General features: G+C 71.1%; 100 protein-coding genes and 1 pseudogene (1 of these 101 only partly in view). 53 read left to right on the top strand and 48 right to left on the bottom strand.

Features of this window, described 5'->3' with window-relative positions; all coding sequences use genetic code 11:
- From ACFRKB_RS28595 to ACFRKB_RS28575, 5 genes are all read right to left on the bottom strand, one after another.
- A protein-coding gene (locus ACFRKB_RS28595) for a hypothetical protein (RefSeq protein ID WP_383109404.1) crosses the window boundary here: on the bottom strand, window positions 1-205 show its 5' portion. It extends 341 nt beyond the left edge of the window; 205 of the gene's 546 nt are visible here — the first part of the coding sequence; its start codon is at window positions 203-205; its stop codon lies off the left edge, out of view.
- Window positions 206-231: 26 nt separating this feature from the next.
- The gene (locus tag ACFRKB_RS28590) at window positions 232-720 is read right to left on the bottom strand and encodes a type II toxin-antitoxin system RatA family toxin (RefSeq protein WP_383109402.1); all 489 of its coding nucleotides are present in this window, start codon (window positions 718-720) and stop codon (window positions 232-234) included.
- Window positions 721-722: 2 nt separating this feature from the next.
- Complete coding sequence (locus ACFRKB_RS28585; RefSeq protein ID WP_383109401.1) at window positions 723-2039, bottom strand: aspartate aminotransferase family protein; 1317 nt, start codon at window positions 2037-2039, stop codon at window positions 723-725.
- A gap of 88 nt (window positions 2040-2127) precedes the next feature.
- Entirely contained in the window at window positions 2128-3267 is a 1140-nt protein-coding gene (locus ACFRKB_RS28580) for an acyl-CoA dehydrogenase family protein (protein ID WP_383109427.1), read from the bottom strand.
- Between the two features lie 48 nt (window positions 3268-3315).
- Entirely contained in the window at window positions 3316-4983 is a 1668-nt protein-coding gene (locus ACFRKB_RS28575; protein WP_383109399.1) for an aldehyde dehydrogenase family protein, read from the bottom strand.
- Between the two features lie 290 nt (window positions 4984-5273).
- Between ACFRKB_RS28575 and ACFRKB_RS28570 the strand changes: the two genes are divergently transcribed.
- The 3 genes and pseudogenes from ACFRKB_RS28570 to ACFRKB_RS28560 form a co-directional block, all read left to right on the top strand.
- Window positions 5274-5666, top strand: a complete 393-nt coding sequence (locus ACFRKB_RS28570; RefSeq protein WP_383109398.1) for a hypothetical protein — start codon at window positions 5274-5276, stop codon at window positions 5664-5666.
- Between the two features lie 14 nt (window positions 5667-5680).
- Window positions 5681-6157: a hypothetical protein gene (locus ACFRKB_RS28565; protein ID WP_383109397.1), complete on the top strand. Its 477-nt coding sequence runs from the start codon at window positions 5681-5683 to the stop codon at window positions 6155-6157.
- 5 nt (window positions 6158-6162) lie between these two features.
- Window positions 6163-8412 (top strand): annotated as a pseudogene (locus tag ACFRKB_RS28560) (FG-GAP-like repeat-containing protein); the annotation flags it as partial.
- Between the two features lie 21 nt (window positions 8413-8433).
- Here the strand turns inward: ACFRKB_RS28560 and ACFRKB_RS28555 are convergent.
- The 6 genes from ACFRKB_RS28555 to ACFRKB_RS28530 form a co-directional block, all read right to left on the bottom strand.
- Window positions 8434-12210: a CARDB domain-containing protein gene (locus ACFRKB_RS28555; protein ID WP_383109396.1), complete on the bottom strand. Its 3777-nt coding sequence runs from the start codon at window positions 12208-12210 to the stop codon at window positions 8434-8436.
- A gap of 356 nt (window positions 12211-12566) precedes the next feature.
- Entirely contained in the window at window positions 12567-14138 is a 1572-nt protein-coding gene (locus ACFRKB_RS28550) for an AAA family ATPase (RefSeq protein WP_383109394.1), read from the bottom strand.
- A gap of 78 nt (window positions 14139-14216) precedes the next feature.
- Window positions 14217-14795, bottom strand: coding sequence for a hypothetical protein (locus ACFRKB_RS28545; RefSeq protein ID WP_383109393.1), 579 nt, complete (start codon window positions 14793-14795; stop codon window positions 14217-14219).
- A 4-nt stretch (window positions 14796-14799) separates the two neighbouring features.
- The gene (locus ACFRKB_RS28540; RefSeq protein WP_383109392.1) at window positions 14800-15030 is read right to left on the bottom strand and encodes a hypothetical protein; all 231 of its coding nucleotides are present in this window, start codon (window positions 15028-15030) and stop codon (window positions 14800-14802) included.
- Window positions 15027-16805 (bottom strand): hypothetical protein, encoded by a 1779-nt coding sequence (locus ACFRKB_RS28535; RefSeq protein WP_383109391.1) that lies wholly within the window; start codon window positions 16803-16805, stop codon window positions 15027-15029. The genes ACFRKB_RS28540 and ACFRKB_RS28535 overlap by 4 nt, the downstream gene beginning before the upstream one ends.
- Window positions 16806-16875: 70 nt before the next feature.
- Window positions 16876-17346 (bottom strand): hypothetical protein, encoded by a 471-nt coding sequence (locus ACFRKB_RS28530; protein ID WP_365974546.1) that lies wholly within the window; start codon window positions 17344-17346, stop codon window positions 16876-16878.
- Window positions 17347-17549: 203 nt separating this feature from the next.
- Here ACFRKB_RS28530 and ACFRKB_RS28525 point away from each other — a divergent pair, with 203 nt between their 5' ends.
- Window positions 17550-19511, top strand: a complete 1962-nt coding sequence (locus tag ACFRKB_RS28525; RefSeq protein ID WP_383109389.1) for a caspase family protein — start codon at window positions 17550-17552, stop codon at window positions 19509-19511.
- A gap of 33 nt (window positions 19512-19544) precedes the next feature.
- Here the strand turns inward: ACFRKB_RS28525 and ACFRKB_RS28520 are convergent, their stop codons facing one another.
- From ACFRKB_RS28520 to ACFRKB_RS28510, 3 genes are read right to left on the bottom strand one after another with little or no spacing between them, the layout of a single operon-like run.
- Window positions 19545-23927: a CHAT domain-containing protein gene (locus ACFRKB_RS28520; protein ID WP_383109388.1), complete on the bottom strand. Its 4383-nt coding sequence runs from the start codon at window positions 23925-23927 to the stop codon at window positions 19545-19547.
- A 10-nt stretch (window positions 23928-23937) separates the two neighbouring features.
- On the bottom strand, window positions 23938-24603 hold the full coding sequence (locus ACFRKB_RS28515; RefSeq protein ID WP_383109387.1) for an RES family NAD+ phosphorylase: 666 nt from the start codon (window positions 24601-24603) through the stop codon (window positions 23938-23940).
- A gap of 4 nt (window positions 24604-24607) precedes the next feature.
- A complete protein-coding gene (locus tag ACFRKB_RS28510) occupies window positions 24608-25324 on the bottom strand; it encodes a hypothetical protein (RefSeq protein ID WP_383109386.1) in 717 nt (238 codons plus the stop codon).
- Window positions 25325-25717: 393 nt separating this feature from the next.
- On the opposite strand from ACFRKB_RS28510, the gene ACFRKB_RS28505 reads away from it, so the two are divergent.
- From ACFRKB_RS28505 to ACFRKB_RS28495, 3 genes are all read left to right on the top strand, one after another.
- Entirely contained in the window at window positions 25718-27961 is a 2244-nt protein-coding gene (locus ACFRKB_RS28505; RefSeq protein ID WP_383109426.1) for a peptidoglycan recognition protein family protein, read from the top strand.
- Between the two features lie 199 nt (window positions 27962-28160).
- Window positions 28161-28712, top strand: a complete 552-nt coding sequence (locus tag ACFRKB_RS28500) for a SigE family RNA polymerase sigma factor (RefSeq protein ID WP_383109384.1) — start codon at window positions 28161-28163, stop codon at window positions 28710-28712.
- 74 nt (window positions 28713-28786) lie between these two features.
- Complete coding sequence (locus ACFRKB_RS28495; RefSeq protein WP_383109383.1) at window positions 28787-30094, top strand: hypothetical protein; 1308 nt, start codon at window positions 28787-28789, stop codon at window positions 30092-30094.
- A 58-nt stretch (window positions 30095-30152) separates the two neighbouring features.
- Here ACFRKB_RS28495 and ACFRKB_RS28490 read toward each other — a convergent pair whose 3' ends face one another.
- Window positions 30153-31871, bottom strand: coding sequence for a bifunctional 3'-5' exonuclease/DNA polymerase (locus ACFRKB_RS28490; RefSeq protein ID WP_383109382.1), 1719 nt, complete (start codon window positions 31869-31871; stop codon window positions 30153-30155).
- 132 nt (window positions 31872-32003) lie between these two features.
- Between ACFRKB_RS28490 and ACFRKB_RS28485 the strand changes: the two genes are divergently transcribed.
- Complete coding sequence (locus ACFRKB_RS28485) at window positions 32004-32918, top strand: NADP-dependent oxidoreductase (protein WP_383109380.1); 915 nt, start codon at window positions 32004-32006, stop codon at window positions 32916-32918.
- 162 nt (window positions 32919-33080) lie between these two features.
- Window positions 33081-33575 carry an ATP-binding protein gene (locus tag ACFRKB_RS28480; RefSeq protein WP_383109379.1) on the top strand — a complete coding sequence of 165 codons (495 nt, stop codon included), beginning with the start codon at window positions 33081-33083 and terminating at the stop codon, window positions 33573-33575.
- Between the two features lie 16 nt (window positions 33576-33591).
- Here ACFRKB_RS28480 and ACFRKB_RS28475 read toward each other — a convergent pair whose 3' ends face one another.
- Window positions 33592-34152 (bottom strand): sugar O-acetyltransferase, encoded by a 561-nt coding sequence (locus tag ACFRKB_RS28475; protein ID WP_383109378.1) that lies wholly within the window; start codon window positions 34150-34152, stop codon window positions 33592-33594.
- Window positions 34153-34358: 206 nt separating this feature from the next.
- Here ACFRKB_RS28475 and ACFRKB_RS28470 point away from each other — a divergent pair, with 206 nt between their 5' ends.
- Window positions 34359-35618 (top strand): DUF2786 domain-containing protein, encoded by a 1260-nt coding sequence (locus ACFRKB_RS28470; protein WP_383109376.1) that lies wholly within the window; start codon window positions 34359-34361, stop codon window positions 35616-35618.
- A gap of 81 nt (window positions 35619-35699) precedes the next feature.
- Here the strand turns inward: ACFRKB_RS28470 and ACFRKB_RS28465 are convergent, their stop codons facing one another.
- Genes ACFRKB_RS28465 through rpmB form a run of 3 tightly spaced genes read right to left on the bottom strand, consistent with a single transcriptional unit; the run spans window position 35700 to window position 36796 of the window.
- On the bottom strand, window positions 35700-36215 hold the full coding sequence (locus ACFRKB_RS28465) for a hypothetical protein (protein ID WP_383109425.1): 516 nt from the start codon (window positions 36213-36215) through the stop codon (window positions 35700-35702).
- A 39-nt stretch (window positions 36216-36254) separates the two neighbouring features.
- Window positions 36255-36560: a 30S ribosomal protein S14 gene (gene rpsN / locus ACFRKB_RS28460; protein WP_383109375.1), complete on the bottom strand. Its 306-nt coding sequence runs from the start codon at window positions 36558-36560 to the stop codon at window positions 36255-36257.
- Complete coding sequence (gene rpmB / locus ACFRKB_RS28455) at window positions 36560-36796, bottom strand: 50S ribosomal protein L28 (protein WP_383109424.1); 237 nt, start codon at window positions 36794-36796, stop codon at window positions 36560-36562. The genes rpsN and rpmB overlap by 1 nt, the downstream gene beginning before the upstream one ends.
- Window positions 36797-36848: 52 nt before the next feature.
- Here rpmB and rpmG point away from each other — a divergent pair, with 52 nt between their 5' ends.
- From rpmG to ACFRKB_RS28435, 4 genes are all read left to right on the top strand, one after another.
- Window positions 36849-37013 carry a 50S ribosomal protein L33 gene (rpmG, locus tag ACFRKB_RS28450; protein WP_365974532.1) on the top strand — a complete coding sequence of 55 codons (165 nt, stop codon included), beginning with the start codon at window positions 36849-36851 and terminating at the stop codon, window positions 37011-37013.
- Window positions 37014-37082: 69 nt separating this feature from the next.
- Window positions 37083-37340, top strand: a complete 258-nt coding sequence (locus ACFRKB_RS28445; protein WP_383109374.1) for a type B 50S ribosomal protein L31 — start codon at window positions 37083-37085, stop codon at window positions 37338-37340.
- Window positions 37340-38518: a CobW family GTP-binding protein gene (locus ACFRKB_RS28440; RefSeq protein ID WP_383109372.1), complete on the top strand. Its 1179-nt coding sequence runs from the start codon at window positions 37340-37342 to the stop codon at window positions 38516-38518. The genes ACFRKB_RS28445 and ACFRKB_RS28440 overlap by 1 nt, the downstream gene beginning before the upstream one ends.
- A gap of 386 nt (window positions 38519-38904) precedes the next feature.
- Complete coding sequence (locus tag ACFRKB_RS28435) at window positions 38905-39147, top strand: DUF397 domain-containing protein (protein WP_365974528.1); 243 nt, start codon at window positions 38905-38907, stop codon at window positions 39145-39147.
- 208 nt (window positions 39148-39355) lie between these two features.
- Here the strand turns inward: ACFRKB_RS28435 and ACFRKB_RS28430 are convergent, their stop codons facing one another.
- Complete coding sequence (locus ACFRKB_RS28430) at window positions 39356-39853, bottom strand: ATP-binding protein (protein ID WP_365974527.1); 498 nt, start codon at window positions 39851-39853, stop codon at window positions 39356-39358.
- A gap of 318 nt (window positions 39854-40171) precedes the next feature.
- Between ACFRKB_RS28430 and ACFRKB_RS28425 the strand changes: the two genes are divergently transcribed.
- The 5 genes from ACFRKB_RS28425 to ACFRKB_RS28405 all read left to right on the top strand — a co-directional run bounded on the left by ACFRKB_RS28425 (window position 40172) and on the right by ACFRKB_RS28405 (window position 45228).
- Complete coding sequence (locus tag ACFRKB_RS28425) at window positions 40172-41053, top strand: helix-turn-helix domain-containing protein (protein WP_383109371.1); 882 nt, start codon at window positions 40172-40174, stop codon at window positions 41051-41053.
- A gap of 63 nt (window positions 41054-41116) precedes the next feature.
- A complete protein-coding gene (locus tag ACFRKB_RS28420) occupies window positions 41117-42583 on the top strand; it encodes an aldehyde dehydrogenase family protein (RefSeq protein WP_383109370.1) in 1467 nt (488 codons plus the stop codon).
- A gap of 75 nt (window positions 42584-42658) precedes the next feature.
- Window positions 42659-43300, top strand: a complete 642-nt coding sequence (locus ACFRKB_RS28415; protein ID WP_383109369.1) for a PadR family transcriptional regulator — start codon at window positions 42659-42661, stop codon at window positions 43298-43300.
- A gap of 90 nt (window positions 43301-43390) precedes the next feature.
- On the top strand, window positions 43391-44389 hold the full coding sequence (locus ACFRKB_RS28410) for an ATP-binding cassette domain-containing protein (protein WP_383109367.1): 999 nt from the start codon (window positions 43391-43393) through the stop codon (window positions 44387-44389).
- 80 nt (window positions 44390-44469) lie between these two features.
- Window positions 44470-45228, top strand: coding sequence for an ABC transporter permease (locus ACFRKB_RS28405; RefSeq protein ID WP_383109422.1), 759 nt, complete (start codon window positions 44470-44472; stop codon window positions 45226-45228).
- Between the two features lie 96 nt (window positions 45229-45324).
- Here the strand turns inward: ACFRKB_RS28405 and ACFRKB_RS28400 are convergent, their stop codons facing one another.
- Window positions 45325-46761, bottom strand: a complete 1437-nt coding sequence (locus ACFRKB_RS28400; protein ID WP_383109366.1) for a glutamate decarboxylase — start codon at window positions 46759-46761, stop codon at window positions 45325-45327.
- Between the two features lie 82 nt (window positions 46762-46843).
- Complete coding sequence (locus tag ACFRKB_RS28395; protein WP_383109365.1) at window positions 46844-48130, bottom strand: ion channel protein; 1287 nt, start codon at window positions 48128-48130, stop codon at window positions 46844-46846.
- A gap of 246 nt (window positions 48131-48376) precedes the next feature.
- Here ACFRKB_RS28395 and ACFRKB_RS28390 point away from each other — a divergent pair, with 246 nt between their 5' ends.
- The gene (locus ACFRKB_RS28390) at window positions 48377-49153 is read left to right on the top strand and encodes a DedA family protein (protein ID WP_383109363.1); all 777 of its coding nucleotides are present in this window, start codon (window positions 48377-48379) and stop codon (window positions 49151-49153) included.
- Window positions 49154-49214: 61 nt separating this feature from the next.
- Here the strand turns inward: ACFRKB_RS28390 and ACFRKB_RS28385 are convergent, their stop codons facing one another.
- Window positions 49215-50891, bottom strand: a complete 1677-nt coding sequence (locus ACFRKB_RS28385; RefSeq protein ID WP_383109421.1) for a threonine/serine exporter family protein — start codon at window positions 50889-50891, stop codon at window positions 49215-49217.
- A gap of 207 nt (window positions 50892-51098) precedes the next feature.
- The gene (locus ACFRKB_RS28380) at window positions 51099-51593 is read right to left on the bottom strand and encodes an inorganic diphosphatase (protein ID WP_003968257.1); all 495 of its coding nucleotides are present in this window, start codon (window positions 51591-51593) and stop codon (window positions 51099-51101) included.
- Between the two features lie 177 nt (window positions 51594-51770).
- On the opposite strand from ACFRKB_RS28380, the gene dacB reads away from it, so the two are divergent.
- The 6 genes from dacB (at window position 51771) to folE (ending at window position 59254) form a co-directional block, all read left to right on the top strand.
- On the top strand, window positions 51771-53171 hold the full coding sequence (gene dacB, locus ACFRKB_RS28375; RefSeq protein ID WP_383109362.1) for a D-alanyl-D-alanine carboxypeptidase/D-alanyl-D-alanine endopeptidase: 1401 nt from the start codon (window positions 51771-51773) through the stop codon (window positions 53169-53171).
- A 118-nt stretch (window positions 53172-53289) separates the two neighbouring features.
- Window positions 53290-54420: a zinc-dependent metalloprotease gene (locus tag ACFRKB_RS28370; RefSeq protein WP_365974517.1), complete on the top strand. Its 1131-nt coding sequence runs from the start codon at window positions 53290-53292 to the stop codon at window positions 54418-54420.
- Between the two features lie 187 nt (window positions 54421-54607).
- A complete protein-coding gene (gene tilS / locus ACFRKB_RS28365) occupies window positions 54608-55636 on the top strand; it encodes a tRNA lysidine(34) synthetase TilS (protein ID WP_383109361.1) in 1029 nt (342 codons plus the stop codon).
- Window positions 55637-55713: 77 nt separating this feature from the next.
- Window positions 55714-56274, top strand: a complete 561-nt coding sequence (gene hpt, locus ACFRKB_RS28360; protein ID WP_030354476.1) for a hypoxanthine phosphoribosyltransferase — start codon at window positions 55714-55716, stop codon at window positions 56272-56274.
- 234 nt (window positions 56275-56508) lie between these two features.
- Entirely contained in the window at window positions 56509-58536 is a 2028-nt protein-coding gene (gene ftsH, locus ACFRKB_RS28355; protein WP_365974515.1) for an ATP-dependent zinc metalloprotease FtsH, read from the top strand.
- Window positions 58537-58648: 112 nt separating this feature from the next.
- Window positions 58649-59254 (top strand): GTP cyclohydrolase I FolE, encoded by a 606-nt coding sequence (folE, locus tag ACFRKB_RS28350; protein ID WP_383109359.1) that lies wholly within the window; start codon window positions 58649-58651, stop codon window positions 59252-59254.
- 95 nt (window positions 59255-59349) lie between these two features.
- Here the strand turns inward: folE and ACFRKB_RS28345 are convergent, their stop codons facing one another.
- The 6 genes from ACFRKB_RS28345 to ACFRKB_RS28320 all read right to left on the bottom strand — a co-directional run bounded on the left by ACFRKB_RS28345 (window position 59350) and on the right by ACFRKB_RS28320 (window position 64369).
- Window positions 59350-59841 carry a DUF3180 domain-containing protein gene (locus ACFRKB_RS28345; RefSeq protein WP_365974512.1) on the bottom strand — a complete coding sequence of 164 codons (492 nt, stop codon included), beginning with the start codon at window positions 59839-59841 and terminating at the stop codon, window positions 59350-59352.
- Window positions 59842-59908: 67 nt separating this feature from the next.
- On the bottom strand, window positions 59909-60523 hold the full coding sequence (folK, locus tag ACFRKB_RS28340; RefSeq protein ID WP_383109358.1) for a 2-amino-4-hydroxy-6-hydroxymethyldihydropteridine diphosphokinase: 615 nt from the start codon (window positions 60521-60523) through the stop codon (window positions 59909-59911).
- A complete protein-coding gene (gene folB / locus ACFRKB_RS28335) occupies window positions 60520-60879 on the bottom strand; it encodes a dihydroneopterin aldolase (protein WP_030354471.1) in 360 nt (119 codons plus the stop codon). Before folB ends, folK begins: the two co-directional genes overlap by 4 nt.
- A 189-nt stretch (window positions 60880-61068) precedes the next feature.
- Complete coding sequence (locus ACFRKB_RS28330; RefSeq protein WP_383109420.1) at window positions 61069-61467, bottom strand: nuclear transport factor 2 family protein; 399 nt, start codon at window positions 61465-61467, stop codon at window positions 61069-61071.
- Between the two features lie 56 nt (window positions 61468-61523).
- Window positions 61524-62384: a dihydropteroate synthase gene (folP, locus tag ACFRKB_RS28325; RefSeq protein ID WP_383109357.1), complete on the bottom strand. Its 861-nt coding sequence runs from the start codon at window positions 62382-62384 to the stop codon at window positions 61524-61526.
- An 89-nt stretch (window positions 62385-62473) separates the two neighbouring features.
- Complete coding sequence (locus ACFRKB_RS28320; RefSeq protein WP_383109356.1) at window positions 62474-64369, bottom strand: phosphatidylglycerol lysyltransferase domain-containing protein; 1896 nt, start codon at window positions 64367-64369, stop codon at window positions 62474-62476.
- Between the two features lie 146 nt (window positions 64370-64515).
- Between ACFRKB_RS28320 and ACFRKB_RS28315 the strand changes: the two genes are divergently transcribed.
- Window positions 64516-65628, top strand: coding sequence for an alpha/beta hydrolase (locus ACFRKB_RS28315; protein WP_383109355.1), 1113 nt, complete (start codon window positions 64516-64518; stop codon window positions 65626-65628).
- An 83-nt stretch (window positions 65629-65711) separates the two neighbouring features.
- Here the strand turns inward: ACFRKB_RS28315 and ACFRKB_RS28310 are convergent, their stop codons facing one another.
- Complete coding sequence (locus tag ACFRKB_RS28310; protein WP_383109354.1) at window positions 65712-66884, bottom strand: ABC transporter ATP-binding protein; 1173 nt, start codon at window positions 66882-66884, stop codon at window positions 65712-65714.
- Between the two features lie 141 nt (window positions 66885-67025).
- On the opposite strand from ACFRKB_RS28310, the gene ACFRKB_RS28305 reads away from it, so the two are divergent.
- From ACFRKB_RS28305 to ACFRKB_RS28290, 4 genes are all read left to right on the top strand, one after another.
- Complete coding sequence (locus ACFRKB_RS28305) at window positions 67026-67775, top strand: ABC transporter permease (RefSeq protein ID WP_383109352.1); 750 nt, start codon at window positions 67026-67028, stop codon at window positions 67773-67775.
- A gap of 2 nt (window positions 67776-67777) precedes the next feature.
- Entirely contained in the window at window positions 67778-68470 is a 693-nt protein-coding gene (locus ACFRKB_RS28300) for an ABC transporter permease (RefSeq protein WP_383109351.1), read from the top strand.
- Window positions 68471-68507: 37 nt separating this feature from the next.
- Window positions 68508-69494, top strand: coding sequence for an ABC transporter substrate-binding protein (locus tag ACFRKB_RS28295; protein WP_383109350.1), 987 nt, complete (start codon window positions 68508-68510; stop codon window positions 69492-69494).
- 153 nt (window positions 69495-69647) lie between these two features.
- Window positions 69648-70700: a hypothetical protein gene (locus ACFRKB_RS28290; RefSeq protein ID WP_383109348.1), complete on the top strand. Its 1053-nt coding sequence runs from the start codon at window positions 69648-69650 to the stop codon at window positions 70698-70700.
- 28 nt (window positions 70701-70728) lie between these two features.
- Here ACFRKB_RS28290 and ACFRKB_RS28285 read toward each other — a convergent pair whose 3' ends face one another.
- Window positions 70729-71880 (bottom strand): NADH-quinone oxidoreductase subunit D, encoded by a 1152-nt coding sequence (locus ACFRKB_RS28285; protein ID WP_383109347.1) that lies wholly within the window; start codon window positions 71878-71880, stop codon window positions 70729-70731.
- Entirely contained in the window at window positions 71877-72890 is a 1014-nt protein-coding gene (locus tag ACFRKB_RS28280; RefSeq protein ID WP_383109419.1) for an SAM-dependent methyltransferase, read from the bottom strand. The genes ACFRKB_RS28285 and ACFRKB_RS28280 overlap by 4 nt, the downstream gene beginning before the upstream one ends.
- A gap of 135 nt (window positions 72891-73025) precedes the next feature.
- Between ACFRKB_RS28280 and ACFRKB_RS28275 the strand changes: the two genes are divergently transcribed.
- Both ACFRKB_RS28275 and ACFRKB_RS28270 read left to right on the top strand, forming a co-directional pair.
- Window positions 73026-74213: a sensor histidine kinase gene (locus tag ACFRKB_RS28275; RefSeq protein WP_383109346.1), complete on the top strand. Its 1188-nt coding sequence runs from the start codon at window positions 73026-73028 to the stop codon at window positions 74211-74213.
- A gap of 157 nt (window positions 74214-74370) precedes the next feature.
- Window positions 74371-75042 carry a response regulator transcription factor gene (locus ACFRKB_RS28270; RefSeq protein WP_383109345.1) on the top strand — a complete coding sequence of 224 codons (672 nt, stop codon included), beginning with the start codon at window positions 74371-74373 and terminating at the stop codon, window positions 75040-75042.
- A gap of 30 nt (window positions 75043-75072) precedes the next feature.
- Here ACFRKB_RS28270 and ACFRKB_RS28265 read toward each other — a convergent pair whose 3' ends face one another.
- A complete protein-coding gene (locus ACFRKB_RS28265; RefSeq protein ID WP_383109343.1) occupies window positions 75073-76161 on the bottom strand; it encodes a DUF5937 family protein in 1089 nt (362 codons plus the stop codon).
- A gap of 128 nt (window positions 76162-76289) precedes the next feature.
- Window positions 76290-77603, bottom strand: a complete 1314-nt coding sequence (locus tag ACFRKB_RS28260) for a threonine aldolase family protein (RefSeq protein ID WP_383109342.1) — start codon at window positions 77601-77603, stop codon at window positions 76290-76292.
- 135 nt (window positions 77604-77738) lie between these two features.
- Here ACFRKB_RS28260 and ACFRKB_RS28255 point away from each other — a divergent pair, with 135 nt between their 5' ends.
- The 10 genes from ACFRKB_RS28255 (at window position 77739) to ACFRKB_RS28210 (ending at window position 86192) form a co-directional block, all read left to right on the top strand.
- Entirely contained in the window at window positions 77739-78692 is a 954-nt protein-coding gene (locus ACFRKB_RS28255; RefSeq protein ID WP_383109341.1) for a Rossmann-like and DUF2520 domain-containing protein, read from the top strand.
- Window positions 78693-78781: 89 nt separating this feature from the next.
- Window positions 78782-79801 carry a pantoate--beta-alanine ligase gene (gene panC, locus ACFRKB_RS28250; RefSeq protein ID WP_383109339.1) on the top strand — a complete coding sequence of 340 codons (1020 nt, stop codon included), beginning with the start codon at window positions 78782-78784 and terminating at the stop codon, window positions 79799-79801.
- A complete protein-coding gene (locus tag ACFRKB_RS28245) occupies window positions 79798-81636 on the top strand; it encodes an L-aspartate oxidase (RefSeq protein WP_383109338.1) in 1839 nt (612 codons plus the stop codon). The genes panC and ACFRKB_RS28245 overlap by 4 nt, the downstream gene beginning before the upstream one ends.
- Before the next feature lie 2 nt (window positions 81637-81638).
- Window positions 81639-82685: a carboxylating nicotinate-nucleotide diphosphorylase gene (gene nadC, locus ACFRKB_RS28240; protein ID WP_383109337.1), complete on the top strand. Its 1047-nt coding sequence runs from the start codon at window positions 81639-81641 to the stop codon at window positions 82683-82685.
- Complete coding sequence (locus tag ACFRKB_RS28235) at window positions 82685-83482, top strand: type III pantothenate kinase (RefSeq protein WP_383109336.1); 798 nt, start codon at window positions 82685-82687, stop codon at window positions 83480-83482. The genes nadC and ACFRKB_RS28235 overlap by 1 nt, the downstream gene beginning before the upstream one ends.
- A 180-nt stretch (window positions 83483-83662) precedes the next feature.
- The gene (locus ACFRKB_RS28230; RefSeq protein ID WP_383109417.1) at window positions 83663-84262 is read left to right on the top strand and encodes a hypothetical protein; all 600 of its coding nucleotides are present in this window, start codon (window positions 83663-83665) and stop codon (window positions 84260-84262) included.
- Window positions 84263-84276: 14 nt separating this feature from the next.
- The gene (locus tag ACFRKB_RS28225; protein ID WP_383109334.1) at window positions 84277-84465 is read left to right on the top strand and encodes a hypothetical protein; all 189 of its coding nucleotides are present in this window, start codon (window positions 84277-84279) and stop codon (window positions 84463-84465) included.
- A 143-nt stretch (window positions 84466-84608) separates the two neighbouring features.
- Window positions 84609-85163 (top strand): BlaI/MecI/CopY family transcriptional regulator, encoded by a 555-nt coding sequence (locus tag ACFRKB_RS28220; RefSeq protein ID WP_383109333.1) that lies wholly within the window; start codon window positions 84609-84611, stop codon window positions 85161-85163.
- Between the two features lie 9 nt (window positions 85164-85172).
- The gene (locus ACFRKB_RS28215; protein WP_078490958.1) at window positions 85173-85712 is read left to right on the top strand and encodes an amino-acid N-acetyltransferase; all 540 of its coding nucleotides are present in this window, start codon (window positions 85173-85175) and stop codon (window positions 85710-85712) included.
- 144 nt (window positions 85713-85856) lie between these two features.
- Window positions 85857-86192, top strand: a complete 336-nt coding sequence (locus ACFRKB_RS28210) for a histone-like nucleoid-structuring protein Lsr2 (protein ID WP_030354444.1) — start codon at window positions 85857-85859, stop codon at window positions 86190-86192.
- On the opposite strand, the gene ACFRKB_RS28205 is transcribed toward ACFRKB_RS28210, so the two are convergent.
- Complete coding sequence (locus tag ACFRKB_RS28205) at window positions 86171-86782, bottom strand: SCO3374 family protein (RefSeq protein WP_383109332.1); 612 nt, start codon at window positions 86780-86782, stop codon at window positions 86171-86173. The two genes, ACFRKB_RS28210 and ACFRKB_RS28205, sit on opposite strands and share 22 nt — an antisense overlap.
- Before the next feature lie 434 nt (window positions 86783-87216).
- Here ACFRKB_RS28205 and ACFRKB_RS28200 point away from each other — a divergent pair, with 434 nt between their 5' ends.
- The gene (locus ACFRKB_RS28200; protein ID WP_383109331.1) at window positions 87217-89739 is read left to right on the top strand and encodes an ATP-dependent Clp protease ATP-binding subunit; all 2523 of its coding nucleotides are present in this window, start codon (window positions 87217-87219) and stop codon (window positions 89737-89739) included.
- A gap of 89 nt (window positions 89740-89828) precedes the next feature.
- Here ACFRKB_RS28200 and ACFRKB_RS28195 read toward each other — a convergent pair whose 3' ends face one another.
- Together ACFRKB_RS28195 and ACFRKB_RS28190 are read right to left on the bottom strand one after the other, a co-directional pair.
- On the bottom strand, window positions 89829-93053 hold the full coding sequence (locus ACFRKB_RS28195; protein ID WP_383109329.1) for an NACHT domain-containing protein: 3225 nt from the start codon (window positions 93051-93053) through the stop codon (window positions 89829-89831).
- Window positions 93050-93403, bottom strand: coding sequence for a trypco2 family protein (locus ACFRKB_RS28190; protein ID WP_383109328.1), 354 nt, complete (start codon window positions 93401-93403; stop codon window positions 93050-93052). The genes ACFRKB_RS28195 and ACFRKB_RS28190 overlap by 4 nt, the downstream gene beginning before the upstream one ends.
- A 482-nt stretch (window positions 93404-93885) precedes the next feature.
- On the opposite strand from ACFRKB_RS28190, the gene ACFRKB_RS28185 reads away from it, so the two are divergent.
- Complete coding sequence (locus ACFRKB_RS28185) at window positions 93886-94566, top strand: M23 family metallopeptidase (RefSeq protein WP_383109327.1); 681 nt, start codon at window positions 93886-93888, stop codon at window positions 94564-94566.
- Here the strand turns inward: ACFRKB_RS28185 and ACFRKB_RS28180 are convergent.
- Window positions 94556-95134, bottom strand: coding sequence for a TetR/AcrR family transcriptional regulator (locus ACFRKB_RS28180; RefSeq protein ID WP_383109325.1), 579 nt, complete (start codon window positions 95132-95134; stop codon window positions 94556-94558). The two genes, ACFRKB_RS28185 and ACFRKB_RS28180, sit on opposite strands and share 11 nt — an antisense overlap.
- 121 nt (window positions 95135-95255) lie before the next feature.
- Between ACFRKB_RS28180 and ACFRKB_RS28175 the strand changes: the two genes are divergently transcribed.
- Entirely contained in the window at window positions 95256-96872 is a 1617-nt protein-coding gene (locus tag ACFRKB_RS28175; RefSeq protein ID WP_383109324.1) for an MDR family MFS transporter, read from the top strand.
- A 175-nt stretch (window positions 96873-97047) separates the two neighbouring features.
- Window positions 97048-97488 carry a VOC family protein gene (locus tag ACFRKB_RS28170; protein ID WP_383109323.1) on the top strand — a complete coding sequence of 147 codons (441 nt, stop codon included), beginning with the start codon at window positions 97048-97050 and terminating at the stop codon, window positions 97486-97488.
- Between the two features lie 43 nt (window positions 97489-97531).
- On the opposite strand, the gene cseC is transcribed toward ACFRKB_RS28170, so the two are convergent.
- From cseC to ACFRKB_RS28140, 6 genes are all read right to left on the bottom strand, one after another.
- Complete coding sequence (gene cseC, locus ACFRKB_RS28165) at window positions 97532-98842, bottom strand: two-component system sensor histidine kinase CseC (protein ID WP_383109322.1); 1311 nt, start codon at window positions 98840-98842, stop codon at window positions 97532-97534.
- Entirely contained in the window at window positions 98839-99543 is a 705-nt protein-coding gene (cseB, locus tag ACFRKB_RS28160) for a two-component system response regulator CseB (RefSeq protein WP_383109320.1), read from the bottom strand. The genes cseC and cseB overlap by 4 nt, the downstream gene beginning before the upstream one ends.
- 17 nt (window positions 99544-99560) lie before the next feature.
- Window positions 99561-100217 (bottom strand): hypothetical protein, encoded by a 657-nt coding sequence (locus tag ACFRKB_RS28155; protein ID WP_383109319.1) that lies wholly within the window; start codon window positions 100215-100217, stop codon window positions 99561-99563.
- Window positions 100205-100858 carry a SigE family RNA polymerase sigma factor gene (locus ACFRKB_RS28150; protein WP_383109318.1) on the bottom strand — a complete coding sequence of 218 codons (654 nt, stop codon included), beginning with the start codon at window positions 100856-100858 and terminating at the stop codon, window positions 100205-100207. The genes ACFRKB_RS28155 and ACFRKB_RS28150 overlap by 13 nt, the downstream gene beginning before the upstream one ends.
- A 149-nt stretch (window positions 100859-101007) precedes the next feature.
- A complete protein-coding gene (locus tag ACFRKB_RS28145) occupies window positions 101008-101934 on the bottom strand; it encodes an HhH-GPD family protein (protein WP_383109317.1) in 927 nt (308 codons plus the stop codon).
- Between the two features lie 202 nt (window positions 101935-102136).
- Window positions 102137-102787: a phosphatase PAP2 family protein gene (locus ACFRKB_RS28140; protein WP_383109316.1), complete on the bottom strand. Its 651-nt coding sequence runs from the start codon at window positions 102785-102787 to the stop codon at window positions 102137-102139.
- Between the two features lie 177 nt (window positions 102788-102964).
- Here ACFRKB_RS28140 and ACFRKB_RS28135 point away from each other — a divergent pair, with 177 nt between their 5' ends.
- On the top strand, window positions 102965-103828 hold the full coding sequence (locus ACFRKB_RS28135) for a hypothetical protein (RefSeq protein WP_383109314.1): 864 nt from the start codon (window positions 102965-102967) through the stop codon (window positions 103826-103828).
- A gap of 94 nt (window positions 103829-103922) precedes the next feature.
- Here the strand turns inward: ACFRKB_RS28135 and disA are convergent, their stop codons facing one another.
- Together disA and radA are read right to left on the bottom strand one after the other, a co-directional pair.
- The gene (disA, locus tag ACFRKB_RS28130) at window positions 103923-105047 is read right to left on the bottom strand and encodes a DNA integrity scanning diadenylate cyclase DisA (RefSeq protein ID WP_030354428.1); all 1125 of its coding nucleotides are present in this window, start codon (window positions 105045-105047) and stop codon (window positions 103923-103925) included.
- 44 nt (window positions 105048-105091) lie between these two features.
- Window positions 105092-106501 carry a DNA repair protein RadA gene (gene radA, locus ACFRKB_RS28125; RefSeq protein ID WP_365974470.1) on the bottom strand — a complete coding sequence of 470 codons (1410 nt, stop codon included), beginning with the start codon at window positions 106499-106501 and terminating at the stop codon, window positions 105092-105094.
- Window positions 106502-106731: 230 nt separating this feature from the next.
- On the opposite strand from radA, the gene ACFRKB_RS28120 reads away from it, so the two are divergent.
- Window positions 106732-108636 (top strand): RNA polymerase sigma factor, encoded by a 1905-nt coding sequence (locus ACFRKB_RS28120; RefSeq protein WP_383109313.1) that lies wholly within the window; start codon window positions 106732-106734, stop codon window positions 108634-108636.
- A gap of 24 nt (window positions 108637-108660) precedes the next feature.
- Here ACFRKB_RS28120 and ACFRKB_RS28115 read toward each other — a convergent pair whose 3' ends face one another.
- Window positions 108661-109554, bottom strand: a complete 894-nt coding sequence (locus ACFRKB_RS28115; RefSeq protein WP_383109312.1) for a hypothetical protein — start codon at window positions 109552-109554, stop codon at window positions 108661-108663.
- Window positions 109555-109594: 40 nt separating this feature from the next.
- Here ACFRKB_RS28115 and ACFRKB_RS28110 point away from each other — a divergent pair, with 40 nt between their 5' ends.
- From ACFRKB_RS28110 to ilvD, 4 genes are all read left to right on the top strand, one after another.
- Window positions 109595-110527 (top strand): Ppx/GppA family phosphatase, encoded by a 933-nt coding sequence (locus ACFRKB_RS28110; RefSeq protein ID WP_383109311.1) that lies wholly within the window; start codon window positions 109595-109597, stop codon window positions 110525-110527.
- Window positions 110528-110549: 22 nt separating this feature from the next.
- Complete coding sequence (locus ACFRKB_RS28105; protein ID WP_383109309.1) at window positions 110550-111473, top strand: sugar phosphate isomerase/epimerase family protein; 924 nt, start codon at window positions 110550-110552, stop codon at window positions 111471-111473.
- A 5-nt stretch (window positions 111474-111478) separates the two neighbouring features.
- Window positions 111479-112081, top strand: a complete 603-nt coding sequence (locus tag ACFRKB_RS28100; RefSeq protein WP_383109416.1) for a TetR/AcrR family transcriptional regulator — start codon at window positions 111479-111481, stop codon at window positions 112079-112081.
- A 164-nt stretch (window positions 112082-112245) separates the two neighbouring features.
- Window positions 112246-114096, top strand: a complete 1851-nt coding sequence (ilvD, locus tag ACFRKB_RS28095; RefSeq protein ID WP_383109308.1) for a dihydroxy-acid dehydratase — start codon at window positions 112246-112248, stop codon at window positions 114094-114096.
- Window positions 114097-114219 lie beyond the last annotated feature (123 nt).

Below are 114219 nucleotides of genomic sequence, written 5' to 3'. Positions count from 1 at the left end.
GACGGCCGCCGCTGCGCCGGAAGGCGATCGCGCCGGGGAGGTACCCGAGCAGGTCGATGTACAGGAACAGCGCGATGGCCGGTATCCAGCGGATTTCGCCCAGGTGGGCGATGATCAGACCGGTGGTGACGGCCAGGCCGACAAGGTACTCGGCTCGGTGCAGTGAGTAAGTACGGGGCGTCTCGAACGGGTTGGCCTGATCCACGGCTCAGCTCCTGTTGAAGCAGCGGGTCACGCTGCGGTGGTTTCCGGGCGGACGTCATCGAGGCTCGCGTCGCCGAGCAGCCGGGTTCCCGGGTACATGCCGGTCACGGCCCAGGCGACGCTCTCCTTGATGACGCGCTCGGCGATGGGGTCGAGGATTCCCTGCAGACTGGGGATGCCGAAGTCGAAGTCGGCCTCGAAGTCGACGGCGACGTCGGCTCCTTCCTGCCGCAGCGTCCACAGTCCGGTGAAGCTGTCGAAGTCGCCGTCGGTCTGTTCGAAACGGGCCGTCAGGTCCTCAAGGGAGAATTCGTCCCGCTCGGTCCAGCGCAGCAGCCCGCTGCGGAAGTCCAGTTCCCAGCTGGAGCCGCACTCGGCGGCCGGCAGCGTGGCGTGCACGGTGGTGGTGCGCACATGGGGAGCCAGCTCGGGGTACCGCTCCCACTTGATCACCGATTCGAAGACCGTCCGCGCGTCCTCGGAGGGGACCAGCGCCTTCAGTTCCACATGCCGCACGATCAGTTACCGCCTTCCGGCATCCGGGCCGCGCCCTGGACGAGGTCACGGGTTGCCTTGTCGAACGAGTCGAGGAGGAATCGCACGTCGGTGCCGGTCAGGGTGGCCGGCGGAGTGAACCGCACCACCGCGCTGCCGTTCATGGAGTGGTTGGCGACGACGCCGTTGTTGAAAAGCTCGATCAGCAGCTCACCGGCCAGGCCGGCTTCGACCAGCTCGACACCGATCAGCAGGCCCCGGCCGCGCACCTCCACCAACAGGTCGGGGATGTTGCGGCGGGCGATCTCGGTGAGCTTCGGCAGCAGGGTGCCGCCGAGGTCGACGGCCTTGGTGACCAGCCTCTCCTCCTTGATCGTCTCGATGGACGCCTGGACGGCGGCCATGAGCAGCGGTTGTCCGGAGAAGGTCGCGGTGTGGAGGAAGGGGTCCTTGTCGAAGGGACGGAACGCCTTGCGGGTGGCGACCGCGGCCGACACGGGCAGTACGCCGCCGCCCAGGGCCTTACCGGTCAGCATGACGTCGGGGACGATGCCCTCGATGTCGGCTCCCCACCACTCGCCCAGCCTGCCGAGGCCCGACTGGATCTCGTCGAGGATGAGGAATCCCTCGTACGCGCGGACCAGTTCCTCGACCCGCTTCAGGTAACCCTTGGGCGGGATGATCACGCCGCCCTCGCCCTGGACGGGTTCGAGGATGACGCAGACCTCGCCGGGGTGGGCCGACAGCTCGGCCTCCAGGGCGTCCGCGTCCCCGAACGGCAGGTGCAGGAAGTCGGGTACGAGCGGCCGGAAGGGCCGCTGGTACACGTCGTTGGCGGTGGCCGAGAGCGCGCCGAGTGTCTTGCCGTGGTAGCCGCCGCTCATGGAGACGGTGCGCTTGAACCCATTGGCGCGGGCGAGCTTGAGGCCGGTTTCCACCGCCTCGGCACCCGACAGGGCGAAGTGCACCCGGTCCAGGCCCTCGGGCATGACCGACACCAGCGCCTCGGCGGCGCGGGCGGCCGTCGGTTCGAGCAGAATGCGGGTCGCGGTGGGGTGGGTGCGCAGCCGGCGCTCGACGGCCTCCACCACCCGGGGGTGGCGGGCGCCCATGATGAACACCCCGTAGCCGCCCGCGTTGAGGAAGCGCTCCCCGTCGCTCGTTGTCAGCCACGCACCGGAGGACTCCACCTCCATGTGACTGCCGAACAGCTCGGCGAGTGTCGCCCGGCCCTTGCTGAGGTGGGCCCGGTAGAGCCGGAGGATCTCCTCCTCCGGGCTCGGCGTTCCGGTGCCGGGCGCGGCCCCGGTGCCGGACCGGGTGTCCTGGATCACGGTCACGAGATGTCACTCCAAAGAGACGTGCGGATGGCTCGGGAATCGCGGTGGTCGGGGACCGCGCGGGGGCCCAGTGGCGCTGCCGTGCTCGTCAGGCCAGTTCGAGCGACTCGCCACCGAAGTAGCGCAGCAGCGGCTCGGCGGCCGCGGGCCTGGCCGGCGGGTGGAAGGCGAGCGGGCGCACCGACGCGGCCAGCCGGGCATGTCGGGAACCCTTGATGAAGTCCATGCCGCCGAGGAGTTCCAGGGCCCGGTTGGCGTTGGTGACCAGGGAGTCCTGCACGCTGTAGCGGGCCACCAGGGCGCCGGCCACCGCTTCCTCACCCGCCACGCCGGTCTGCACGGCTCGCGCGGCGCCCTCCAGCAGCGCCACGGCCGCCTCGTGGTGGATCGCGAGGGCCGCGCGCTCGGTGGCGTCGCCCCGCTCGCGCGTGACGACTTCTTCGACGAGGGCGGCCGTCGCTCCGGTGTACCCGGCGGAGATGAGCAGCACGAACCAGATGAACCCGGCTGTCTGGAGGTCGTCCAGCCGGTGCGGGTCGTCGGCAGAGGTGCGGACCACCAGCTCCTCCGGGACGAACACGCCCTCAAGGCGCACCTCGTCGCTCTCGGCGGCGGCGAGCAGGTCGCTGCCCCAGAAGGGGTGGACGCTCAGGCCGGCCGAGTCGGCGGGCACGAGCGCGAGGGCGAGCTCGGGCGTGCCGCCGGCGCCCGGTACGGAGATGCTGGCCGTCAGCAGATCCATCGAGGACGACAGGCTGCACGGCTTCTTGGAGCCCGACAGACGGTAGCCGCCGTCGACGGGCTCCGCGGCCACGGTCGGGGCGAGAATGTTCTGCTGGGTGCGTCCCTCGGCCCAGCCGGAGGCCATCAGCTTCCGCTCGGGCACGATCCGGTGCAGCAGGTCCACCTGCGCGGGTGTCAGCCGGTTCCGCCGGTCGGCCAGCGCGTAGAGCATGGCGGCGGTGAAGTGGTGCATGGTCGTGGCGGCGGCGAGCGACGGGGAGACCGCGCCGATGGCTTCCTGCACCCGTACGGCCTCCAGGGGGCTCGCTCCCAGGCCGCCGAACTCGACCGGGATCAGAAGACCGGCGCCGCCGTGAGCGCGGAAGACGTCGATGGACGTGCCGCCCGGCTTCTCGCGGTCGTCGTACGGGATCTCCTCCAGGGCCTTGAGCAGCCCCGGGTGGTACTGGTCGCACGTGGCGCGGGCTTGGTCGAGAGAGCGCAAAGGCAAAGCTACCTCCGGTGGGAGAGAGTGCGATTCGGTAGGGGGCGCTCAGGCGCCGAAGACCGCCTCGTAGGGGCTGACGTCACGGGCGATGCTCACGCCCTGCAAATGGGAGGTCTTGAGCATCGGATAGTTGGCCTCGCCGAACACTCCGCCGGTCAGGCCGGTGCCGCCGTGCGTGGGCAGGTAGGGCACACAGCCCATGTGCGAGTCGTTGATCTTCAGCAGCCCGCCGTTGGTGATCTGCCGCACGAAGGTGTCGATGACGCTGTCGGACCGGGCCCACAGCGAGTTGCGCAGTCCGTACGGGTTGGAGTTCGTGAAGTCCACGAAACGCGACAGCAGCTCCTCGTCGGAGGCCGGCTCGGCGACGACGACCGGTATCAGCGGGAAGAACGTCTCCTCGCGCACCATGTCGTACTCCCGGGCGCGGGCCAGGCCGTCGACCCGGACCACGGTGGGCTGGAGGAAGACGCCGGTGTCCGAGGGGGTGCCGTCGACCTCCGTGCGGTGCCCGCCGGTGACGAGTTCGCCGCCCTGGTCCAGTGCCTGGTCGAGGAGGCGGAAGAAGCGCTCGCTGCGCCGGACCGGGGAGAGCAGGACGTCCTCCTCCTCCGGATAGCCGGGCCGGATCCGCTTGACCTGCTCCTTGAGCTCGGCCAGCAGCTCGTCGGCCACGGCGGGGTGCACCAGGACGCCATTGGGCACCATGCAGATCTGACCGGAGCCGTAGAACGCCTCCGTGATGGCCTCGACGGCCTTGGGGATGTCGGCGTCGGACCAGACGACGACGCTGTCGTTGCCGGCCAGTTCCAGGATGGCCTTCTTGCCCTTCTCGACGCACTGCCGCTCGAAGCGCAGGCCCTCCTGGCTGCCGCCGATGTAGAAGATGTCGTCGATCAGGGGACTGGCGACCCACCGGTCCAGAGTCTGCTTGGGGTTGGCGCACAGGGCGTTGAGTGTGCCGGGCGGGGCGTCCAGCTCGTCGAGGATCGGGGCGACCACGTCCCGCATCAGCCACATGGTGCTGAGGGCGATACTGCGCGGGGCACGCATGATGAGGGCGTTGCCGGACATGAGGCACAGCACGCCGAGGGCGGCGCTGGGCAGCGGCGCGTTCTGCGGGGGGTTGAAGGCGACGACCCCGTCGGGCTGCCGGCGCACGATCAGCCGGCGGTCGCCGTGCCGGAACTCCGTGTACATCTGCTGCTGGTACCAGCCGAGGCTTTCCTCGCTGAAGATCTGCAGCAGAGAGCTGTGTTCCCAGCGAGCGAGCTTGGCGGGGTGGGCCTCGGTGATCAGCATGTCGATGAACTCGTCGCGGCGGCGTACGAGTTCCTCGCGGAAACGGTGCCCCAGGAGCATTCGGCGCTCCAGCGGCACGGCGGCCCAGCCGGGCGCGGCGCTCGCCGCGGCCTCGCTCGCCAGGTCCAGCGAGGCGTCGCCGGCGACGGCGCAACGGCCCACGACGTACGGGTGCCGGGCCGCGTCCGCGTCGGCGTCCCGCTCCAAGGTGCGCTTGAGTGTCACGCTGGTGAACACGTCGTCCAGGAGGGATCTGCCGCTCACGGTGTAGACCCATCCCTCGCCCTCGATGTCCTTGCCGGCGACATAGAGCGGGTAGCTGCGCAGGGGCGCCTGACGTTCGTCCGCCGCACCGCCAGAAGGTGCGGAACGTACGAGGGATGTCTCCTCTGTTGTTCCGTCCGAGAGCATGAGTGGCCTTTCGGGGTTCGTTTCCAGTGCTTTCCGGCACAAGGGAACAAGGCGCCGAGTAATTCGATGGTGTCAGCCCGCCCTGACTCCCTCCTGACACCCGGCTGATCCCTCATCAGGGCGCCCTTTTCCCGCTTTCACGCGGGTGCGGAAGAAATGCGGAGTGCGGCGTCACCGCCCCGGCAGGCGTATGTCAGTCGGCTGTCAGGGCGGTGAGTCACTCTGGGCGGAGTGCCTCACCGAGAGGGCGGAATATGAGGAAACTGACAAGACTTCGGGCGCTGTTGCCCGTGACCATCCTGGTTGTCGCGACGGGCGCGGCGGGCAGCGCCTCCTCCGCATCCGCCGACGTCGGATGTGAGATCCGGGAGAACTCACCGCATACGGACTGGGGAGAGATGTCCTTCCCCGTCGACCTGTACTGCACCAACACACCGGGCGATGTGACGTCGCAGTCCTTCTACGGCAGCCCGGTCACCGGTCGTATGACCAAGACGACGAGCTGGTACGTCTGCTGGAAGGTCGGCGCCCCGCATGCCGGCAAGAACAGCGTCTGGTACTACACCCAGGGTGACGAGGTCGTGAACAACCCCGGCCAGCAGGGCTGGGGTTATATGCCGGCGGTCGCACTGGGCACCACGAAGGCGCCCTTCCCGGGGTTGCGCAAGTGTTCATGGGGATAGAGGTGGTCGACCCAATGCGTACGACAAACGAGACGGCGGGGAAGAGCCCGGCCGCCCGGCTGCGGCGGTTCGGCCGCACTCTGGCCGGCGCGGCGCTGCTGGTGCCGCTCCTGGCCGGCGGGATCTCCACGGGGACGGCGAGCGCCGCCACCTGCAACCTGCAGGAGAACGTCCTCCAGCAGGACAAGCTCGGCAACACCTTCCGTACCGACGTCAAGTGCGACAACACAGCGGGCGACGTCTACGGCCGCGCGTCGTTCGACAGCCCGCTGACCGGTATCAAGACCTCGACGCTGAGCACCTTCGTCTGCTGGACCCGAGGCCAGCCCCACGCGGGCGGCAACACGATCTGGTACTACACCAAGGGCGACCAGGCCCTCGCTCCGTTCGCCGCGTTCGAGGGCTGGGGGGCAATGCCCTCCAGCGCGCTGGTCATGCCGAGCGACATCACGCATCCCTTCCCGGGCCTTCCCCGGTGCCCGTGGTACTGACGGAGATGGAGCAGAGCATGGACGTGCGTAAGACACCCGGACTACGCGCCCGGAAACCAGTGATCGCGCTCAGTCTGATCGTGGCGCTCTCGGCCCTGGGCACAGGGCTGGGCATGGCCGCGACGGGCCCGGATTCCGGCAGCACGGCAACCACCGCGGCGACCGGTGCCACGGTGTCGGCGATGGCGAAGGCGAAATCGTCGGGCAAGCCGGTGGAGATGGTGGAGCAGCGGACCGAGTCGTCCGAGATGCACGCGAATCCGTCCGGCACGGTGACGGTGACGACACATATGACACCGGTGCGAACGCGTCAGGGCGACAAGTGGGCCGCCATCGACACCGACTTGCGGCTCCTCAAGGGCCGGGTGGTGCCCAAGGCCACGGTGGCGGGCCTGGAACTCTCCGATGGTGGCACCGGCCCGCTGGTGCGGCTGAACGACCGTGAGCATGTACTGGAGCTGAGCTGGCCCGGCTCGCTGCCGAAGCCCGTACTGAACGGGCCGACGGCGACGTACCCCGAAGTGATGCCGGGCGTGGACTTGCGGATCAAGGCCGAAACGGCCGGCTTCTCGCAACTGCTCGTGGTCAAGAACGCGAAGGCGGCGAAGAACCCGAAGCTGAGGAAAGTCGCCTTCGGCCTTTCGTCCAACGGTCTGAAGGTGACCGGTGACGAGAAGCGGGGACTGAAAGCGGTCGACACCAAGGGACGTACGGTCTTCTCCGGCCCCGCGCCACAGATGTGGGACAGCGCGAAGGACGAGAAGAAGAAGCATGCGGTCATGGAGACCGAGGTCACCGGGAAAAGCCTCGCGGTGATTCCGGACCCGAAGCTGCTCACCGGCCCCGATATCACCTATCCGGTGTATGTGGATCCCACGTTCACTCTTAACACGTCCAACTACACAAGCGTCAACCAGATCTATCCCACCTCGACGATCGGGTGGAATGACCGCAACGACACCAAACTCAGTGTGGGGAGGTATTTCTACAACAGCGTGCCCAACGCGTATCGCGGGTTCCTTCAGATGGATGTGCCGAATCTGGCGCCGGGCCGCGTCGTGACGAAGGCCAGCCTGACCTTCAAGGACGAGAGCTTCGGCAGCTGCTCCTCCATCCCCCTGGAGCTCTGGCACACCGGCCGTATCTCCTCCGCGACCACATGGAACAACCAGCCCGCCTGGAACACGAAGATCGCCACCTACGGCTGCACCACGGGCACCGTCACCCAGGACGTCCGCAGTGTGGTGCAGGCCGCCGCCCAGACGGGTTCGACCCTGGTCGATTTCGGCTTCAGGACCACCGCCGCGGCCGAGGGAGGCAAGACAACCGACTGGCGGTGGGTCGTGGCGCCCAGCGCGACGCTGAGCGTGGAGTACGCCTACAACGGCCAGTGCTTCCTGGTGGACCAGGTGGACCACAAGGACCCCGACGGCACGGCGTTCACCAAGGAGATGAACTGCGAGAGCAAGGCGTCCGAGACCAGGATCGAGCCCTACAGCACGGCGCAGACGACCGGACAGCTCCAGGCGGGTCCGCACAGCTTCGTGTGCTGGCGCAGCGGTGACATGAACGCCGCGGGCAACCGCATCTGGTACTACGTCAAGGCCGACACCGCTTCCGGGTGGACGAAGTGGGGCGGCTGGGGCTACGTACCCGCCGACAGGATCACCGGCGCGGGATCGGAACCCTATCCCGGCCTGCCGGCCTGCAATGTCTACGAAGTCACGCCCGGCATCGCCTCTCCGCAGGACTTCAACTCCGACGGCCTGTCCGATGTCGTGGCCCTGCAGTCGGACGGAAACCTCGCTCTCTACCCGGGCAACGGCAACGGCACGCTCGGCAACAAGCGGATGCTGTGGACCGACGGCAGGGGCAACGACTACAAGAATGTCTTCACCGGCGACTTCAACGGGGACGGCAACACCGACATCGCGGGCTTCGAGGGTGCCTGGCCCGGCTACGTCGTGTGGTGGTGGGCCGGAGACGGCAATGGAGGACTCGGTGAACGCCGGCCGCTGATGGACAACCGGTACAAGACACAGGCCCAGTTCAACCCGGGCCTGCACGCGCCGTGCCGCTTCGTCTTCGCCGCGGACTTCAACAGCGACGGCAAGACCGACATCATGGCCGGCTGCGGCCAGGGCTCGGAGCAGGGGAACTACGACGCCGACAGCCTCTGGTGGTGGCCCGGGGACGGCGACGGCGGGATCAACGCCAAGATCGGCGCCAGCCTCGGCTGGGAATACGCGTCCGTCGCCCGCACGCAGACCAAGGTCTCACCCCTGGACATCACCGGCGACGGCCGCATGGACATCTCGGAAATGTTCTCGGCGACGAGTCTGCATCTGAAGGCGGGCCCCGGCGCGCTCAACGCCAACTACGGCACGGGCACGCTGACCAACTGGCCGCCCAATGGATTCGGCACGGTCACCAAGGTGTTCGCGGGCGACTTCAACGGCGATCGCAAGGGTGACATCGCCGGTGTCGACGCGAGCGGACAGCTGTGGTGGTGGCCCGGCACCGGAACCGGATCCTTCGGCACTCCGGCGAAGATGTCGGCCGCCACGGACTGGGGTTCCATGAAGGACATCAAGTGATCCGGTCGCGTATGGCGTTGTGAAGGCCAGGGTGCGTTTCTGGGCCTTGGCCGATGTGGTGCCGCCCGTGATCACGAAGGTGGAGCCCGGTTGGGTGACTATGTGGCCGTCAGTGGAGTTCGTGATGGTCACGTTGGTCAGGGTCGCGTCGCCGCGGGCGCCGCTCATGGCGAGGATTCCCGCGCCGTTGTTGGATTTGTCGATCTTGACGTTGCTGATGGCGACGCCCGGCATCGTGCCGCCGCCCGTTTTGAACTGGATGCCGTCGTAGGTCGAGTCGTGGATGTCGGTGTCGCGGATCGTGACCCCGGGGATGTCCCGGCTCTGGGCGAAGAGGGTGATGGCGCCGAACTCCTGGTCCTCGTTCCAGAAGGCGCCGCCCGTGCGGTGGAGGGCGTTGTTGGCGATCAGGGTCTGGCCGGAGAAGGGGAGGGGGTCGTGGTCCGTGGCCAGCATGATGCCGGGGTAGTTGGCCGTGTCGTAGACCAGGTTGTTCTCGATCTTGTTGCCGTAGCCGCCGTAGACCGCGATGCCGGTCGCCCGCCAGGGCAGTTGGATCGTGTTGTTGAGGAACTGGTTGTCGTGCGCGATGTCCGTCGACGGGTTCTTCACATAGCGGTTGGCCCAGACCGCCAGGGAGTCGTCGCCCGTGGTGCGGAACGAGGAGTTGAAGACGCGGGAGTTACTGGTGCCGTTGGTGAAGTTGATGCCGTCGGCGTAGGTGTTGCGGATACGCATGCCGCTGAACTGGAGACCGTCGGCCGGGCCCCAGAGGTCGGGGATGTTGTCGTAGTCACGGCCGACCCAGACGCCCACGTTGGCGTGCTCGATCCAGACGTTGGAGATCTTGGTGTCCTTGCCGAAGCGGCCGTTGAGGCCCACGCCGCCCTCGGCGCCGCCCGGACCGCCGCGGATGGTGCCGGAGCCGAAGATGGCGATGTCGGAGATCTGGGTGTTGTCGTCGATGTCGAAGCCGAAGTTGCCCTCGTGCGGGTGGTTGATGCTGCCGACCGCCTGGTGCGGCTCGGTCAGGGTGTAGAGCTGGGAGTGCCACATGCCCGCGCCGCGGATCGTGACGTCGCGGATGCCCACCTGGTTGTACTGTCCCCGGTCCAGCGGGTCATCGGTGAGGATCTTCTTCTCCTGCCGCCACTGCCCCGGCGGGATCCATACGCACGCGATGTCGCCCTCCTGGTCGGCCGTGACCGCGCGCTGGATGGCGGCCGTGTCGTCGATGCCGTCGTCGGGGACCGCGCCGTACTCGGTGATCGAGGTGCACTCGGCCGGCTTGCTCGCCGGGGGCGCCACCTGCTCCAGGTCGATCAGGTCGATGATGTAGAACGCGGCGGAGTCGCCGGCGTCGCGCTGGAGCCGGAACTTGGTGCCGACCGGGTAGGTCGTCGGCAGCAGGGCGTGCGACTCGTCGAAGAGGCGACGGGCGTCGGCCTGGGGCGTGTTGGTCAGGGACTCGGGCCCGTCGGTGTTGCCGTACAGCCAGCTGTGCTTCGACGAGAGGGTCAGCTTACGGACGAAGGTGTCGTTGACGTAGAGGCTGATGGTGGCCTCGGTGCCGCCGCCGTTCGGGGCGTCGGGGATGGAGTTGCGTACGACGATGGAGTTCGAGGGGTTGGTCGAGGTGAACTCGACGAACTGGCCGGTGGAGTTGAGCCGTACCGACTTACGGCCCGAGGACTCGGTCGCGAAGTTGGTGTGCCCGAAGGTGCGCAGCGGGTCGGTCTCCAGCAGAGTGCCCTGGTAGCGGGCGGCCTCGGCCTCGTACTCGACGTACGGGACGGCCGCCCCGCGGCCGACGACGATCGAGCGCGAGAACGCGTTGTTGGTCTCGTTGGTCTCGGCGACGACGTTGGTGGCGTCGGCGGTGGCGACGATGGTGGCTCCGCCGTTGGTGGCCGTCCAGGTGCCGTTGACGCTCACATCGGCCGTCGCGCCCGCCGCGATCGGCGGGGTGTCGGTGTCGAGAGTGGTGCCGCCCACCACCACGCGGGTGACCGTGGTGGCGCCGGAGCTGGTCGTCCCCCGGTTCTTCACCGCGACGGTGAACCTGACCGCCGCTCCGACGGCCGGGTTCGCGGGGCTGGACTCGATACCGAGCACCTGGAGGTCGGGGCCGGGGCTCTGTCCGACGACCAGGTCCGAGGGCGCGGTGAAGCTGTTGTTGTCGTTGTCCTGCTCGACGATCGTGTCGGTGGGGTCCACCAGCGCCGTGACGCGGTAGCTGCCCGCCGGGCGCTTCCCGATGTCGACCGGGACGGTGGCCGAGGCCCCCGCCGCGAGCGCGGACACCGGAGCGCTGCCCGCGACCACGCCTCCCAGGCTGACGTTCACCGTGGTCGCGCCGGAGGCGGCCGTTCCCACGTTCCGCACCGTCGCGTTCACCTTGGTCGCGTCGCTCTCCACGGGAGACGCCGGGGTCCACGACAGCGCGGAGACGGTCAGGTCAGGATTGGGGGCCGGGACCCCGATGACCTGGAGTTCGGCGACCTGTCCGCCGGTCGCGCCGGTGTTGCTGAAGATCTGGAGCTGTACGTCGGCGGCGCGTCCGGTCACCGGGATCGTGACCGTGTTCTGGTTCGACGCCGGATTGAAGGTGTAGTTCGCGCGGGCCAGGAGTGAGGTGAAGGAGGTCGCGCCCTGGTCGCGGCCGAGTATCTGGAGGTTCTGGGTACGGGTCGCCCACACCGGGTCGGGGTTGAGCTTGATGACGACCGAGGAGATGTCGGCGTTGGCGCCGAGCTTCACCGTCAGCGTCGACGGGTGTCCCGCGGACTCCCAATAGGTGCCGGTATTCCCGTCGTTGGCGTTGCGGGCGACGTACGTGAAGACCGTCGACGACGCCTCGATCGGCTTGCCGCGGGCCAGATCGGAGCCGTCCGCGCCGCCGCCGCCGTCGCCACCGCCGTCACCCTCCGGGCCGTAGACCTCGAACTCGGAGACCTGCGCGGCGGGCCAGCCCGTGTTGCCGGTGATGTTCAGCCGTACGTACCGGACGGTCGCGACGGTGAAGTCGATGGTCACGGTGTTGCCGGAGGCCGGGGCGAACGAGTGTCCTCGCGCGGCGGAGAGGGTGCTGAACGTGGTCCCGTCGGTGCTGCCCTGCACGGCGAGGGCCTGCGTACGGGCTTCCCACGAGGACGGCAGTCCGATCACCACGCGGTCGGCCGTGACCTCGCCGCCCAGGTCGACCCGGATCCACTGCGGGAAGGCGTTGGCCGGCCCTTCCCAGTACGTCTGCCGGTTGCCGTCGGTGACGTTGGCGGCGGGGTGGTTCCCCTCGGACCCGCTCGCCGAAGCCGCCCTGCCCTGGGCCAGGTTGGGACGTTCCGCCGCGTGGGCGGGACCGGAGCCGGCGGCCGGTACGGGCAGGAGGCCGACGGTGATCAGGGCGGCGACGAGCGCGCCGATGATCAGCCGTCGGCGGGGCTGTTTCCGTTTCATCGTGTGTCCTCTGTTCTGTCGGAACGAGAGAGCCTGGGGGGTACGAGAGAACGGACAGCCCACGGGTCCGGGCCGGCCGTACGACGCGCGGGTGCGTGGGGGCGAGGCGCGCGGTGCCGGTGCGCCGGGCCCGCTGTGAAGTTGCACGCAAGGTGCAAAAAAATTGAGCTAGTTATCCATGTTTTTGCGAGTCACAGGCTGCAATCGCGTCGCTGATTTGTCAACGGTTCTCGCACGCCCACTGATTCGCGTCCGACAGCCGCGAATCAGCCGCCCATGAGTCAGCCGCCCATGAGTCAGCCGCCCATGAGTCAGCCGCCCATGAGTCAGCCGCCCATGAGTCAGCCGCCCATGAGTCAGTCGCCCATGAAGACGACCCGGCGCGAGGGGCCCGCCGTGCCAGGAGCCGCCGTGGTGAGCGAGCGGCCCGCGGGGACCGCGCGGTCGCGGCCCCAGGAGCGGATCTCCTCGATCTGCTCGGGGTTGGTCCGGCTCATGGGGGAGGCGTTGGCGAAGGTGTCCTCGACGAACGAGGGGTCGAGCCCCTTCGGGTCGTCGCCCTGGAGGTGCAGTTCGGCGCCGACGTCGTGGAGAGCGGCTTCGATGTCCGAGCCGGCGAAGCCGTCGGAGAGGTCGACCAGCAGGTCCAGCCGGTCGGGGGCTGGCTCGGCCTTGACGTAACGGCGGTAGTAGAGCTGGATGATCTCCCGGCGGTCCTGCGCGTCCGGCAGGTCCACGAAGAACAGCTCGTCGAAGCGGCCCTTGCGCAGCAGCTCCGGGGGGAGGCTGCGGACGTCGTTGGCGGTGGCGACGACGAACGCGCGCGAGTCGGACTCCTGGAGCCAGAAGAGGAACTGGCCGATGACCCGCTGCGGCACCCCCGACATGTCGTGGCTGCCCGCCAGGCCCTTCTCGATCTCGTCGATCCACAGGATGCACGGCGCCACGCGATCGGCGGTCTCCAGCGCCTCGCGCATCCGGCCCTCGGACTCGCCGAGGTACTTGCCGTGGATGCTGGCCATGTCCAGCCGGTAGAGAGGCAGCCGCCACTGGGACGCGATGGCCTTGGCGGAGAGCGACTTCCCGCAGCCGGGCACGCCGACCAGGAGGGCGCCGCGGGGCGGCCGGAGGCCGGTGCCGCGGAGGTCGGAGTGCATCAGCTGGTGCTTGCGCCGCAGCCAGTCGCGGAGATTGGTGAGCCCGCCGATTCCGTAGTCCTCCTCGCTCTTGAGGTGGATACGTTCGAGCCCGGCCAGATCGCTGAAGATCCGGTCCTTGGAGCGGGCGAGGGCGAGGACGTCGTCCTTCTCCACGGAGCCCTTGGCGACCAGCGTGGCCATCAGGTTGACGGCCTCGCCCTCGGTGACGCCCTGGAGGAACTCCGCGGCCCGGCGCGCGTCCTCCTCGGTCCAGGCGATCGGCACGACCCCGTGGTGGTCGGCGAGGAAGCCGTGGATCGTCGCGTACATCTCGTCGGGGTCGGGGAGTTCGAGCTGAAGGCTCATCCCGAGCCGCTGGAGACCGCTCCAGATCGGCTTGTCGGTGATCAGGACCAGGCTGCCCGCGTTGGCGTCGGCGAGCCTGGCGAGTTCGGCGACATGCCGGGTGAAGGGGGTGTCGGTGTCCAGGTCGTCCGGGTCCACCAGCACCAGGGTCGCGTTCGGCCGGCTGCTGAACTGCGCCGCCGCGAACTCCATCGCGCCCGTCAGCGAACGGTCGTCCTGCACCGTGGAGTTGGACCGCAGATCCCGCAGGCCGGTGGCGCGCGTATAGATCCAGAACGGCAGTGCCGAGCGGCGCGGCTGCGCGGCGATCTCCTTCACGAGGCGCAGCGCACGCGGCTGTTCGATGGTGCGCAGGCCGATGACCGGCACGCGTGCGGTGAGGTAGTTGTCCAGGTCGTCGCGGCACTCACGGTAGTTCGGCATGCGTGGCCTTCTGCTGAGGGAAGGGGTGTATGAGGGGAGTTCTCGATCAGAGGGGCGTTCTCGACAAGCGGCAGGGGGTTACGGCGGGGTCACCCGGCGTCTGCCCGTCGCCGTCGGGTCGTACGACCAGCCGCCGGTCGCGGCGGGCTCCGCCGTGGGTACGGGCGGCGGCGCGGAGGTCACCGCGGTGAGCGGGTTGTCGCGCAGCGTCCGCCGCCGGGCCTCGACGCGGCGCGGGTCGCCGCCCTCCGACGCCATGCTCTCCACGGCCCGTTCGAGGTCCTGTTGCAGCGTGCGGGTCGCGTCGTCCACCATCTTCAGCAGCTGGGGCCGCAGGTCCTCGGGCAGCCCGGGGTGGGTCGCCAGGGCCCGTACGGGATGCAGCCCCGACCGGGCCTGCGCCAGGGCCCGGCCGACCGAGAACTCGTCCGCCGCCTCGCCGAGCGCCGTGCCGAGCGCGTCGGCGCAGCGCTGGAGCCGCGCGGAGAGCGCGTCGGTGAGCCGGAGCCGCAGCCGGTCCCAGGTGTCGGCGGCGAAGTCCTCCTGGCGCAGGGCCGGCAGCCCCGCGCCCCCGGACCGGCCGCCGGCCGCCCAGTCGGTCAGGAACGCGGCCCAGGTCTCGTACGTACCGCCGTGGGCCCAGAGACTTCCGGTCACAGGTTCACAGGTCCTTCTTCGGGCGCCGTACGGTCATCTCGCCCGGCGGCAGCGGCTCCCATTCGGGCAGCCCCTCCACCACCTTGCGCAGCCGGGAGGTGACGCGCTCCTTGGGGCGCGCGGGGGCGGACGCCCACGGCGAGGCGGCCGGGGACGGCGCGGGCTGGGACGAGGGGGGCTGCGGGGTCTGGGGTGTCCCCGGGACGACGCGCCTGGGCTGCTGTTCGGGGATCACGGTGTCTTCTCCTCCGCCGGCTCGGTGACGGTGCGGCCCTCGTACGGCGACGAGGCGTGCGCGGCGGTCGCCAGCGAGGCGATCATGGCGCGGGTGGCGGCCTCGACGGCGTCCGCCCGCTGGAACCGGCTCTGCCAGTCCGTCAGTTCGGCGCGGGCCGCGCGCAGGGTACCGACGGATTCCTGTTTGGCCTGTTCCAGGGACTGCCGCGCCGTCTGCTGGAGCTTGCGGGCCCCCTCGGCGCGGTTGCGCAGGACCAGCGCCCACACCCCACCGACGATCAGCGCCGCCACAAAGGCGAAGCCGACGTGGAACGGCATGAACAGCAGCAGGACGGCGAGCACGATCCCGCCCGGCAGCAGGGCCTTCTGCCGCCACGGGAAGGCCAGCGAGTCGATGAACGGCCGGGCGTGCCCGTCCCAGTGCGCCACCAAGGACGCCTCCAGCGTCTCCAGCGGCGTCGTGAACGAACCCGACCACGGCGGCAGCGCGAAGGTCTGCGCCCCCACGCCGTGCGTCGTGGCGAAGTACGCCCCCACGTCCGGCGGGATCGCCGCCCGGTAGTCCCGGCTGAAGGAGGCGTGCGCCCGCTTGAACCAGCTGTGGCAGGCGGCCACCGAGAGCCGCTGGGTGGCCGGGGAAGCCCCGATGGCCTGTGGGTTGAGGGCCGAGGTGGTCTGGACGGTGAGGTAGTCGAGGGTCTCCTCCAGCGACGCCGAGTCGAGGTCGGCGGCCTGCTTCGCGGCGTCCAGATCGCCGCCGTTGTCGATGACGGCGTGATTGAAGGCCAGATCGCGGCGGAGCGGCAGTTCCTCGTTGTCGTACTCCCCGACCAGCCGGTCCAGGATGTCGTCGACCGCGTCCTCGATACGGTCCGAGGGCCGCGACTCGCGCGCCATCATCTCGGTGTACTTGTCCAGTACGGCCTGCTGGGCGCGGGCCGAGGAGAGCACGGCGTCCAGCTGGGCCCACTGCGGGGACACCGCGGCCAGCCGCGGGAAGTCGGCCAGGGCGGACGGCGCGCGCAGCGATTCGATCTCCGCCCGCCAGCGGGTGACCTGGGCGGTCTCGGTCGCCTCGTCGGCGAGCAGCGTCTCGCGCCAGGTGGCGAGGGTGTCGCGCAGCAGCTCGCGCCCCGCCGCGCCGAACGCGCCCTGCGAGATCGATTCGAGGATCACCGCGAACTCCCGGCCGAGCGCCGCCGGGTCCTGGACATTGAGGTAGTGGCGCAGCCAGCGCACCGCGCCGGCGTGCCGGCCCTGGCGGCGCAGCACGAGCGCGAAGAACAGCGAGGTGCGGTCGGGGGAGCGGCGGAACGCCTCCTCCACGGCCCGCTCGCACAGCGACCGGTCGTCCGCCGCCCAGCTGGAGAGGGCGATCAGCGCGGGGGCCAGCCAGTAGCGCGGGGTCTGGATCATGAGCTGCTCGCCCACGTTCCGTACGGTCTCGTCGGAGACCAGACCGGTGTCGAAGGCCTGGAGCATGCCGACCGCCGAGCGCCTGACCACCTTGTGATGGCCGAACTCGTGGTCCACCTTGTCCTGGATCACTCCGACCCGGGTCTCGGCGCGCTGGACGTTGGCCGTCAGCTCGGCCTGCTGTACGAACGTCATGAAGTCGGCGCGTAACTGCTGGAGTTCGGTGCGGGTCTCCTGCTGGGCCTGGCCGACGGCCGACACCTGGCCGGAGACCGCCCCCACCTGTTCGCCCAGCCGCACCACGAGGCTGTTCACGCGATCGACCTGGCGCCGCAGGTGGTAATCCACCTCGGACATGGATCCTCCGTCGTTGTCTGTGGCTCTGTGGCTCTGGGGTTGTCGCGGCCGGTGGGGGCGGCTACGGGTGTTACGGGCGTACGACCGAGCCGTCGTCCAGGACCGGCAGCACCGTCCCGCCGGCATAGACCTCGACGTACTCGTAGGCCCCGGACCGCACCAGCATCCGGGCCGCCGCGAAGGGTTCCGGCATCGGATCGCCCGGGGCGAAGTGGTCGATGATCGTGTGGAAGAGGCTCAGCCGGTGGTCCACGAAGGGCGGCCCGAGCCGGCACACGGCCACGAAGCCCACCGGGACGTCGCCGTACGACGTGGCGTACTGCTCGCGGATCCAGCCGGACAGCTCCCGTACCGCCGCCTCGTTCAGCCCGGCGTCCAACCGCTGTACGGAGTCCAGCAGTTCGCGCGTACGGTCCCGGTAGAGGTCTCGCGAGAGGGCCGGGGGGCCCGCCGGCGGTGCCGACGCGGTGCTCCTGCCCGGTGCGGCGCCCGGCCCGGCGGCGGGGCGTACCACCCGGCGCGGCCCTTCGATGAATCCCATGGATCCCCCTAGATCCCCCGTGCGTCCTGCGTCCGTCCGGCACGGCCTGAACCGTGCGGGCTCAGAACAATAGCGACGGCGCCTCCATACTGCTAAGTGCCTGGCGGCTCCGACAGCGGACAACCGAAGTACGCCCGGTAAGCGCCCAGTTCATGACCCGTGCGCGTACGTCACGCCCGCGCACGCCCTGACAGACTTCCCCCATGGGGACTGCCTTCGTACTTCTGGTGGGGATCAATGACTATGCGGCCTTGTCGCCGGCCTCCGGCCGGCAGCTGACGTCGCTGAACGGCTGCGTCAATGACATCCGGGCCGCGCGGGGCTGGATGGAGGGGCGGCTCGACGGGCCGCCGCCGCGGATCCTCGAACTGACCGACGGCCAGGCGACGGTGGCCGCCGTCACCGACGCCCTCCGTACCCATCTGGGTCAGGCCCGCCCCGGGGACACCGCGCTGTTCTGGTACGCGGGCCACGGCACCGAGTTCCCCGCGACCGAGCGCGCTCATCTCTACGTCGAGCCGACCGGCTACTGCCAGGCCCTGGTCTGCGCCGACGGCATCCTGATCGACAAGGATCTCGGCGCGCTCCTCGACGGGGTCGCCTCCGGCGGCGCGCATACCGTCGCCGTCCTCGACTCCTGCTTCTCCGGCGGCGCCACCCGGCTGCCCGGTGACCTCGTCAAGCGCGCGCTGCCGCACGACCCGTCGTGGCCGGCGTACGGGGACCCGGGCCTCCGGGCGGCCGGTCCCCGGGCCCGTGACGTCCCGGCGCCCGCCGAGGCGGCGCGGCATGTGCTGCTGGCGGCGTGCCGCGTCAACCAGTCGTCGTACGAGGACGGTCACGGCGCGGGACGGCACGGGCTCTTCACCCGCGCCCTGCTCGGCGCCCTGCGCGACATGGGACCGGGCGCCACCTACCGGCAGGTGCTGGCCGCGGCCGGCTCGCGGGTGCAGTCCGCGACCGAGCACCAGAACCCCGTGCTGTACCCGGCCGATCCCGGGGGCATCGCCGACCTGGCGGTCCTCGGCGGCGCGGCGGACCGCCCGCTCAGCCCGCATCTGCTGCTGCACGGCCCGGACGGCTGGCAGGTCGACTGCGGCAGCGCGCACGGGCTGTCGGGCGGCCGGGAGGGTGTGGAGACCGGCGGACGTACGGAGTTCGGCGTCGTCGAAGCGGACCGCGAGGGGGACGTCGTACGCGTACGGGCCGTCGAGCCCCTGCGCGCGCTGGTCACCCCCGTGGGGTGGACGCCGGATCCGGTACGGATCTATCCCGTCGCGGTCTCCGCGCTCGCCCTGCCGCCCACCTCGGTCGTGGTCGAGGGCGGCGACCGCGCGCTGCTCGACGCCCTCGACGCGGCGCCGCTGCTGCGCGTCGCGGACGGCGGCCTCAAGACCGACGGGCCAGGTCACGGGCCAGGTTACGGCCCAGGTCACGGCCAGGTCTTCAAGGTCGTGGTCGGGGACGACGGACGGGCCCGTGTGCTGCGCCGGGACGGGACCGAGGCGACCGCCCCGCTCCCCGCCCACCGGGTGCCGGACTGCCTGGTCCATCTCACCCGCTGGCACCAGCTGCGGGATCTCGCCAACCCGGCGTCGCCGCTCGCCTCGCTGGTGGACGTCGACGTGTCCGTCTGGAACGGCGAGCGGATTCTGCCGGACGGCCACGGCGAGATCCGCTGCGCCTACGCCGGCGGGCGCGAGCCGCTGGTCTCCGTACGGATCCACAACCGCTCCCACGACCGCACGCTCTGGTGCGTCCTCCTCGATCTCACCGACAGCTACGCCAGCCACGCGGAGCTGTTTCCCGGCCACTTCATCGGCCCGGGGCGCACCGGTTACGCCCTCGGCAACGCGCCCGTACAGCTCTCCCTGCCCGGGTCCCGCAAGGCCGAGCCCGGGGCGTACGTCCGCGACTGGCTCAAACTGATCGTGGCCGAGGGGGAGTTCAGCACCGTTCCGTTCCGGCTCGCGCCATGGAGCGCGGACGCTCCGCCCGCCGCGCGCGGCACCGGCGAGGACCACGTCCTGCGCTTCACCCGCCCGCCGCGCGCGGGCCGCGACGCGGGACCCGGGCCGGGTGGCGCCGGTGCGGCGGGCGGCGGCGGCGCGCCCGGCCAGTGGCACGCCCTCACGATCCCCCTGCGGACGGTGGTACCGGAGTGATGCCCGGCCGGCGGCCGGACCTGTGGCGGACAGTCAGCGCCCCAGGTGGGTGAAGCCGGCCCACGCGGTGAGGTCGTCCGGGGTGAGGGACCCGGCGCGCAGCGCCAGCGCGTCGGGCATGGCGGGCGGCAGTTCGCGCGCGGGGTCGAGCATCCACAACTGGGCGCGGCGCAGGGCGGCACCGGGGGACAGGTTCCCGGCGCGCAGGTAGTGGTGGGTCATGAACATGAGCAGTGAGGTCGCGTCGTCCGGCACCGGCCAGAGCGAGCCCACCACCGACCGGGCCCCGGCCACGAGGAAGGCCGTGGCCAGGCTGTACGCCTCGTTGTGACCGCGCCCCGAGACATGGCTGCGGCAGGCCGCCAGCACGACGAGCTCCAGCTCGCCCCGCCCGGCGCCGGCGGCGGCCTCGGTCAGCTCCTCGGCGGCCAGCTCGCCGCCGTACAGGGAGAGATACGCGCTGTGCCGCCGGTTCGCCGCGACCGTTCCGTGGCAGGCCAGATGGAGTACGCCACCGGTGTTCGCGGGGTCGCGCAGCCAGGCCGTCACCTCGCCGGGGGTGGCCAGGCCGCGCCCGAGGAAACGCCCGGCCGGGTAGAAGGCGTGCCGTACGGCGTCGGCCTCCTCGCCCGCGTACCGCAGGTCCCCGGTCGGGTTGCCGACGACCAGGGCGGCGCCCCTGTGCGGGACCGCGGGCCGCCCCGCGACCTCGCAGAACAGCCGCGCGGAGGCCGCGTACGAGATCCCGGCCGCCTCGACCGCGTAACGCCGGCCGCCCGCCGCGAGGGATTCCCAGGCGGCGTGCCAGGGGATCACGCCCAGCGTGCCCATGGGGACGAGGACGAAGGTGGGCGGGGGTTCGCCGGGCGCCTCGCCCACGCCCAGCCCTTCCAGAAGCGGCTTCATCGCGGCGTACCACGCCCAGCCGCAGAGCCGGTCGAGCTGTTTGCGCGGGGTCCGTGCGGCCGTCGCGTCTCCGCCGTGCGGGTCGCCTCCGTACGGGCCTTCGCCGTCCGGCACCGGGCCCATGTCACGGGCGGCCAGGGGCGCCGCGTCGTAGGCGCGCAGCGGCGCCGCGTCCTCGCGGAGCAGGGGCAGCGGGAGCGAGCCCACCCGCCCGGCCGAGGTGACGACGACGGCCGCGCCGGGGCGCGCCTCGTAACCGGGGACGAGATAGACCAGATAGTCGGCGTGCACGGCGGTGAGCGCCTCGCCGATCAGGGCGGGCGACGGCGGTTCGAGGAGCAGGTCCTGCGGCCGGCCCGTCTCGTCGGGACCGGTGAGTACGGCCAGCACGCGCCGGCGCAGCTCGCTGGGCACCGCGGCCTGCGCCGCCTCGGCCGACGGGCCGGAAGGACCGTTGTCCGGCGAGGAGTCGGGACCGCTTCCGGGCCGCGGCAGCGGTCCCGCACCCGCACCCGGAAGCGGTCCGGCACCCGCCCCCGGCGACACGTCCGTGCCGCCCGCCGCCCGCCACTCGTCGGCCAGGTCCGTCCGCCCGGCGGCGGTCAGCCGCTCGGGGACGGACCGGGAGGTGGTCGCCGTGTGCAGGACCAGCCCGCGACAGGAGTCCAGCGCCTGGACCGCCTCGTCGGGGACGTTGTCCTCCAGACACCACGAGGCCACTTCGAGGGCCGCCCGCGTGGCGTTCGCCGCGACCTCGGCGGCGTGCGAGGTGCCGGACTGGAGCAGCGCGGCCCAGGTCCAGCCGCGCAGCGCCTTGAGTCCGGTGCGCCGGCCGGTGCGCCGGTCGTCCCGGCCGGGGGCGGCGCGCAGCCTGTACGCACGGCCGAGGGTGAGCCCCAGCGTCCCGTACAGCCGGTGCTCGGGTCCGCCGGTCCGGGCCGCCGCGCGCTCCAGCCAGTCGATGCCGTTGTCGAGATCACGGCGGTCGCGTCCGGCGTGGGCGAGCGCGCAGAGGGAGGTGCCGACGACGTTCGCGTACCGCAGCCAGTCGTCGCTGTCCTCGTCGACGAGCGCGAGCGCCTCCTCCACCAGCGCGAGGGACTCCCGTACGCCCTGCGCGTCGCCCCGCGCGCCCGCGCGCACGCTGCGCGCGATGCCGTTGTCGCCGAGCACCCAGGCGTGGTGGTCGCGCGGCAGCTTGGCGGCCAGCCGCCGTAGTTCGGCCGTGCTGGGCCGGCCGGGCGGCGGAGGAACCGGCGGTGCGCCGAGCCGGTCCGCGAGCTGGTCGCGCTGCGAGTGGACGTTCTCCAGCAGCGTCCACACCTCGATGCGCGAGGGGTCCTCGGGGTCCATCTCCGCGTGGAGCGCCGCCAGCTTGGCGCGCCCCCGGTCCACACCGGCCAGATCGCCGCTGAGCGCCGCCCGGTTCGCCGCGAACCCCGCCTGCTGGCCGTCCATGACGCGGCGCATGTACGGGGTGATGGAGGGGCTGTCCCGCAGCTGTTCCCAGGCGGCCCAGGCGGAGTCCAGGTCGTCCACGGCGCCGCGCAGCTGGCCGCGCTGGTTCGTGGCGAACGAGCGCAGGAGGCTGAAGCTGTCGTCGAGAGCGCGTTGGCTGTCGCTCGGTCCGGATCCGTTCCCGCCGTCCGTTTCACCGGACGTGCCACCGGCCTCCTGGGATTCGCTCAGGGAAGTGCGGGCCCGGTCGAGGTCGGCGATGGCCTCGTCCAGTCCGGTGCCCGCGCCGGCCAGCTCGTCATGGAGCCGGACATACCCGGCGGCCCCGTGCACCGTGCTCTGCCAGCCGGCGTTCTCCGGTCTCCTCGCCCGGGCGGCCTCGAAGAGGGCGGTCTTCTGCTCCTCGGTGATGTGGTTGCCGTGCGGGTCGAGCATCGGCACCATGCTGAGGAGATAGCCGGCGTGGACCCCGTACTCCTCGCTCTCCGGATCCAGGGAGCGCCACCGCTCGTAGAAGTGATCGAAGGTACGGCTGAGCCGGTCGGTGCTCGCCACGTCGTTGGCCATGGCGCCGTACGCGTCGTCGTCGAAGTCGAGGAAGCTCCGGCCGTGGGCGAAGTCCGCCATCATCTCGCGGACCGCTTTCCGGCCCTCGTCGAGCACCCCGTCGGGGTCGTCCACCGGCCCGGACGGGGTGCCGGGCGCCGCCTGGGTCCGCGCCCAGGCGAGCATCAGCTTCGCCATGCGCCGCAGCCCCGGGTCCGCCTCCGCCTCCTCGACCGCGAGGACGCGCCGCGCGCAGTCCTCGACGTCCGCGAGCCGCGCCGGGTCCTGGTCCCCCTGGAAGCGCGCCTGTTGCAGGGACGCGAGCAGCATCGCACCGGGCACCGGGTCGCCGTCCCGCGCGGGCCGCCACTCCCGTACGGCCCGTCCGAGCAGGGGAATGGCCCGGTCGCGGGCGGTGTCGTCGTCCTGTTCCGCGGCGTGGTCGTAGAGCAGCCTGCCGAACGCGTCCGCGAAGACCGGCGAGAGCCGCTCCTCGGCGCCCGGTTCGGCGAGCAGGGCGTGCAGTTCGGCGACGGCGGGTGCCAACTGCTCCCGTTCCTGCCAGTTGAAGCGCAGGACGGCACGGACGAAGACGCTTCTGGCCCGCGCCTCCCAGGCCCACCAGGGCTCTTCCGCGTCTGTCGCGCCCTGGCGCTCTCGACGCCGCTCCCGTGCTTCGGCGAGCGCGCGGACGAACTCCTTCCGGGCCTCGCTCAGTTGGTCACGGTCGGCGGCGGCCCGGCCGCCCATCAGCAGGCTGGTCGCGAGCCCGTACCGGAGCAGCGGGACGTCGGCGCCGGGCGCGGCCCCGGCGAGGGCGGTCCGGTAGTGCTCCACCGACGCGCCGAAGTCGCCCTGCTCGAAGGTGAGATCGCCCAGCGATCCGGACAGCTCGGTGGCCTCCTCGGAACCGGCCGCGTGGTCGCCCAGCGCGTCCCGCTGCCGGCGCACGGCCGCCGCGAGGAGGTCCGCGCGGCCGGGGTCGTCCCGCGGGGCGCCGCGGTACCGGGCGGCGGAGGTACGGGCGAGCAGGAGGCGGGCCAGCGGTGCGTTCCCGGCGGCGAACGGTGAGGTGCCGGGCAGGCCCGCGAGGCCGGCGGTCAGCTGCTCCTCCGCCCGGTGGAGGAGCGCGGGGGCGGGCTCCTGGTCGTACTGGCACAGCAGCACCTGGCCGTACAGCACCTGCCAGGCGTACCAGATCTCCTCGGCCTCTTCGCCGTCCCGGTCCTGGTTCCGGTCCTGGTTCCGGTCCTGTGCCGCGCGTCCCGCGAGTGCCGCGCGTGCCGAGAACGCGCGCGGCAGCGCGTCGGCGGCCCGGCTCAGATCGTCCTCCCGGCCCTGCCGCAGACGCAGATGGAAGCTCCACTCCCCGGCCCACCCCCACATGTAGGGGAGTTCGGGGTCGTCGTCCCGTGTCCGGGCGGCCATCGCGAGCAACTCGTCCCGGGAGGCACGCAGTTCGTCGTCGGACAGCTGAGAGACGTCGGGAAACTCGTCCTCGGACAAGAAGGTGCTCCTACGGTGCGATCTGCGCGAGATACGGCGCGAGTACGGAGTTGAGCCAGCGTTCGCCCTCGGGCGTCGCGAAGTCGACGGGCGGCTCGTCCGTCTCCTCGACGATCTCCGTGAGACCCCGGTCCAGACATCGGTCCTGGAAGAGGATCACCGCGTGCGCGGCGGGCTCGCGCTTCGACGGCCAGACGAAACCCTGGGCCCAGGGGGCGGTCCGGCCCCGGATCCAGTGCCCCCAGTGCCGGGTGTACGCGTACTCGCCGGGCTCGGACTGGACCAGCCACGCGTCCTGCGCGACGGAGGCGAGATCCGCCCCGGACACCAGCGACACCACGTCCACATCGGCGGTCAGCCGCAGGAACGACAGCCGCTTGCCCCGCACGGAAGCGCGCGGCAGCAGCCGGATCCCGCCGCCCGGGGTGAACGGGACGGACCGCAGCAGCGACTCGCAGACGGCGGCGGGCGCGGTACGCCCGGCGTAGAGAAAGGGATAGTCGTCGCAGCGCGTCGCGTCGAACCGGCCCCCGTCGTAGAGGCAGTCGGACGGTACGGGGTTGAACGCGGTGCCCGGACGTTTCGACGCGTGGACCCGGAAGAGCGGCGTACCGGCGGGCAGAGCCACCTTCGTGGGAGTGCCCGGGAGGGCGGCGGGCGGACGGCTGTTCGGCACGGAGTTACTCCCCCTCCACCAAGTAGCGTGCGGTACCGGTGAGCTGACCGTCCTGGCCGCCGCCGAGCAGTTCCGCGGGGGCGACGCCGAGATAGCCGTTCGCCGACAGCCACCAGTCGGCCGCGCCCCAGGGATCGCGCGCGGCGTCCAGCAGCCCGTTCACCGTTACGACGACCGGCCAGGGGGTGGCGGCGTCGCTGAACTGGAAGGAAGGGATCCGGTCCACCCCCCGCGCGCCGGACGCCGGCCCGCCGGATTCACCGCGCAGCCGGATCAGCCCGGGGGTGCGCGCGTGCGCCTCGGCGGCCCAGTCGTCCAGCATCGGATACGAGAGCAGGCGTTCCCGTACAGGGCCGAGCAGCGGGCCGACCATGGGGTTGTCGTCCAGCAGGAGGAAGGCGAGGTCGGCGGCGGTGAAACCGGCGTACGTCTCCTCCTCCGTGACCGTCCCGGCCAGGCGTCCCGAGTGGGCGGCGACGAGCCGTTCGGCCTCGGCGGGAGGCAGCAGGGCGAGGACGAAGCGCGCGGTCTCGCCCGCCGCGGCCGTACGGCCGGGGGCATGGCGCTCCATGGACCGCAGCGAACGCAGCGCGGACGACAGCCCGTTCAGGATCCCGGCCGCGTCTTCCGCGCCGGCCGTGCCTTCCGTACCCCGTCGCAGGTAGGGGCCGAGCCGGCCCCAGTCGGCGGCCACCGCCGCCAGCACACGATACGGATTCACCCGCGCCCCCTCCCCGTGGTGAGCGGCCGCCCGACCACATCCGTTACCGGGGCGTCTGCGGCATGCCCGAAAGGATCGCACTGCCGGGCACGCCGCTTCAACCGCATCCCCCACCCCCATTGAACCGACGCCGCTGGTCGCTTCCCGGTCGCGAACCGGGCGACTGCTGGAGGCGGTGGGTCGGCGGCGCCGGGCGTCCCACGGGCAAAAGGTTGTACGAAAAGGCCGGGAGATCGCATTTTTTTCCCGCGCCGACCTGTGGTGAGATAGCGCGCTCGCGCATTCTTCCGTGCTGCGTACAAGAGGGGGAGGTACGGCGTGACCTCACGTCGGATCTGGATCACGTCCGGCATCACCGCCGTCGGTGTCTCGGGTGTACTCGTCTTCCAGGGCATGACCGGGGGTCTCGGGTTTCCCGGGTCCTCGGACGCGTCCGGGGACGGCAAGCCGTCGGCGCCGCCGCGTACGGACGTACGGGCGGCGGAGCTGCGGACCCAGGACGACGGCCGTGGCGCCGCGCTTCCGCGGCAGGACACCGACCGGTTCAGCATGCTGGGTGTCACCTGGAGCGATCCGAAGGCACGCGTGTCCGGCAAGGTCGAGGCACGTACCCGCGCCGTGGGGTCCGGGACGTGGTCCCGCTGGCTGGTGCTCGACGGTGACAGCGGCCAGGGCGAGAGCGCGGCCGAGCGCGGCGGCACCGAGCCCGCGTGGGTGGGGCCCTCCGACGGTGTCGAGGTACGGGTCACCAGCGGCGGGAACACCTCGTCGCGGCTGCCCGCCGGCCTCAGCCTGGCCATGATCGACACGGATGGCGGCGGCGACGGCGGCAAGGACCTGGCGATGGCGCCCATGGCCTTCGCCGCGGACGATCCCGTCACCCCGGCGCCGGGCGAGCCCACGGACGGCCCCCTTCCGAGCGACGGCCCGAGCACCGCTCCTACGGACGGTACGGACCCCACGGACCCGCCCGCCCCGAGCCAGAGCCCGAGCGACGTGCCCTCGACCCCGCCGCCCTCGTCGGAGCCGCCGGGCACCACACCGCCCTCGACGCCCCCGGCGTCGTCCCCCGCGCCGACCCCGACGGCCAGCATCCCCACCGCGCCGCCGTCGACCGCGCCGCGCCCGCCGATCACCTCACGGGCCGGCTGGGGAGCCGACGAGTCGATCAGCCCCGAGGAGCCCGGCTATCTGCCGGACGGCCGGATCAAGGCGGTCGTGGTGCACCACACCGCCGAGAGCAACACCTACACCTGCGCCCAGGCCCCGGCCGTGGTGCGCGGCGTGTACACGTACCACGTGAAGCAGTTGGGCTGGAAGGACATCGGCTACAACTTCCTGGTCGACAAGTGCGGCACGGTCTACGAGGGCCGCAAGGGCGGCGTCGACCGGCCCGTGATGGGCGCGCACGCCTACGGCTTCAACTCCGAGACGACCGGTATCTCCGTCCTCGGTACGTACACCGACGCCGCGCCGTCGCAGGCCGCCATGGTCTCGGTCGCCCGGATCGCCGCCTGGAAGCTCGGCCAGTACGGGGTCAGCCCGTCCGGCACCGCCACGCTCACCGCCGGTGACAGCGGACGCAGCTACTTCGGCAAGACCTGGGCCAAGGGCGCGCAGATGTCCTTCCCGGCCATCCACGGACACCGCGACGGCTACAACACGCAGTGCCCCGGCGACGCCTTCTACGGCAAGCTCGCCACCATCCGGACCTGGGCCGCGGGTCCCCCCACCGCGCCGGCCGTCACCTCCGTCACCGGCGCCGGCCTCGTGGGATCGACGTACTACACCAAGGCCGCCGTCACCGTGAACTGGTCGACGACCACGCCCTCCGAGCTGATCACCAAGAACGAACTGCTGGTCGACGGCAAGGTGGCCGCGAGCGTCTCCGGCGCCACGACCTCGGCGAAGGCCACGCTCGCGGTGGGCACCCACAAGGTCTCCGTCCGCACCGTCCATCAGTCCGGCAAGACCGCCACCAGCGCGGCGGCGACGGTCGTCGCGGAGACCACCGCACCGACCTTCACCACGAAGCCCGCGCTCGCCCTGCGCGCCGGCGTGGTCGACACCGCCGCCGTTCCGGTCACCCTGAGCTGGAAGGCGGCCGACAGCGCGGCGCTCAAGGAAGTCCGGCTGACGGCCCCGGTCGCCAAGACGTACGGACCGACCACCACGAGCGCGTCGCACACCGCCAAGTCGGGCGTGGCCACGACCTGGTCGATGACCGCGTACGACCAGGCGGGCAACACCGGCGCCGCGTCGGTGGCCGGTACGCCGATGATCGTCCAGGAGAGCTCGGCGACCAAGTCCGGCACCTGGACCACCAAGTCGTCCACCAGCTACCTGGGCGGCAAGTCCTACTCCAGCTCGGCCAAGAACGCCTCGCTCAGCTGGACCTTCACCGGCCGCTCGGTGGCCTGGGTGGTCTCCCGCGCGTCGACCTCCGGACAGGCGTACGTCTACCTCGACGGAACGAAGGTGGCGACCGTCGACCTCAAGTCGTCCACCACCAAGTACCGGGACGCGATCTTCACCAAGACCTGGTCATCCAGTGCCAAGCACACGATCAAGATCGTCGTGGTCGGCACCAGCGGCCGCCCGACCCTCACCACCGACGGCATCGTCTACCTCAAGTAACGCGTAACAAGCGACACGTGGCATCACCCAGCATCCCGGCCGGCGCCGTTCGCCGGCCGGGATGCTTTTTTCTCCGCTTCTTGTCCTCCGCTTCTTTTCTCCGCGTCGGGTGAAACATTTCCGCCGGTCCACCGCGTCAGTGGAGTGAAGGGCGGGGCGGGGAGCCGGGCGCCACGGGGACACGGGGGATCGGGGGACCATGAGGCGCACGGGGTGGATGGGGCGTACGGGCGGTGAGCGGGCGGGAACCTCCCGGGCCGACGACTTCAGGGAGTTCGCGGCCGGCCGTACGAACCAGCTCTTCCGCTCCGCCTCCCTGCTGACCGGCGGCGACACCCATCTCGCCGAGGATCTGGTGCAGGAGACGCTCGGCCGGATGTACGCGTTGTGGGGGCGCGTCGACCGGATCGACAACCCGGCCGGGTACGCGCAGACCGTCCTCGTCCGTACCTTCCTCACACAGCGGCGGCGCGGCTCGGCGACCGAACGGCCCCTCGGGGAACTCCCCGAGCCGGGTCCGGCCCCCGGCTACGACCCCGACCTGCGGATCGCGCTGCTCGACGCGCTCGGGCGGCTGTCGGCCAAGGACCGCGCGGTGGTGGTGCTGCGGTACTGGGAGGACCGCAGCGTCGAGGAGACCGCCGACGCCATGCATGTCAGCTCCGCCGCCGTACGCACCAGATCGGTGCGTGCGCTCGCGAAGCTACGGGAGCAACTGGGCGGGAGATTCGCCGAGTTCGCCGACCGCTGAGCGCCCGCCCCACGGGGCTCGGCTCCGATTCATCCTGATTCTGTCCGGTACCTGAGCAAGGAGTGGGGCCGACCATGCCCTCTGAGAAGCCATTCGAAGTGCCCTTCGAGGAAGGACTCGGCGAGGTGCTGCGCCGCACCGGCGAGACCTTCGCCCCCCGGGACCGGGCCGCCCTGGTGAACGCCGGGCTGGCCAGGGGCCGCCGCCGGGTGGCCCGGCGGCGCGCCGCGACGGTGACGGGCAGTGTGCTCGCGCTGGCCGCCGTGGGGATGGGCGGCGCGTACGGAGGCGGACTGCTGGGCGGCGGGCCGGGAGGGGGGCAGGTCGGCGAGACATCGGCGGCCCCGCCGGACCCCACTCCCACCGCCACCCCCACGGCCACCCCCACCCCCACCCCCACCCCCACCCCCACCGGACCGGCACCGGCCGCCGACGCGGAACTCATCGCGATTCTCACCCGGCTGCTGCCCGGCGGAGAGCTGAAGAATCCGACGACGAACGGGTCCGACACCCCGGGCTACCGGAGCGTGCGCGGGGTCTTCGACGACGGGAAGGGCGACGCCGAGATCTCGGTCGGTCTCACCCGCGCCGACGACACCGACGCGGACCAGCAGGTGACCTGTCCCGACAAGGTCTTCGTCGCGTACGACGACTGCGCCGAGACCGAACTGGCCGACGGGTCCCGGCTCATGGTCTTCCAGGGGTACGAGTACCCGGACCGCCGCGTGGACACCAAGAACTGGCGGGCCGTCCTGCTGACGTCCGACGGCTTCCTGGTCGACGCGAGCGAGTACAACGCCCCGGCCGAGAAGGGAGCCGCGATCTCCCGCCCCGATCCGCCGCTGAACCCCGCGCAGTTGAAGGCGCTGGTCACCTCGGACGAGTGGCGCGCGCCACTGAACGAGCTGCCCACGCCACCGTCCGCGCGGCCGCCTGTCGGCGCACCGGAGACCTCGGCCGACCCGGACGGCGTGAACACCCGCAAGACGCTGGTCTCACTGCTCCCCGCCGGGCTGAAGGTGACCGACGAGGGCGGCCAGGAGGGGTTCGGTTATCTGGTGGTGGACGACGGCAAGGGCCTGAGCTATGTCCAGGTCAATGTGCAGCCCGGTATGTCGGATGACGCGGGGGAACTGTTCTCCGGCGCGACCGCCCTGCCGGACGGCACGCTGCTCAAGACCACGAAGAAGGCGGGCGAGAAGGGGGTCGGCGGCATCACGATGTGGACCGCCGACACCCTCAGGCCCGACGGGCTGCGCGTCGTCATCTCCGCCTTCAACGCGGCCGACCAGGTCTCCCAGGCCACCCGCGAGAACCCCGCGCTCACCATGAAGCAGCTCACCGCGATCGCGACCAGCCAGAAGTGGCTGACGCGGCCGTAGCCGGCAGGCCCTGGACGCGTAAGCCCGAGGCCGTGACGGCGAGGCCCGCACCGCGCCCCTACGTGGCGTCGGAGTACCGCTCCACCGTCGCCGTCGTGAACGGAAACCGCACCGGCGTCTCCCCGAAGGCGATCCGCCCGGCCAGCTCCCCGGCCGCGCGGATCGCCTCGGCCACCTCCCCGGCCTCCTTCTCCGGGCAGTGCACGATCACCTCGTCGTGCTGGAAGAAGACCAGCTCCGCCCGCATCCCGGCGGTCGCCCGCCGCAGCGCGGCCAGCATCAGCAGGGCCCAGTCGGCCGCACTGCCCTGGACGACGAAGTTACGGGTGAAGCGCCCGCGCGCCCGGCCGTTCGACGACGCGTAGCCCGGGGTGAACTCGCCGCCGGACGAGGGGGATCCGTCCCCTTCCGTCCCCGGCGCCGGGGATATCTCCTGCGGGATCCCGGCCTCGCCGTCGTCCTCCTCGGACCCGGCCGCCCGCGGACTCGTCCGCCCCAGCCAGGTCCGTACGAGCCTGCCCTCCTCGCCCGCCCGCGCCGCGTCGTCCACATACGCCACGGCCAGCGGGAACCTCCGGCGCAGGGCCGCCAGGTTCTTCAGCCCGTCACCGGACGTCTGGCCGTAGATCGCCCCCAGCAGCGCCAGCTTCGCGTGGGCGCGGTCGCCCGAGAACGCCCGTGCGGAGAGGGCCGTATAGAGATCGCCGTCATGCCCGGCCACCTCCATCAGCCCCGGGTCGCGGGAGATCGCGGCCAGTACCCGCGGCTCCATCTGGTCGGCGTCCGCGACCACCAGCCGCCAGCCCTCGTCGGCGACGACAGCCCGCCGGATGACCTTGGGGATCTGGAGCGCCCCGCCACCATTGGTCGTCCACCGGCCCGAGACCGTACCGCCCGGCAGGTACTCGGGTCTGAACCGGCCGTCCCGTACCCAGTCCTGGAGCCAGCTCCAGCCGTGCGCCGTCCAGATCCGGTACAGCTTCTTGTACTCGATCAGCGGCTCCACCGCCGGATGGCCGATCTCCGCCAGCTCCCAGCGCCGGGTGGACTTCAGCTTGATGCCGGCCTGCCCGAAGGCCCGCACCACATCCGCCGGCAGATCCGGCCGCACCCGCCGGCCGAACGCCGCCGACACCTCGTCCGCCAGCTCGGCCAGCCGCCGGGGCTCGCCCCCGCCCGCGTACCGCTCGCCGAGCAGATCCCCCAGCACCTCGCGGTGCACATCCGCGCGCCAGGGCAGTCCCGCGCGGTGCATCTCGGCGGCCACCAGCATCCCCGCCGACTCGGACGCGGTCAGCAGCCGCATCCGTCCCGGGTGCTCGGCGGCCGTATGGCGGCGCTGCTGCTCCGCGTACACATCGAGCAGCCCCTCGAACGGCACCTCCGCGCCCGTGTGCGGCTCGAACAGTGAGGACTGCGACCCCGGCTCCGCCGACCGGGGCGGCGGGTCGGGCGGCACCGGCCCGTTCCGCAGCCTGGCCCAGGCCGCCGCGGCCGACCGTGGCTCCCCGAGCCGCCCCTCGTGGCCGAGCAGCAGCAGCTCGGCGGCCTCGATGTCATAGCACCGCTCGACCCGCACCCCCGCCGCGAGCAGCCGCGGATACACCTCGGCCGTGGAGCGCCACACCCAGCGCCCGACCTCCGGCAGCCGCGTCCTGACCGCCGCGACGAGATCGGGCTCCCGCACGACGGGCCCGGCCGGACGGCCGTCCGCGCCCAGCGGAACGAGCAGCGCGCCGCCGCCGTCCGCCGGGGCCAGCGCCCATCGTTCGGTCATACCGCCGAGTCTCGCAGGAGGGTCTGACAACGACGGGTGGATCCGTCCGGCAGGCGAGCCGGGGCCGACAACGGGAGGATCGACTCCGGAGCCAGGACCCCGCCCCACCGTCATCACCGTATGGAGGCTGAGATGCAAGCGATCGTTTTCGAGGAGTTCGGCGGCCCGGACGTCCTGCACGTCAAGGACATCACCGAGCCGCACGCGGGCCCCGGTGAGTTCCGGGTGGCCGTGAAGGCGGCGGGCGTCAACCCGTTGGACTACAAGATCCGCCACGGATGGATGGAACAGGCCTTCGCCACCCCGCTGCCCGCCGTGCCCGGTCTGGAGATCGCCGGGGTCGTGGACGAGGTGGGCGCGGGCGTCACGGACGTCGCGGTCGGCGATGACGTGCTGGGGTGGTCCGCCACCGGTGCCTACGCGCAGTACGCCCTGGCCGAGACGGCGGTACCCAAACCCGCCTCGCTGGGGTGGGCCGAGGCCGCGGCGATCCCGGTCGCGGGGGAGACCGCCGCGCGGGTGCTCGACCAACTGGAGCTGCGCGACGGCGAGACCCTGCTGCTGCACGGGGCGGCGGGAGCCGTCGGGTCGCTGGCCGCCCAGCTCGCGACGGCCCGTGGCGCGATCGTGATCGGCACGGCGTCCCCGGCCAACCACGAGTACGTGCGCTCGCTGGGCGCCATCCCCGTGACCTACGGCGACGGGCTGGTCGAACGCGTCCGCTCGGTCGCGCCGCAGGGCGTGGACGCGGTCTTCGACGCGGCGGGCAAGGGGGCTCTCCCCGACTCGATCGAGCTGCGGGGCGGGACGACCGACCGGATCGTCACCATCGCCGACCCGGCCGCCGCCGAGCTCGGCGTGGCCTTCTCGTCCGGCGGCACGGCGCCCGAGCGGAAGCGCGCCGGCCTCGCGGAGAACGTCCGCCTGGCGGCGGAGGGCGCGTTGCGGCTGCGGATCGCGCGTACGTTCCCGCTTGCGGAAGCCGCACAGGCGCAGCAGACGAGCGAGGACGGTCACGCGACCGGGAAGCTCGTCATCACGCCCTGAAATGTCATGTCCTGAAGGGCGGGACACGCACCGCTCGGCCGGAACGGTCGGTACGGCCTCGTATGGGTGATGTGGCATGGCGGCACTCCTCTCGGGCAACATAGGTTGCTTTCGGTGACCTACTGATGTCCGAGAGTAACGATGCTCACTGACAGTGGACTTGTGCACGACGTCTACGACCAGGGCCCGCCCTGGCAGCCCCTCACGAGGATCCCGCTCCCGCACAGGCCGGAGGCGGCTCCCAAGGCCCGCCGTCACGCCCGTGAGGTCCTCGCGCTGCGCCGGGTGGACAGTGAGCTGATCGCCACCGTCGAGCTCGCGGTCAGTGAACTCGTCACCAACGCCGTACGGCACGGCATCTGCCTCTGCGGCTGCACCCGCGGCCCGGTCTCGCTCACCCTGCTGCGCACAGGGGGCCGCCTCCGGGTCGAGGTCGCCGATCCGTCCCGTACGCCCCCGAGGTGGCCCACGGGGATCGGGTCGGTCGACGCGGAGGCGGAGGAGGGCCGGGGGCTGCTGCTGGTCACCGCCCTGGCGGCGGACTGGGGCGACCAGGCCGGTGCCACGCGGGGAAAGGTGGTCTGGTGCGAGTTCGCCCCCGCCGTCCCCACCACCCCCGCCCCGCGCGCCGCCACCCCGGCCGCCCCCGCGAGATAGCGGCGGCGCTTCCGGCTCAGCCCTCCAGCTCGCGGATCACCCGGGCCGGATTGCCCACCGCCAGCACACCCGCCGGAAGGTCCTTCGTCACCACCGACCCCGCACCGACCACCGTGTTCTCGCCGATCGTCACTCCCGGGCAGACGATCACGCCGCCGCCCAGCCAGACGTTGTCACCGATCGTCACCGGTGAGGCCCGCTCCCAGCCCGCGCGGCGCCGTTCCGTGCCGAGTTCATGGGTCGGGGTGAGGAGTTGGACGTTCGGCCCTATCTGGACGTCCGATCCGACGGTGATCGGCGCCGCGTCGAGGAAGACCGCGTTGAAGTTGATGAACGTACGGGCGCCGATACTGATGTACGTCCCGTAGTCGCACTGGAAGGGCGGCCGGATACGGACATCCTCCCCCACCGAACCGAGCAGCTCCGCAAGGATCTTGGCGCGATCGGCCGCCGCGGCGCCGCCGTTCGCGTTGTACGCCGCGCACAGCGCGAAGCGCCGTTCAGTCTCCGCGCCCAGCTCCTCGTCGTCGGGGAGGTACCACTCCCCGGCCAGCATGCGCCGCTTGTTCTCGCCCATGAATGCCCCATGCCCTCTCTGTGACGTCATCGGTCGGAGGCGTCCACGGTAGTGCGCCGTGCGAAATGGCCAGGAGATATCCACAGCCTGTGGACAACAAATCCCGCATGCGGACCTGCGAGCGGGACCTGCGACCATCGGAACGCGGCAAGGAGCAGTCCCGAGGAGGCACCCCGCATGATCATGGAGCACACCGAGGCCGCGGCATGACCGACAAGGACACCGCCGGCGCGGCGGCCCGTACCGTCGAGCGCGCCCTCGCGGCCGTACTCTCCGCGCGGGCCACGGACGGTGGGGGCGCCGACGGCATCGACACCGGCGCCTCCCTCCTCGCCGCGGATCCGGCGGCCGACGCGGAACTGCGGCGGCGCGGCGAGCAGTTCGTACGGCTGGCCTGGGAGCGCGGCTGGCAGCCCGCCGATGTCGTACGGCTCGTACGCCGCGACCTCGACGGCCCGCACCTGCGGCTGCTCGCCGAGCTCATAGCGGCCGAGGCGCGGCGCTACGAGTCGCTGCCGCCGCGCTGGGCCGCGCAGCTCGCGGACCTCGACGCGGAGCGGGAGGCGCGTCCCCACCGGGCCGACCGCTTCTCGTACGCCACCTCCGTACTGGAGTTGTATCGGCTGCTCGTCCGGCTGCCCGCGATCGAACCGGTCGGTCCTGTGCCCGGTACGCCCGTCCATCTGACCGCCCCCGCGGACGGCGAGCCGCGCATGCTCACCCGGATCCGGGCCCTGCTCGCCAAGGCGGAGGCGACCGGATATCCGCAGGAGGCGGAGGCGCTCACCGCCAAGGCGCAGGAACTGATGGCGCGGCACAGCATCGACGAGGCGCTGCTCGCCGACCGTACCCACCGCGGCGATGTGCCCGGCGCCTGCCGGATCGGCGTGGACGCCCCGTACGAGACGGCGAAGGCGATCCTGCTCGACGCCGTGGCCTCCGCGAACCGCTGCCGCGCCGTCTGGAACAGCGCGTACGGCTTCTCCACGGTCGTCGGCTTCGAGCCGGACCTGGAGGCGGTCGAGCTGCTCCATACCTCGCTGCTGGTCCAGGGCACGGCCGCGATGACCCGCGCCGAGGCCGCCCAGCGCGCGGCCGGACGCAAGCGGACGAAGACATTCCGGCAGTCGTTCCTGCTGGCGTACGCGCACCGCATCGGCGAACGCCTGGCCCAGGCCACGGAACAGGCCACGGCGGAGCAGGTGACGGCGGAGCGGGGGACCGCAACGCGGCTGGCCGAAGAGGGCGTTGGCGGGCTGCTGCCCGTACTGGCCGCCCGCGAGGTGGCGGTGGCCGGCCATACGGACCGGATGTTCCCCGAGACGGTGGCCACGCGCGTGCGCGGGGCGACGGACGCCGACGGCTGGACCCACGGCACCTCCGCCGCGGACGCGGCGCGGGTGCCGGGCGGACCGGGCGCGGCCGACGGGACGGACCGGCGCGGCCGTATCCGCCCCGCCCGCTGACCCGAGGCCGGCCGGCCGGTCGGCCGGCCAGCTGGTCAATGGGTCAGCGGGTCAGCGGGTCAGTCGGTCAGCACGACGACATCACGACGTCGGCAGGTCCGTCGGCAGCTCGCTCGGCAGTCCGTCCGGCAGCTTGCCGTCCGCGGCCTTCGCCAGCGTGTCCTTCACGCCCTTGCCCCAGGAGATCACCAGGGTCTTGCCGTCGTTCGACTCGATCGTCCCCATGGTGCGGTCGGTGTTGCCGTCGGCGCACTTGAGGGAGAACATCGGCTCGCCCATGTCCTCCACCGCGCCCTGGCAGACATGCTGGTCCGCGACGAGCGCGACCTTGCCGGACTTGACCGACAGGGCGACGGTCTTGCCGTCGCTCAGCCCGGCCCACGTGCCCTCGACGCTCGCCGCGTCCGCGCCGGAGTCGGACTCCGGGGTCAGACCGGTGCCCGCGCCGCCGGCCCCGCTCGATGCCGTGGTGCCGCCCTCGTCCTTGCCCTCGTCCTTGGCCGGACCGCCGCTGTCACCGCCGCAGCCCGTGAGCGCGAGCGCGAGCGCCGCGACGAGCCCGGCCACGGCCGTACTGGTCCGTACGAGTTTCTGCACGTTCAAGTCCCCCCTCGGGTCTGTCCGGACCGCGCAAAACTACCAGGAGGACTTACGCACCCCCGGAAGGAATCCGGCGTGCGCCTGCTCGCGCATCCGCACCCTGGACAGGCCGAACTTCCTGAGATGGCCGCGTGGCCGGCCGTCCACGCTGTCCCGGTTCCGCACCCGCGTGGCGCTCGCGTCGCGCGGCTGACGTCGCAATTCCTCCCGTGCGGCCAGCCGTTGCCCTTCGGGCGTGCCGGGGCGCCGGATGATCTCCTTCAACTCCGCGCGGCGCACGGCGTACCGCTCCACGACCTCCTTGCGCCGCTCATTGCGGACGACCTTGCTCTTCTTCGCCATCAGACGTTCACCCCCCGGGCACGGATCCGGGCGACGGCGGCCTCGATGCCGATGGAGTCGATGGTCTTGATCGCCTTCGCGCTGAGGGTGAGCCGGACGTGCCTGCCCTCGCTCGGCAGCCAGTAGCGCTTGCGCTGGATGTTGGGGTCGAAGCGGCGGGAGGTGCGCCGGTGCGAGTGCGAGATCTGGTTGCCGAAGCCGGGCTTGGCCCCGGTCAGCTGGCAGTGCGCGGACAAGGTCACACATCCTTCTCTTTGGAAATGGAAACCATTTCCATATACTAGCCCCATGGCACGCAACGAACTGCGCCCGGTCATCAAGCTCCGCTCCACCGCGGGGACCGGCTACACGTACGTCACCCGCAAGAACCGCCGGAACAACCCCGACCGCCTGACGCTGCGCAAGTACGACCCGCTCGTCCGCCGGCACACCGACTTCCGCGAAGAACGCTGACCGGCGGCGAGCGATACGGCAGCGAGCAATACCGGCAGCGAGTAATAGAGAGAGAACGAAGAGGCCGACATGAAGCCCGGAATCCACCCCGCGTACCAGCCCGTCGTCTTCCGCGACAAGGCCGCCGGCTACGCCTTCCTCACCCGCTCGACCGCGACCGCCGAGAGGACGGTCGTCTGGGAGGACGGCCGCACCTACCCCGTCATCGATGTCGAGATCTCCTCGGCGAGCCACCCCTTCTATACGGGTACCGCGCGCGTCCTCGACACCGCCGGCCGCGTGGAGCGCTTCGAGCGCCGCTACGGCCGCCGCCCCGGGGCCCGTTAGTGGAACGCTTCGACAGCGGACGCGTCGACAACAGGCTTCCCGTCGCGATCGTCTGCGGGCTGCACTCCGACGCCCGCAAGGCGGCCGTACGACGTCTTCTCGCCACCGTGCCGGGCAGCGTCGCGCTCCACCACGATCTGTCGACGGCCACGCGCGGCACCGTCGTACGCACTGTCCACGACGCCACCGGACTGGTCTCCACGGGCGAGACGCCGCTGGTCGACGACTGTGCCTGCTGCGCTCTGCGGGAGGATCTCGTACCCGAGCTGGAACGGCTCGCGGACGGCGGCCCGACCCGGCTCGCGATCGTCGAGCTGTGGGACTCGGTGGAGCCCCGGGCCATGGCCGAGGTCATCGCGACGCACGGCGAGCGGCTGGTCGTCAGCTCCGTGCTGACCGCCGTCGACCCGGCGCTGCTGCTGCCGTACCTCGGCAACGGCGACGATCTGGCCGACGCCGGGCTCGCGGCCGCCGCCTCCGACCGGCGGACGATCGCCGACACCTGGGCGCGACAGCTGGAGTACGCGCCGGTGCTCGCCGTCGTGGACAGCCCGCTCGCGGACGACGAGGACCACGCGCTGCTCGCCCAACTGCACCCGACGGCACGGCGGATACGCATCGACGGCGAGGGCGCGCCGGCCGGGGAACTGGCCGCCGTCGCGCTCGGCGGATTCGATGTCGAGGCCGCCGCGGCCCGTCAGCACCCGGCCTGTGCGCTGCTGCCGCAGGAGGCGGACGAGTGCGGGGTCGGTACGTACGTCTGGCACCGCGCGCGCCCCTTCCACCCGGAGCGGCTCTATCAGGCGCTGGAGGATCTGACCTGCGCCGCCGCCCGCAGCCGCGGCCGGTTCTGGCTCGCCGACCGCCCCGACACCCTGCTGCACTGGGACGCGGCCGGCGGCGCGCTCTGCGTGGAGAGCGTGGGGCCCTGGCTGGCGGCGCTGCCCGACGCCGCCTGGGAGACGGTCCCGCCGCCGCGCCGGGCCGCCGCCGCGCTGGACTGGCATCCCCTGCACGGCGACCGCTGCCAGCATCTGGTCTTCACCTCGCCCGGCCTCGACCGGGAGGGCATCGAACAGCTGCTGGACTCCTGTCTGCTGACCGATGCCGAGTACACCGCGGGCCGCGCCGCCTGGAAGCGCCTTCCGCCCGCCTTCGACAGCCTCCTGGAGGTCTGATGCCCACCCGCCTGCCCACCCGCCGCGGGGACCGCGAGCCGTCCGCGCCCCGCCCCGGTCCGCCCACGCCGCGCTGACCGGTGGACGGCGCCGTCCACCTGCCGTACGGAGGCTCCCCGCGCTCGGACAGCGCGGGGAGTCTTCCTGTCTCCGCGGGGTACACGAAGACCACCCGGCCCGGCGAGGGATCCTGAAGGCGCTGAAACGCGTCTCTATGGAGAGGGCGGGGGATCGGGGCCGGGGGGGTGGGGCCTGTCATGACGGGGTGGTCCTGTAATCAAAGGAACACCCCGCGTGCACGTGCATTTGCTCATGCATCAGCACATGAAACACAGCTATGATCCGAGAAAGTTGACGACTGCACCTTGCAACTCGGGGAGCGACCTGTGCACCACGTGTACAACGGCATTACGGCCACAGAGCTTCACGGAGTCGCCTGGCAGAAGAGCAGGCACAGCAACTCCCAGGGATCGTGCGTGGAGTTCGCCAAGCTGCCCGGCGGCGAGGTGGCGGTACGCAACTCACGCCACCCCGACGGCCCCGCGCTGGTCTACACGATCGCCGAGATCGAGGCCATGCTGCTGGGCGTCAAGGACGGGGAGTTCGACCATCTGACGGCGAGCGGTTAACCGACAGCGACTGACCGACAGCGACTGACCGACGGCGACCGACCGACCCGGTTGACCCACGGCGACTGACCGGCAGCGGTTGACCGACCATGGCTGCCGAGCAGGTGGCTCAATCGGTTCCGGCCGATTTCCGTGGCCAGATGGCCGAAAAGGCCCGCCGCCGTCATCAGGCAGCAAGCCCCCACCCGTAACCCGGAACGCCGGCCGGTCAGTCGGCCTTCTGGAGCTGGAACAGCGCCCAGACCACCTTGCCGTGCAGCGATCCCGCCAGCGGATGCCAGCCCCAGGTGTCGCTGAACGACTCGACCAGGAACAGCCCCCGGCCGGACTCCGCCGCGCAGTCCTCCTCGGTCTTCCGCGCCTCCGGGCTCGCGTGACTCGGGTCCCGTACCGCGCACACCAGCCGCGACGACCACCGCATCAGATGCAGCCGTACGGAAGCGTCCTGGGGCTCGCGCGGGGTGTCGGCGGGCAGGGCGTGCCGCAGCGCGTTGGTGACGAGTTCGGAGACGACCAGCGCGACATCGTCGAAGCGGTCGTTCAGCTCCCACTGGGTCAGCGTGGTCCTGGTGAAGTGCCTGGCCCCGCGCACCGCCTCATAGCGGGCGGGCAGGGCGCACGAAACCGAACCCGCGGCCGCCGAGGGATCGATGGGGGGAAGCCCCTGCCTTAACGGCTCGAGCATGGTCGATCCATTCGTCCCCATGCGAGGCACTCCCGGGATTCGCGGCCGTAGCGATACTGCGGAGGTCCAGCGTCACAACACGTCAATCACGAACGAGCACGCAGGTGCGCGGGGACCATGGTTCCGAATGCGTAGGGCAGATGCAAGGGCAGATGCACGTGCACGTGCCGGACTTCACCCGTCCCATGACGGTTCTGGTGTATTTCTCCCCGTGACCAGTTTTACCCTCTCCGCAAAGCCTTCTTATTTCCGTAATCGAATGAGTACGGGCTGAAGCGTTTTGATGGCAGAATCCGGCACTTGGAGTTCGGGGGGGGCTCCGGGGGAGATCCACATGCGATGGGGAGGGTTGGAGACGTGACCGCAGCCGAGTCGGGCGGTTCCGTGGTGCGGCGCATCCTGCTGGGCTCACAACTGAGGCGGCTGCGCGAGACGCGCGGCATCACACGTGAGGCCGCCGGCTACTCGATCCGCGCATCCGAGTCCAAGATCAGCCGCATGGAGTTGGGACGGGTGAGCTTCAAGGCCAGAGACATCGAGGACCTGCTGACTCTCTACGGGGTCGCCGACGAGGGCGAGCGCGCTGCCCTTCTCGGCCTCGCCCGGGAGGCCAACGTCGCGGGGTGGTGGCACAGCTTCGGCGACGTGCTGCCCGGCTGGTTCCAGACATATATCGGTCTCGAAGGTGCCGCCTCACTGATCCGTATCTATGAAGTGCAGTTCGTGCACGGTCTGTTGCAGACCGAGGCGTACGCGCACGCCGTCGTCACCCGAGGCCAGCCCGAGGCGCCGCGTGCCGAGGTGGAGCGCCGGGTCGCGCTCCGGCTGGAGCGGCAGAAGGTCCTCGTCTCCGAGCGCGCGCCGCGCTTCCACGCCATCCTCGACGAGGCCGCGCTACGCCGCCCGTACGGCGAGCGCTCCGTGATGCAGGGGCAGTTGAAGCATCTGATCGAGATCTCGGAGCAGCCGAACATCACGCTCCAGGTGATGCCCTTCAGCTTCGGCGGCCACGCGGGCGAGAGCGGTGCCTTCACCATGCTGAGCTTCCCCGAGTCGGATCTCTCCGATGTCGTCTTCCTGGAACAGCTGACCAGTGCGCTGTATCTGGACAAGCGCGAGGAGGTCGCTCAGTACGAACGGGTGATGGCGCGACTACAGCAGGACAGCCCCGGACCCGAGGAGAGCCGAGATGTCCTGCGCGGACTGCTCCAACTGATCTGAGACATCAGTACGATGGCGTCATATCAGGAGTTTGCACCTGCAGCACCTGCAGTAAGGGATCGCATGTCCTACTTCACCGACCTGGCCCACCAGTACATCGACGGCGAGTGGCGGACCGGCAGCGGCTCGTGGGACATCATCGACTTCAATCCGTACAACGGGGAGAAGCTCGCGGCCATCACGATCGCCACGGTCCGGGAGATCGACGAGGCGTACCGCGCCGCCGAACGCGCGCAGCGCGACTGGGCCGCGACCAATCCGTACACCCGCCGCCGGGTCTTCGAGCGTGTCCTCAGACTGGTCGAGGAGCGCAGGGACGACATCATCGAGGCGATCATCGATGAGCTGGGCGGTACGCGGCTCAAGGCGGTGTACGAGGTCGATTCCGCGCAGGAGTTCCTGCGTGAGGCGATACAGCTGTCGCTGCGGCCCGAGGGCCGGATCCTGCCCTCCCCGGTGGACGGCAAGGAGAATCGCGTCTACCGGCTGCCGGTCGGTGTCATCGGCGTGATCAGCCCCTTCAACTTCCCCTTCCTGGTGACGATCAAGTCGGTGGCGCCGGCGCTCGCGCTCGGCAACGCCGTCGTGATCAAGCCCAACCAGAACGCGCCCGTCGTCGGCGGCGGGCTCATAGCCAAGCTGTTCGAGGACGCGGAGCTGCCGGCGGGGCTGCTCAACGTCGTGGTGACGGACATCGCGGAGGTCGGGGACGCGCTCATCGAGCACCCCGTACCGAAAGTGATCTCGTTCGCCGGCTCGGACCGGGTCGGCCGCCATGTCGGCGCGGTGGCGGGCGGCAACTTCAAGCGGGCCATCCTCGAACTGAGCGGGAACAGCGCGCTGGTCGTCCTCGACGACCTCGACGAGGCGGGGCTCGACTACGCGGTGGACGCGGCGATCGTCAGCCGCTTCGTCTACCAGGGCCAGGTCTGTATGGCCGCCAACCGGATCCTCGTGGACCGCAGCGTCGAGCGGCGGTTCACCGAGAAGTTCGTGGCGAAGGTGGCGTCGCTCAGGACGGGTGATCCGCGCGACCCCGAGACCCAGATCGGCCCGGTCATCAACACCTTCCAGGCGGACGCCCTGACGGCGCTGGTGGACCAGGCGCTGGCGGAGGGCGCGACCGCGCTCGTACGGGGTCGTACGCGCGGCAATCTCGTGGAGCCGACGGTGCTGGCGGGTCTGGACGAGAGCTCCCCGCTGATGCAGCAGGAGATCTTCGGCCCTGTGGTGCTGCTGATGCCGTTCGACGGCGAGGAAGAGGCGGTACGGCTCGCCAACAACACCCCGTACGGGCTGAGCGGGGCCGTGCACACCTCGAACGTGGAGCGCGGCGTCGCGTTCGCCAAGCGGATCGTCACCGGCATGATCCATGTCAATGACACGACCGTGCAGGACGAGCCGCTGGTGGCCTTCGGCGGGGAGAAGTTCTCCGGGCTCGGCCGGCTCAACGGCGACTCGACGGTGGAGGCGTTCACGACGCAGAAGTGGATCTCGGTGCAGCACGGCCGTACCGCGTTCCCCTTCTGAGGAGCCCCTTCTGGGGAGCCGCTTCTGAGGGGCCGCTCCTGAGAAGCCGCGCGGAGTCCGTCTTAACCTGGAGCAATGTCAGCGATCCGTTTGCTCGTACTCTGCGCGGTCCGCCAGCACGGCCGGGCCCATGGCTATCAGGTACGCAATGACCTGGAGTACTGGGGCGCCCATGAGTGGTCCAACGCCAAGCCGGGCTCCATCTATCACGCGCTCAAGCAGATGGCGAAGCAGGGCGTGCTGCTGGCGCACGAGGTCGCGCCGAGCACGGTGGGCGGACCGCCGCGTACCGAGTACGAGCTGACGGACGCGGGCCGCGAGGAGTATCTGCGGCTGCTGCGCGAGGCGCTGACCACCTACGACCAGAAGATGGACGTGCTGTCGGCCGGAATCGGCGCCATCGTCGATCTGCCGCGTGCCGAGGTCGTGGAGCTGCTCAAGGAGCGCGTCGCCGGGATCGAGGCCTGGCGGGCCGCGGTGACCGAGCACTACGTGCCCGAGGACGGCCCGGAACAGCTCGGGCACATCGGCGAGATCATGAATCTGTGGGTGCACTCCGCGGACTCGGGCGCGGAGTGGACGCGGGGTCTGATCAAGCGCATCGAGGGCGGTGCGTACACCTTCGCGGGCGAGGGCGAGCCGTTTGTGGGGGTGCTCGCCGAGGGCGAGGTGAACCCGTACGCGACGGGCGTTCCCGATGACGGAGATCATCACTAATCAAGTTTGACCAATTGAAGGACCGGGGTTACTCTTCCCGCTCGGTAGTCAAGTTTGATTACCTGGCGGGAGGCGAAGACATTGACCGACGTGACCGATGTGATCGTGGTGGCGGGAGCACGGAAGCGGTACGGCGAGAAGCGGGCCCTCGACGGGTTCGATCTGACGGTGGAACGCGGCACGGTGCACGGCGTGCTCGGGCCGAACGGCGCGGGCAAGACCACGGCCGTACGGATCCTGACCACGCTGCTGCGGCCCGACGAGGGGCTGGTGCGGGTGGCCGGGCTCGATGTGCGGACCCGTGCGCGCGAAGTGCGCCGCAGGATCGGGCTGCTGGGGCAGCACGCGGCCCTCGACGAGGATCTGAGCGGCCGGCAGAACCTGGAGATGTTCGGACGGCTCTACCACCTCGGCGCCCGGCGCGCGGGGGAGCGGGCCGACGAACTGCTGGCACGGTTCGGTCTGACGGACACCGGGCGCAAGGCCGTCAAGCAGTACAGCGGCGGCATGCGGCGCCGGCTCGATCTGGCGGCGTCCCTGATCACCGACCCGGAGGTGCTCTTCCTGGACGAGCCGACGACCGGCCTCGATCCGCGCGGCCGGGCGGAGGTGTGGAGCGCGGTGCGCTCGCTGGTCGGCGGCGGTACGACCGTACTGCTGACGACGCAGTATCTGGAGGAGGCCGACCAACTGGCCGACCGTATCTCGGTGGTGGACAGCGGACGCGTCATCGCGGAGGGCACGGCGGACGCGCTCAAGGCGCGCATCGGCGCCGACCGCATCGATGTCGTCCTGCGCGACGCGGACCGGCTCGCGGACGGCGCGCGGGTGCTGGCGCGCACCACGGGTACGCACGCCGTCGGTACGGACGTGGACCGGCGGCTGCTGAGCGCGCCGGTGACGGACCGGATGGTGGCCCTGACGGAGACCGTACGGGCCCTGCACCTGGAGGGGATCGAGGCGGAGGACATCGCGCTGCGCCGCCCGACACTGGACGAGGTCTTCCTCCATCTCACGGGCCAGGACACCGGTGGGGACGGAACGACGGGCGGGGCCGACCCGCGTGATCAGCGGGAGGTGACGGCGTGACGACAGCGAACGCCACGGCAACGGCGTCCACGGCTCCTGAAGGCAGCCGGCTCGGCTGGGCGCTCGCCGACTCCTGGACCATGACCCGGCGCGAACTCGCGCGCTGGGCACGGCAGCCGGTCCAGGTCGTCGTCGGACTGGTCTTCCCGGTGATGCTGCTGCTGATGTTCGGCTTTCTGATCGGCGGTGGCCGGGGGGTCGACGGGGCGTACGTCGAGTTCCTCATCCCGGGCATGCTGGCCCTGACCATGGCCTTCGGCCTGGAGTCCACGATGCTCGCCGTCACCCAGGACCTGAACAAGGGGGTGGTGGACCGCTTCCGTTCGATGCCCATGGCGTCGTCGGCGGTCCTGGTCGGCCGGAGCGTGGCGGACATGCTCCAGTCGGCTCTCGGCCTGGCCGTCCTCATCGCCGCCGGCTACGCGATCGGCTGGCGCTGGCACGGCGGCCCCGTGGACTTCCTGGCCGCCGTCGGGCTGCTGCTCCTGTTCCGGTTCGCGATGCTGTGGGCCGGTATCCAGCTCGCCATGGTGGCGGGCCGCCCCGAGATGGTGCAGGCGGTGCAGATCCTGGTCTGGCCGGTCGGCTTCCTCTCCAACGCGTTCGCGACGCCTGAGTCGATGCCGGGCTGGCTGGGCGCGGTCGTGGAATGGAACCCGATGTCGGCGACGGCCACGGCGGTACGGGACCTGTTCGGCACCCAGGGCGGAGGAGCGGGCGCCACGGCCGGATCCTGGGCGGCGGAGCACGCCGGGACGCTGGCGGTCCTCTGGCCGGTGGCGCTGCTCGCGCTCTTCTTCCCGCTGGCGGTACGGCGGTTCGGGAGGCTCAGCCGCTGACGTGGCACCGCGCGGGACCCCGCCCCCGGAAAGCGGCTCCGGGGGCGGGGCCTGTCCGGAAGGCGGGGCCCGTCCGGGGCGGGGCCGCGTACCCGCTCAGTGGTGGAAGGCCGTCGCCTTCGACTTGTCCCGCCCCAACGGGTGCTCCTGGCGGTGCAGTTCCGGAAGGACGCGCTTCAGGTCGGCCACCAGCAGCGCGGCCAGATCGGCCGAGAAGCCATTGCGGCAGACCACCCGCAGCACGGACAGGTCCTCGCGGTGGGCGGGGAAGGTGTACGCGGGTACGAGCCAGCCGTGCTCGCGCAGCCGGCGCGAGACGTCGAAGACATCGAAGGACGTGACGCCGGGCGCGGTGGTGAAGGCGAACACGGGCAGCTCGTTCCCCCGCGTGAGCAGCCGGAAGTCGCCCAGCTCCGCGATCTGCCCGGCCAGCTTCCCGGCGATGTCCCGCGCGGTCTGCTGGACGGCGCGGTAACCGTCCCTGCCCAGTCGCAGGAAGGTGTAGTACTGCGCGACGACCTGCGCGCCCGGCCGGGAGAAGTTCAGCGCGAACGTGGGCATGTCGCCGCCCAGGTAGTTGACGCGGAAGACCAGTTCCTCGGGGAGTTCGGCGGGCGAACGCCACAGCGCCCAGCCGACGCCCGGGTAGACCAGCCCGTACTTGTGCCCGGAGGTGTTGATGGAGGAGACGCGCGGCAGCCGGAAGTCCCAGACCAGGTCCTCGTCGAGGAAGGGCGCGACCATCGCCCCCGACGCCCCGTCGACATGGACGGGGATGTCGAGCCCCGTACGCTCCTGGAGCGCGTCCAGCGCCGCGCACAGCTCGGCGACGGGTTCGTACGAGCCGTCGAAGGTGGAGCCCATGACGGCGACGACCCCGATGGTGTCCTCGTCGCAGAGTTCGGCCGCGGCCTCCGGGTCGAGATGGAAGCGGTCGCCCTCCATGGGCACCTGCCGCGCCTCGACCTCCCAGAAGTTGCAGAACTTGTCCCAGCAGACCTGGACATTGACGCCCATGACGAGATTGGGCCGGGCCGTCGCCGGGTAGCGCGCGGCGTTACGGGTGGCCCAGCGGCGCTTGAGCGCCATCCCGGCCAGCATGCAGGCCTCACTGGATCCCGTCGTCGAGCAGCCGACGGTGGTCGCCGGGTCCGGGGCGTTCCAGAGATCGGCGAGCATCGCCACACAGCGCCGCTCCAGCTCGGCCGTACGCGGATACTCATCCTTGTCGATCATGTTCTTGTCCCGGCACTCCCCCATCAGCAGCGTGGCCTGCGGCTCCATCCAGGTGGTGACGAAGGTGGCGAGGTTGAGCCGCGAGTTGCCGTCGAGCATCAGCTCGTCATGCACCAGCTGGTACGCCGTGTCCGGAGGGGTCGGGCCGGCGGGGAGCCGGTGCCTGGGGGGTGCCGAGGTCATCTCGCTGGTCGGATCGGCCTCCCCGTAGAAGGGGTTGATGGACAGCCTGAGCAGCTCGTCGCGTTCGCTCTGGGGCACTCCGGCTGCCCTGTCCGCGCCTCGGTGGAGTGGCATCGGCGGTCTCCTCGGGATGGGTACGGTTCCCACCGCGAGAATACGGACGAACGGGTCGAACCGCCCGCCGAGTTCGGGCCGCTCACCGCAGGGGCGTGCCGTCCTCGCGCAGCTGCATCTGGGGGCGGCCGGTGACCAGCAGCCAGGCGGGCAGGGCGGCGATGACCAGCAACGGCAGCACATTCGCCTCGGCGACCAGGACCGCCGCGGTGAACAGGCTGAGCCAGCCCTGCCGGGTGAGCGCCAGCAGGATGCCGAGTACCCCGCAGACCACGCCCAGGCTGGGCTGTACGGCGGGAACCAGCGCGTGGGCGCAGAGGCCGAGCGCGACCCCGACGAAGACGGCGGGGAAGATCCGCCCGCCCCGGAAGCCGCAGGCGGCGGCGGTGAGCAGCGCGGCCAGCTTCACCACCGTCATCAGCGCGAACGAACCGGCCGGCCAGCCGTCCGGATCGGCGGCCAGCGTCTTCACCTCGTCCAGCCCCTTGAACAGCGTCAGCGGCCCGCCGAGCGCCCCCAGCAGACCGAGGACCAGCCCGCCGGCGGTGATCGCCAGGACGGGGTGGCCGAGGCGCCGGAAGGCGGCGTGGACATACGGGAACGCGTACACGGCCGTCAGCCCCAGCGCCGCCGCGACCGGGGCGATCACGAGCGCCGCCAGCAGATCGCGCCAGTGGGTGCCGGTGTACGCGGGCAGAGCGAGGTCGAAGGTCGGATGGGCGACCAGGGCGGTGATGAGCGCGCCGGTGCCGCCCGCGATCAGCGGGCCGAACAGCTTGTCCCAGAGCGAGCCGGGGCCCGGCCGCGCGGCGAGCGTCTCGGTGAGGATCAGCGCGGCGGCCACGGGCGTACCGAACAGCGCCCCGATCGTGCCCGCGGCGGCGAGCGGGAGCCAGAGCGCGCCCGGGGTGCCGGGCGCCGCCCTGCGGCCCAGCCAGTAGGCGAGCGCGATATTGGCGGCGGTGATCGGATTCTCCGGGCCGAGGCTCACCCCGCCCGCCAGCGCCAGCACCGTGACCACCAGCAGCCCCGGCACCACCCCGGCCGGGATCGGTTCGTCGACCAGCCCGGTGGTGGCCGGATCCGGCCCGGCGTGCCCGTACACCAGGCGTACGACGATCCCCACCGCGAGCCCGGTGGCCGTGAGCATCACGATCATCCAGAGCACGGAGTAGTGGCCGATCCCGAGGGCGTCGGGCAGCGTCTCCCAGAGCACGCCCTTCAGCTGATCCGCGAGCGCGCTCACGCCCAGCAGTACGAGCGCCGAGGCCGCGCCCACCACCAGGGACGGCACGACCTGCGGCAGCAGGGTGCGGGCCGAGGGGGACGGGCCGGGGGAGGGGGCGGTGGACGGAGCGTCATGGGCCACGCGCTCACCGTAACCGCCCGTAACGCCTCGCTCCGGCTTTCCCGGGCGCGGTCGCGTCCGGCCGGTCCTGTGGCTTTGGGAGGGTCTGCCCCGGCTGCGGCCGGTGTGGGCCCCCGGCCGGATCCGCGGTGCGCCGGTAAGGGGCCGGGTGGAACCTGGGAGGGCCGGCAGGCGTTGATAGCTTGTGCGCGGCCGACCACGCCGAATCGACGATCGACCGACTAATGACACAGGAGTCCGGAACCCGTGACCACCCTTGCGCTCGGACCCAGCTGGCTGGATCCGGATTATCTGATCGGGACTTTCGGGCTGATCGGTGTTCTGGTCATCGTCTTCGCCGAATCCGGCCTTCTCATCGGCTTCTTCCTGCCGGGTGACTCGCTGCTCTTCACCACCGGCCTGCTGGTGACGTCCGGCACCCTGAAGACCCCGCTCTGGCTGGTCTGTCTGCTGATCGTGCTCGCCGCGATCATCGGTGACCAGGTCGGTTATCTCTTCGGCCGGAAGGTGGGTCCCGCGCTGTTCAAGCGCCCGGACTCCAAGTTCTTCAAGCAGGAGAACGTCGAGAAGGCGCACGACTTCTTCGAGAAGTACGGCCCCAAGTCGCTGGTCCTCGCGCGCTTCGTGCCCGTCGTCCGTACGTTCACGCCGATCATCGCCGGTGTGAGCCGGATGAACTACCGCTCGTTCATCACGTACAACGTCGTCGGCGGTGTGCTGTGGGGCGCGGGTGTCACGCTGCTGGGGGCCGCGCTCGGCAAGATCGAGTTCGTGCACAAGAACATCGAGATGATCCTGATCGCGATCGTGCTGCTCTCGGTGCTGCCGATCATCATCGAGCTCCTGCGGGCGCGTTCCAAGTCCAAGAAGGGCGCGGCGCAGCAGCCCGGCGTCGACGACGGTCTGGTCGGTCCGGGTACGGCCGCGACGGACGGGCGCGCTCCCGGTACGCCGCCGGGCGCGCCGGGTACGCCGGGCGGCGCCCCGGGCGGTGGCGGTCGCGGCCGTCACGCCAAGCGCTGACCCTCCCCGGAGATCCCCGGAACCGGAATCCCCGGAACCGGAATCGCCGGAAGCGGAATCCTCAGAAGCCGCGCGTCCGCTTGGCCGCGCGGCGGCTCGATGCCTGACCCGCCCCCGGCACCGTGAGGAACAGCCGGGCGATCTCCCCGCCGAGGTTCACGCCGACGGCGATCGCCAGCGCCAGCGCCACCGCCTGGGAGAGCGACGCGAGCCCGCGGGCGGGATCGTTCTGCGCGAAGCCCAGCAGCCCGAAGTAGGTCGCCGAGCCCGGCAGCAGCGGTCCGATCGCCGCCGTGATGTAGGGCAGCGCGGAAGCGAACTGGTAGCGCGAGAAGAGCTGCCCGAACAGCCCCACCAGACCGGCGGCGACCGCCGTCGAGGCCACCGGCGAGATCCCGCCCACGTCGTGCATCGCCGCGTAGACGATCCAGGCCACACCGCCGTTGAGCGAGACCATCAGCACGGTCGAACGGTCCTGCTGGAGCAGGATCGCGAAGGCGAAGCTCAGCGTCACCGCCGCGAGGGTCTGCGCCACCGGCCGGACCCCGCTGTGCAGCGATGCCTCCGGTGTCAGCTGCGCGTGCAGCTGAACGCCCAGATAGAGCACGAGCAGCACACCGACGACGATGGCGATGAAGAAGTACATGACCTCCAGGAGCCGTGCGGCGGCGGTGATGTAGTAGCCCGTCAGCCCGTCCTGCACCCCCGCGACCAGCGCCCGCCCCGGCAGCAGCGCGAAGAGACCACCGGTGATCACGGCCGAGGGCCGGCCCTCCCACGACACATGCGGGCCCAGCAGCGTCAGCGCCACCCCCATCGCGGCGGGCGGCATCGCGGCGACCACGAACTGATAGAACTCCGGCAGCCCGCGCCCGGCGCACAACCAGGCCAGCCGGTCGCCGAGCATCGCGCCGAGCGCCGCCGCCGCGAACACCACCACGCCGCCACCGACCAGCACGGAGGCCGCCCCGGCCAGCAGCCCGCTCGACACCGTCAGCGCCCAGCCGGGGTACGGGTGGCGGTTACGGCGGATCTCCGCGAGCCGCCGGTACGCCTCCTCCAGCGTGACGTCCGTGTCCTCGGTGGTGATGTCGTCGATGAGCGTGTAGACGGCGGACAGCCGGGTGTAGTCGGTGCCGCGTCTTCGTACGGTCCTGCTGGCCGTCACCGGATCGTCCACCAGCGACGGCTGATGGGAGATGGACAGCAGGGTGAAGGTGACGGTCGGCTCGCACCGGTCGAGGCCGTACGCGCGGCTGACCGCGAACATGGCGGCCTCGACGTCCTCGGCGCCCTCGCCGCCGGCCAGCAGCAGCTCACCGATACGCAGCGTCAGGTCGAGCACCCGCGGGACGGCGGGCCCCTGGTCGTCGTGGCGCTGGACCCGCTCCGGCACGGGGCGCTCGCCGGAGGGCATCCGCAGCAGGGTGCGCATCCGGTCCTGCCAGGGCGCCTCCTTGTTCAGCCGGACCATCGGGACGCCCCGGGCGGGGGTGTACGCGGGGGGCGGCACCCGGCCGCCGCCCGCGCCGGGTGGCGTACCGCCCGGCAGATCGAAGGCCGAGCCCTCGGGCTCGGCCGGCTGCTCCGGACTCAGCCCCTCGGGAAGCGCGAACTCCGAGCTGGGATGGTCGTCCTCGGGAAGCGGCGGCTGCCCCACTCCGGACGGCGGGGTGAAGGCGCTGTGCGCCTCGTCCGTCTGAGGCTTCCGGTCCTCCGGACCGTCGGACTCCGCCACCACCCACTGCTCCCTCGCTCCTGGGGCCCGGATCTCGGTGCCGCGCAGCCACACGTCTGCCCAGTATGGGCATGGACATGAGCGGCCACACACGCGGACGGGCGGCGCACCCCTCGCGGGATACGCCGCCCGTCATCCGCCCGTCAGTGACTGCGGGCCGGCCGGTCACATGCGGAAGCGCGTGGCCGGGGTGCGGTCAGTGCCTGGTCAGTGCGCGCCGCCCTGGGCCTCAAGTCGCTTGTACGAGGCCTCGATCTCGGCCTCGGCCTCGGCGCGGCCGACCCAGTCGGCGCCCTCGACGGACTTGCCGGGCTCCAGGTCCTTGTAGACCTCGAAGAAGTGCTGGATCTCCAGGCGGTCGAACTCCGAGACGTGATGGATGTCGCGCAGGTGCTCCACCCGGGGGTCGGACGCCGGGACGCACAGCAGCTTGTCGTCGCCGCCGGCCTCGTCCGTCATCCGGAACATGCCGATGGCACGGCACTTGATGAGGCAGCCCGGGAAGGTCGGCTCGTCCAGGATGACCAGCGCGTCCAGCGGGTCACCGTCCTCGCCGAGGGTGTTCTCGACGAACCCGTAGTCGGCCGGGTAGCTGGTCGAGGTGAAGAGACGACGGTCAAGACGGATCCGTCCGGTCTCGTGGTCCACCTCGTACTTGTTCCGCGAACCCTTAGGGATCTCGATGGTGACGTCGAACTCCACGGGTGGCTCCTCCATGATCAACACATTTGTCAGTGGTGCTGCGGCTTCACGCAGGAGACCCCCCGTACGGGAGCGGACAGCGAGCCCACTCCTGGCCGGGGTGCCATGCTCGTGGCAAGGCGCAGTGATTAAGTGTCCCCCACGCAGCAGTGTGATCGCGAAAGGGGCTGGTCAACCGTGCTCAGGCCGAAAGTGTGGCAGCTCACGGCGGGTTCCGTCGTGATCGGCATGGCGCTCGCCGCCGCGGCGGTGGCCGCGGCCGGCCCCTGGGACTCCGGTCAGCGTAGGGCCGAGCGGGAGTGGGCGGTCGCGCAGAGCCGTACGGGTGGCGCACATCACGACCCGGCCGCCCCCCGTACGCCCGCGCCCGCCCCCAGTGCCGCCGGCGTGCTCTCCGCGCTCTCCACGGCCGGCTCCGAGCCCCCGAATGCCGGAACCGCGTCCGTCGATCTCACGAAGAAGCTCGGACCGCTCCTCGACGACCCCGCGCTCGGCACGGCGCGGTCGGCGTCCGTCATCGACGCCACGACCGGTGAAGCGCTGTACGGGAAGGCGGCCGGCACCCCGATGACCCCGGCCTCCACGGTCAAGATCGCGACCATGGCCGCCGCGCTCTCCGCGCTCGGCCCCGACCACCGCATCGCCACCACCGTCAGCTCCACCGCGGACGGCCGGAGGATCACCCTGGTCGGCGGCGGCGACGCCACTCTCGACCGGGCGGGGCTGCGCGCGCTCGCCGACGACACCGCCCGCGCGCTGCGCGACCGGGGCGTCACCAAGGTCGAGCTCCGCTACGACACCTCCCTCTACTCCGGCCGCCGGGAACACCCGATCGGCCCCAACGACAACATCGCCCCCGTCGTCGCCCTGATGGCCGACCAGGGCCGGCTGACCACATCCCGCAGCGGACCCGCTCCCCGCAGCGGCAATCCGGCGGGCGACGCCGCCCGTGTCTTCGCCGGGCTGCTGCGCGACCGCGGCGTCCGTACCACCGCGGCGCCCGTGTCCGGCAAGTCCCCCAAGGGCTCGAAGACCGTCGCCAGGACCTACTCCCGTCCGCTCTCCGATCTCGTCGAACGCGCGCTGACCGAGAGCGACAACGACATCGCCGAGTCCCTGGCCCGGCAGACCGCCATCGCGGCGCGTGAACCCGCCAGCTTCGAGGGCGCGGGCCGGGCCGTCGGCGCCGAGCTCAAGAAGCTCGGACTGCCGGTCGCCGGCGCCCGCTTCGCCGACGGCAGCGGCCTCAACCGCCAGGACAAGGTCAGCGCCGCCCTGCTCACCGCGCTGCTGGCGCGCGCCGCCGACCCCGCACGCCCCGAGCTGCGCCCCGTGCTCACGGGACTGCCGGTCGCCGGGTTCAACGGCACCCTCCGGAGCCGGTACGCGGACGCCGGGCCCGGCGCCGGACTCGTCCGCGCCAAGACCGGCACGCTCACCGGGGTGAACGCCCTGGCGGGCACGGTCGTCGACGCCCGGGGCCGACTGCTGGCCTTCGCCTTCATGGCGGGCTCCACCCCGGCCCCCGGCAGCGCCCAGAAGGCCCTGGACCAGCTCTCCGCGGCCCTCGTCCCGTAACGATTCGCCTGCGCGGGGCGGCCAAGGCCCGCCTGACCGCCCCCTAAGGGTCCGGCAGGGGAAGAACCGGGCCCCTCACACCCCACCGCTCCCCGGGCCGAGCACGTACGGTTGACGCATGACGAGCATCGGTGGTGCCCAGATGGTCGACTGGAATCTCGCGGTGGCGACCGCGACCCGTCTCGTGCGGCCGGGACCGGAAGTGACCCGGGACGAGGCCCGGGCGATCGTCGCCGAGCTGCGGCGGCACGCGAAGTCCTCGGAGGAGCACGTCCGCGCGTACACCCGCATGGTCCCCGACGGCCATGAGCCGCCCGACACCCCCGTCCTGGTCGTCGACCGGACCGGCTGGGTCAAGGCGAACGTCGCCGGGTTCCGCGAGCTGCTGGGGCCCCTCCTGGCGAAGATGCAGGAGCGCCGCCCCGGCGGTCCGGGCGGCGCCGTGCTCGGCGCGGTCGGCGGCAAGGTGACCGGCGTGGAGCTGGGCATGCTGCTGTCGTTCATGTCGTCCCGTGTCCTCGGCCAGTACGAGACGTTCGCCCCCGCCACCCGCGATCTCCCCGCCGCCGCGAACGGCGGCGGCCGGCTGCTGCTCGTGGCCCCCAACATCGTCCATGTCGAACGCGAACTGGACGTGGAACCCCACGACTTCAGGCTCTGGGTCGCCCTCCACGAGGAGACCCACCGCACCCAGTTCACCGGCGTCCCCTGGCTGCGCGACCACCTCCAGGGCGAGATCCAGTCATTCCTCGACCAGACCGAGGTCGACCCGATGACCCTCGTCGAACGGCTCCGCGAGGCCGCGCAGTCGCTCGCCGGCGGGCGCCCCGAGGGCGAGGAGAACGAGGACGGCCGCAGCATCGTCGAACTGGTGCAGACCCCGGGTCAGCGCGAGATCCTCGGCCGGCTCACCGCCGTGATGTCCCTCCTCGAAGGCCACGCCGACTACGTGATGGACGGCGTCGGACCGGCCGTCGTGCCGTCGGTCGCCGAGATCCGCGAGAAGTTCCAGCAGCGCAGGGCGCGCGGCGCCGGCCGCCTCGACCAGGCGCTGCGCAAACTGCTCGGCCTCGACGCCAAGCTGCGCCAGTACCGGGACGGGGAGCGGTTCGTACGGGCCGTGGTCGAGGAGGCCGGCATGGACGGCTTCAACCGGGTCTGGACCTCGCCGAACACCCTCCCCACCAAGGCGGAGATCGCTAAACCGGCGGACTGGATCGCACGGGTGCACCGCAGGGCGGACTCCTGAACCGGGCGCGGCTCACGGCAGAAGTACGCCTCAGGTATCACCCATCCGAGGGACCGTGGGTGAGGGATAGGCGTGCAATGCTCGGGTAATGGCTCGGTTCTGTCACCATCGACGCACTCTGAGTGACGCTCTCCGTCCTTACTCCGACCGAGGCACCCCCCAAATAACATCACGAAGGGCACCGGATATGGGTCCCCATCCTGCGGTCGCGGCGATACGCCTGGCGGTCCGCCGCGTACTCCACGACATCCTCACCGACCGGGCGGAGAACTCCTCCGCCGTTCCGTCCGTCCGCGCCGGCGAGCCGCCGCTCGTGCTCGTCGCCTGCTCCGGCGGCGCCGACTCCATGGCGCTCGCCTCCGCCCTCGCCTTCGAGGCCCCCAAACTTTCCGTCCGCGCGGGAGCCGTCACCGTCGACCACGGGCTCCAGGCCGGCTCCGCCCTCCGCGCCGCCGAAGTCGTCACCCGACTCCGTGCCATGCGCCTCGACCCCGTCGAATCCGTCGCCGTGACCGTCGGCCGGGAGGGCGGGCCCGAGGCGGCCGCGCGCGACGCCCGCTACGCCGCGCTCGACGCCGCCGCGGAGCGCCACCGCGCCGCCGCCGTCCTGCTCGGCCACACCCGCGACGACCAGGCCGAGACCGTGCTGCTCGGGCTCGCCCGCGGCTCGGGCACCCGCTCGCTGTCCGGGATGGCCGCCGTCTCGGGGACGTCCGGCCGCTACCGGCGCCCCTTCCTCCAGCTCGACCGGCAGACCGCCCGCAAGGCCTGCCTGGTCCAGTCGATCCCCGTCTGGGACGATCCGCACAACACCGACCCCGCGTACACCCGTTCACGACTGCGCCACGAAGGACTGCCGGCCCTGGAGAAGGCGCTCGGCAAGGGCGTCGTCGAGGCCCTGGCCCGTACGGCACAGCTCTCCCGCGACGACGCCGACGCCCTGGACACCTGGGCGGCCAATGTCGAGGAGTCCGTACGGGACGATTCCGGACAACTGCGGTGCGCCAAGCTGTACGTCCTCCCGCCCGCCGTCCGCCGCCGCGTGCTGCGCCGGGCGGTCATCGCCGCGGGCGCCCCCGCGGGTTCGCTGTTCGCCCGTCACATCGAAGAGGTCGACCGCCTGATCACCGGCTGGCGCGGCCAGGGAGCCATCAACCTGCCCGGCCGCGTGGAGGCCCGGAGGCAGGGTGGCAGACTGGTCATCCGGCAGGGCTGAAGCGCTGATGCACTTACGGCTGTGTCTCCCGGGCCGCCAGTGCCTTGGCCCCGGACCCCCGGCCGACGACGAAAGTGATGCGGGTGGACGACAAGGACATGGGCAACGACCTCCAGTCGGTGCTCATTACCAAGGAAGAGATCGACGCGAAGCTGGCCGAACTGGCCGCGAAGATCGACGCGGAGTACGCGGGCAAGGACCTGCTTCTCGTCGGAGTCCTCAAGGGCGCCGTGATGGTCATGGCGGACCTGGCGCGGGCCCTGTCCACCCCCGTGACGATGGACTGGATGGCCGTCTCCTCGTACGGGGCGGGCACGCAGTCCTCCGGCGTCGTCCGGATCCTCAAGGACCTGGACACCGACATCAAGGGCAAGCACGTACTGATCGTCGAGGACATCATCGACTCGGGTCTGACCCTGTCGTGGCTGCTCTCCAACCTCGGTTCACGGGAGCCGGCCTCGCTCGAAGTCTGCACCCTGCTCCGTAAGCCGGATGCCGCAAAGGTCGCGATCGACGTCAAATGGATCGGCTTCGACATTCCCAATGAGTTTGTCGTGGGATATGGCCTGGATTACTCGGAAAAGTACCGCAACATGCCTTTCGTCGGGACACTCGCTCCGCATGTCTACGGCGGTTAGAGCGCGCCTCGGCACACCTGAGCGGGCCGAAGAGCGGCGAAGTTCCGGGGAAAGGCTTCGCCGGGGCCGGGAACCCCAGACCCCCTCGCGGCGTTGGAGCATGGGAAGACGGGTTTGTCAGCCGTCCCGTGCGGTCGCGGGCCACAATGCTGGGGTACCGTCCGAAGAACAGTCTTTTCTCACAGCAGCATTTACCTACGGGCAGGAGGGACGGGGCGACTTCGCTCCGTATGGATGGACGTGAAGCGATACTTCCGTGGGCCGGTCATGTGGATCGTGCTGGCCGTCCTCGCCGTGGTCGTGTTGATGCAGGTCGTCGGCTCGTCGGGCGGCTACAAGACAGTGGACACCGGTCAGGTCGTCCAGGCGATCGACAAGAACCAGGCCGAGCAGGTCAGACTGACCACCGGCGACGAACAGATCATCAAGGTCGACCTCAAGAACGGCCAGAAGATCAACGGCAGCGACAAGATCCAGGCGAGCTATATCGGCTCCCAGGGCTCGACGCTGGCCAAGACGCTCCAGACGAAGTTCCAGAACGGCGACATCACCAAGGGCTACACGGTCTCGCCGTCGAAGCAGAGCCCGTTCGTCTCGGTGCTGCTCTCGCTGCTTCCCTTCGTCCTGATCGTCGTGGTCTTCCTGTTCCTGATGAATCAGATGCAGGGCGGCGGCTCCCGTGTCATGCAGTTCGGGAAGTCCAAGGCCAAGCTGATCACCAAGGACACCCCGAAGACGACCTTCGCCGATGTGGCCGGGTCCGACGAGGCCGTCGAGGAGCTCCACGAGATCAAGGAGTTCCTCCAGGAGCCGGCGAAGTTCCAGGCCGTCGGCGCCAAGATCCCGAAGGGTGTGCTGCTCTACGGTCCGCCCGGTACGGGCAAGACGCTGCTCGCCCGCGCGGTCGCGGGTGAGGCCGGGGTGCCGTTCTACTCGATCTCCGGTTCCGACTTCGTCGAGATGTTCGTCGGTGTCGGCGCCTCGCGTGTGCGTGACCTCTTCGAGCAGGCCAAGGCGAACGCCCCGGCGATCGTCTTCGTCGACGAGATCGACGCCGTCGGCCGGCACCGCGGTGCGGGTCTCGGCGGTGGCCATGACGAGCGCGAGCAGACGCTGAACCAGCTCCTCGTGGAGATGGACGGCTTCGACGTGAAGGGCGGCGTCATCCTGATCGCCGCCACGAACCGGCCCGACATCCTCGACCCCGCGCTGCTGCGTCCGGGCCGCTTCGACCGGCAGATCGCGGTCGACCGCCCGGACATGCAGGGCCGGCTGGAGATCCTGAAGGTCCACCAGAAGGGCAAGCCGGTCGCCCCGGACGTCGATCTGGGCGCGGTCGCCCGTCGTACGCCCGGCTTCACCGGCGCGGATCTGGCGAACGTGCTGAACGAAGCGGCGCTCCTGACGGCGCGCAGCGACAAGAAGCTGGTCGACAACCACTCCCTGGACGAGGCGATCGACCGCGTCGTGGCGGGCCCGCAGAAGCGGACCCGGATCATGTCCGAGAAGGAAAAGAAGATCACCGCGTACCACGAGGGCGGTCACGCCCTGGTCGCCGCGGCGTCTCCGAACTCCGACCCGGTGCACAAGATCACGATCCTGTCCCGCGGCCGGGCCCTGGGTTACACCATGGTCCTGCCCGACGAGGACAAGTACTCGACCACGCGCAACGAGATGCTGGACCAGCTCGCCTACATGATGGGCGGGCGCGCGGCCGAGGAACTGGTCTTCCACGACCCGACGACGGGCGCGGCCAACGACATCGAGAAGGCCACGGCCACGGCTCGGGCGATGGTCACGCAGTACGGCATGACCGAGCGGCTCGGCGCGATCAAGTTCGGCGGCGACAACACCGAACCGTTCCTCGGCCGGGAGATGGCGCATCAGCGCGATTACTCGGAAGAGGTCGCGGCGCTGGTCGACGAAGAGGTCAAGAAGCTCATCGAGACCGCGCACAACGAGGCGTGGGAGATTCTCGTCGAGAACCGCGACGTGCTCGACAATCTGGTCCTGGCGCTCCTGGAGAAGGAGACGCTGAACAAGGAACAGATCGCCGAGATCTTCTCGACCATCGTGAAGCGCCCGTCCCGCCCGGCGTGGACCGGCTCCTCGCGTCGTACGCCCTCGACGCGGCCGCCGGTGCTCTCGCCCAAGGAGCTGGCGCTGACCAATGGCGCCTCGGGTTCGAACGGCGGGATGCCCGCGGTGACGAGCGGCGAGACGCCCAACGAGGCGGTCCCCGAGGAGCGTCCCGAGAGCTGATCGCGGGCCTCTCACCAGGCCCGGAATGGATGCCGCGCCCCCCAGGTTTTAGCCTGTGGGGGCGCGGCATTCGTTTGCCCGCCCCACAGGACGGCACAGGAACGAGGCACACATGACCGACCCGGTGATGCTGGACGGGGAGAGCCCCATCCGCGAATTCGATGAGAAGCGGGCCGAGAATGCCGTGCGCGAGCTGCTGATCGCGGTCGGGGAGGACCCGGACCGCGAGGGCCTGCGGGCGACCCCCGGCCGGGTGGCGCGGGCGTACCGGGAGATATTCGCGGGGCTCTGGCAGACGCCGGAAGAGGTGCTGACCACGACGTTCGATCTGGGTCATGACGAGATGGTGCTCGTGAAGGACATCGAAGTGATGTCTTCGTGTGAACATCACCTTGTCCCCTTTGTCGGGGTGGCCCATGTCGGCTATATCCCGTCCGTGGACGGGAAGATCACCGGGCTCTCCAAGCTGGCCAGGCTGGTGGATGTCTTCGCGCGCCGGCCGCAGGTCCAGGAGCGGCTGACCACCCAGATCGCCGACTCACTGATGGAGATCCTCGACCCGCGCGGGGTGATCGTGGTCGTCGAGTGCGAGCACATGTGCATGACGATGCGTGGCGTACGGAAGCCGGGTGCCAAGACGATCACCTCGGCCGTCCGCGGCCAGCTGCGCGTTCCGGCCACCCGCGCCGAGGCGATGAGCCTGATCATGGCCCGCTGAGCCGGGCAGTCCGAGCCGGGCAGTCCGAGCCGGGCAGTCCGAGCCGGGCAGTCCGAGCCCGGCCGTCCGAGACGAGCCGGCCGAGGGGTGCGCGCTCAGGTGGTGGGGCCCGCCGCGGCGGTGCCGTTCTTGTCGTGGTCCTCCGGGAGTTTGCAGACCCGTTCCAGGAAGAAGGCCGCGACGATCACCGCGATGCCCGCCAGAACGGAGAAGGCCGCGTAGATGGCCTGGTCGCGGCGGGCGGGGATGTCGAGGGAGCCGAGCAGGAAGACGCCCGTGCCGCCGTACATTCCGGAGACGAGGGCGGCGACCAGGGCGCTGGCCTGGCCGAAGACGACCGCGCGGGCCGCCATCAGGGGGTTCACGCCCTGCGCGCCGGGGCGGCGCTCCCGCTGGGCCTTCAGCCGGGCGCGCAGCGAGAGGGCCGTCGCGGTCAGGACGACGGCGATCACCGCGAGCACGATCGGCGCCGCGAGGGGGACGCTCGGCAGTGTGCCGAAGGAGTCCCACAGGCGGGCGGCCCCCCAGGAGAGCACGCCCGCCACCACGAACAGGCCGGCGAGGACGCCGATCCGCAACTGCTTCACCGAGAAAGCCCTTCGCTTCGCTGTACCGACCCTCGCCGTGCTGACACGCGCCTACCGACCCTAACCACTACTCGGGCAGGCGCAGTTCCAGATCGGCGCGGGTCTGGACACCGTCGCGGTCGACGCCCGCCAGCAGTTCGGCGACCGAGCCATGGCCCGGAACCTGCGCCTCCGGGTCCACGTCGTGCCACGGGGCGAGGACGAAGGCGCGCTCATGGGCCCTGGGGTGGGGGAGGGTGAGCAGCGGGTCGTCCGAGACGACATCCGCGTACGCCACGATGTCCACGTCTATGGTGCGTGGCCCCCAGCGCTCCTCGCGGACCCGGTCGAAGGCCTCCTCGATGGCCTGGCCGCGTTCCAGGAGTGAGGACGGCGGCAGCGTCGTCTTGATCACGACGACCGCGTTGAAGTAGGTCGGCTGGGAGCCGGGCTCGACCCCCCAGGGCTCGGTCTCGTACACCGGGGAGACCGCCTTGACCCGCAGCCCCGGGGTGTCCTCCAGGGCGTCGATCGCGCTCTGAATCGTCTCCAGGCGGTTGCCGAGGTTGGAGCCGAGGGAGACCACGGCGCGTTTCGGGTTCGACAGCGTGCTGTCCGCGGCGTCGACCTGCGCGACCACGGAGGCGGGCACCGGCTGTACGGTCGGGTCGCCCTGGGGACCGTTGGCGGAAAACACACTCATACTCGGCTCCGGGTGATGGTGATGGTCACATCGTCGAAGGGGACGGTGATCGGGGCGTCCGGTTTGTGTACGACCACCTCGACCTCCTGGACGCCGTCATGTTTCAGGCACTGCTGGGCGATCCGTTCCGCCAGCGTCTCGATCAGGTCGACCGGCTCTCCCTGGACGACCTCCACGACCTCTTCGGCCACGATCCCGTAGTGCACGGTCTTCGCGAGGTCGTCGTCGGCGGCCGCGGGGCGGGTGTCGAGGCCGAGCATCAGGTCCACGATGAAGGTCTGGCCCTCCTCGCGCTCCCGGGGGAAGACGCCATGATGCCCACGGGCCTTGAGGCCGCGCAGCGCGACACGATCCACGCGAATCACTCCTGCTGTCGTTGGTCGTCGGGGCCTCCGGCCGGGTGCGGTCGGCGCGGTGCCCTCATTCGAATCTACCCGCGGGCACGGACAGTGCTCTCGTGCGGGGGTGAGGGACCCGTGCGGGTCCGCTCGGCAGCGGCCCCCGCCCGGGTCCCGCCGATCGGCCCGCAGGGGCTGCTTACCCACTTACGCGGGTGTCTCGTCGTCCGTCTCCTCATCGGTTTCGGTCAGAACCGGTGAGCCGTGATGTGACCAGATTTTCCACCCTTCGGGTGTGCGGCGGAAGACGTTGGTGGCGACGACCAGCTGGCCGACGAGCGGTCCCAGCTCGCCGGTCTCCTCGGCGGGGCCGCCGCTGAGGATGTTCTCCGTGCAGGTCACGAGCGCGGTGTCGGCGCAGACCGACACCACGACATCGGTCAGGAAGAACTGGATGTACTCGGTGTTCGCCATGATCAGCGCGTACGAGCGGAGCACCTCGCCGCGGCCGGTGAGTACGGGCCAGCCCGGGTGGACGCAGGAGATCCCGTCCTCGTCGCCGTCCAGCCAGAGCGCGGACAGCGCGTCGAAGTCCCCGCGCTCCATGGCCTCGTAGAACGTGGTGTTGGCCACCTCGACCTGTTCGTTGTCCGTGCGCGCGGTCACTGGGCTCCTTCGACGGCGCGGGCCACCCGTACCGCGTCGGCGGTCGCCCGTACCTCATGGACGCGGACCGCCCAGGCGTCCTGGTGGGCGGCGATCGCGGAGACGGCGGCGGTCGCCGCGTCGCGCTCGCGGGCGGGGGGCGGGGAGCCCTCGCCGCCGGCGAGGACATGCCCGAGGAAGCGTTTACGGGAGGCCGCGACCAGAAGCGGCCGGCCCAGGGCGCGCAGCTCGGCGAGGTGCGCGAGGAGCGCGAGGTCGTGTTCGGCCTGCTTGGCGAAGCCGAGGCCGGGGTCGATGACAAGCCGCTCGGGGGCGACGCCCCCGGCTATCACCGCGTCCATCCTGGCGCGCAGTTCGGCGACGACCTCCGCGACGACGTCCGTATAGACGGCGTGGCTGTTCATCCGCTCGCTGAAGCCGCGCCAGTGCATCACCACGAAGGGCACTCCCGCGGCGGCGACGGCGGGCACCATGGCCGGGTCCGCGAGTCCGCCGCTGACGTCATTGACCAGCGCCGCGCCGGCCGCGACCGCCTGCTCGGCGACGGAGGCGCGCATGGTGTCGACGGAGACGGTGACGCCTTCGGCCGCCAGGCCCCGTACGACCGGTACGACGCGCCGCAGCTCCTCGTCCTCGTCGACGCGGGTGGCGCCGGGCCTGGTCGACTCGCCGCCGACGTCCACCAGGTCCGCGCCCTCGGCGACGAGATCGAGGCCGTGCTTGATGGCGGCGGTGGTGTCGAACCAGCGGCCACCGTCGGAGAAGGAGTCGGGCGTCACATTGACGACCCCCATGACCGCACAGCGGTCCCACTCGGGCAGCCCCTCGACCGTGCCCCGCGCGCGCAACGTACTCATACGCCCACCCTAGGGGGTCTTCCCGGGGGCGGGCCGCTCGGCAAGACCCCCTTGTGCAGGCCGTACGGACCTCTAGGCCGTACGGACGTCTAGGCCGTGCGGACCTCCGGGCCGGGCGGGCTTCCGGTGTCGTGGGCGCAGGGGCGGGGGTGGCGGTCGCCGGCGAGGTGGCGCAGGGGGCGGGGGAGCGAGAGGGTGACGAAGCCTTCGGCCCGCATCGCGGCGAAGCCGATCCTGGGCAGTTCGCCGGTGCTGCGGAAGACCACGTAGCGCGGCTCCCAGCGTGGCTGGAACTTGGCGTTGAAGCGGTACAGCGACTCGATCTGGAACCAGCGGGAGAGGAAGACCAGCAGCCCCCGCCAGCCGCGCAGGACCGGTCCCGCGCCGAGCCGTTCGCCGCGGGCGAGCGCCGAGCGGAACATCGCGAAGTTGAGGGAGACCCGCTCCACCCCGAGCGCGGGGGCGGCGTGCAGGGAGGCGACGATCAGCAGTTCGTTCATGCCGGGGTCGGCGGTGCGGTCGCGGCGCATCAGATCCAGGGACATCCCGTCCGTACCCCATGGGACGAAGTGGAGGACTGCCTTCAGGTCGCCGTACGGGCCGGTGGCGTCCGCGCCGGGCTTGTGGGCCGTGGCGATCACGGAGTCGCCGTCGGCGGGGTCGCCGATCCGGCCGAGCGCCATGGAGAAGCCGCGTTCCGTGTCGGTGCCGCGCCAGTCGTCGGCGGCGCGGCGGATCCTGGCCAGTTCGCCGTCGGAGAGATCACGGACGCGCCGTACCCGCGTTTCGTAGCCGGCGCGCTCGATGCGCTTCACCATCTGGCGTACGTTCCGCATGGCGCGTCCGTGCAGGGAGAAATCCGGCACGTCCACCACCGCCTCGTCGCCGAGCTCCAGCGCGGCGAGGCCGGTCTCGCGGGTCCAGACCTCGCCGCCCGTCTCGCTGCAGCCCATGACGGCGGGGGTCCAGGAGTGGGCCTTGGCCTCGTCCATGAAGCGTTCGATGGCGCCGGGCCAGGCCTCGACATCGCCGATCGGGTCGCCGCTGGCGAGCATCACCCCGGAGACGACGCGGTAGCAGACGGCGGCCTTGCCGCTGGGGGAGAAGACCACGCCCTTGTCGCGGCGGAGCGCGAAGTGGCCGAGGGAGTCACGGCCGCCGTGCCGGGCGAGCAGGGCGCGCAGCCGCCGCTCGTCGTCCTCGGTGAGACGGGCGGCGGGGTGTTCGGGGCGGAAGGCGAGATAGCCGGTGGTGAGGGCGGTGAGCAGGCCGAGCGCGCCGAGCGAGTCGCCGACCGTGCCGCTCACGATGCCGTTGTAGTCGATGGGCCCGTCCATGCCGAACAGGCCGTACAGCACATGTTCGAGCCGCTCGGCCAGGCCGGGGTTGCCGACCGTCCGGTGCGGATGGACGCTGACGATGATCAGCCCGAGGCCGATGGAGCCCGCGCCCATCAGGAAGAAGTTGGCCAGCGCCTTCCAGCGGCTGCGCGGGTCGGGCAGGGCGGCGAACTCCTGGCGGTGGCGCAGCAGCAGGGCGAGCAGGACCAGCGAGAGCAGGGTGCCGACGAGCGAGTGCCGGTAGCCGGACTGGGCCACGGCGCCCGCGGGCAGCAGGATGACCGCGGCCCGCCAGGCGCGCCGCTTACGGCGTTTCAGGCCGTGCGCGAGCAGCAGGAGGAGTACGCCGGCGCTGAGGGAGAGCGCGGCGGACAGCGGGCCGAGCGCCCCCGGCAGCACCTCCGCGACGGTGTGCATCCGGCTGTGGCGGAAGCGGGGGAAGACCCCGGCGGCGATGTCCAGCAGCCCGACGAGGGTGCAGGCGGTGCCGACCAGCGCGGGGACGGATTCGGGGCGCGGGCCGCGGAACAGACGCAGGGTCCGCCGGAACGGACGGCGTGTCAGTGGCTTAGGAGAAATGCCCGTGTTGTGCTGGAACCGACCCGGAACCGATCCTGATTTATCCCCATCTAGCGTCACAGACATCGCTTCCCGTGGTTCCGCGAGAGAGTGTGGTGTCCGGGTTCGCTTCTTCTTCGCGGGCCGGACATTTTGCGCCCTCTAGGACGGGGGTTCAGGGGGTCGGGTTCCTCAGGGTTTCGGAAAATCTCACAGGAGAAAGCTCGGTCGACATGGGTCTCACCAGCCGTAAAGTCCTGGCCTTGGCCGTCCTGCTGGCTGTTGCGCTGTTCGTCCTGACCGTCTGGCTCTGGCCGCGGCTGTCGCGGAGTACGCCGCGTGTCGTGCTCGGCCGGGTCGGACTGCTGTTCGCCACGCAGGTGGCGGTGTTCATGGCGATCGGTCTCGTCGCCAACAACTCCTTCCTCTTCTACGGTTCGTGGTCCGACCTGTTCGGGCGCGAGCAGGACCTGGGGGCGGTCGTCGACCACTCGGCCGACGGGAATCACGTGACGGTGATGGACACCCAGCGGACGCCCACGCCGGGCGGTTCGGTGCCCTCGGTGGCCGGCCAGGTCCAGCGGATCGTCGTCAGCGGTCCGAAAACCGGGATCGACAGCACCGCGTACGTGTATCTCCCGCCGGAGTACTTCCGGCCGGGGTTCGTGCACCGGACCTTCCCGGTCGCCGTGGTGCTCACCGGCTATCCGGGGATGGCGGAGAACCTGATCAAGGGGCTGAACTATCCGAAGACCGCGTGGCAGCTGGCCAAGGACGGCAAGATGCAGCCGATGGTGCTGGTGATGCTGCGGCCCACCGTGGCGCCGCCGAGGGACACCGAGTGCGTGGACATCCCGCGCGGGCCGCAGACGGAGACGTTCTTCGCCAAGGACCTGCCCCTGGCGGTGTCCCGGACGTACCGGGTCGGGCGCGAGCCGAAGAGCTGGGGCATCATCGGCAACTCCACCGGCGGCTACTGCGCGCTGAAGATCGCCATGCACCATCCGGAGCGGTACTCCGTGGGCGTCGGGCTCTCCGCGTACTACAAGGCGCCCGTCGACCCGACGACCGGTGATCTCTTCCGGGGCGACAAGCAGCTGCGGAACCGCTCCGATCTGCTGTGGAGCCTGGACAACCGGCCGCAGGGCAATGTGTCCCTCCTGGTCACCTCGTCCAAGAAGGGTGAGGGGAATCTCAAGGCCACACGGTCGTTCATCAGCAAGGTCAAGGCGCCCTCGCATGTGTCGTCGATCATCCTCGACAGCGGCGGTCACAACTTCAACACCTGGCGCCGGGAGATCCCGCCGGCCCTGGAGTGGATGAGCGGGCGGCTCTACTCGAACTGACGCGCCGCCGCCGGGGCGGGCTTCAGCGGCTGCGTCCTCCGCGGCTGCGTCCTTTGCGGCCTGTCTTCAGCGGCTGTGTCTTCTCAGGCGGACGCGACCGTGCTGACCGTCTCCAGCTCCACCTCCGTACGGGGGATGGCCTGCGCGTCCGCGTCGATCGAGCGGCGCAGCGCCTCGTGCAGCCTGGCCGGGGTGAGGACCCCGAGGAAGCGCCCCGTCTCCTCCTTGTCGATCACCGCGATCCACCCCGCGTCGTGCTGGAGCATCGTCGCGAACGCCTGCTTCAGGGAGGCGCCGACCGGCAGCCATGCCTCCATCCGGCGGGCGTGCTCCCGTACGGTCCCGGACGCGCCGGTCCGCTCGGTGGAGATCCAGCCGTGCAGATTGTCGGCGGAGTCCAGGACGACGGCCCAGCGCGCGCCCTCCTCGGCGAGCTTCGCCGCGGCCCGCCCCAGCGGGTCGTCGAGATGAACGATGGGCGGCTGTTCGAGGTCGCCCTCCTCGATGGAGGTGACGGAGAGCCGCTTCAGACCGCGGTCCGCGCCGACGAAATCGGCGACGTACGGGGTGGCGGGCGCGCCGAGCACGGCGGCGGGGGCGTCGAACTGTTCGATCCTGCCCTGTCCGTAGACGGCGATACGGTCGCCGAGGCGGACCGCTTCCTCGATGTCGTGCGTGACAAACAGCACAGTCTTGCGGACCGCCGCCTGGAGCTTGAGGAACTCGCTCTGGAGATGGTCGCGTACGACGGGGTCGACCGCGCCGAAGGGCTCGTCCATCAGCAGGACGGGCGGATCGGCCGCCAGGGCACGGGCCACGCCCACGCGCTGGCGCTGGCCGCCGGAGAGCTGCTCGGGGTAGCGGTCGCCGTAGACGGACGGGTCGAGACCGACCAGGTCGAGGAGTTCGGCGGCGCGCTCCCGGCCCTTGCCGCGCTGCCAGCCGAGCAGATGCGGGACGGTCGCGGTGTTCTCCAGGACCGTCTTGTGCGGGAAGAGGCCGACCTGCTGGATCACATAGCCGATACGGCGCCTGAGCTGCACCGGGTCGATGGCGGATATGTCGTCCCCGTCGAGGAATATCCGTCCCTCGGTCGGCTCGATGAGGCGGTTGACCATTTTCATGGTGGTGGTCTTGCCGCAGCCGGAAGGTCCGACGAGCGTGACCAGTTCGCCCTGGGGGACCTCGAAGGAGAGGTCGTCGACAGCGGTCGTGCCGTCCGGGTACCGCTTGGTGACGTGCTCGAATCGGATCATGGTTCCCCATTGTGCGGCGTGTTGTGTGAAGGCCATGTTGCTGGAATGTGGCGGGCTTCCGCGAATGTCAGTGGTCGGGGTTAGGGTCGCCAGGACAAAGAGCCATACATACGTTCGGGAAGACGGGGGAGGCGGGGATGGATGAGTACGCAAGGGTGCCTGGCGGCCAACGACTGGATCTGCGGGGAATATCTCCGCTCCCGTAGCCAGGAGTTGATCGACGCCACGGTCCAGCACGTGTGGATCACCGCGGTTTCGGTCGTCATAGGGCTGCTGGTGGCATTTCCGCTGGCCCTGCTGGCGCGGAGCAGGCCGTCTTTCGCCGGCCCGGTGCTGGGGCTGACGACGCTGCTCTACACGATTCCGTCGCTGGCGATGTTCTCGCTGCTGCTGCCCCTCTTCGGGCTCTCCGCCGGGCTGGTGATCACCGGCTTGGTGCTTTATTCACTGACTATTCTCGTGCGGAACATCATCGCGGGGCTCGAATCGGTGCCGGAAGAGGCACGGGAGGCGGCCCGCGGGATGGGGTACGGGCCGGGGCGGCTGCTCTGGGAGGTCGAGCTGCCCCTGGCGCTGCCCGCGCTGATGGCGGGCCTGCGCATAGCGACGGTGTCGACGGTCGCGCTGACCACGGTCGGGTCGATCGTCGGCCGGGGCGGGCTCGGCAATCTCATCGAGGACGCGCTGCCGAGCTTCTTCAAGGCGCAGGTGCTGACGGCCTCGGTGCTGTGTGTGCTGCTCGCGGTCCTCGCCGATCTGCTGCTGCTCGGAGTGCAGCGGCTGCTGACGCCCTGGACGCGCATACGCCCGGCGCGCACGTCCCGCCGTACGGCCGCGCCGGCCGGGACCGCCGGGACCGGGCCGGCCGATGCCGTGAAGGCGGTGGGCTGACCATGGGAGTTCTGGGAGAGGCGTTCGGCTGGCTGACGACCGGTGCCAACTGGTCCGGCGACGGCGGGGTGTGGCGGCGGCTGGAGGAGCACATCGTCGTCAGCGGGGTCGCGCTCGCGCTGGCGTGTGCCATCGCCCTGCCCGTAGCGCTCTATTTGGGGCATATCGGCAAGGGTGGCGCGCTCGCGATCAATATCTCCAATGTGGGCCGGGCGGTGCCGGTGTTCGCCGTGCTCGCCCTGTTCATGGTCTCGCCGCTGCGCAACTCGGGCTCGGTGCCCACGATCATCGCGCTGGTGCTCTTCGCCGTGCCGCCGCTGCTGACCAACGCCTATGTCGGGATGCGGGAGGTGGACAGTGCGGTCGTGGAGGCCGCCCGGGGGATGGGCATGTCCGGGCGCCAGCTCTTCGTACGGGTGGAACTGCCCCTCGCGTACCCGCTGATCATGACCGGGCTCCGCTCGGCCTCCGTACAGGTGGTGGCCACCGCCACCATCGCGGCGATGGTGGGACAGGGCGGCCTCGGCCGGATCATCACCGCCGGCTTCAACACGTACAACACCCCGCAGGTGGTCGCGGGTGCGCTTCTCGTCGCGCTGCTCGCGCTGCTCGTCGAAGGCGTGCTGGTGGCGCTGGACCGGGTCATCGACCCGGCGCCCTCGCTCGCCGCCCGGCCCTCCCGCACGACCGTGTGACGACCGACTTTCCGGCTTCTTGGAGATGGTGAACCTCATGAGCAAGACCTCGCGCCTCGCGGGTGCCGTACTGGGAGTGGTGGCCCTGACCACCTCGCTCGCCGCGTGCGGCGGCGACAGCCTGGAGAAGGACAAGAGCGGCTCCGCCGACTCCGCTGCCGGATCCGGCTCGGGGAAGAAGGGCTCGCTCGTCATCGGCGCGGCGGCCTTCACGGAGTCCAAGGTGCTGGCGGAGCTGTACGCCCAGATCCTGGGCGACGCCGGCTACTCCACGTCCGTCACCACGGTGAAGAACCGTGAGCTGTACGAACCGTCCCTGGAGAAGGGCGAGATCGACGTGGTGCCCGAATACGCCGCGACGATCACGGAATTCCTCAACGCCAAGGTGAACGGCGCCAAGGCGGCGGCCGAGAAGCCGCTCGCGTCCAGCGACTCCGCCGCCACGGTCGCCGAGCTGAAGAAGCTCGCCGAGCCGCTCGGACTGAAGGTGCTGCCCGCCGGTCAGGCGGTGGACCAGAATGCCTTCGCCGTCACCAAGGAATTCGCCGAGAAGAACAAGCTGAAGACGCTTTCCGATCTTGGAAAGTCGAAGCTCAAGGTGAAGATCGCGGCGGGCGACGAGTGCGAGGTGCGGCCCTTCTGCGCACCGGGCCTGAAGAAGACGTACGGCATCGACGTGGCGGGCATCGACCCCAAGGGCGTCGGCACCCCGCAGTCCAAGCAGGCCGTCAAGGACGGTGTCGACCAGGTGGTCCTGAGCAGCACCACGGACGGCACGCTCGACAGCTTCGGACTCGTCGTGCTGGAGGACGACAAGAAGCTCCAGAACGCCGACAACGTACTGCCGGTGGTCAATGCCAAGGACGCCGGTTCGGCGGAGATAGCCGATGTCCTGGGCAAGCTGACCGACGCCCTGACGACCGACGATCTCGCGAAGTTGAACCTCAAGGTCGATGCCGAGCGGGCGAAGCCGGAGGATGTCGCCAAGGAGTACTTGGAGTCCAAAGGTCTGGTCAAGAAGTAGCGGCCGGACAGCGCCCGCGAGGTAACCGGCGCCAGGCAAAACGGAGTTCTGTAGAGGAAACAGGAGTGGAAGGGGAGGAGGGCCGGCAACGGGCCGAGAAAGATTGTCCGACCGGCCCCCCATTCGGTCTCCACGCACGGTAAATTTCAGGCCATGCCACGTGGACGCCACCGCCATTCCCCACCCCTCCACAAGCTTCTGCCGCCGACGGCGGTCGCCGGAGCCGCGGTTCTCTGTGCCGCGGGCGCCTGGTTCCTCGCGGAGCCCGTGGTGCTCCGCGGTCTGGTCGCGGTGGCGGCCGCGGCGGCGGTCTCCGGCGCGGTCTTCATGCGCAGCTGGGACCGCGGCGCCGGGCGCCGGGTCGCCGAGCTGACGCGCGCGCGGGAGAGCGACGGCTGGAAGGCCGAGGAGCGCATAGCCGAACTGGAAGCCGACGTCGAGGAGTCGCGCGAGCTGCGCCTCAAGCTCGAAGCGAAGCTGCGCGCCAAGCGGATCGAGCTGGCTGGGCTGCGCGGTGAACACGCCGCGCTGCTGCGCCGGTACGCCACCGCGGAGACCGAGCGCGCCACCGCGCTGGAGGGACGGCGTCAGCTCGCCCTGGAGGCGGCGGCCGAGCCCAAGGCCCTGCCCGCCGGGGGCAGCACGCCCACCAAGGCGGCGTATGTCAGCGCCGCGCGGGCCCTGGACGAACTGCCGCGCAACGCCGCCGTCCAGCAGGCGAAGCGTACGGTCGAGGCGGCCCGTGCGCGCGATCTCGCGGAACGGGCCACGGAGGCGGGGGAGTCGCGGGGGAAGCACGCGGCGGCCGCCGGGGCCGAGCACCACAGCCGCCCGGCGTCCGCCCTTCCCGCCGCACTCGTCCCCACGGCGTCCGCGATCGTCCCGTACGCCCCGCAAGGCCGTTCCGCGCGGCGGCCCGAGGGCGGCTTCGACTTCTTCGGCGCGCAGGCCGCCGCCCAGAACGCCGTGCAGAACACGCGCGGCGGGCTGCGGAAGGCGGACGCGGACGACACCGAACGTCCCGCACCGGCCGCCGAACTGGCGCGTGTCGAGCGCGAGGACCTCGCGGATGTGGTCGGTGAGGAGGCGCTCGCCGAGCGGCGCCGGGCCGAGGAGCGCGGTATCGGTCAGGTCATCGATCTGACCGCGCACGACGAGACCGAGCCGCTCGAACTGGGAGAGCTGCGCAACGCGATCAGCGGCTGAGGCGAGCCGCTGCCTCGCCCCTGGCCCGCTACTTGTCGATGTCACCGACGACGAAGAAGAGCGAGCCCAGGATCGCCACCATGTCGGCGACCTGCGTCCCGGGCAGCAGCTCGGTCAGCGCCTGGATGTTGTTGAACGAGGCCGAGCGCAGCTTCAGCCGGTACGGCGTCTTCTCGCCCTTCGAGACCAGGTAGTAGCCGTTGATGCCGAGAGGGTTCTCGGTCCACGCGTACGTGTGCCCCTCGGGCGCCTTCAGCACCTTGGGCAGGCGCTGGTTGATCGGCCCGGGCGGCAGCTCCGCGATCCGGTCCAGACAGGCGTCCGCCAGCGCCAGCGCGTTGTGCGTCTGCTCCAGCAGGCATTCGAACCGCGCCAGACAGTCGCCCTCCTCGCGGGTCACGACCGTGAGCGTGTCGCGCAGTTCGCCGTACGCGAGATACGGCTCGTCGCGGCGCAGATCGAAGTCCACCCCCGAGGCGCGGGCGATCGGCCCGGACACCCCGTACGCGTGGACCGCCTCCCGCGACAGCACCCCGACCCCGCGGGTACGGCCCCGGAAGATCTCGTTGCCGAGGACCAGCCGGTCGTACACGTCCATCCGCGAACGCACCGACGCGATCGCGGCCCTGGCACGCCCCTGCCAGCCCGCGGGAAGGTCGGCCTTGAGGCCGCCGACCTGGTTGAACATGTAGTGCATCCGGCCGCCGGAGACCTCCTCCATCACGCCCTGGAGCTCCTCGCGCTCCCGGAACGCGTAGAACACCGGGGTGATACCGCCCAGTTCGAGCGGGTACGAGCCGAGGAACATCAGATGGTTGAGCACCCGGTTCAGCTCGGCGAGCAGCGTTCTGGTCCATACGGCGCGCTCGGGCACCTCCATGCCGAGCATCCGCTCGACGGCCAGCACCACGCCCAGCTCGTTGGAGAACGCCGAGAGCCAGTCATGGCGGTTGGCGAGGACCAGGACCTGCCGGTAGTCGCGCGCCTCGAAGAGCTTCTCCGCGCCCCGGTGCATATAGCCGATGACCGGCTCCGCCCGCTGGATCACCTCGCCGTCGAGCACGAGACGCAGCCGGAGCACCCCGTGGGTGGAGGGGTGCTGCGGGCCGATATTGAGCACCATGTCCGTGCTCTCCGCCGCGCCGCCGATACCGACCGTCGTCCGGGTGGTCTCCGTCATGGGCGACAGTCTCTCAGAGCGCCGCTCGTCCCCCCGAGGCCCACGGGCTGCATGAGCCAGCCGAAGTCCCCCAGGCCGCCCCGGGCCGTCAGTTCGGCCGCCTCCCCGGCCGCCGCGAGCGCCCGTACGTACGCGGCCGGATCCGTGGTGGCGAGGGACAGCGGCGGCCGTGCGCCGCTCACTCCCAGCCGGTGCAGGGCCTCGCGCTGGCCGATCAGCTCCGCGCCGGGCAGGGCGCAGGCGTCCAGCGCCACATGGGCGGTGAGATCGCTGCCGCCGTCCGGTACGGGAGGCACCTCCCGGCCCGCCCGGAAGCCGGTCAGGGTGCCGAACAGCGGCCGGGCGTCCCGTACATGCGCGTAGTCGACCGCGACCGCGAGGCCCCGCTCCAGGGTGGCGACGGCCGCCGCCCACGCCTCGTCGCGCGGCCGGCCGATCTCCGCGCGGGTGCCGGGGCCGGCCGGCGGCCACCAGCGGGCGAGCCATTCGGCATCGGGGCCCTCGACCGGGTCGCCCGGCTCCTCGGAGCCGTCCGGCCGGACGAGGACGTACCGTACGACCCCGTCGGGGCCGGTCTCCGCGATGTCGACGGGGACGTTGTCGAGCCACTCGTTCGCGAAGAGCAGCCCGCTGACCCCGGCCGGCGGCTCCGTACCCCACGCGATACGCGGATCCAGCCCCGCGGGCCGCGGGGCGCGCTCGACCGCGTACGGCCGCACCGTGAGCCCCTCCGGGACCGCGGCCAGGATTCCGGATAGCAGTTCGCCGCGGCCCGCGCCGAGGTCGACGAGCGCCACGTCGTCCGTGCCCAGCCGCTCGGCGGTGTCGGCCAGCAGCCGGGCGACGGCGGCGGCGAAGAGCGGGGAGGCGTGGACCGACGTACGGAAGTGCCCGGCCGGTCCCTCGGGGCGCAGATAGAAGCCACCTGGGCCGTACAGGGCGCGCTCCGCGGCCGTACGCCACCGGACCGGCCCGGTCCCGCACCGGCCGTCCGCGGCCCCTCGCGGCATACCCGGCACCCCGGGCGACTTACACGTCTCATCCGTCACGGCGTCAAGTCTCCACCTTGGGGAGTACGATTCCGCCGACCGGATCGGCCCTCCGGTTGACCCGTCCCCCTTTCCCGCCTCACTACGCTGGGTTACGTGCAGCGCTTCTACGACTTTCTCCGCGGACACCCGACGGGCGTCGACAGCTTCTGGGCTGTCCTGCTCTTCGGTCTTTCGCTGTTGTGGGTGGTCCAGGAGAACCAGGGCGTGGTGGCCATCCCGCTGGTCCTGCTGCTGAGCATCTCCGTCGCGCTGCGCCGCCGCGCGCCCGAGAAGGTGCTGCTGCTCACGCTCGCCCTGGGCCTCGCGCAGCTCGCCCTGGACGTGGAGGCCAATCCGGCCGACTTCGCGATGCTGGTGATCATCTACACCGTCGCCGCGCAGGGCGGGCCGCGCTGGGCCTCGCGGCTCGCGCTGATCGGCGGGCTGCTGGCCGCTCCCCTGTCGCAGGTGCGCTGGCCCGAGGACGGTATCGGCACCGGGAGCCGGGTCGCCGTCGCCATCGTCATGAGCGTGCCGTTCGCCCTCGCCTGGGTGCTCGGCGACTCCGTCCGTACCCGCCGCGCCTACTTCGACCAGCTGGAGGAGCGGGCCACCCGGCTGGAGAAGGAGCGCGAGGCGCAGGCCAAGGTGGCGGTCGCCGCCGAGCGGGCCAGGATCGCCCGTGAGCTGCACGACGTCGTCGCCCACAACGTCTCGGTGATGGTGGTCCAGGCGGACGGCGCCGCCTATGTGCTGGACGCGGCGCCCGACCAGGCCAAACAGGCCCTGGAGACCATTTCGAGCACCGGCAGGCAGGCGCTGGCCGAGATGCGCAGACTGCTGGGCGTGCTGCGGACCGGTGACGCCCAGGAGAGCGGCGAGTACGTGCCGCAGCCCGATGTCGGACAGATCGAGGATCTGGTCGAGAAGGTACGGGGCGCCGGGCTGACCGTGGACTTCCGGATCGAGGGCACCCCGCGTCCGCTGCCCAGCGGGGTGGAGCTGACCGCGTACCGCATCGTGCAGGAAGCCCTCACCAACAGCCGCAAGCACGGCGGACCCGATGTGGGCGCCAGCGTGCGTCTGGTCTACTTCGACGACGGGCTCGGTCTGCTGGTCGAGGACGACGGACGGGGCGCGGCGCACGAACTGTACGAGGACGGCGGGGCCGACGGGCGCGGGCATGGGCTCATCGGCATGCGGGAGCGGGTCGGTATGGTCGGCGGCACACTGGACGCCGGGCCGCGCCCCGGGGGCGGCTTCCGGATCAGCGCGCTGCTGCCGCTGAAACCCGCGAACTGAGGCGCGTCGGCCCGCGCACCGGGGCGTACCGCGCACCGGTGCGTACCGGCGTCCGCCACCTCCAGCCGTCCGCCACCTCCAGCCGTCCGCACCTCCAGCCATCGGCGGTCCACTCCCCAGCAGGCCGCCATTCCCCTACCGGACAAGGACCCCGCAGATGTCGATCCGCGTCATGCTCGTCGACGACCAGGTGCTGCTGCGCACCGGATTCCGTATGGTGCTGGCCGCGCAACCGGACATGGAGGTCGTCGCGGAGGCCGGGGACGGCGCGGAGGCGATCGAGAATCTCCGCTCCACCGCCGTGGACGTCGTCCTGATGGACGTCCGTATGCCCAGGCTGGACGGCGTCGAGGCGACCCGCCGGATCTGCGCGGAGCCCGACGCCCCGAAGGTGCTCATCCTGACCACCTTCGATCTGGACGAGTACGCGTTCTCCGGACTCAAGGCCGGGGCGAGCGGATTCATGCTGAAGGACGTGCCGCCGAGTGAACTGCTCAGCGCGATCCGCTCGGTGCACAGCGGTGACGCCGTCGTCGCCCCGTCCACGACCCGGCGGCTGCTGGACCGCTTCTCGCCGATGCTGCCCAGCGCGAACAAGCCGCGGCACAAGGAGCTGGACCGGCTGACCGACCGCGAGCGCGAGGTCATGCTGCTGGTCGCGCAGGGGCTGTCGAACGGGGAGATCGCCGGCCGGCTGGTGCTCTCCGAGGCGACCGTGAAGACGCATGTCGGCCGGATCCTCACCAAGCTCGGACTGCGCGACCGCGTACAAGTGGTCGTCCTCGCCTACGAGACGGGACTGGTGCGGGCCGGCGGCGGAGCCGTCTGAGGCCGCACGCTGCCGTGGATCAACGTCCTTTCAGCGCAGCAGCCCCTCCAGGAAGTCGCTCCCGAGCCGGGCCACCATGGCGACATCCAGCTGATGCAGCACATAGCGCCCGCGCCGCTGGGTCGTCAGCAGCCCCGCCTTCCGCAGCACCGCCAGATGCCGGGAGACCTCGGGCGCGGTGATCCCGTACGTATCGGCCAGCTCGCTCGTCGAGTACGAGCCGCGCGCCAGGCTCCGGCACAGCCGCATCCGCATGGGGTGGGCGACCGCCTCCAGACGCAGCTTGACCGTCTCCACGGGCGTGGCGTCCGTCAGCTCCCGCGCGGAGACCGGGTACTGCACGACCGGCTGCCAGCCGGGTGTGTGCAGCGCCACCAGATGGGGCCAGCCGAAGGCGGTGGGCAGGAACGTCAGCCCCCGTCCCGTCGCGGCCGCGCGGCCGTCGGACAGTTTGTCCACCACGATCCTCGTACGGAGCCCGTCCTCCTCCAGCGTGACGGCGGGGGAGACCGCGGCGACGGCCTCCGCGAGGCCCTTGCGGCGCAGCATCTCGGTCTTGTGCCGGGCGTCGGCGGCGAGTTGGACGCGGACGCGCCGCCAGGTGTCCGCGAAGAACGCCTCCTCGCAGTCTTCGAGCAGCCGGCGTATCCAGGCCCTGACCCCGGGCGGATCGGCCAGCATCTGCCGTACGAACGCGGCCTGTCGGGGACCGCGGGCCGCCGCCAGCTCCAGCGCGCGCTGCCGTACGTCCGCGTCGATGAGCGGCGAGGGCAGGCCCTCGCCGTACTGGCTGGCGCAGGAGATCTCCAGCGCCGCCGCCACGTATTTCTCGTCGTCGATCAGATCGAGGTCGTCCAGCTCCTCCGCGAGCGTCTCCCGGGGCGCGGCGGGCAGCAGGATGTCGGCGCGGGTCGACCGCCACAGGAAGTCCGCCTCGTGCAGCCGGTCGGCCAGCTCGGGCTTGAGCGCGGCGGAGGTGGTGGTGATCCAGCCGTGCAGCCGGGCGTGATGGGAGGGCTCGGAGAGCGCGTGCAGGGCGGCACCCAGCTCCGCCAGCGGGGACGGGCCGAAGGTGATCCGCTCCCGGGGCAGGCCGGTGATGTCGATGAACACGCTCATGAAGCCATGGTGCACGCCGCCACTGACAACCGGTCCGTCGATTGACGGCCCGCGTCAAACGGGACGACCGGCGGGCGCGGCGGCTCCGGGGCGCCCGCCCCGATCGCCCCGCCGGTCCTTCAGGCTTCTCAGGACAGTGTCTCCAGCACCCTGGTCACGAACTCCTCGACCGCCGCCCGTACCTCCTCCGCCGTCCACTCAAGCCCCGGCTCCGCCACCGTGACCTCTGTGAAGGAGAGCCCGCGAATGCCCGCGGCCGGGGCCGACCAGACCCGGAACAGCGCCGTCTTCGTCTCCTCCGCCTGCCGTACCGCCGCCTCGTTCAGCACGTCCGGGTCGTACGGCAGCCACACCCGGAACTGATGGGTCTGCGGCGGCTCCGGGTGTACGCGGAACCACGGCACGGCGGACGCCGCGAAGCCCTCGGCCAGCGCCGCGGCCACCACGCGCGCGTGCGCCACGTACGAGGGCAGCTTGGGCAGTTCGCGCTCCAGGCCCAGCAGGGCCGTCAGCGCCGCCGGGTACTGATGGAAGAGCTGGCCCCCGTAGCGGTGCCGCCAGACCCGCGCCTCCTCCACCAGCTCCGGGGGACCGGCGAGCGCCGCGCCCGACAGCCCGCCGAGCGACTTGTAGAAGGACACGTACACGCTGTCCGCGAGCCCCGCGATCTCGGCCAGGGACCGCCCGAAGTGCGGGACGCACTCCCACAGCCGCGCGCCGTCGACATGCACCACCGCGTCCCGCTCCCGCGCCGCGTCCACGGCCGCCACCAGCTCGTCCCAGGACGGCAGCACGAACCCCGCGTCGCGCAGCGGGAGTTCCAGCATCAGCGTGCCGAAGGGCTCGGCCAGGTCCTGGATCTCGGCGGCGGCGGGCAGCCGGGGCTCCTTCGTCGGATGGACCGTACGCAGCCCGCTGACCACCGACAGCGCACCGCCCTCATGCACCTCGGGGTGGGCGAGCGGGTGCAGCGCCACCGTGCTGTTGCCCGTACGCCCCGCCCAGCAGCGCAGTGCCACCTGCTGCGCCATCGTGCCCGTCGGGAAGAAGGCCGCGGCCGGGAAGCCGAGCAGTGCGGCCACCCGCCGCTCCAGCTCCGCGACGATCCCGTCGCCGTACAGGTCCGGCTGTTCGTCCATGTCGTACACGGACCCCGCGTCCGCGGCCAGGGCGGCCAGCCGTTCGCCCATCGGCCGGTCCATCGGCGCGCGGACCATCACGCGCTCCGACGCCAGCCACGCGGCCAGCCTGCGCCGCCGCGCGGCCTGTGCGGTCTTCTCGCCGTCCGGCCCGGCCTCAAGGGCGTCCCCGCCGTCCGGTCCGGGCTCGTGGAGCTTCTCGCCGTCCGGTCCGGGCTCATGGAGCTTCTCGCCGTCCTGGTCGGCCTCATGGACCCGGTCGGCCCGATCTGTCCCGCCGGCCCGCTCACTTGTCTTTCCCATGGGACCGAATCATCGCCCACCCGCGGCCCCCTGCCCACAGCCTGTGGACAGCCAAGTGGCGGGGCGCGACGCTGGCGTAGCATGGCGAGAAATCGTCCGGTACCCACCGCGGACTGGAACGGAAGGCCCCACCGCGTGAACCCAACAGCACAGGAACCCTTCGATCCCCGGGACCGCCCCGCGCGGCTCACGGTCGGTGTCGTCGGAGCGGGCCGTGTCGGCCCCGCGCTGGCCGCGTCCCTGCGGCTCGCCGGGCACCGTCCGGTCGCCGTCTCGGGCGTATCGGACGCCTCGGTACGGAGGGCTGCGGCGCTGCTGCCCGACATCCCGATCGTCACCCCCGCCGAAGTCCTCGCCCGCGCCGATCTGGTGCTGCTGACCGTTCCCGACGACGCCCTGCCCGGACTGGTCGACGGACTCGCCGAGACCGGTGCCGTACGGCCGGGACAGCTGCTCGTACACACCTCGGGGCGGTACGGCGCGAAGGTGCTCGACCCGGCCCTGCGCGCCGGCGCCCTGCCGCTCGCCCTGCATCCCGCGATGACCTTCACCGGCACCTCGGTGGATGTCCAGCGGCTGGCCGGCTGCTCCTTCGGCGTCACCGCTCCCGAGGAGCTGCGACTGGCCGCCGAGGCGCTGGTCATCGAGATGGGCGGCGAGCCCGAGTGGATCGCGGAGGAGTCGCGTCCGCTGTACCACGCGGCCCTGGCCCTGGGCGCGAACCACCTGGTCACGCTGGTCGCCCAGTCCATGGAGCTGCTGCGCACCGCCGGGGTCGAAGCGCCCGAGCGGATGCTCGGCCCGCTGCTCGGCGCCGCCCTGGACAACGCGCTGCGCTCCGGGGACGCCGCCCTCACCGGGCCGGTCGCGCGCGGGGACGCGGGTACGGTCGCCGCGCATGTCGCCGAGCTGCGCGCGCACGCGCCCGGCGCCGTGGCGGGGTATCTCGCGATGGCCCGTACGACCGCCGACCGGGCGCTGGCGCACGGTCTGCTCAAGCCCGAGCTCGCGGAGGACCTCCTCGGCGTCCTCGCCGGCGGCGACCCCCTCGGGGACGCCCGCGGGGACGGCGCCGGGGGCACCCGATGACCACGCGTACGCATCCTGAGGCGCGTCTCGAAGAGGACCGCGCGGAACAGGACCGCGCCCGCGCATCCTGGAAACGTGGAGACCATCCGATGAGCCTCGAACTCGCTCCCACGCGCGCGGACCTCGACCGCCTCCTGGAGAGGCGCCCGGCCCCCGGCCGGATCGCGGTGGTGATGACCATGGGCGCGCTCCACGACGGGCACGCGAGCCTCGTACGGGCCGCGCGCGCCCATGCCGGACCCGACGGGTTCGTCGTGGTCACCGTCTTCGTCAACCCGCTCCAGTTCGGCGCCGGCGAGGACCTGGAGCGCTATCCCCGCACGCTCGAAGCCGATCTGAAGACCGCGGCGGAGGCGGGCGCCGACGCCGTCTTCGCGCCGTCCGCCGACGAGGTCTACCCCGGCGGCGCCCCCCAGGTCACGATCACGGCGGGCCCCATGGGCACGCGCCTGGAAGGCGCCTCGCGCCCCGGGCACTTCGACGGCGTGCTGACCGTCGTCGCCAAACTGCTCCACCTCACCCGGGCCGACGCCGCCTTCTTCGGCCAGAAGGACGCCCAGCAGCTCGCCCTGGTCCGCCGGATGGCCCGTGATCTGAACTTCCCCGCCGAGATCGTCGGCGTACCGACGGCCCGTGCCGACGACGGTCTCGCGCTCTCCAGCCGCAACCGCTATCTCTCCGTCCCCGAGCGCCGCACCGCACTCGCGCTCTCCCGGGCCCTGTTCGCCGCCAGCGACCGGCTCGGCGCCCAGCAGGCACTGCGCGCCCGCGCCGAGTACGCCCCCACGCCCGGCGCGCGGGCCGCCGCGCTTTCCGCACTCGGCGAGGCCCGGCTCGCGGCCGACGCCCACGCCGTGGCCGCGGCGGGCAGCGCCGGAGAGGACTGGAACGGCGCCGACGGGGTACGGGCCGCGGCCCGCGCCGTCCTCGACGAGGCGGCCAGGTCCGTACCGCCGCTGACCCTCGACTATCTCGCCCTGGTCGACCCCGCCGACTTCACCGAGGTCCCCGACGACCACACCGGCGAGGCGGTCCTCGCCGTCGCCGCGCGCGTCGGGACCACGCGGCTGATCGACAACATCCCGCTGACCTTCGGAGCCTCCCAGTGACCGGAACCGGTATACGGCTGGCCGCCCCCGCGCCCGGCTGGGCCATCGACGCCGATGTCGTGGTGGTCGGCTCCGGCGTCGCCGGTCTCACCGCGGCCCTGCGCTGCACCGCCGCCGGGCTCCGTACCGTCGTCGTCACCAAGGCCCGGCTCGACGACGGCTCCACGCGCTGGGCGCAGGGCGGTATCGCCGCGGCGCTCGGTGAGGGCGACACCCCGGAACAGCATCTGGCGGACACCCTCGTCGCGGGCGCGGGCCTGTGCGACGAGGAGGCGGTCCGCACCCTCGTCACCGAGGGCCCCGCGGCCGTACACCGCCTCATCGGCACCGGTGCGCACTTCGACACCTCCGCCACCGGGGAGCTCCAGCTCACCCGCGAGGGCGGCCACCACCGCCGCCGTATCGCCCACGCGGGCGGCGACGCGACCGGCGCCGAGATCTCCCGCGCCCTGGTCGGGGCGGTCCGCGACGCAGCGCTCCGTACGGTCGAGAACGCGCTGGTCCTGGACCTGCTGACGGACGAGCACGGCCGTACGTCCGGCGTCACCCTCCATGTGATGGGCGAGGGCCAGCACGACGGCGTCGGCGCGGTCCGCGCCCCCGCGGTGATCCTGGCCACCGGCGGCATGGGCCAGGTCTTCTCGGCGACGACCAACCCGGCGGTCTCCACGGGCGACGGCGTGGCGCTGGCGCTACGGGCGGGCGCGGAGGTCTCCGACCTGGAATTCGTCCAGTTCCATCCGACGGTGCTCTTCCTCGGCACCGGCGCCGAGGGCCAGCAGCCGCTGGTCTCCGAGGCGGTACGGGGCGAGGGAGCGCATCTCGTCGACGCCGACGGCGTCCGGTTCATGCTCGGACAGCACGAACTGGCGGAGCTGGCCCCGCGCGACATCGTCGCCAAGGCGATCATGCGCCGGATGCGGGAGCAGGGCGCCGCGCACATGTATCTGGACGCCAGGCACTTCGGCGCCGCCATGTGGGAGACCCGCTTCCCCACGATCCTGGCGGCCTGCCGGGCGCATGGCATCGACCCGGTCACGGAGCCCGTCCCGGTGGCGCCCGCCGCCCACTACGCGTCGGGCGGCGTCCGTACGGACCTGCGCGGGCGGACGACCGTACCGGGGCTGTACGCGTGCGGCGAGGTCGCCTGTACGGGCGTCCACGGCGCGAACCGGCTGGCCTCCAACTCCCTCCTGGAGGGGCTGGTCTTCGCGGAACGGATAGCCGCGGACATCGCGGAGGGCGGCACGTCGGAGGGCGGCACGGCGGAGAGCGACACGGCCGAGGGCGGCCCATCGGAGGGCGGCGCAGGGCACAGCACGGCCGAGCCCGCCGCCGTCCCCGCCGAACCGGCCGGCACCGTCCCGCTGCCGCTCATCGCCCCCGAGGCCCGCGCCACGATCCAGCGGATCATGTCCGAGGGCGCGGGCGTGCTCAGATCCGCCGCCAGCCTGGGCACCGCCGCGGCCGCCCTGGAGACCGTCCACGAGCAGGCGCGGCAGGCCCAGGACCAGGACGGATCCGGCCCCGGGAAGCCGGCCGTCCCCGGCGTCGAATCCTGGGAGACGTCGAATCTGCTCTGCGTCGCCCGGGTCCTGGTCGCCGCCGCCCTGGAGCGCGAGGAGACCCGCGGCTGCCACTGGCGCGAGGACCGCCCCGAGCGCGACGACACCGACTGGGCCCGCCATCTCGTCATCAGCCTGACGCCCGACCGCCGGCCGGTACTGCGCCGCACCGCGACGGCCGCGTTCCCGCCCGTGCACCCGGGCGCCGGGCCGCACACCCCACCCAGCCCCGCAATCCCACCCCACGCCGACGCCCCCAGGGAGCCGTAACCGTGAGCACGCCCGAAGACAGTCCGCGCCCCGAGCCCGTGGACGTACCGCTCATCCAGATCGGCGCCCCGGCCGCGGCGCCGGCCCCCCAGGGCGGCTGCGGCGACGGCTGCGGCTGCTCCGCGGGCGAGGACGGCTACGGACCCGACGACCTGGAGTGCGGCCTCGACCCCGCGCTCGCCGCGCTGCTCGCCGACGCGGGCCTGGACCCCGTCCAGGTCGAGGACATCGCGCATGTCGCCGTCGCCGAGGACCTCGACCACGGCGTGGACGTGACGACCGTCGCGACCGTCCCCGAGGACGCCGTCGCCACGGGCGACTTCACCGCGCGCGAGAGCGGTACGGTCGCGGGCCTGCACATCGCCGAGGCCGTGCTCTCCCTCGTCTGCACGGAGGAGTTCGCCGTCGAGCGCCATGCCGCCGACGGCGACCGCGTCGAGGCGGGCCAGAAGCTGCTGAGCGTCACCACCCGCACCCGCGATCTGCTCACCGCCGAGCGCAGCGCGCTCAACCTGCTGTGCCGGCTCTCCGGCATCGCGACCGCCACACGCGCCTGGGCCGACGTACTCGAAGGCACCGGCGCCAAGGTCCGCGACACCCGCAAGACCACCCCGGGGCTGCGCGCCCTGGAGAAGTACGCGGTGCGCTGCGGCGGCGGGGTCAACCACCGGATGTCGCTCTCCGACGCGGCCCTGGTGAAGGACAACCACGTGGTCGCGGCGGGCGGCGTCGCCCAGGCGTTCAAGGCCGTACGGGAACGGTTCCCCGACGTCCCCATCGAGGTCGAGGTCGACACCCTCCACCAGGTCCGCGAAGTCCTGGACGCGGGCGCCGATCTGATCCTGCTGGACAACTTCACCCCGGCCGAGACGGCGGAGGCCGTGGGCATCGTCGCGGGCCGCGCGGTCCTGGAGTCCTCGGGCCGGCTCGTCCTCGGCAACGCGCGCGCCTACGCGGAGACGGGCGTCGACTTCCTCGCGGTCGGGGCGCTCACCCACTCCTCCCCGATCCTCGACATCGGCCTCGACCTGCGAGAGGCCGGCGTCTGATGCTGCTCACCATCGACGTCGGCAACACCCATACCGTCCTCGGCCTGTTCGACGGCGAGGAGATCGTCGAGCACTGGCGCATCTCCACCGACGCCCGCCGCACCGCCGACGAACTCGCCGTGCTCCTCCAGGGACTGATGGGGACGCACCCGCTGCTCGGCGAGGAACTGGGCGACGGCATCGAGGGCATCGCGATCTGCTCGACGGTCCCGTCCGTGCTGCACGAACTGCGCGAGGTGACCCGCCGCTACTACGGCGACGTCCCCGCCGTCCTCGTGGAGCCCGGCATCAAGACGGGCGTGCCGATCCTGATGGACAACCCCAAGGAGGTCGGCGCGGACCGCATCATCAACGCGGTCGCGGCGGTCGAGCTGTACGGCGGCCCGGCGATCGTCGTCGACTTCGGTACGGCGACGACCTTCGACGCGGTCAGCGCGCGCGGCGAGTACGCGGGTGGTGTCATCGCCCCCGGCATCGAGATCTCGGTCGAGGCGCTGGGCGTCAAGGGTGCCCAGCTCCGCAAGATCGAGCTGGCCAGGCCGCGCAGCGTGATCGGCAAGAACACGGTCGAGGCGATGCAGGCCGGCATCCTGTACGGCTTCGCCGGCCAGGTCGACGGGGTGGTGGCGCGGATGGCGCGCGAGCTGGCCGAGGACCCCGAGGAGGTCACGGTGATCGCGACCGGCGGCCTGGCCCCCATGGTGCTGGGCGAGGCGTCCGTGATCGACGAGCACGAGCCCTGGCTCACCCTCATCGGTCTGCGCCTGGTGTACGAGCGGAACGTCTCGCGCATGTGAGCGCGGGGTCCCACCGGCGCGGGCGGACCTACCCGTCCAGGGCGGGGAGCACCGGCGCACCTCGTTCGCCGGTCCCTCGTTCGGCGGGCGGGCCGCGCCAGAAGAGGGGCGTTAAGCGGATTTTGTCCCTTTGGCGCGTACTGTCGCCGCATGCCCACGCCATACGGATCCCGCGGCGGCATGGCCTTCGGTGCCGACGAGCTGAGTGTGCTCCGACGTGCCCTCGCCGTTGCCCTCCATCCCGCCCCGCTCCCGAACGAGGACGTCCGGGCCTGCCTGGCCCTCGCCGAGTCCGTGGACGAGGCCGTGCGCGAGGCCGGGCGCCTGCGGGCCTTTCTCCAGGCCGACCTCACGAGGTACCGGGAAGCGCTTCCCGGGTCCCTCGCGGGCTATCTGGAGCTGCTCCAGGACGCCCTGGCGGCCGGCTACCGCCCCCGGCCCGACGATCTCGCGGCGCTGCGCGCCCTGCGCGGCAATCCGGTCGCGGCGGCCCTGCTCGACCGCTGCCGGCGGCTCGCGGACCGGTCGGTACGCGCCCACCTGGCCGGAGTCCCCGCCGCCACGGCCCCCGCTCCCCGCACCCGCCTCCTCGCGCTCCCCGGCGGACGCGCGGCCGACGAGCCGGCCAAGGAGCCCCGCGAGCCCCGTAAGCCGCGCGAGCCCCACCGGCCCGAAAAGCCCGAGCGCCCCGAGAAGGACCGGCCGATGCCCAAGCCGTCCGAGGTCTTCCCGCCTCGCCGCCGGCCCGCGCCCCCGCCGGAGGAGCGCGCCGCCGGATAGCTACTCTGGACGCCATGGACTACGTATCCGCGCTCCTGCCCCCCGTGGTGATGGCCGCTTTCTTCACCGGCCTGGTCGTGACGATCGTCAAGAGCCAGGGCGGTCCGAACAAGTCCAAGGAGGACGCCGCCGTCGACGCGGCGATGGCCCGCGCGGACGCCGCCCAGCAGCAGTCCCGTACCGCCGACCCGCACAACGCCTGAGGTACGAGCGCTCGGCACGCACTCGACAAGCGCTCGGCACGCGCGCTCAACATATGACCAGGACGTACGACTGATTCCAGTCGTACGTCCTTTTTGTTACGTCAATAACCGGCCATTCGGACATCTCGCACTATGGTGGCGCTGTGCCCCGACAATTGGGAGACCTGGAAGACGCCGTCATGACACGCGTCTGGCAATGGAACCGTCCGGTCACCGTCCGGGAAGTCCTCGAAGACCTTCAGCAGGAGCGGTCCATCGCCTACACCACCGTCATGACCGTAATGGACAATCTCCATCAGAAGGGCTGGGTGCGCCGGGAAGTCGAAGGCCGCGCCTATCGATATACGGCGGTCTCCACCCGCGCCGCCTACGCCGCGGCCCTGATGAACGAAGCCTGGTCGAAGAGCGACAACCCCGCCGCCGCGCTTGTCGCCTTCTTCGGCATGATGTCGCCGGAGCAGCGCCAGTCACTGGAGGACGCGGTCCGCCTGGTGCGCCGCGACCGGCCGGAAGGCGACGGTACGGAAGAAGCCGCTTCCGGAGAAGCTGATACGGAAACGATCAGTATGGAAACGGAAGCGGTCAGTAACGAAGGTGCCGGCGTACAAGACCGGGAAGAACCGCAAGAGCCGCAAGAGCCGGATGCGTCCGAAGGGCCGGACGAGGGCGCCGACACAGGGCGCGAGTCGGGGCGATAGCGTCCAGTCATGCCGTCAGCCGTTCCGCATCCCAATGCCGAAGCAAATGCCCTCACCGTCAGACGGGCCAGGACCAGGGATGTACCGGCGGTCCGCCGTCTCGTGGACCCTTACGTGAGCGAAGGCATCCTGCTCGACAAAGCGCCGGTGACGCTTTACGAGGACATCCAGGAGTTCTGGGTCGCGGAACGCGACGAGGACGCGACTGTCATCGGCTGCGGTGCCTTGCATGTGATGTGGGAAGACCTCGCCGAAGTGCGCACACTCGCGGTGGATCCCGCGGTCAGGGGCACCGGCGCCGGCCATCTACTGCTGGACAAGCTGCTGGAGACCGCCCGCTGGCTCGGAGTGCGGCGCGTATTCTGTCTCACCTTCGAAGTCGAGTTCTTCGCGAAGCGCGGCTTCGTGGAGATCGGCGAGACGCCGGTCGACGGAGATGTGTACAGAGAGCTGCTGCGTTCCTATGACGAGGGTGTTGCCGAGTTCCTGGGTCTCGAACGGGTGAAGCCGAACACCTTGGGCAACAGCCGGATGCTTCTGCACCTGTGATCGCCGGGAAGACACCAGACCCTATGTCCGAATCGCGCACGTTTCCCGTGTTCTCGCTGGACTGAACCTCTGCCGGGGGTTTGTGTTTTCCTGAGAAAAGCGGTTTCCTTTCCGCGTACTGCATTTTCGATGAAAGGAAATCCGGTGGCACAGAAGGTTCAGGTCCTTCTTGTCGATGACCTCGACGGTGGCGAGGCGGACGAGACGGTGACGTTCGCTCTGGACGGCAAGACCTACGAGATTGACCTCACGACCGCCAATGCGGACAAGCTGCGGGGTCTGCTCGATCCGTACACCAAGGGTGGCCGGCGTACCGGCGGTCGCGCCGCGGGCAGCCGTGGCAAGGGTCGTGTCGCCGCGGGCGGTAACAAGGACACCGCGGAAATCCGCAAGTGGGCGAAGGAGAACGGCTACAGCGTCAACGACCGCGGCCGTGTTCCCGCCGAGATCCGTGAAGCCTACGAGAAGGCCAACGGCTGAGTTCTCGTACGAAGAGTATTTCTGCGCAGCAAACGGGCCCGGTGGCACTCCGTCGCCGCCGCGTCCACGAGTCGTACGAGATCGGGGGCACCCCCACCGCTGCCCCCGTCACCGCCGCCGTGCCCGAACGGTGCGAGCGCCGGCAGCGTCGGCTCCACCTCGCGGCCGGGCTCGGGGGGTCGCAGCCAGACAGCGGCCCCCTGCGCAGTGGCAGCGGTGGCACCCGGCCACCGGGGCGGTGCGGGGGCCGGCATCCGTCCGTCCGCGCCGAGCGCGGTCAGGCCCAGGGCGATTCCGCCCCACTCCAGCCAGTCGAGCAGCCCCGGCACCTCGTCGGCGCTCCCCGCGGCCACCAGAAACGCCATCCGCTCCCCGTGGAGCGCCACCGGCCCCGTCGCACCGGTCCGCCGCAGCACCGCGTCCCCCGCGTCCGCGGGCAGTTCCAGTACGTCGAAGCGGCGCCCGGTGAGCAGCTGGAGCGGCGGCCCCGCGACGGTCTCCCAGCCCAGCCCCTTCCCGTACCACCGCGCGAGCGACCGCGCGCGGCCCCCTTCGGGCGGGGTCCGGGGGAGCGGGACGGTGAAGGACATACCCGGGGCAACTCCCCAACCCCGCCTGGAGTTACGCTGAGTCCGCGACCGATCGCGGAGAGTGCTCGGTATGGGGGCGTGAGAGCGCGTTCGGGAGCGCAAGGGTGTTCGCCCGTAGCGGAGGGAACCGGGGTGCGCCGCATGGAGTGTCACTGCTTGCGGGTAAGACATTCCTAGTGGGAAGGGGCGACACGCGGTTGCCGGGCGTCTCACGTTCGCCATCGGCGTACTGATGGTGGGGGTATATGCCTGGCCTGCGGGAACATCGTCTCGCACCATCGGGTTGGAGCTGTTGTCCGGCGTTCGGGGCTGGGAGCCTGGGACAGGTAGTCGGCAGTTGGAATGAGCGGTCCCCGCTTGCGGGACTAAGCTGCGGAAGGACAGGGAGGGGACCGACCCCTTTACTGCCTGACCGCTCTGAGGAGCGATTAACGATGTTCGAGAGGTTCACCGACCGCGCGCGGCGGGTTGTCGTCCTGGCTCAGGAAGAAGCCCGGATGCTCAACCACAACTACATCGGCACCGAGCACATCCTCCTGGGCCTTATCCATGAGGGTGAGGGTGTCGCCGCTAAGGCCCTGGAGAGCCTCGGGATTTCGCTCGAGGCGGTCCGCCAGCAGGTGGAGGAGATCATCGGCCAGGGCCAGCAGGCCCCGTCCGGCCACATCCCCTTCACCCCCCGTGCCAAGAAGGTCCTGGAGCTGTCGCTCCGCGAGGCTCTTCAGCTGGGCCACAACTACATCGGCACGGAGCACATCCTGCTCGGCCTGATCCGCGAGGGCGAGGGCGTCGCCGCCCAGGTCCTCGTGAAGCTGGGCGCCGATCTCAACCGGGTGCGGCAGCAGGTCATCCAGCTGCTCTCCGGATACCAGGGCAAGGAGGCCGCCACAGCGGGCGGTCCCGCGGAGGGCACACCCTCCACGTCCCTGGTCCTCGACCAGTTCGGCCGGAATCTCACCCAGGCCGCCCGCGAATCCAAGCTCGACCCGGTCATCGGGCGCGAGAAGGAGATCGAGCGGGTCATGCAGGTGCTGTCCCGCCGTACGAAGAACAACCCAGTGCTCATCGGCGAGCCCGGCGTCGGCAAGACGGCGGTCGTCGAGGGGCTGGCCCAGGCCATCGTCAAGGGCGAGGTGCCCGAGACCCTCAAGGACAAGCACCTCTACACCCTCGACCTCGGCGCGCTCGTCGCGGGTTCCCGCTACCGCGGTGACTTCGAGGAGCGGCTGAAGAAGGTCCTGAAGGAGATCCGCACCCGCGGGGACATCATCCTGTTCATCGACGAGCTCCACACCCTGGTGGGTGCGGGTGCCGCCGAGGGCGCGATCGACGCGGCGAGCATCCTGAAGCCGATGCTGGCCCGCGGCGAGCTCCAGACCATCGGTGCGACCACGCTCGACGAGTACCGCAAGCACCTGGAGAAGGACGCGGCCCTGGAGCGCCGCTTCCAGCCCATCCAGGTCGCGGAGCCGTCGCTGCCGCACACGATCGAGATCCTCAAGGGCCTGCGCGACCGTTACGAGGCGCACCACCGCGTGTCCATCACGGACTCCGCGCTGGTCGCCGCCGCGACGCTCGCCGACCGCTACATCTCGGACCGCTTCCTGCCGGACAAGGCGATCGACCTGATCGACGAGGCCGGCTCCCGGATGCGTATCCGCCGGATGACCGCTCCGCCGGACCTCCGCGAGTTCGACGAGAAGATCGCGGGCGTCCGCCGCGACAAGGAGTCGGCGATCGACTCCCAGGACTTCGAGAAGGCGGCGTCTCTCCGTGACAAGGAGAAGCAGCTGCTGGCCGCGAAGACCAAGCGGGAGAAGGAGTGGAAGGCCGGCGACATGGACGTCGTCGCCGAGGTGGACGAGGAGCTGATCGCCGAGGTCCTGGCGACGGCCACGGGCATCCCGGTCTTCAAGCTCACCGAGGAGGAGTCCTCGCGGCTGCTCCGCATGGAGGACGAGCTCCACAAGCGCGTCATCGGCCAGAAGGACGCCATCAAGGCGCTCTCGCAGGCGATCCGCCGTACGCGAGCGGGTCTGAAGGACCCCAAGCGCCCCGGTGGCTCGTTCATCTTCGCCGGCCCGTCCGGTGTCGGTAAGACCGAGCTGTCCAAGACGCTCGCCGAGTTCCTCTTCGGCGACGAGGACGCGCTGATCGCTCTCGACATGTCGGAGTTCAGCGAGAAGCACACGGTCTCGCGTCTCTTCGGCTCTCCCCCCGGATACGTGGGCTACGAGGAGGGCGGCCAGCTCACCGAGAAGGTGCGCAGGAAGCCGTTCTCCGTGGTCCTCTTCGACGAGGTCGAGAAGGCCCACCCCGATATCTTCAACTCCCTGCTCCAGATCCTGGAGGACGGCCGGCTGACCGACTCCCAGGGCCGGGTCGTGGACTTCAAGAACACGGTCATCATCATGACGACCAACCTCGGGACCCGGGACATCTCCAAGGGGTTCAACCTGGGCTTCGCCGCCCAGGGCGACACCAAGACCAACTACGAGCGGATGAAGAACAAGGTCAACGAAGAGCTGAAGCAGCACTTCCGGCCGGAGTTCCTCAACCGCGTCGACGACACGGTGGTCTTCCACCAGCTCACCGAGGAAGACATCATCCAGATCGTCGACCTCATGGTGAACAAGGTGGACGAGCGGCTGAAGGACCGGGACATGGGCCTTGAGCTCAGCCCGAACGCCAAGTCGCTGCTGGCCAAGAAGGGTTACGACCCGGTCCTGGGCGCCCGGCCGCTGCGCCGGACGATCCAGCGCGAGATCGAGGACGTCCTCTCCGAGAAGATCCTCTTCGGCGAGCTGCGCCCCGGTCACATCGTGGTCGTGGACACCGAGGGCGACGGTGAGGCGCGGAAGTTCACCTTCCGCGGCGAGGAGAAGTCGCCTCTGCCGGACGTCCCTCCGATCGAGCAGGCGGCCGGCGGCGGCCCGAACCTGACGAAGGACGTGTAAGGCTCACGCCTCAGGGCCGAGTGACCGAAGGGGCTGCCCCGGACCGTGTTTCCCACGGCTCCGGGGCAGCCCCTTTCGCATGGGCCCTGCTAGCCGCGTACGGTCAGCCGGTCGCCGAAGGGCTCGCCTCCGGTGATGGTGGGCGGTACGGCGTGCCTGAGCGACACGATGTCCACCCGGAGGCCGCGCAGGCTCCGCAGGGGTGTCAGATCCAGCTCCCGGCTCTCCGGTACCTCTGTGGTGATTTCGAGCAGTGAGAGGGAAGGAAAGATCTCGGCGAGATGTGCCAGTCCCGCATATCCCGACCGGACACGCACTCTGAGATCGCTGACCTGCCGAGCGGGGGCCACGCGTCGGCCGCTGTGGACCAGCCAGACGCATGAGCCGAGCGACAAGGTGAGGAAGCGGAGCGAGGACCACTCCGGGAGCGAGGAGAAGTCGATCGGTTTATCGCACTCGACGATGAGGCTCTCCACCTCGGTGTGTGCGGTGGGCAGTTGTTGTGCGCGCGGCGATTCTCCGTAGCTGAGCCGCAGCCCCTTCAGTTTCGGCATCCGATGGATGGGGGAGAGATCCGCGTGCGTCAGCCGGCCCACGTCCATGCTGAGCTCTTCGATCGATGACTCCCGCAGACCCGAGAGGTCTTTCAGAGCTGAACAGCCGGACAAACCAAGCTGGTTCAACTGCGGCAGTTCACGGAGGAACGACAGCTCGTCCAGTCCATTGTTGGAGCGGATGAGCAGCCGTCCGAAGTCAACGCCCGGAAGAAATGAGCGGAGTTGTGCTCCGTCGCAACTGTCGAAGAGGAGCCCGAGTGATTCGACGGCGGGCAGTTCGCGAAGGTGCCGCATTTGCTCGATACCGGGCACGACGAGATGCGTCTCCGCCAACCGCATGCGGGCCAGAACCTCCCGCGCGTACTCCTCCGCCGGGAATCGGCTCCAGCTCATCGCGAACTGCGACCGTACCGAGACGCTTTCGTGCAGCGCGTACCGGCGCGCGGAGGGAATGGCCTCCGGCCCGCCGATTTCGCAGATGAGACGGGCGACGCGTTCGGCTGTCACCGAATCGACATCGGCCGGTCCGGGAAGGAAGGGCAGTACATAAGGCCCCAATGAGGCGAGCGCTTCCTCCGGCGCCATCGGGTGGGGCGGAAGAATGGCGCGGACATGTGTGGCGACCTCTTCGGCGACCGTCTCGTCCACCACGACGGCATTCAGGAAACAGCGGGCCGCGAGTACGTACAGCGCCTCGCGCCGCGTACGGTCCGAGGCCGCCTCCCCGGCGGCGAGCAGGCCGCCGATCAGCCCCTGGATCTCCTGGGGGCGGCAGTGGCCGACCGCCAGCAGAATCGTGTCGTGCCAGCGCTCGTCATGGGCGTTCTGGAGCAACTCCATGAGCGATCCGCCCTCGATGAAGGCACGGGCCGCCAGATAGTCCTGGAAGGTGCGGTGGATGAACTGGACCGCCCTGTCGCCGCGTTCCTGGAGGAGGCCGCTGCGGTTCAGCAGATGCGTGAGCACGGTCGCGGCCGAGCCCTGCGCGCTCACCTGGGGCAGCCGCCGCATCGCCACCTCGATCTGGCGCTCGGCGTCCTGGTGCGAGAGCTGCGTCTGACCTGCCCGTACCAGCCAGACCGCGATGGACTGCAACAGTTCCTGGTGCTCCTCCAGGCCCATCGAGATGCCTTCTGGACGGCTGATGTCGCGTTGGCTGTCCCGGCCGCCGAGGAGCATGGCCAGCGTGGAGCGGTAGAGGTCCCAGCGGGTGTCCGGGAGGAGGCCGCCTCTGCGGCGGTGCAGGGCGCAGATGACCGCGCAGAGCAGCGGGGTCTGGGCGAGGGCGAGCAGGGAGGCGTTCTGCCGGAACCGCGTGCGTAACTCCGCTTCCAGCTCGCGCAGTTCGGCCTGTTCGGCGGCGGCGCGCGCCGTGTCGGGGTAGCCTTCGCACTCCCGTCGCGCGGCTCTGTGCCAGGCCGTGACGAACACCTGGATGTCCTCGTCGCGCATGGGCAGCAGGTGCAGCTCCTCGAAGCCCTCGGACCTCAGCCAGTCCTGCCCGACGGCGAGCGGCCGTACGGTGGTGAGGCAACGGGTCCCGGGGTAGAGGTCGAGCAGCTCGGTCAGCCACGTACGGGCCTTCTCGCGCTCGGCGGGCGGCACTTCATCGATGCCGTCGACCAGCAGAAGGGCCCGGCCGGCCGCCAGCACCCGGCTCGCCCAGCCGTCGGGCGCCCGCCCCGCCGGGATCTGTGCCGCGGTGTGGAGCCGGTCGAGGTCCGCGAGGTCGGTGCCGCGGGCGTGCAGCGTACGCAGCGGGACGACGAACGGTACGAGCCCGTTGAGATCCGCCAGTTCGGGGTCGAGCGTGCCGCACGCGGCATGGGAGGCGAGCCACCACACGAGGGTGGTCTTGCCCGCGCCCGCCTCGCCGCGCAGCAGCGTACGGGGCCGGTCCGCCAGCAGATCGTCGATCCGGCGGGGTAGGGCGGGGGCGGACCGGAAAGGGACCCGCGGGTTGGGGACGAGTGCGTCCCGCTGTCCCGCCTCCAGGCTCAGATAGGCCGTGTCCAGGTCCCAGCTCGTCTCGTGCGTACCCAGCTCGTCGATCCCGAAGACGCGGGTCTTGCGGTACCGGGCCCGGAGCGCCCGCGCGTACTGCTCCTCGAAGCGCTGGTCCCCGGGGTGGAAGTCGGTCACCGGCTCGGACCGGAACGAGTCCAGGAGGACACCGGTGGCCAGGATCCGCTCCATCGGAATGCCCTCGATCCGCAGATGGCCGCGCCCGCGCGGGACCTGCGTGACGATGCCGAGCAGCACCGGGCCCGCGAAGACCGGTGAGCCGGACAGGCCCTGGAGCGGAGACGTGCCGTCGTGGCGCTCGGCGGCCGGCGCGTGGTCCAGCTCACAGACGAGGACGGAGCGCAGCGCGCCGGCCGAGGGCAGTACGGACGCGCGGTACTGGTCCAGCTCCAGGGCGCCGTCGGCCCCGTACCGCTGGACGTCGGGGAATCCCACGATCTGGCAGTGCGGGAGCGGCGAGGTGGTGGCGAGCGCGCCGATACGGAGCCGGCCGAGCGGGGCGGCCCGTTCCGCGTCGATGAGGTCGTGCTCGGTGAAGAGCAGGGCCGTGTCGAGGGACGTGTCGCGCCACTGGACCTCCGCGACGGCCTGCCCCGCCCGGTCGGGGTGGGCGACCAGCGGCCTGTCGTTGTCGCCGACCACATGCGCGCAGGTCAGGACCAGTCGCGGGGTGAGCAGCACGCCCGTGCCCTGGGTCTGTCCCCGTACGGCGACGACGCGGGCGGCGCTCATCGCGCTCCGCGGCCGAATCCGGCCGTACTGCCCTGGTCCTCGTTGCCGACCTTCCAGGGCGCGCCGGTGCGGGCGTCCCGGGGTGTCAGGGTGAACGCGACCCTGTGCGTGCGGCCCGTGGTGCGGGTGGCGTCCGCGCCCGCCTCCACCACCCATGCCTTGACCTTGGCCCCGCCCTTGATCTCCTTGCGCAGCTCCAGCGTGAACTCCATCTGGATGTCGCCCACCTCGAAGGACAGGGGCCGGTCCGTGGCGCGGGTGGCGGCGTCGAGGAGCTGGTCGCGTACGGACTCGATGGCGTCGGCGAGTTCGATGCCGTCGATGTCATGGCCGTCGGACGGGGCGGTCATGGTGGTGTCCCCCTTGGGCGGGATTCCCGCGGTACGCGGCGGTGGGTGGTTGCCGTGGAGCGGCCGGAGCAACCGGGACTTTGGTCCTGAATCGGAAGGCATTCCTACCCACCGGCCGTGACAAGCAGCACAGGCGTTTCCGACCCTACTAGCCGCGATAGTGGCGGCGCCGGGCGTCGGGCGGGACGTTCGGCCTTGCCGTGGGCGGGTCTTTCGGCGGGAGGGGGGCGGGGGATCCGGGCGCCTGGCACGGTTGCCCGTCCGATGGGTGTTTCACGTGCGGTTAAACAGGTTTAAATCGGCACATAGTGCACCACTGTGGCGCGCCGATCGAGGGCGTCAAGAGGCGTACTGCCGCAGGGATCGCTACGACGTGATGCCGTAGATGGGGTGTTTTGGGATGAGGTGGGGTCCGGGTTACCAAGGTGAGGCCAGCCCGGCGCTCGTGTGCCGGGTCCCTTGATGCCCGGAGGTTTACCCGTATGTCGCAGCGCAAGCTGTCCCGTCTGACCCGACCGTCCGTCCTTCGTACCCGTGCCGGTGTCCTGGCTGCCGGACTCGGAGTGTCGCTGGCGGCCGGAACGGGGGCCGCGTTCGCCGCGACCGGTGGTGACGCGGCCACCGGCGCCACGGCCGCCGGCTCGAACGTCTCGGCTGTCGCGCACCAGGCCGCCGTCCACGCCAAGCCCGCCTCCAAGGCGGACGACGCCAAGGCCAAGGCCGCGGCGAACGCCAAGAAGGCCCGCTCCTGGACCGACCCGGTCAAGCGCTACCAGCTCAGCGCCGGCTTCGGGCTCGGCGGCAACAGGTGGGCGCACAAGCACTCCGGCCAGGACTTCGCGGTTCCGGTCGGCACGCCCGTCCACGCCGCCCACAGCGGCACCGTCGTCAAGGCCGGCCCGAACGGCGCCGGTGACGGCCCCGCGTACGGCAACGCGATCGTGATCAAGCACAAGAACGGCACGTACTCGCAGTACGCGCACCTGTCCCAGGTCAAGGTGTACGTGGGCCAGAAGGTCACGACCGACAAGGTGATAGGACTCTCCGGCAACACCGGTAACTCCAGCGGTCCGCACCTGCACTTCGAGATCCGTACGACCCCGAACTACGGCTCGGCCGTCAACCCGGTCCCGTTCCTGCGCTCGGTGGGCGTCAAGGTGTGACCCGATGAGCCTGGCTCATCAACTCGATGGAGACCTCCAGGATGGCCTTGCGCTTCTCCTCGGGGTCTCCTTCGACGTCCTTGAGGGCGAAGGTGCCCGCGTGCATCGTGAAGAGCGCGCTGACGCAGCGGACCCGGTTCTTCAGGGACGCGTCCGGGTCCTGGATGAGATCGAGCATGCCGATCATCCGTTCCTTGAACGTATGGCCGATGCTCAGCTCGCGGACGGTCGCCTGGTTCTCCTGCATGAAGCGGAAGAGCGGGGCCGCGCCCTGGAGCGCCGCGCTGTAGCGGCGCAGGATCTCCTGCTTGGTCTCCAGGGTGTGCGGCTGTGCGGCGCCCCAGGCGATCAGCTCGTCGAGCGGGCGCGACAGATCCTCGAAGAGGCTGATCAGGATGTCTTCCTTGGTCTTGAAGTGGTAGTACAGCGCCGCCTTCGTGACCTCCAGCCGCTCGGCGATCTCCCGTAGCGATGTCTTCTCGTATCCCTGCTCGGCGAAGAGCTCCAGCGCGACGTCCTGGATGCGCTGGCGGGTGTTTCCCCGCCGAGGGTGCTGTGTGCTGCCCATGGGTGCTCTCCCGAGAAATAACTTACTTGACGCCCGGCAAGTAGAGGTCTACTTTACCCCAGTGTAGTCAGCTTGCCGGGCGGCAAGTAAGTACCAGGGGAAGTACAGGGGAGTGGGGACGATGAGTCCGACCGGGAAGCAGACGAAGCAGCCAGAGGGCCCGGAGAGCGCGGAGAAACCCGCGCCACAGCCGCGCAGTGTGCGCGTGGTGCTGCTCGCGCTCATGATCGCGATGCTGCTCGCGATGCTGGACAACATGATCATCGGTACCGCGATGCCGACCATCGTCGGCGAGCTGGGCGGCCTCGCCCATCTGTCCTGGGTGGTCACCGCGTACACCCTGGCGACCGCCGCCTCCACGCCGATCTGGGGCAAGCTCGGCGACATATATGGCCGCAAGGGCGTCTTCCTCGCCTCGATCGTGGTCTTCCTGATCGGATCGGCGCTCAGCGGCATGGCCCAGGACATGGGCCAGCTGATCGGCTTCCGGGCCGTCCAGGGTCTGGGCGCCGGCGGTCTGATGGTCGGCGTCATGGCGATCATCGGCGACCTGATCCCGCCCCGGGAGCGCGGCAAGTACCAGGGCATGATGGCGGGCGTCATGGCGCTCGCGATGATCGGCGGACCGCTGGTCGGCGGCACCATCACCGACCACCTCGGCTGGCGCTGGAGCTTCTACATCAACCTCCCGCTCGGCGCGCTGGCGCTCGTGATGATCACGGCCGTCCTGCACCTGCCCGTCAAGGACCGGGCGAAGGTCACGATCGACTATCTCGGTGCCGCGCTGCTGACCGTCGGCATCACGGCGATCGTGCTGGTCACCACCTGGGGCGGTACGGAGTACGCCTGGGGCTCCGCGATGATCATGGAGCTGATCGCGATAGGCGTGGCCTCCCTCGTCGGCTTCGTCTTCGTGCAGACCAGGGTCCCCGAGCCGATCATGCCGCTGCACATCTTCCGCAACCGCAACTTCTCGCTGATGTCCGTGATCGGCTTCCTGACCGGCTTCGTGATGTTCGGCGCGGTGCTCTTCCTCCCGCTCTACCAGCAGGCCGTACAGGGTGCCTCGGCCACCAATTCCGGGCTGCTCCTGCTGCCGATGCTGCTGTCGATGATGGTCGTCTCGCTGATCGCGGGCCGGGTCACCACCAGCAGCGGCAAGTACAAGATCTTCCCGATCCTGGGCGGCGCCCTGATGGTCGTCGGCCTGTTCCTGCTGGCGCAGATGGACACCGGCACCTCGCGGCTGACCTCCGGCCTCTACATGGCCGTCCTCGGCGCGGGCATGGGCTTCCTGATGCAGATCACCATGCTCGTCGCGCAGAACAGCGTCGAGATGAAGGACATGGGCGTCGGCTCGTCCACCACCACGCTCTTCCGTACGCTCGGCGGCTCCTTTGGCGCGGCCATCATGGGCGCCCTGTTCACCAGCCGGGTGCAGGACGAGATGGCCGCCCGCGCCGGGGCGGGCGGGGCCGGTGCCACCGAGCAGTCGACCCAGCTGGACGCGGCGAGCCTGGCGAAGCTGCCGGAGCTGGTGCGTGAGGCGTACCAGCACGCGGTGTCGACCGGTACGCACGCGGCGTTCACGCTGGGCGCGGCGGTCGCGGTGATCGGTTTCGTCGCGGCGTTCTTCGTCAAGGAGGTCCCGCTGCGGGGCGGGGAGCCGAAGCCGGCCGACGCGGCCGACGAGGCACCGGCCCCGGCGGCGGACGGCAGGATCACACAGTCGGCCTGAGCCCTCCGGCGTACGACTCACGGCTCGGCACACGGCACACGGCACACGGCCCCCGGCGCGCACCAGCGCCGGGGGCCGTTGTCAGTGGTGCGTGTCAGCATCGGGGTGTGGACAGTCGCCCGCCGACGGGGCAGGCCCGCCCGCCACCGGTACCGCACGTCCGAAGGAGCGCCTCATGATCAAGGGTCTCGCCATTTCCACCGTCTGGGTCCTGGACCAGGACCGGGCCAAGGAGTTCTACACCGAGAAGCTGGGCCTGGAGCTGCGTATGGACATGACGCTCGGCGAGGGAGGGATGCGCTGGGTGACGGTCGGCGCGAGGGACCAGCCCGAGGTGGTGCTGACCCTCATGGTCCCGGGCAGCCCGGCGATGGACGAGGAGTCCGCCGCCGCGGTCAGGGCGCTCGTCGCCAAGGGTGTGCTGGGCGCGGGAGCGCTGGCCACGGACGACATCCACGGGGACTACGAGCAGCTCAGGGCGCGCGGGGTGGAGTTCATCCAGCCGCCGCAGGAGCGTCCGTACGGTACGGAGGCGATCCTGCGGGACGACTCCGGCAACTGGTTCTCGTTCACCCAGCCGCGCGACGGCCTCGACCTCGACAAGGAATGGGCCTGACAACGCCCCGGGACGGGCTCGGTCCGGCGGCTTTGGAGCGGCTTCACTCCGGCAGCTTCAGAATCGGGAAGCTGCCGGTCGTCGTGGGGGCGTGCTCCGGCAGCCAGAGGACCGCGATCGCGCCGCCGTTGCCGTCCCGGCCCTCGATTCCCTCGGGCATCGCGTTCCGGAAGGTCAGCCGCGCTCCGAGGACCCGGGCCTGGCCCGCCGCGATGGTCAGGCCGAGCCCGTGGCCGTGGCCCGCGCGGTCGGTCGCGCCCGTACGGAAGCGGCTCGGGCCCTCCCGCAGCAGGGCGTCCGGGAAACCGGGGCCGTGGTCCCGTACGCGCACCACCCGGCCCTCGACCGTCACCTCGACCGGCGTCCCGCCGTGCTTGGCGGCGTTGGCCAGCAGATTGCCCAGGATGCGTTCCAGCCGGCGCGGATCGGTGCTGACCCAGGACTCGTGCACGACCTTGACCTCGATCGCGGGGTCCAGCGCCCGCACCCGCCGCTCGACGAACTCGCCGAGGGCGATCTCCTGGAGCTCGGCGCGCTCCGAGGCGCTGTCGAGCCGCGCCACCTCCAGGACGTCCTCGACCAGCGTGCGCATGGCCTGGGCCCGGTCCCGTACCAGCTCGGTGGGGCGGCCGGGCGGCAGCAGCTCGGCGGCCGTCAGCAGGCCGGTCACCGGCGTGCGCAGCTCATGGGCGATGTCCGCGGTGACCCGGCGCTCGGCCTCGATGCGTTCGTTCAGCGCGTCGGTCAGCGCGTCCACCGCGCGGGCCAGCTCATCCGTCTCGTCCCGTACGACGCCGCCGACGGCGTCCCCGACGCGCACCTCCGTATTGCCCTGCGCGACCCGCCCCGCCGCCGCGGCGGCCTTGCGCAGCCGCCGCGAGAGCTGCCCGCCGATCAGCACACCCAGGGCGCAGCCCCCGAAGACCACCGACACCGAACCGATGATCAGAGACCGGTCCAGATCCTTCATGATCGTCGTGGAGTCGGGGAATTTGCTGTGCAGCGAGAGCACCGTTCCGTTGCTCAGCGGGACGGCCGCCCAGACATCGGGCACACCGCTCGCGGTCTCCTCCACATGGGTCGCGCGCCGGCCCTGCTTCATCTTCGCGCGCAGATCGCGCGGGAGCGTCGCGTCATTGAGCTTCGTGCCGAGCTTGGGCTCCTTCGTGGAGTCGTACATCCGCTGCGCGAACAGCAGCCGCTCCAGCTGCACCTCGCGCGCGTTGTCGAGCATCGAGACCCGCGCCGAGTTGTGCACCACCAGACTCAGCGCCAGCGCGACCAGCGCGCCGACCGCCGCGATCGCGATGCTGATCTTCCACCGGACTCCGGTGCGCAGGGCCGGCCGCTTCATGCCTTGAGCTTGTATCCGAAGCCGCGGACCGTGTCGATCCGGTCCTGACCGATCTTGGTGCGCAGCCGCTGGACATGGACGTCCACCACCCGGGTGTCACCGCCCCAGCCGTAGTCCCAGACCCGCTCCAGCAGCCGGTCGCGGGAGAGCACGGTCCCGGGGGCGGACGAGAACTCCAGCAGCAGCCGCATCTCCGTCGGCGTCAGCGCCACCCGCGTGCCTCCCTTGCGTACCTCCATGCCCTCCGTGTCGATCTCCAGATCGCCGAAGAACAGCCTCCCGTGCTCATCGGGCCCGCTCGCTCCGCCCTGCTCCCCGGCGGGCCCGCCCGCGTGTCCGAAGCGGCGCAGTACGGCGCGGATCCTGGCGACCAGCACCGCGCCGTCGAAGGGCTTGGTCACATAGTCGTCGGCACCGGCCTCCAGCCCGAGCACCACATCGATCGAGTCGGCGCGGGCGGACAGCATGATCACGGGCACGGTCGACTCGTCACGGATACGCCGGCACAGACTGACCCCGTCCAGCCCCGGCACCATCACATCGAGCAGGGCGATGTCAGGACGGTCCGCGCGGAACGCGTCGAGGCCGGACAGCCCGTCCGGCCTGGCGGTGACCACGAAGCCCGTGCGCTCCAGCGCCAGCTGGGTGGCTTCGCGGATGACATCGTCGTCCTCGACGAACAGGACATGGGTCTCGGCCATCCCGTGGTTCTCGGCTCTCAGTTGTCGCTCGGGGCGTGTTCGGTGACGGACGAGCCGTCGCCGCCCGCCGCCCTGCTGTAGTCGTTGCGCACCCGGTAGCGCTCGCTGAACTTGGTGTCGGCCCAGCTGTACGTCACGACGTCCTCGCCGGACGGGAAGGACAGCGGATCGCCCTTCGCGTACACCTGCTGGGTCACGACCAGCTCACCACGGTCGATCGTGGCGTAGACGGCGGGCTCCTCCGCCGCGAAGACGTTCTGGTACTCCTCGTTCCGCTCGCGGTACACATACGTCCCGACACCCACCGAGTCGGCGCACGTCATCACGTTGACCACCAGATCGGGCGCCGTGCCGCCGGTCAGATTCCCGTACGAGGTGTCCACCGGGTACGTGCCCTCGCCGCACGGGCGGAGATCGGCCTTGATCCGCGGACTGACCAAGGGGTCCTTCCGGAGCAGCGCCACCGCGTTGACGGTCTTGGCGGGGGCCGACGCGGGCGCCGTAGGGGTGGCCGCGCCCCGCTCCACGGGGGAGGTCACCGCCGCGCCCTCGTCCCTGGTCCCCGTACCACCGGTCGAACAGCCGGACGCGAGCAGGCCGACGGCGGCGAGCGCGGTCAGTGCCGTACCCACCGCGAAGCCCCCCGGCCGCCCCGGGTCTCTCAGGCCGCGCACCTCTCCCGCCCCCGCTCCTCGTGGCCGCCGCGTGTGCCGCGAGAGCCCCGCCCGTCACCTCTGTCGCTCCCGCCGCTCCTGCCACGACGGAGATCCGACCGCTCCGGCGCGTGGACCTCCGGGTCCTGGCCGTCCGGTCCCCGGCCGGCGAGTTCCCGGCTCTCCAGCTCCTGACGGAGCCGGGCCAGCGCGCGGTGCAGTGTGCTCTTTACGGTACCCGCCGACATCCCGAGCGCGGCAGCCGTCTCCTCCGTGCTCATCTGCTCCCAGTGCCGCAGTACCACCACGCTGCGCTGCTTGGGCGCGAGCACCCCCAGGATGTCCATCAGCAGCGCCCGGTCGGCGCGCTGCTCCGTGCCGTCGTCGATGCTCGCGTCGGGCAGCTGCTCGGTGGGGACCTCTTCGAGCTTGCGGGCGCGCCACCACTCCGTACGCGTGTTGATCATGACGCGGCGCAGATAGGCGTCGGCGAGCGACTTGTCGGCGATGCCGTCCCAGCGTCCGTACGTACGGGCCAGCGCGGTCTGGAGCAGGTCCTGTGCGTCGACCGGGTCGGGCACGAGGCGCCGGGCGCTCCGCAGCAGGGCCTCCTGCCGGGTACGTACGTATTCCTCGAATCCGAGCACCTCGCCCTGCGCCATGCCGACCGCCTCCGACCCCGTGACCATTCGTGCCGTTCGCTTACGGCACCGAAATTACGGAGCGCTTGTCACGGGGCTGTGCGGGACAGCCGTCGGCGGACGCACGGCTGTCCATCGGTTGTGTAACGGCGGCGGCGAGGCCGACGCGGTCAGGCCCGGCCCTGCGGCAGCCGGTAGACCCCGTTCTCCAGCGGCTCGACCAGCCCGTCGGCGACCAGCCCGTCCAGTGCCCTGGCCCGCTGCACCGGCTCGTCCCAGACGGCGTCCAGGACCACCTGCGGCACCGGCGCGACCGCCTCGCGCAGGACGGCGAGCAGCTTGCCGCGCACCTGGCGGTCCGTGCCCGCGTACGTCTGGCCGCGCCGCGCGGGCCCTTCGTACGCGGGCTTCCCGGCCAGCCGCCAGGCGCACCGGTCGGCGATCGGGCAGCGTACGCAGCCCTCGTTCTTCGCCGTGCAGATCAGCGCGCCCAGCTCCATGGAGGACGCCGCCCAGCGCGCGGCGGTCGGCGCGTCCTCGGGCAGCAGCGAGCGGGCCAGCTTGCGTTCGGCGGCGGTGGTCGCGTTCGGCGGGTACTGGACACCGGCCACGGCGCGCGCGAAGACACGGCGCACATTCGTGTCGAGCACCGCGTGCCGCTGTCCGTACGCGAACGAGGCCACGGCCGCGGCCGTGTACTCGCCGATCCCGGGCAGCGAGAGCAACTGCCCGTGCTCGCGCGGTACGTCGCCTCCGTGCCGCTCCGTTATCGCCTGCGCGGCGCCGTGCAGCCGCAGCGCACGGCGCGGATAGCCCAGCCGGCCCCAGGCGCGGACCGCCTCGCCGGGGGCCTCGGCGGCCAGATCGGCGGGGCGCGGCCAGCGGCTGAGCCACTGCTCGTACACCGGGAGCACCCGGTTCACCGGGGTCTGCTGGAGCATGAACTCGCTGACCATCACCCCCCAGGCGCCCGCTTCGGGGCGGCGCCAGGGCAGATCGCGGGCGTTCGAGTCGAACCACGCGATGACGGGGGTGTGGAGGGCGGCCGGATCGACGGCGGTCGGGGAGGACGCGGTGTGCGCGGAGATAGCAGTCATGGCAGCTCCGATCCTGGCATGTCCCGGGCCGTGGAGGGCGCGGCAGGCGCGGGCGGGGCCGAGGTGTCACGCGCCCGGTCCCGCGCACGCCCCACGTTCGCCCCCGCCCTCCGGGTCCCGCACGCCCCCTGGTCACGCCCCCTGGCCGCGCCGAGCTTGATCACAAACACGTGATCACAAGCACGTGATCAGGCGCGCTTGATCAGGCGCGCTCGGTCACGGCCAGGTGATCGGCCGTACGTGCCGGCTGCCCCGGTCCGGCGAGCAGGAGGGCCAGGCTCGACCCGCTCGTCCGCATCGTCCCGACCAGCGCGCCCACGGGCCGCGCCGCCGCCAGGACCACCACCGTCGCCACCACGCCGCCGAACACCAGCCCCACCGCCACGTCGTGCGGATAGTGGACCCCGACGAAGACCCGGGAGAACGCCATCAGCAGTGCCATCGGGACGGTGAGATAGGCGAGCACGGGACGCGCGACGGCCAGTGTGATCGCCGCCGCTCCGGCGATCGTGGCGTGGTTGCTGGGGAACGACCAGTCGCCCACCGGCGGACAGGGGATGAGCGAGGCACCGGCTCCGGCGACCGCCCGGCACGGCCTCTCCTCCGTCAGCGCCGACTTGGTCAGCTCGCTGCACACATACGCGACGGCGGTCGCGAGCGGGGCGAGGACCGCCACGGCCACGGCGCGCGCGCCGGCCGGTCGCGCGGACCACCAGACCGCTATGAAGAGCACGCCGAACAACAGCAGTCCGGCCTCGGTCCATAGCTCTGCCAAGTGTTGGAACCAGGAGGGGGTCGTACGGGCGAAGTCGGTGATATCGCGATAGAGATCGCTTGTTGCGCTGCTGTTCATGAGAAGAACGTACAGAGATCATCAGCAGTTCCCCGCACCCGATGGCCGGGGTGTACCCCTGACGAAAGAAGAAGTCCCGCTCTCTGGCGCCCGGTCCGTGATGATGATCCGTAAAACTTGCGAGACGGGCGGCATGGGGGGCGGGAGTTGGCGCCGATCTCTCGTACAGTTTGCGCCGTGGGATCTTTGCGCAATCCGGTCGGGCCGCTTCCCTCCACCATCTACTGGCGACGGAGGGCAGTAGCGGCGACGCTGATCGCGCTGCTCGCGTTGCTCGTCGTATGGGTCGTCACGTCCCGTGGGGGTGACACCAAGAACAGCGGCGACACGGCGGACGGCGCCAATCCCGCGACGTCCATCACCCCGGGCCCCTCCGGTTCCGGCCCCGCGATCAGTGAACAGCCGGGCGGGCGCGACGAGTCGGAGTCGACCGACGGGACCGGTGACGGCCAGGGCGGTACGGACGGCGGCACCGACGGCGGCAAGAACGGTGACACCGGCGGCGCCGGCGGGGCCGGTTCCGGTGGTACGGACGGCGCGGCGGACACCGGCGGCGCGAGCGGCGGCGGTACGGCGGGCAGCGTCGGCGGAGGGGGATCCACCAGCTCCGGCCGGCAGGTACCGGCCGGCTCCGGACTGCCCAACTGCCCGCCGAGCGCGCTGACCCTGCGCCTCAGCACGACGAAGGTCGCCTACGCGCCCGGCGAGAAGCCCGCGTTCCGGCTGATCGCCACGAACACCTCGGACACCACCTGCAAGGCCGACTTCGGACCGAAGGCCATGGTGCTGACGATCACCAACGCGGACGACGACGAGGTCTGGTCGTCCCAGGACTGCCCGAAGACCGGCGGGGTGCTCTACGAGGTCCCCGCGGGCGGCACGGTCACCCGCACGATCGAGTGGGACCGCAGGCAGAGCGCGCCGCAGTGCGCCACGCCGCCCGCGGCGGCGGTGGGCCCCGGAACGTATCTGGTGGAGACCAGGACCTCGGTCGCCTCGGTGAAGCAGGGCCAGGCGTCGATCCGGCTGGAGAAGGACTGACAGCGGTCGCACACGCGCGTACGGCGGCGCCCCGGCCTCACTTAGGGCCTGTCCGGGCCGCCGCCGTCATGTACGTACGCCGCTGAGGGCGTCGCTATACGTAGCGCTCCAGGATCGAGGACTCCGCCAGCCGCGACAGCCCCTCGCGCACGCTGCGCGCACGCGCCTCGCCGACGCCGTCCACCGTCTGCAGATCGTCGACGCTCGCCGCCAGCAGCTTCTGGAGGCCGCCGAAGTGCTCGACCAGCCGCTCGATGATGGCGCCCGGCAGCCGCGGCACCTTGGCCAGCAGCCGGTAACCGCGCGGCGAGACCGCGGAGTCGAGCGTCTCGGGCGCGCCGCTGTAGCCCAGCGCCCTTGCCACGATGGGCAGTTCCAGCAGCTCGGGATGGGTCAGCGAGTCCAGCTCGCCGAGCGCCTCGTCGACCGTACGGGAGCGCTTCGCGGTCGGCTCGGGAACGTAGTCCCGCGCGACCAGATCCCGTTCCGGCTCCACGCCCGCGATCAACTCGTCCAGCTGGAGCGAGAGAAGCCGGCCGTCGGTGCCCAGCTCGACCACGTACTCCGCGATCTCCGTGGCGATCCTGCGCACCATCTCAAGACGCTGGGCGACGGCCGTCACATCCCGGACCGTGACCAGGTCCTCGATCTCCAGCGCCGAGAGCGTGCCCGCGACCTCGTCGAGACGGAGCTTGTACCGCTCCAGCGTCGCCAGCGCCTGGTTCGCGCGCGACAGGATCGCCGCCGACTCCTCCAGGACCCGGCGCTCCCCGTTCACGTACAGCGCGATCAGCCGCATCGACTGCGATACGGAGACGACGGGGAAGCCGCACTGCTTGGACACGCGGTCCGCCGTGCGGTGCCGCGTGCCCGTCTCCTCCGTGGGGATGGAGGACTCCGGGACCAGCTGGACGCCGGCCCGCAGGATCTTGGTGATGTCCTTGTCCAGGATGAGCGCGCCGTCGAGTTTGCACAGCTCGCGCAGGCGGGTCGCGGTGAATTCCACGTCCAGCACGAAACCGCCCGTGCACATCGACTCGACGGTCTTGTCCATGCCCAGGACGATCAGACCTCCGGTGTTACCGCGCAGGATCCGCTCCAGGCCGTCGCGCAGCGCCATGCCCGGCGCGACAGCGCTCAGGGAGGCGCGCATCAGCGCTTCGTTGCCGGAGCCCGCGCCGGACTTTCCGGGCGCTGATGCCCGGTCGTTGGCTGCCACTGCACTCCTCCGGCTCGTACGGATGGGCGAGACCAGGGCAAAGTCTACCGGCGAGCGTTCTCTTCCCGTGGGGCGTCCGCGCGACCGCGGCGCGGCAGCACCCTGAGAGCATCACCCATGTCGGCGACTTCCATGACCTTCATACCGGCCGGGATCTTCCCCGGATCGGTGGGAACAAGCGCCTGCGTGAAGCCGAGACGGTGGGCCTCGGCCAGCCGGCGCTGGACGCCCGTAACCCGTCTGACCTCGCCCGCCAGCCCGACCTCACCGATCGCGACCAGGTTCTTCGGCAGGGGCGTATCGCTGGCGGCGGACGCCAGCGCGAGGGCGATCGCGAGGTCGGCGGCGGGCTCGGTGAGCTTCACCCCGCCGACCGTGGCGCTGTAGATGTCGCGCTTGCCGAGCGCGCTGATCCGGCCGCGCTGCTCCAGCACGGCGAGCATCATCGAGACCCGGGAGGTCTCCAGGCCGGAGGTGGTGCGCCGGGGCGAGGGGATCTGCGAGTCGACCGTCAGCGCCTGCACCTCGGCGACGAGCGGCCGGCGCCCCTCCAGCGTGACGGTCAGGCAGGTGCCGGGGACGGGCTCGTCGCGCCGGGTGAGGAACAGCCCGGACGGGTCGGCGAGGCCGGTGATCCCCTCGTCGTGCAGCTCGAAGCAGCCGACCTCGTCGGTCGTCCCGTAGCGGTTCTTGATCCCCCGGACGAGCCGCAGTCTGGCGTGCCGGTCGCCCTCGAACGACAGCACGACATCCACGAGATGTTCGAGCAGCCGCGGCCCCGCGATCGCGCCGTCCTTGGTGACATGCCCCACCAGGAGCGTGGACATGGCGCGCTCCTTGGAGGCCCGGATGAGCGCGCCCGCGACCTCGCGGACCTGGGCCATACCGCCTGGGGCGCCCTCGATCTCGGGCGAGGCCACGGTCTGGACGGAGTCCAGGATCAGCAGCGACGGCTTGACCGCGTCGAGATGGCCGAGGACGGCGGAGAGATCCGTCTCCGCGGCCAGATAGAGATGGTCGTCGATGGCCTTGATCCGGTCGGCGCGCAGCCGCACCTGGCTGGTGGACTCCTCGCCCGTCACATAGAGCGTGCGGTGCTCGTCACTGGCCGACTTCGCCGCGACATCGAGCAGCAGCGTCGACTTGCCCACGCCCGGCTCGCCCGCGACCAGCACGACGGCGCCCGGCACCAGCCCGCCGCCGAGCACCCGGTCCAGCTCGTCCACGCCGGTGGAGCGCGCGGTGGCCGTACGGGCGTCGACCTGGCCGATCGGCAGCGCGGCGGTGGAGACCCGGCCCGCCGCCGTGGTCCGTACCGCGGGCGCGCCGTACTCCTCGACCGTGCCCCACGCCTGGCATTCGGGGCAGCGGCCGAGCCATTTGGCGGTCGTCCAGCCGCACTCGGTGCAGCGGTAGGACGGCCTGTCCTTGGCGGTTTTCGTACGGGCAGCCATGGCGTCACCGTATAGGGGCGCACTGACAGCGCGGACCAGGGAGACGCGCCGGGCCGGGAGCGGGAGCGGAGAAGGAGGGAGGCAGGAGGGAAGCAGGGCGCCGAGGCGGCGGAGAACTCATCGAAACACGCGATTCCTGTCCCCTTTTGAGGGATACCTTCACCCGTAAGGATTAAATGTGCTCAAGAGGTGTGAAGGGTGTGGGTCCCTCTGTCTAACGTCGCCGGGTGATGAGCAGCAGCCCCGACACCTCCACGCACACCACCGGCGCACACCGCACGCCCCGTCGTGCGCCCCATCCGGTGCCGCACCACCGGGCCGCGCGTTACGAGCCCTATCTCGACGGTCTGTTCACCTACTGCCTCTCCGTGCTGTGCGACCACGACGTCGCGACCGAGGTGCTCGGCGAGGTGCTGTCCATCTCCGAGCGGCAGTACGGCCGTTGCCCCTCGGGTGCCGGTGAGCGCAAGGCGTGGCTGTACGCGCTCGCCCGCTGGTCCTGTCTGCGCAGACTCACCGAGCAGCGCCGCAGCCGGCTGGGAGCGCACGCGGCCCAGCGCGAGCCGGAACCCGCGCCGGCGGAGGCGCTCGCGCCGCGGACCGCCGAGCGCCGACGGCGTGAACTCGCCCTGCTGGCCTGGCCGGAGGCCGCCGGTACGACCCCCGAGCAGCGCGAGATCCTGGAGCTGGCCGTACGCCATCAGCTGGGCCCGGCCGAGGCCGCCGCCGTGCTGTCCATGGAGCCGGCGACCGCCCGTGAGCTGCTCGCCTCCGCCGCCTGCGAGGTGGAACGCACCCGCGCCGCGCTCGCCGTCGTCGACACCGGCGACTGCCCGTCCGCCGCCCGGCTCACCGGCGACCACCAAGTGCTGCTCTCCGCCGCGCTCCGGCGCGAACTGGTCCGGCATGTCGACGACTGTCCGCGCTGCCGCCGCGCTGCCGAGCGCGCCGAGGCCGCCGGACCGTGGCCGGGGTCGCGCCCCTCGTCCCTCTCGAACCCGAAGCTCCCGCACGGGGCCGGCGCGCGGTCCGCCCCGCGTGCCGTGCTGCCGCTCATCCAGGCGCCCAGGGACGCCACGTACGCGGCGATGGACCGGGCCCCCCGCGCCCGGGGGGCGGCGCCGCGCTTCGGCCGCGACGGCTTCCCGATGGACCCCAAGGACCGTGCCGCCCGCCGGGACCGGCTGCGGGCGCGGGCCGTGACCACCACCGTCGTGGCGACCGTCGTCGCCGCTCCCGTGCTCGCCCTGTGGGCGGCGTACCGCGGCGCGGCGGAGACGGGGGACGGCCACGACGGCTCCTCGGTCAGCGCCGGCGCGACCGAGGGCCCGCCCTGGGCGGACGGGGAGCCGCGCGACCACTACGAGAACGCGGGCAGCGCCCGTGACGGGGCGGCCTCCGGGCAAGGGTCCGGCCACGGACACGGACACGGCCAGGGACACGGCTCCGGTGACGGCACGGGCGGGGAGGACGACACCGCGCCCGGCGTCTCGGTCGAGGTCATCAGCGACGGCCTGCCCGTCCCACCGGCCCTCCCGGGGCAGCCCGCCCTCGGCAGGCTCTCGGCCGAGGCGCGGCCCGACGGCGACACGACGGTGATCACGCTCAGGGGGTCCGGCGGCGCGCCGGTCTCCTGGACGGCGGGGACGAAGGCCCCCTGGCTGCGGCTGAGCCGCCACTACGGCACGCTCGCGCCCGGCGAATCCGCCACCGTCCGGGTCTTCGTGGACCACCGGCGCGAGCCGTCCGGGCCGTGGAGCGCGCGGGTGGCGATCTATCCGGCGGGATCCGTGGTGAAGATCTACGGCTACGGCTCCAGACCGGCGCACCCGGGACAGGCGAGCCGGCCGGGGCGCCCCGCGCTCCCGGGCCACCCCGGACGCCCGGGACAGCCGGGACAGCCCGCGGATCCCCGTCCCGGCGGGCCGACGCGGCCGGGCCCCTCCGACCCCGGTTCGCCCTCGCCTTCCCCCTCCGACCCCGGCCCCGGGCCGGTTCAGGGGTCCCCGGATCCGACCGGCTCGTCCGGTCCCGGCACCGGAGGCCCTGTCTCCGGCGATCCCCGGCCGTCCGACCCGCCCCCGCCGGGCCCCTCGGCCCCGGCCTCCCCGGACACCGGCACCCCGGGAGGCTAGGGCCTGGAGGCCGGACCCGCTCGTCTAAGTCCTGTCCGAGTCCCGTGGCGGGTCCGCCGGATGCGGTGCCACCAGCGGAAGCTCGCTCGCCATGCGCTGCTCGCACAGCTCGGCCAGCCGGTCGTACCCCTCCTTGCCCATCAGCTCGATCAGCTCGGGCCGGTACGTCTTGTACACCGGCTCGCCCGCGCCGTGCGCCGAGGTCGCCGAGGTGCACCACCAGTGCAGATCATGGCCGCCCGGCCCCCAGCCGCGCCGGTCGTACTCACCGATCGACACCTGGAGCACGCGCGTGTCGTCGGGCCGCTCGATCCAGTCGTACGTACGCCGGACCGGCAGCTGCCAGCAGACGTCCGGCTTCGTCTCCAGCGGCTCGCGTCCCTCGCGCAGGGCCAGGATGTGCAGCGAGCACCCGGCCCCGCCCGCGAAGCCCGGACGGTTCTGGAAGATGCAGGAGCCCTCCCAGCGGCGCGTCTGGCGCTCGCCGTCGTCGTCCGTCTGCGTCCAGCCGGTGGTCGTGCCCTCCCCGTGGAACTGCCAGAGGTCCGGTGTGAGCCGTGCCACATGACCGGCGACCCGCTTCTCGTCGTCCTCGTCGGAGAAGTGCGCGCCCAGCGTGCAGCAGCCGTCGTCGGCGCGCCCCGCCTGGATGCCCTGGCAGCCGCTGCCGAAGACGCAGCTCCACCGCGAGGTGAGCCACGTCAGATCGCAGCGGAAGACCTGCTCGTCGTCGGCGGGATCGGGGAATTCCGCCCAGGCACGGGCGAAGTCCAGCCCCTTCTCGTCCGGGACGTCCCGCGCGGCGGTGTCCTGTGCGTTCCGGGGCGTGTGTGCGGAGGCGCTGACGGCCTCCTCCTGCTGATGCTGCTTCTTCGGGCCCTTGGCTTTGCCCGGCTTCGCCTTGTTCGTCTTTGGCACGGGTCCAGCGTATGCGCGCGGTCGCAGTAGCGTTCCGTTCATGAGACTCGGAGTCCTCGACGTCGGTTCGAACACGGTTCACCTGCTGGCGGTGGATGCCCACCGCGGCGCCCGTCCGCTGCCCGCGCATTCGTACAAGGCGGAGCTGCGGCTCGCCGAGCTGCTCGACGAGGACGGCGCCATCGGTCCCGACGGTGTCGACCGGCTCGTCTCGACGATCACCGACGCGCTCCAGGCCGCCGAGGACAAGGGCTGTGAGGACGTCCTGCCCTTCGCGACCTCCGCCGTGCGCGAGGCCACCAACGCCGAGCAGGTCCTCGGGCGCGTCAAGAGCGAGACCGGCATCGATCTGGAGGTTCTCACGGGCGAGGAGGAGGCCCGGCTCACCTTCCTCGCCGCCCGCCGCTGGTTCGGCTGGTCGGCCGGGAAACTGCTCGTCCTGGACATCGGCGGCGGCTCGCTGGAGATCGCGTACGGAATGGACGAGGAGCCGGACGCCGCCGTGTCCCTGCCCCTGGGCGCGGGCCGGCTGACCGCGGGCTGGCTGCCCGGCGATCCGCCCGACCCCGCCGATGTGAAGGCGCTGCGCCGCCACGTACGGGCGCGGATCGCGCGCGCGGTCGGGGAGTTCTCGCGGCTCGGCAGCCCGGACCACGTGGTGGCGACGTCCAAGACCTTCCGGCAGCTGGCCCGGATCGCCGGGGCCGCGCGCTCCGCCGAGGGGCTGTACGTACAGCGCGAACTGAGCCATGCGGCACTGGAGGAGTGGGTGCCCAGGCTGTCCACGATGAGCGCGGTCCAGCGCGCGGAGCTCCCCGGCGTCTCCGACGGCCGCTCGTCCCAGCTGCTGGCGGGAGCGCTGGTCGCGGAGGCGGCGATGGACCTGTTCGGGGCCGGATCGGTGGAGATCTGCCCCTGGGCGCTGCGCGAGGGCATCATCCTGCGGCGGCTCGATCATCTCCCGACCACATAGAGGGTGCCCGTACGCTGTCTCCGTGGCAGATCCTGTGGTGCGCATCCCGGATGCGAAGGTCGCGCTCTCGACGGCTTCGGTCTATCCGGAGTCCACGGCGACGGCCTTCGAGATCGCCGCACGCCTGGGGTACGACGGCGTCGAGGTCATGGTCTGGACCGATCCCGTCAGCCAGGACATCGAGGCGCTGCGCCGGCTCTCCGACTATCACGGGGTGCCCGTACTGGCCGTGCACGCGCCCTGTCTGCTCATCACGCAACGGGTGTGGTCGACGGACCCGTGGGTGAAGCTCCAGCGGGCGCGGGCGGCGGCCGAGAGGCTCGGCGCCTCGACCGTGGTCGTGCATCCGCCGTTCCGCTGGCAGCGGCAGTACGCGCGTGACTTCGTCACCGGGATATGGCGGATGGCGGACGAGACGGACGTACGGTTCGCTGTCGAGAACATGTACCCGTGGCGCTACCGCGACCGGGAGATGCTCGCCTACGCGCCCGACTGGGACGTGACCAAGTACGACTACCGGCACTTCACCGTCGATCTCTCGCACACCGCGACCGCCCGCACCGACGCCATGGCCATGATCGACCGGATGGGCGACCGGCTGGGACACGTCCATCTCGCGGACGGCAACGGGTCGGCCAAGGACGAGCATCTGGTGCCGGGCCGGGGCGCGCAGCCGTGTGCCGAGCTGCTGGCGCGGCTGGCGGGCAGCGGATTCGACGGGCATGTGGTGATCGAGGTGAACACGCGGCGCGCGATGTCGGGCGCGGAGCGTGAGGCCGATCTGGCGGAGGCGCTGGCGTTCGCCCGGCTGCACCTGGGCGCGGCGGCCCCTTCGCCCGCACCGTCTCCGGCGTCTCAGGAGTCTCAGGAGTCTCCGGTTACGCGGTCGGAGCCGTCTTCGGGGCGCTCGCCCCGTACCGGCCCCTGGGGAGTGCGCCCGTCGTGAACGGCATGGCTCCGCGCCGCCGTGGCCGCCCCGCCCGCACGGCCGACGGCACCGGCCCCAGCGCCCAGCAGAAGATCCTCGACGCCGCCCGTACGGAGTTCGCCGAGCGCGGCTACGACAAGACCTCCATCCGGGGCATCGCCAAGGCGGCCGGGGTCGACCCGGCACTCGTCCACCACTACTTCGGTACGAAGGACGAGGTCTTCGCGGCGGCCATCGAGGTCTCCTTCGAACCGGCCCTGATGGTGCCCGCGCTGCTGGCCGGCGGACCGGACGGCATCGGGGAGCGGCTCGCCCGCTACTTCATCGGCGTCTGGGAGAACCCGGTGACCCGGGCCCCGCTGCTGGCGGTCATCCGTTCCGCGCTGACGCACGAGGCGGCGGCGAAGGTGCTGCGTACGTTCGTCCTGCGGCGGCTGCTGGAGCGCGTCGCGGAGGATCTCGACGTGCCGAACCCGACGTTCCGCGCCGAGCTGGCCGCGTCGCACATGCTCGGGATCGCCTTTCTCCGTTATGTGATCAAGGCGGAGCCGCTGGCGTCGGCGGACACGGACGAGATCATCACGATGGTGGCGCCCACGCTTCAGCGCTATCTGACCGAAGCCTGATCCGACCGGGCCTGATCCGACCGGGCCTGATCCGGCCGAAGCCTGATCCGGCCGCGGTCTGACCGAAAGCTGAACAGGCGTTCCGTATGCCGGACACGCTGTCCAGATCTTGGATCCGGGGCGTACGCTCGAAGAAGTCATTTCTGCTGAAGGAGCGAGCGACGATGCCCGAGCTGAGGTCCCGCACTGTCACCCACGGCCGCAATATGGCGGGCGCGCGCGCCCTGATGCGGGCATCGGGCGTAGCGAGCGAGGACATCGGCAAGCCGATCGTCGCGGTGGCCAACTCCTTCACCGAGTTCGTGCCCGGCCACACCCACCTCGCGCCGGTGGGCCGGATCGTCTCCGAGGCGATCAAGGCCGCGGGCGCCGTGCCGCGCGAGTTCAACACCATCGCCGTCGACGACGGCATCGCGATGGGCCACGGCGGAATGCTCTACTCCCTGCCGTCCCGCGATCTGATCGCCGACTCCGTCGAGTACATGGTCGAGGCGCACTGCGCGGACGCGCTGATCTGCATCTCCAACTGCGACAAGATCACCCCGGGCATGCTGATGGCCGCGATGCGCCTCAACATCCCCACGGTCTTCGTCTCCGGCGGTCCCATGGAGGCGGGCAAGGCGACGCTGGTGGACGGTACGGTCCGCAAGCTCGACCTGATCAACGCGATCTCGGACGCGGTCAACGAGAGCGTCTCGGACGAGGACATCCTCCGTATCGAGGAGAACGCCTGCCCCACCTGCGGTTCCTGTTCCGGCATGTTCACCGCCAACTCGATGAACTGTCTGACCGAGGCCATCGGCCTCTCCCTCCCCGGCAACGGCTCGGTGCTGGCCACGCACACGGCGCGCAAGGCGCTGTACGAGAACGCCGGCCGCACGGTCGTCGAGATCACCAAGCGCTACTACGAGCAGGACGACGCCACGGTCCTGCCGCGCGCCATCGCCACCCGCGCGGCCTTCGACAACGCCATGGCCCTCGACATCGCCATGGGCGGCTCCACCAACACGATCCTGCATCTGCTCGCCGCCGCCCAGGAGGCCGAGCTCGACTACGACCTCGGCGACATCGACGCGGTCTCGCGCCGGGTGCCCTGCCTGGCCAAGGTCGCGCCCAATGTGGCCCCCGGCGGCACGTACTACATGGAGGACGTCCACCGGGCCGGCGGCATCCCCGCCATCCTGGGCGAGCTGTACCGCGGCGGTCTGCTCAACGAGGACGTCCACACCGTCCACTCGCCGAGCATCAAGGACTGGCTGGAGACCTGGGACGTCCGCGGCGGCTCACCGTCCGACGAGGCGGTCGAGCTGTGGCACGCGGCCCCCGGCTGCGTCCGCTCCGCCGAGGCCTTCTCCCAGTCCGAGCGCTGGGACACGCTCGACACCGACGCCGCGGGCGGCTGCGTCCGGGACGTGGCCCACGCGTACTCGAAGGACGGCGGCCTGGCGGTGCTGAAGGGCAACCTCGCCGTCGACGGCTGTGTGGTGAAGACGGCCGGTGTCGACGAGTCGATCTGGACGTTCGAGGGCCCCGCCGTCGTCTGCGAGTCGCAGGAGGACGCCGTGGAGAAGATCCTCCGCAAGGAGATCGCCGAGGGCGATGTCATCGTCATCCGCTACGAGGGCCCGCGCGGCGGCCCCGGTATGCAGGAGATGCTCTACCCGACCTCGTATCTGAAGGGCCGGGGCCTCGGCAAGTCCTGCGCGCTCATCACGGACGGCCGTTTCTCCGGCGGCACGTCGGGGCTCTCGATCGGCCACGCTTCCCCGGAAGCGGCCTCGGGCGGCACGATCGCGCTGGTCAACGACGGCGACCGGATCCGGATCGACATCCCGAACCGTACGATCGAACTGCTCGTCGCCGACGACGAACTGGCGAGCCGCCGCGAGGCGTTGAACGGTGTGTACGCCCCGGCCTCCCGCGACCGCAAGGTCTCCGTGGCGCTGCGCGCGTACGCGGCGATGGCGACGAGCGCGGACAAGGGAGCGGTGCGGGACGTCTCGCGCCTGGGCTGACCTCCCTCGTTACGTACGTGGCCGTGGGGGCCGGGGGCCCCGGGGGGGACCGGGGCGGCCGGGGTGGCGCGGTCCGCGAGGCGGGGCCGCCGGCGCCCCGGGCGGCCCGCCGGCCGGCCGGCG

Source organism: Streptomyces scopuliridis, assembly GCF_042790125.1.
GTDB classification, from domain to species: domain Bacteria; phylum Actinomycetota; class Actinomycetes; order Streptomycetales; family Streptomycetaceae; genus Streptomyces; species Streptomyces scopuliridis_A.
The sequence above is the reverse complement of the archived record's forward strand: the minus strand, read 5'-3'. Positions and strand labels throughout refer to the sequence as shown.

Coding starts and splice junctions, on each gene's coding strand:
- ACFRKB_RS28295 (WP_383109350.1), top strand. CDS start 68,508: ATGAGCAAGACCTCGCGCCTCGCGGGTGCCGTACTGGGAGTGGTGGCC.
- ACFRKB_RS28190 (WP_383109328.1), bottom strand. CDS start 93,403: ATGACCGCCCCGTCCGACGGCCATGACATCGACGGCATCGAACTCGCC.
- ACFRKB_RS28270 (WP_383109345.1), top strand. CDS start 74,371: ATGTCGATCCGCGTCATGCTCGTCGACGACCAGGTGCTGCTGCGCACC.
- ACFRKB_RS28150 (WP_383109318.1), bottom strand. CDS start 100,858: ATGGCGCAGGGCGAGGTGCTCGGATTCGAGGAATACGTACGTACCCGG.
- ACFRKB_RS28550 (WP_383109394.1), bottom strand. CDS start 14,138: ATGCCGAACTACCGTGAGTGCCGCGACGACCTGGACAACTACCTCACC.
- ACFRKB_RS28120 (WP_383109313.1), top strand. CDS start 106,732: ATGAGCAGCAGCCCCGACACCTCCACGCACACCACCGGCGCACACCGC.
- ftsH (WP_365974515.1), top strand. CDS start 56,509: ATGGACGTGAAGCGATACTTCCGTGGGCCGGTCATGTGGATCGTGCTG.
- ACFRKB_RS28500 (WP_383109384.1), top strand. CDS start 28,161: ATGAGGCGCACGGGGTGGATGGGGCGTACGGGCGGTGAGCGGGCGGGA.
- radA (WP_365974470.1), bottom strand. CDS start 106,501: ATGGCTGCCCGTACGAAAACCGCCAAGGACAGGCCGTCCTACCGCTGC.
- ACFRKB_RS28525 (WP_383109389.1), top strand. CDS start 17,550: ATGGGGACTGCCTTCGTACTTCTGGTGGGGATCAATGACTATGCGGCC.
- ACFRKB_RS28565 (WP_383109397.1), top strand. CDS start 5,681: ATGCGTACGACAAACGAGACGGCGGGGAAGAGCCCGGCCGCCCGGCTG.
- ACFRKB_RS28370 (WP_365974517.1), top strand. CDS start 53,290: ATGACGAGCATCGGTGGTGCCCAGATGGTCGACTGGAATCTCGCGGTG.
- ACFRKB_RS28310 (WP_383109354.1), bottom strand. CDS start 66,884: ATGATCCGATTCGAGCACGTCACCAAGCGGTACCCGGACGGCACGACC.
- ACFRKB_RS28470 (WP_383109376.1), top strand. CDS start 34,359: ATGACCGACAAGGACACCGCCGGCGCGGCGGCCCGTACCGTCGAGCGC.
- ACFRKB_RS28430 (WP_365974527.1), bottom strand. CDS start 39,853: ATGGGGACGAATGGATCGACCATGCTCGAGCCGTTAAGGCAGGGGCTT.
- ACFRKB_RS28555 (WP_383109396.1), bottom strand. CDS start 12,210: ATGAAACGGAAACAGCCCCGCCGACGGCTGATCATCGGCGCGCTCGTC.
- cseC (WP_383109322.1), bottom strand. CDS start 98,842: ATGAAGCGGCCGGCCCTGCGCACCGGAGTCCGGTGGAAGATCAGCATC.
- ACFRKB_RS28425 (WP_383109371.1), top strand. CDS start 40,172: ATGGGGAGGGTTGGAGACGTGACCGCAGCCGAGTCGGGCGGTTCCGTG.
- ACFRKB_RS28225 (WP_383109334.1), top strand. CDS start 84,277: ATGGACTACGTATCCGCGCTCCTGCCCCCCGTGGTGATGGCCGCTTTC.
- ilvD (WP_383109308.1), top strand. CDS start 112,246: ATGCCCGAGCTGAGGTCCCGCACTGTCACCCACGGCCGCAATATGGCG.
- ACFRKB_RS28315 (WP_383109355.1), top strand. CDS start 64,516: ATGGGTCTCACCAGCCGTAAAGTCCTGGCCTTGGCCGTCCTGCTGGCT.
- ACFRKB_RS28260 (WP_383109342.1), bottom strand. CDS start 77,603: ATGGGAAAGACAAGTGAGCGGGCCGGCGGGACAGATCGGGCCGACCGG.
- ACFRKB_RS28475 (WP_383109378.1), bottom strand. CDS start 34,152: ATGGGCGAGAACAAGCGGCGCATGCTGGCCGGGGAGTGGTACCTCCCC.
- ACFRKB_RS28140 (WP_383109316.1), bottom strand. CDS start 102,787: ATGAACAGCAGCGCAACAAGCGATCTCTATCGCGATATCACCGACTTC.
- ACFRKB_RS28230 (WP_383109417.1), top strand. CDS start 83,663: ATGGCCTTCGGTGCCGACGAGCTGAGTGTGCTCCGACGTGCCCTCGCC.
- ACFRKB_RS28215 (WP_078490958.1), top strand. CDS start 85,173: ATGCCGTCAGCCGTTCCGCATCCCAATGCCGAAGCAAATGCCCTCACC.
- ACFRKB_RS28285 (WP_383109347.1), bottom strand. CDS start 71,880: ATGACGGAGACCACCCGGACGACGGTCGGTATCGGCGGCGCGGCGGAG.
- ACFRKB_RS28175 (WP_383109324.1), top strand. CDS start 95,256: ATGAGTCCGACCGGGAAGCAGACGAAGCAGCCAGAGGGCCCGGAGAGC.
- ACFRKB_RS28320 (WP_383109356.1), bottom strand. CDS start 64,369: ATGTCTGTGACGCTAGATGGGGATAAATCAGGATCGGTTCCGGGTCGG.
- ACFRKB_RS28405 (WP_383109422.1), top strand. CDS start 44,470: ATGACCCGGCGCGAACTCGCGCGCTGGGCACGGCAGCCGGTCCAGGTC.
- ACFRKB_RS28170 (WP_383109323.1), top strand. CDS start 97,048: ATGATCAAGGGTCTCGCCATTTCCACCGTCTGGGTCCTGGACCAGGAC.
- ACFRKB_RS28445 (WP_383109374.1), top strand. CDS start 37,083: ATGAAGCCCGGAATCCACCCCGCGTACCAGCCCGTCGTCTTCCGCGAC.
- ACFRKB_RS28145 (WP_383109317.1), bottom strand. CDS start 101,934: ATGACTGCTATCTCCGCGCACACCGCGTCCTCCCCGACCGCCGTCGAT.
- ACFRKB_RS28180 (WP_383109325.1), bottom strand. CDS start 95,134: ATGGGCAGCACACAGCACCCTCGGCGGGGAAACACCCGCCAGCGCATC.
- ACFRKB_RS28485 (WP_383109380.1), top strand. CDS start 32,004: ATGCAAGCGATCGTTTTCGAGGAGTTCGGCGGCCCGGACGTCCTGCAC.
- ACFRKB_RS28290 (WP_383109348.1), top strand. CDS start 69,648: ATGCCACGTGGACGCCACCGCCATTCCCCACCCCTCCACAAGCTTCTG.
- ACFRKB_RS28280 (WP_383109419.1), bottom strand. CDS start 72,890: ATGCCGCGAGGGGCCGCGGACGGCCGGTGCGGGACCGGGCCGGTCCGG.
- ACFRKB_RS28575 (WP_383109399.1), bottom strand. CDS start 4,983: ATGCTCTCGGACGGAACAACAGAGGAGACATCCCTCGTACGTTCCGCA.
- ACFRKB_RS28490 (WP_383109382.1), bottom strand. CDS start 31,871: ATGACCGAACGATGGGCGCTGGCCCCGGCGGACGGCGGCGGCGCGCTG.
- ACFRKB_RS28495 (WP_383109383.1), top strand. CDS start 28,787: ATGCCCTCTGAGAAGCCATTCGAAGTGCCCTTCGAGGAAGGACTCGGC.
- folP (WP_383109357.1), bottom strand. CDS start 62,384: ATGAGTACGTTGCGCGCGCGGGGCACGGTCGAGGGGCTGCCCGAGTGG.
- ACFRKB_RS28305 (WP_383109352.1), top strand. CDS start 67,026: ATGAGTACGCAAGGGTGCCTGGCGGCCAACGACTGGATCTGCGGGGAA.
- folE (WP_383109359.1), top strand. CDS start 58,649: ATGACCGACCCGGTGATGCTGGACGGGGAGAGCCCCATCCGCGAATTC.
- tilS (WP_383109361.1), top strand. CDS start 54,608: ATGGGTCCCCATCCTGCGGTCGCGGCGATACGCCTGGCGGTCCGCCGC.
- ACFRKB_RS28265 (WP_383109343.1), bottom strand. CDS start 76,161: ATGAGCGTGTTCATCGACATCACCGGCCTGCCCCGGGAGCGGATCACC.
- ACFRKB_RS28535 (WP_383109391.1), bottom strand. CDS start 16,805: ATGTCCGAGGTGGATTACCACCTGCGGCGCCAGGTCGATCGCGTGAAC.
- ACFRKB_RS28420 (WP_383109370.1), top strand. CDS start 41,117: ATGTCCTACTTCACCGACCTGGCCCACCAGTACATCGACGGCGAGTGG.
- ACFRKB_RS28415 (WP_383109369.1), top strand. CDS start 42,659: ATGTCAGCGATCCGTTTGCTCGTACTCTGCGCGGTCCGCCAGCACGGC.
- folK (WP_383109358.1), bottom strand. CDS start 60,523: ATGAGTGTGTTTTCCGCCAACGGTCCCCAGGGCGACCCGACCGTACAG.
- cseB (WP_383109320.1), bottom strand. CDS start 99,543: ATGGCCGAGACCCATGTCCTGTTCGTCGAGGACGACGATGTCATCCGC.
- ACFRKB_RS28300 (WP_383109351.1), top strand. CDS start 67,778: ATGGGAGTTCTGGGAGAGGCGTTCGGCTGGCTGACGACCGGTGCCAAC.
- ACFRKB_RS28195 (WP_383109329.1), bottom strand. CDS start 93,053: ATGAGCGCCGCCCGCGTCGTCGCCGTACGGGGACAGACCCAGGGCACG.
- panC (WP_383109339.1), top strand. CDS start 78,782: ATGAGCCTCGAACTCGCTCCCACGCGCGCGGACCTCGACCGCCTCCTG.
- ACFRKB_RS28530 (WP_365974546.1), bottom strand. CDS start 17,346: ATGGGATTCATCGAAGGGCCGCGCCGGGTGGTACGCCCCGCCGCCGGG.
- rpmG (WP_365974532.1), top strand. CDS start 36,849: ATGGCACGCAACGAACTGCGCCCGGTCATCAAGCTCCGCTCCACCGCG.
- ACFRKB_RS28400 (WP_383109366.1), bottom strand. CDS start 46,761: ATGCCACTCCACCGAGGCGCGGACAGGGCAGCCGGAGTGCCCCAGAGC.
- ACFRKB_RS28100 (WP_383109416.1), top strand. CDS start 111,479: ATGGCTCCGCGCCGCCGTGGCCGCCCCGCCCGCACGGCCGACGGCACC.
- ACFRKB_RS28505 (WP_383109426.1), top strand. CDS start 25,718: ATGACCGGGGGTCTCGGGTTTCCCGGGTCCTCGGACGCGTCCGGGGAC.
- hpt (WP_030354476.1), top strand. CDS start 55,714: ATGCGGGTGGACGACAAGGACATGGGCAACGACCTCCAGTCGGTGCTC.
- rpsN (WP_383109375.1), bottom strand. CDS start 36,560: ATGGCGAAGAAGAGCAAGGTCGTCCGCAATGAGCGGCGCAAGGAGGTC.
- ACFRKB_RS28200 (WP_383109331.1), top strand. CDS start 87,217: ATGTTCGAGAGGTTCACCGACCGCGCGCGGCGGGTTGTCGTCCTGGCT.
- ACFRKB_RS28330 (WP_383109420.1), bottom strand. CDS start 61,467: ATGGAGCGCGGGGACTTCGACGCGCTGTCCGCGCTCTGGCTGGACGGC.
- ACFRKB_RS28205 (WP_383109332.1), bottom strand. CDS start 86,782: ATGTCCTTCACCGTCCCGCTCCCCCGGACCCCGCCCGAAGGGGGCCGC.
- ACFRKB_RS28110 (WP_383109311.1), top strand. CDS start 109,595: ATGAGACTCGGAGTCCTCGACGTCGGTTCGAACACGGTTCACCTGCTG.
- ACFRKB_RS28185 (WP_383109327.1), top strand. CDS start 93,886: ATGTCGCAGCGCAAGCTGTCCCGTCTGACCCGACCGTCCGTCCTTCGT.
- ACFRKB_RS28235 (WP_383109336.1), top strand. CDS start 82,685: ATGCTGCTCACCATCGACGTCGGCAACACCCATACCGTCCTCGGCCTG.